Raw genomic sequence first — 111,824 nt, forward strand, 5'->3', positions numbered from 1 at the left:
GGCGCTGCACTACACGCGCAACCGCTACGCCTTCGGCAAGGCGCTGGTCGACCAGCCGGTGATGACCGAGCTGCTGGCCGACATGGCGCTGGAGTCGCAGGGCGCCACGCTGCTGGCGATGGGGCTGGCCTCGCGCTTCGGCTCCGCCGCGCCCATCGACACGGCCTGGCGGCGCCTGCTCACGCCCGCGGCCAAGTTCTGGAACTGCAAGCGCGCGGTGGCGCTCACCGGCGAGGCGATGGAGGTGTTCGGCGGCAACGGCTATGTGGAAGACGCGCCCATGGGCCGGCTGTTTCGCGAGGCGCCGGTCAACTCGATCTGGGAAGGCTCGGGCAACGTGATGTGCCTGGACGTGCTGCGCGCCGTGTCGCGCAACCCCGACGACGTGCACCTGGTGCTCGACCAGCTGCAGGGCGTCGCGGCCGGCGAGCCGCGCCTGCTGACCGAGCTGCAGGCGGTGCGCCAGATGGTGCAGCTGCCGCCGCAGGACCTGGAGCGCCAGGCGCGCCGCTTCACGCAGCGGCTGGTGCTGGCTGCGCAGGCCTGCCTGATGCTGGAGCACGCGAGCGCAGAGGCGTCGGCCGCCTTCGTCTCGAGCCGCTTCGACCCCGACTGGGGCGCGGTGACCGGCATCAGCGCCGGCACCAGCGACCCCGGCGCGCTGCTGCGCGCCGCGTGGCACTGAAAAACGAAAAAGCGGAAAAACGAAAAAGTGAAAGCGCGGCTCAGCGCCGCAGCAACGCGCGGCGCAGCATGCGTGCCGCGCGGTCGCGGATCTTGCCGGTGTTGGAGCGCAGCGACGAGCGCGGCGCCACCTTGGCCGTGGCGCAGGCCCACAGGAAGTCGTGGAGGATGGGCGTGTCGTCCACCGTCTCGGTGCTGCCGTACTTGTGGAACTCGGGGTGCCACTGCGTGGCGGCGATGTAGCTGCGGCCCCGGTCGCCGCGGCGGCGAATGGCCTCGGGCACGCGGTCGGGCAGGCTCCAGGCCTCGATGTCGAAGCCGGGCGCGATGTCCTTCACGCCCTGGTGGTGGATGCTGTTGACGCGCGCGTTGCGCACGTCGGGGTACAGCTTCGACAAGCGCGTGCCGTCGACGATCTCGATCTGGTGAAAGTTCTGGTCGTAGGTCACGGGGTCGCGGTGGCGCAGGCCGCCCGCGTGCTGCGCCTCGATGTCCTGGTACAGCGTGCCGCCGAAGGCCACGTTGATGAGCTGCAGCCCGCGGCACACGCCGAAGATGGGCTTGCCCGCCTGCTCGAAGGCCTCGACCAGCGCCAGGTCGTACAGGTCGCGGATCTGGTCGCCGATCCATGCGTCTTTCAACGGCACTTCGCCGTAGCTGCCGGGCCATACGTCGGCGCCGCCGTGCATGACCACGCCGTCGAGCCACTCGGCGTAGTGCGACAGCTTGGTGTCGCCGCGCGCGGTTTCGCCGGTGGGGCAGGGCACCATCACCACCATGGCACCCGCGGACATGAGCCAGTGCGCGATCGATTGCTCGACGTACTGCAGCGTCTTGTTGGTGAACAGCGAGCGGGCCGGGTCGGCGTGCGAGAAGCAGGCGGACAGGCCGATCTTGAGCCGGGCGGAAACGGGTTGTGTCATCGCGGGACTGTCGACGGTGTGAGCCGGACGAGAGGGGCCGAGGCCCAAAGAACGAAGAGGAAAATCCATTGTGGCTCCTTGACTTCTCGCTCGGGGTCGGACGACACGCCAAGTATGCTTTCAACGCCGTCAAAACCAAGAAGGAAGACAAGCCGATGAAAACGATCAAGGGCCCGGCCATTTTTCTGGCCCAGTTCGCCGGAGACAGCGCCCCTTTCAACACGCTCGACGGCATCGCCGGATGGGCCGCGGGGCTGGGCTACAAGGGCGTGCAGATTCCCAGCTGGGACGCGCGCCTGTTCGACCTGAAGAAGGCCGCCGAAAGCAAGACCTACTGCGACGAAGTGACGGGCACGCTGGCCGCGCACGGCCTGCAGATCACCGAGCTGTCGACCCACCTGCAAGGCCAGCTGGTGGCCGTGCACCCGGCCTACGACGCGGGCTTCGACGGCTTCGCGGCACCCGAGGTGCGCGGCGACCCGGTGCGGCGCCAGCAGTGGGCGGTGCAGCAGCTTCACTTCGCGGCGAAGGCGTCGGCGAACCTGGGGCTCACGGCGCACGCGACCTTCTCGGGCGCGCTGGCCTGGCCCTACCTGTACTCGTGGCCGCCGCGCCCGCCGGGGCTCATCGAGGAGGCCTTCGACGAACTGGCGCGCCGCTGGCGCCCGATCCTCGATGCCTTCGACGCGACGGGCGTGGACGTGGGCTACGAGATTCACCCCGGCGAAGACCTGCACGATGGCGTGAGCTACGAGATGTTCCTGGAGCGCGTCGGCAACCACCCGCGCGCCTGCCTGCTGTACGACCCGAGCCACTTCCTGCTGCAGCAGCTCGACTATTTGGCGTACATCGACCACTACCACGAGCGCATCAAGATCTTTCATGTGAAAGACGCCGAGTTCAACCCGACCGGCAAGCAGGGCGTATACGGCGGCTTCCAGAGCTGGATCAACCGGGCCGGGCGCTTCCGTTCGCTGGGCGACGGGCAGGTCGACTTCAAGGGCATCTTCTCGAAGATGGCGCAGTACGACTTTCCGGGCTGGGCGGTGCTGGAGTGGGAGTGCTGCATCAAGCACCCCGAGGACGGTGCGCGCGAGGGTGCCGCCTTCATTGCCGAGCACATCATCCACGTGGCGGACCGCGCGTTCGACGACTTCGCGGCCGGCGGCGTGGACGTGGCGGCGAACCAGCGGATGCTCGGGCTGGGCTGAGCGCCCGCCTTCTTGCAGCGCGTTCCGCCCGTGCCCCTTCATCGGTGCATGGGACAGCCGTTGCGCTCGCTGCGGTAGTTGGACGACGCCGCGTACGCCACCTTGCGTGCACGCATCACATTGCCCAGCGGGCGGTGCGCGGCGAGCGCGTGCCAGGGGTTGAAGGCCATGCCGTCGTCGAACTCGCGCGCCAGCGCTTCGCTCCACACCTCTTGCGGGTCGGCCGTGATGCGTGCCACCGCAATGAAGGGGCTCAGCTCTTGCGACCACTCGACCGACGCGTCTTCGATGGGCATGCGCTCCAGGTCGACGCACAGCTGCGCACGCAGCTCCCACACGGCCGGCTGCTGGCGCATGAAGTCGGCGACCGCGTCGCGCGTGCCGTCGGGCTTGTCGGTGAGGTCGATGGGGGCGTCTTGCAGCGCCTGCAGCGCGGGCGACACGGGCACCAGTTGCAGCTTGGCGATGTAGTTGCCGTAGCGCAGCGGCACCTGCGTGAAGAAGGTGGCGCCCAGCGGATGCGTCTCTGCATGGCCACCCATGGCGATGAGCGTGCTGCTCTTGCCGCCCACGGCCTCCACGGCTTTCTCGACGCCCTGCAGCACGCTCGACAGCACGCGCTTGGCATTGGGCGCCTTGTCGGTGGTGCTGGCGAGCAGCTTCAGGCTGCGCAGGAAGCCCTTTGCATCGGGGGCGGAGAACACCGGGCCGTCGACGAACAGGAAGTCTTGCGAGCTGTGGCCCTCGGAGCCTTCGACGCGCGCGCCTTCCACGTCGAGCACCTTCACGGCCATGCCGCGCGGCAGCGAGACACGGTCGTCGAGCACCTCGGCCGGTGGCGTCGACAGGCGCATCACCACCGGGTAGCGCCGCGCCGCCGCGAACAGCCCCTGGGCCAGCGGCTCGGGCAGGCCGTCGAGCACGCGCAACTCGCCGCGCAGCAGGCCGTGGCTCTTGGCGTGCACCGCGCGCATGGCATGGCCGGTGTGGTCGGCCATGGTCTTCTCCATGTCGACGAGGGTGGCGACAAGGTCCGTGTGCGTCTGCGCCTCGTCGTCATGGAAGGTCTCCACGGCGGGGTCGTAGCGAACGGGGGCGGTGGAGAGCATCGTGGTGGTATTCATGGCGCGATTGAGCGCACCGGCCATCGGCGCGGCTGTAGGAGCGCATCGACAAAGCGTGCGCTCGAACGCCTGCGCACCAGCGCGCTCAGAGCAATGTCACGAGCCGGCGGACCGCGCCGTCGATCTGGCTCTCGCCGATGAGCCCGTAGCCGAATGCGAGGCCGTTGGGCACGTCGGGCGCGCGCGGGTCGAGCGCGAAGCGCGACAGCGGCGGCAGCGTGATGCCGGACGCGGCGGCGCGCTCGACCACCGTGTCGGCACGCACATCGCCGCGCAGCCACGCCGACAGGTGCAGTCCCGCGTCGGACGGAATCGCCTCGAGCCGGCCCTCGCCATGGCGCGCGAGCGCGTCGAGCAGGGCGCTGCGCCGCGCGCCGTACAGCTTGCGCATCTTGCGGATGTGGCGCGCGAGGTGCCCTTCGGCGATGAAGGCCGCCAGCGCCTCCTGGCCGAGCACGGGGCCGTGCCAGTCGGCCAGTTCGCGCGCACGCACCAGCGCCGCGCGGGCCCACGGCGGCGCGACCACGAAGCCCAGGCGCAGCGCGGGGAACAGGCTCTTCGAAAAGGTGCCGACGTAGAACACCGACTCGGCGCGGTCCAGCGTCTGCAGTGCGTCGAGCGGGCGGCCGGCGAAGCGGAATTCGCTGTCGTAGTCGTCCTCGATGACGACGGCGTTGCGCGCGCGTGCGAAGGCCAGCAGGGCGGCGCGGCGCTGCGGCGACATCGCCACGCCGGTGGGGAACTGGTGCGAAGGCGTGACGCACACCACGCGCGCCTCGGGCGGAATGCGGTCGACGCACAGGCCTTCGACATCGGTGGGCACCGTCACCACGCGCGCTCCCGCGGCCTGCATGGCCTCACGCAGCGACGGATAGAACAGCTGCTCCACCGCCACCACCGTGCGCCCCGGCACCACGAGGATGCGCGCCAGCAGCCCGAAGGCCTGCTGCGCGCCGGCGGTGACCACGATGTCGTCGGCCGTGCAGCCGACCGCGCGGGTGAACGACACGTGGTGGGCAATGGCCTCCCGCAAGGCGCCTTGCCCCTGCGGGTCGGCGTAGGTGGCGGTCTGGCGGGCGACGCGGCGCAAGGCGCGGTCGGAGAGGCGGCGCCAGATGTCGAAGGGAAAGGCGCTCACGTCGGGCAGGCCGACGCGGAAGTCGTCGCGCGCGGGCTGCGGCTGCAGGGTGGGGGCCAGGTCGGCGCCGGGTACGTCGAGTGGTACGAGGCGGGTGTCGCGCTGCGTGCGCCGGACGGTCGACGGCTTCGTGGCCTGGCCCAGGCGCGAGGCGGGCGACGTGTCGGCCACGTAGGTGCCGGCGCCGGGGCGCGCCAGCAGGTAGCCCTCGCTCAGCAGCAGGTCGTAGGCCGCGAGCATGGTGTTGCGCGACACGCCCAGGCGCAGCGCCAGCGCGCGCGTGGCGGGCAGCCGCGTGCCGGGCTGCAACCGGCCGTCGACGATGGCGCCGCGCAGCTGCCGGTGCAGTTCGCGCAGCAGGTCACGCGAGCCGGGGCGCGGCAGGCGCAGGTCGAGTTCGAAAAGTGGCTCCATGAACTTCGCGGATTGTGGTTCTTTTGAAGAGCCAATTGCAAATCTATCGTGCCGGCATCGATCACTTTCCAGTCGCTTCAGGAGTCATCCATGCACACCGATTTCGCTGCACCCCGCCCCGGCAACGCGGCCAGGCTGCCCGCCAGCCTGGGCTGGCTCGCGCTGGGCGCGTTCGCCATCGGCACCGAGAGCTTCATGGTCGCGGGGCTGCTGCCGGTGCTGGCGGCCGACCTGCAGATCGGCGCCGCGCGCGCCGGGCAGCTGGTGCTGCTGTTCGCGCTGAGCTACGCCATCGGCTCGCCGCTGATGGCCGCGGCGCTGGCGCGCTTCGGGCGGCGCGCCTTGCTGGTCGCGAGCCTCGCGCTCTTCTCGGGGCTGACGCTGGCCGCGTCGACGGCGCAGGGCTTCATGCAACTGGCGATGGCCCGCGTGGCGTTGGGGCTGGTGGCCGGCGTGTTCCTGCCGACCGCGAGCGCGGTGGCGGCCGCGATGGTGCCGCCGGCCTTGCGCGGGCGCGCCCTGGCCATCGTGAGCGGGGGTGGCACGGTGGCGGTGGCGCTCGGCGTGCCGCTGGGCGCGTGGATCGCGGGGTGGGGCGGCTGGCGCACGGCCTACCTGCTGATCGCGGCAGTGGCCGTGCTGGCCACCATCGGCCTGGCGCTGGGCCTGCCGCGCGCGCCGGTGCCGGCACCCGCCGCCGATGCCGGGCGCACGCCGGCGTTTGCCGTGGTGCGCGAACCCGGCGTGCTGCCGGCGCTCGCGGTGACGATGCTGTGGGCCACGGGCGGCTTCAGCTTCTACACGTACATCGCGCTGTTTCTCTCCAGCACGCTGGGCTTCGCGGCGCAGGGCGTGGGCGCGGTGTTCTTCGCCGTGGGCGTGGCGGCGGCCGTGGGCACGGCGGCGGGCGGCTGGGCCACCGACCGCTTCGGCGCGGACCGCGTGGCGCAGGGCTTCGCGCTGATGCTGGTGCTGGCGCTGGGCGGGCTCTCGTTCGCGGCGCAGTGGCTGCCGCGCGGGCTGGCGTTGCCGCTCGTCGTGGGGCTGTCGGCGCTCTGGGGTTTCGCGGGCTGGGGCTTCGGGCCGGCGCAGGCGGTGCGGCTCATTCGGCTGGCGCCGGAACGCGCGCCGATGACGCTGTCGCTCAACGCATCGGCGGTGTACCTGGGCATTGCGGCGGGCTCGGCGCTGGGCGGCGCGGCCATCGACCTGGTGGGGGTCGCCGCGGTGGGCTGGGTGGGGGCGGCCTGCCAGCTCGCGGGGCTGGTGATGCTGCTGCGGGCGGCGCGCAGGGCGCGTCTTGCACAGATCGCACGGATGGCCTGCACGTCGCCTTCATCGACGACTTCGCTATGTTTTTAATAGCAATTGATGCTGGATAAACGGCCCTTCGGGGCCTTTTTCATGGAATCGTTGTAATTAAGACAAGCGCTCGTCATGCCCTGCGGGCTATAATGTCGGGTTCGTTTCGATACCACGACGAAGAATTTCGTCAATACCGCCGGCTGACCTGCACTGTCCCTTGGATTCTTCAGGCCTCTCATTCCCAAGCCGGCTTTCACAGTGTGTTGGAGCGCCAGACCGGGCGCCCATGATTGCCACCACTGCCTTCGTTCTTGTTGAAGCGAATAGCGCGTCCGCCGCGCCGTTCCGGCCGGCCCACGCCCGTTTTCAATCATTTTTCAGGCACTTCGCGCTCTGTATCCGCGCGCCGTGCCAAGGCTTCATGGACATCATTCAACACAGTATCGCGGTGGGCAAGTACCTTGTTTCCCCGCTCATTCGACACCAGGACGACGGCAACTACGCCGCCTCCGTCTCGATCCGCTCCGGCCACGGCAGCGGCATGCACGACCGCGTGATGCGCTTCACGCCGCGCTTTGCCAGCCGCGCCGCCGCAGTGGGCTACGCCATCGACCAGGGGCTCGGCTGGGTGCGCGAACGCACGCCCCGCCATGCCGGCAATGCCCCTCTCGCGCTCCCGTGCGCGGGCTGAAACAATCACGCCAAATCCATCTCCAACACACATCGAACGATTCAGAGGTAACCACACATGCCCAAGGAAGAACTGATCGAAATGAACGGCGCAGTGACCGAAGTGCTGCCCGACTCGCGCTACCGCGTCACGCTGGACAACGGTCACCAACTGATCGCCTACAGCGGCGGCAAGATGCGCAAGCACCACATCCGCATCCTGGCGGGTGACAAGGTGTCGCTCGAACTCTCGCCCTACGACCTGACCAAGGGCCGTATCACCTTCCGTCACCTGGAACGTCGCGGCCCGCCGCCGACCTCCGGCGGCAACAACTCTCCCCGCCGCTGATCCGCGACTGACGAAAGGCCTTGCGGCGCCCCGCGAAGGGCGCTGGCAAGGCTTTTGTTTTTCCGGGCCACGGCTGCTGCACGATGACCACACCCAACTCCACAGCCGGCGGCCCGCAAGCCCAGGCCTCCGCCGACAACGGCTTCGCCGCGCTGGCGCTCTCGCCGCAGATGCTGGCCAACCTGACCCAGCTCGGCTACACGCAGATGACGCCGATCCAGGCGGCCAGCCTGCCGCCGGCGCTGCTCGGCAAGGACCTGATCGCCCAGGCCAAGACCGGCAGCGGAAAAACCGCCGCCTTCGCGCTCGCGCTGCTCTCCAACCTGAACCCGCGCCGCTTCGCCGTGCAGGCGATGGTGCTGTGCCCCACGCGCGAGCTGGCCGACCAGGTCACCACCGAAATCCGCCGCCTGGCGCGCGCGGAAGAAAACATCAAGGTCGTCACGTTGTGCGGCGGCGTGGCCCTGCGCGGGCAGATCGCCAGCCTGGAGCACGGCGCCCACATCGTGGTCGGCACGCCCGGGCGGCTCATGGACCACCTGGAGCGCGGCAACCTCGACCTGTCGGCGCTGAACACGCTGGTGCTCGACGAGGCCGACCGCATGCTGGACATGGGCTTCTTCGAGGACATCGTGAAGGTGGCGCGCCAGTGCCCCAAGGAGCGCCAGACGCTGCTGTTCTCGGCCACCTACCCCGAAGGCATCGCCAAGCTCGCGCAGCAGTTCATGAAGAACCCCGAGCAGATCACGGTGCAGGCGCAGCACGAAGGCAGCAAGATCCGCCAGCGCTGGTACCAGGTGAAGGACAGCGAGCGGCTGCACACCGTGAGCCTGCTGCTCGACCATTTCCGCCCCGTGAGCACGCTGGCCTTCTGCAACACCAAGCAGCAGTGCCGCGACCTGGTCGAGGTGCTGCAGGCGCAGGGCTTCAGCGCGCTGGCGCTGTTCGGCGAGCTGGAACAGCGCGAGCGCGACCAGGTGCTGGTGCAGTTTTCGAACCGCAGCTGCTCCGTGCTGGTGGCCACCGACGTGGCCGCGCGCGGACTGGACATTGCGCAGCTCGAAGCGGTGATCAACGTCGACGTGACGCCCGACTCCGAAATCCACATCCACCGCGTGGGCCGCACCGGCCGCGTGGGCCAGCAGGGCGGCTCGGAAGGCCTGGCGCTCAACCTGGCCAGCATGAACGAGATGGGCCACGTCGGCAAGATCGAGCAGCTGCAGGGCCGCGAGTCGGAATGGCACGACCTGGCCGAGCTCACGCCGGGCAAGGGCGAGCCGCTGAAGCCGCCCATGGCCACGCTGCAGATCGTGGGCGGGCGCAAGGAAAAGATCCGCGCCGGCGACGTGCTGGGCGCGCTGACGGGCGACTGCGGCTACGCCAAGGAGCAGGTCGGCAAGATCAACGTCAACGAGTTCTCGACGTATGTAGCGGTCGACCGCGCCATTGCCGAGGAAGCAGTGCGCAAGCTCTCCAGCGGGCGCGTGAAGGGCAAGTCGGTCAGGGTGCGGCTGCTGACGCTGCAGGACCTGGGCCAGGACCAGTAACGTCCCCGGGCTGCGGCGTTGCAAGCGCCGCGGCCTCGCCGTGCGCCGAGGTCGGCGCGACCGGGGCGTCGAGCACTGGAGCTGCACCTGCTGCAGCATCGGCCCCCCTCTCGGCGACCCCATCGGGCGCCTGCTGCCGCGCCAGCTTCGCGGCCAGCCTGAACGCCACGACCGCCGCCAGCAACCCGAAGATCGACGAGCCCACGGCCTGTCCGATCAGCACGCCCGGCGCGCCGTAGTGCGAGCCCCACCACGCGAACGGAATGGTCCCCATCGTCGCGCGCCCCCAGTTGAACGCGGTCGACAGCAGCGGATGCCCGAGGTTGTTGAACGACGCGTTCGCCACGAACAGCCCGCCCGCGAAGAAGAAGCTGGGCGCCAGCCAGCTGCAGAACAGCGAGATCAGCTGCGCGGCCAGCCCGTCAGCCGAGAACGCGCGAATCAGCACGCCCTGGCCCAGCGCCAGCACCAGCCACGCCACGGCCACCGACACCACCATGAACAGCAGGCTGTCGCGCAGGCCCTCCTGCACGCGCCGGTACTGCCCCGCGCCCAGGTTCTGCGCAAGGATGGGCCCGACCGCGCCGCTCAGCGCATAGACCAGCCCGAAGGCCACGGGCGTGAGCCGGTCGATGGTGGCCGCGCCCGCCACCGCCGAGGGGCCGAACTGGGCCACCGCGTGCGTGACGAAGGCCGCGCCCACGGGCGTGGCCAGGTTGGTCAGCACCGCCGGCCCGGCCACCGTGCCGAGTGCGCGCGCATCGTCGGCCAGCCGCGACGCGTCGAAGCGCCCGAGCATGCGGTGCGTGACCAGCACGCCATGCAGCCCGATGGCCGCCAGCACCAGGCGCGAGACCACCGCGCTGATGGCCGCGCCGTCGAGCCCCAGGCCGAAGCCGAAGATCAAGATGGGGTCGAGCACCGCCGTCACGAAGGCGGCCGCGAGCGTCACCGTCATCGAGCGGCGCGCATCGCCCACCGAACGCAGGAGCGCCGAGCTGGCCATGCCGATGCCCAGCAGCGGCAGCGTGTGCACCGTGACCGAAAGGTAGCGCTGCGCGAGCCGCGCGGTCTCGCCCGTGGCGCCCAGCAGCTGCAGCGCCGGGTGCAGGAAGAAGGCGGTGCCCGTGCCAACCACTACCGAAAGCGCCGCCATCAGCACCAGGCTCGAGGTGGCGATGCGCCGCGCGTCTTCCGAGCGGCCCGCGCCCACCGTGCGCGACACCACCGCCGCGATGCCGATGGTCAGCCCGATGCACAGCGACGCATGAAAGAACCCGACCACGCCCGCGAAGCCGACGGCCGCCGCCGTCTCCTTCTCGCCGAGCAGCGAGATGTAGAACAGGTTGATCAGGTCGACCGCGAACACCGCGATCAGCCCGATGGCGCCGGTGCCCGCCATGACGCAGACGTGACGCAGCAGCGAGCCCGAAACGAAGCGCGCCCGCTCGACACCGCCGGCCGTTTCGGTTATTGGCATGTGAAATTCCTGATGTGGCCTAATTGCGGGTCGAACATTCATTACTTTTACCCGAGCTTTTCATGCCCAAGACATTCCGTACCGAAGCCGAACGCGTTGCCACCCCCAAGCCGACGCCGCTGCCCGGCTACACCGCGCCTCGCTCCGGTGGCGGCCAGAAGGTCAGCCTCGAACGCGGCACCGCCACGCGCAGCAAGAAGAACCCTGGCAAGCGTCCCAAGAAGGGCGGCTGATCCAGCACCCCGGCTCGCAGGAGCCACGACGAACGCGCCCCCGGGCGCGTTTTGTCATTGGGGCCGCCCCCGAACAGCCCCTTGAACCACCATGTCCGACGACAACCAGATCTTCATTCCCCCTTCGTTCTTCGCGGTGTACAGCGACGCACGCCAGCGCCTGAGCGAGCCCATCGACGTGGTGCGCGCGCGCTACGAGATCTGCGAAGACCTCGCCAACCACCTCGTGGGCCATGCGCAGCTGCAGCACCACACCGAGGTGCCGGTCGAAAGCGAGATCCTGCGGCGCATCCACGCCGGACTGGCGACACCCGAGTCGGGCGTGTCCGCGGCCGAGGCCACGTGGATCGTGCAGCGGCTGGCGGAGCTGCTGGGGTGGGAAGGACCGGCGCCGGAAGCCGAAGCCAAGGCCGACTGAAGCCTCGTCTGAAGCCCGCCTCCACTCAGCGCACCGCGAACCGCTCCACCAGAAAGTCGACAAAGGCGCGCGTCTTCGCCGCCAGGTGACGCGAGGGGTACACCGCATACACCGGCGTGCGGTCCGCCTCCCAGTCCGCCAGCACCGCCTGCAGCCGGCCGGCTGCCAGCTCGCTCTCCACATAGAGGCGAGGGATCAGGCTCAGGCCGAAGCCGGCCAGCAGCGCGTCGCGCACGGCGATGCTCGAGCTGACCTTGTAGCGCCCGTCCACCGGCACCGCCACGCTGCGGCCGGCGCGGGTGAAGGTCCAACGGTTCGCATGGCCCGAGAGCGTGAACTGCACGCACTCGTGCGCCTTCAGGTCCTCGGGCTGCGCGGGCACGCCGTGCGCGGCGAAGTACGCCGGCGCGCCGCACAGCACATGGGTCAGCGTGGTGAGCTCGCGCGCGACGAGGCTGGAGTCTTCCAGCCGGTCGCTGCCGCGGATGGCCAGGTCGTAGCCGCCGCCGATCAGGTCGGTGCGGGTGTCCTGCAGGTCCAGCTCCAGGCGCAGGTTCGGGTAGCGCCGCATGAACTCGGCGATGGCCGGCGACAGCGACACGAGCGAGAAGGTCAGCGGCGCGCTCACGCGCAGCACGCCGCCGGGGCTCGCCCCCATCGGCGCGAGCGCGGCGTCGGCCTCCGCGAGGTCGTCGAGGATGCGCGCGAGCCGCTCGACGTACGCCGCGCCCGCCTCCGTGAGGCTCATCTGCCGCGTGGTGCGGTTGATGAGCCGCACCTTCAGGTGCGCCTCCAGTTCCGCGATGTTCTTGCTGACCGCCGCGGCCGACAGACCCATCTGGCGCGCGGCGCTGGCGAAGCTGCCGGTGGCGGCGGTGGTGCGGAAGACCTTGAGGGCGGTGAGATGGTCCATGGCCGAATTGACGACTGGCAGTAAAGAATCAATTCATTATTCGAGCATTCACAACCACGGGTCAATTCACTAGATTCAAGCCATGACCCGCACCACCGACCTGCTGCTCACCGCCACCGCGCCCGCCATCTGGGGCAGCACCTACATCGTCACCACTGAGCTGCTGCCCGCGAACTACCCGCTGACGGTCGCGCTGCTGCGCGCCTTGCCCGCCGGCCTGCTGTTGCTGCTGATCGTGCGCAGGCTGCCCGAGCGCGCGTGGTGGGCGCGCATCTTCGTGCTGGGCGGGCTGAACTTCTCGATGCTGTGGGCGATGCTGTTCCTGGCCGCCTACCGGCTGCCGGGCGGCGTGGCGGCCACCATCACCTCGGTGCAGCCGCTGATGGTGGTGTTCCTGGCCGGGCTGTTCCTGGGGGCGCCGGTGCGCGCGCTGTCGGTGCTAGCGGCGGTGGTGGGCATGGGCGGCGTGGCGCTGCTGGTGCTCACGCCGAACGCGGCGCTCGACGCCATCGGCATTGCCGCGGCCCTGGCCGCCGCGGTGTCGATGGCCTTCGGCACGGTGCTCAGCCGGCGCTGGCAGCCGCCGGTGTCGGCGCTGACCTTCACCGCCTGGCAGCTCACCGCCGGCGGGTTGCTGCTGTTGCCGGTGGCGCTCCTGCTGGAGCCGCCGCTGCCCGCGCTCACGCTGCACAACTGGATCGGCTTCGGCTGGCTGGGCCTCGTGGGCGCCGCGCTGACCTACATCGTGTGGTTCCGCGGCGTGGCGCGGCTGGAGCCCTCGGCCATCGCGCCGCTGGCCTTCCTGAGCCCGGTGACGGCGGTGGTGCTGGGCTGGGCGCTGCTGGGGCAGGCGCTGTCGGCGTGGCAGGTGGCGGGCATCGGCATCGTCATCGCGAGCATCTGGCTGAGCCAGCGGGCGCAGCGCGGGGCGCCGCCGGTGGCGCGCGCCGTGCCACCGGCACGTCACGTCGGCGGAAAGGCTGGCTGAAAGGCGGGCTAGGAAACGAGCTGGGGAGCGGGCGTCGTGGCTTGCTTCAGCAAGCTCAGGTAGCCCGGCTGCACTTCCATGCGCGCGGTGGCGCCCTGCTGGCGCAGCAGGCGGTGCGCCTTCGGCAGCGCCCAGCAGGGCAGGTTGGTGAACATGTGGTGCTCGCAGTGGTAGTTGACCCAGTAGGGCGCCACCAGCACGCGCTCGAGCCAGCTGGCGTGCGTGGTGCGGGCCTGGCGCAGCGGGTCGGCCTCGTCCTGCGCTACCAGCGCGTGCTCGGCGATGTTGCGCACGCGGCTCACCAGCGGCAGCCACGTGGCCATCGGCAGCAGCCACATCGCCAGCCACGCCCAGCCGTGGCCGGCCAGCGCGAAGGCCAGCAGGCCCAGGCCGTTGCCGAGCAGAAAGCGCCGGTCCTTCGCCAGCTCGCGAACCAACACCTTCAGCGCCGCCTCGCCCGGCGCACGCCGGCGGATGCCTTGCGCTATGTGGCCGAAGCGCTGCTTGTAGAAGGTCTGCCCGCTCAGGTCGCGCAGCACCTTGCGCCACATCGAGGCGCGCGTGATGGGGAAGGGCGCCGACAGCACCAGGTCGGGGTCTTCGGCCTGCTGCACGAAACGGTGGTGCTGCAGGTGGTAGGGCCGGTAGTCGCGCAGCGTCGACGAGCACAGCCAGTGGCCGACCCAGTCGTTCACCTTGCGGTTGCGGTGCAGCCCCGCGTGCGCCGCGTCGTGCATGAGGATGAACAGGCCCAGCTGCCGCGTGCCGACGATGGGCACCATGAACGGCACCGTCCACGGCCACGCGATGCCCACCAGCATCGCCGCGCCGATGACGCCCCAGCAATGCGCCACCAGCCACAGCCCCTTCCACGACGAGCGCGCGGTCAGCGCGCGCCACGCTTCGGTGCTGAAGAAGTCTTCGGGTTGGGCGCGGGGAGCGACGGCCATGCGTTTCAGTATGCGCCGCGAGCCCCGGCGGCACACGCGGAGTTCCCCGATGTGCGGCCTACCTGTCGATGACCTTGCGCGCGAAGACTTCGAGGTAGTCCATCAGCCGCTCGGCGCCCGCCATGGCCGCGGCCTCGTCGCCGGTCGCGATGCCCTGCGCCAGCTCGAGGTGCGCGTTGGCGCCCTCGACGATCTCGCCCTCGTGCTGGTAGGCGTACCAGAAGCGGCGGCACTGCACGATGGGCGGAATCACCGCCTTCACCGCGGAGTCGTTGTGGCTCGCCTGGTGGTTGACGAGGTCCAGCGCGTGGTCGGCGCGCATGTAGTCGCTCAGGTCGCCGCGGCCCGCGGCCTCGACCATGGCCTCGGCGCAGCGCACGATCTGCGCGCGCTGCAGCGCCGTGGCGCGCCGCGCCGAGCAGGCGGCAATGAGCCGCTCGAGCACGCGCCGGGTCTGGATCACGTCCAGGTGGTCGGCCAGGTCGATGGCCGACACCAGCAGGCCCCGGCGCGGCTGCTGCACGATGAGCCCGATGGACACCATGCGCATCAGCGCCTCGCGCACCGGCGTGCGGCCCAGGCCCGTGCGCTCGGCCAGCTCGGCCTCCACGACCTGGCTGCCGGGCTGGATCTGCAGCGTCGACAGCAGCGCCTCGATGGCGTCGTAGGCCACGTCGGCGGCGCGGCGCTTGGGCGCGCTGGGCGCAATGAGCGCGCTGACCGCGCTGGGCGAACTGGAAGGAAGGCTGGAATCGGGGGACGGGGCGGCCATGGGGGTCTCGTGCGGGTGCGGCGGGGTCATTGTCGGGCGTCGCCCTGGTCGCCCTGGCCGCCTTGGTCAGGGAGGGCGGCGAGCGCTGCCAGCGTGGCGATGCGCGCCGGCGACAGCGGCGGGCGCGGCGCGGGCGGCGTCCAGCCGAACAGGAACTGCGCCGCGTCGCCGCACACGCGGCCCTGGCAGGCACCCATGCCGCAGCGGCGGTGCAGCTTGGCGTCGGCCCAGCCGGTGCACGACGACAGAGCGGACAGCGGCACGTCTTCGCAGCGGCACACCAGCGTGTCGGGCCCGGGCATCTGCCGGAGCTCGGGCGCCAGCGCGAAGCTGCGGTGCAGCTGCGCGGCGAAGGCGTCCCACCTGGCGCGCTCGCGCTGGTGCGCCTTGGCTTCGCGCTCCTGGCCGACGGCCGCGTGGCCGGCGATGGTGCCTTGCGCCAGCGCGCGCTCGCTGCCGCCGAAGCCGGTGCATTCGCCGGCCGCGTAGATGCCCGCCACGCTGGTGGCTTGCAGCGCATCGACCGACAGGCCCGGCCCCGCGAGCGCACAGCCGAGCAGTTGCCCCAGTTGCGTGTTGGGCACCAGGCCGAAGCCGCAGGCGATGCGGTCGCATGCGATGTCGACCTCGCGACCGCCCTGCCGCAACCTGACGGACTCGACCTGCGCCGTACCCTGCGCCGACACGATGCGCGACCCGGTGCGGTACCGCAGGCCCTGCGCTCCGACCGACATGCCGCCCAACGCCACGGCCTGCGCCGCCTTGCCCGGCCAGCGCACAAGGCCGACACCGAAGCGCGCCACCGATGCGAACGAAGCCTGCTCGGCGATGCGCAGCACCGTCGCGCCCGCGGCGTGCGCCGTGGCCGCGGCGGCCAGCAGCAAGGGCCCGCTGCCCGCGACGACGATGCGCTCGCCCGCCACCGGCAGCCCCGCCTTCACCAGCGCCTGCAGCCCGCCCGCTCCCGTCACGCCCGGCAGCGTCCAGCCGGGGAAGGGCAGCAGCAGCTCGCGCGCACCGGTGCAGAGCACGAGCTTGTTCCAGCGCATGCGCGTGGCGCCCTCGGCGTCTTCGAGCAGCAGTTCGCGCGGCGCGGTCGCGGTCGCGGTCGCGGTCGCCGCCATGGTCGCGGCCACGACACGCGTGCCGCTGCGCACGTGGATGTTCGCGTGGCGCGCGAGCGCCTCGCGCCACCGGTGCGCCGCGGGCGGCAGCACGGCGCCGGGGCCGTCGCGCCAGATCTGTCCGCCGGGCGCGGGGTTGTCGTCGATGACGACGACCGCCGCGCCGCGGGTCGCGGCCGCCACCGCGGCGGCCATGCCGGCCGGCCCCGCGCCGATGACCAGCACGTCGCAGTGCTGCAGCACGACGCCGTTCATTCCGTCGTCTCCACGCGCATGCCTTCGGCGCACACCGTCTGGCACGCGAGGCGGCGCCGGCCGTCGACCCACACACGGCATTCCTGGCACACGCCCATGCCGCAGAACGGCGCGCGCGGCTGGCCGGTGACCGAGGTGCGCGCCACGCCCATGCCGCCGGCCACGCGGAGTGCGGCGGCGACGGAGCTGCCGGTTTTCACGCGCACGAGGTGGCCGTCGATGTGCAGCAGGATGTGGGCGCTCATGCGTGCTCCCGCAGGCCGCGCGGCGCATACGGCGTGGCGTCGAAGTCGGGCGTCGCGCCGGTCATCAGCGCGGCGAGCAGGTGCGCGCTGCCCGGCGCGGTCGTCACGCCCAGGCCTTCGTGCCCGACGGCGAGCCAGAGCCTCTTGCGCCACGGGTGCCTGCCCAGCAGCGGCAGGCCGTCGGGCGAGGCGGCGCGCAGGCCGGTCCATGTGCGCACGGCGTTGAGCGTGCCCAGGCCCGGCAGGTACTCGAGCGTGCGCTGGAGCATGCGGGCCAGCATCGGCGTTTCGACAGCCAAGTCGATGGTGTCGAACTGGCGCGACGAGCCGACCAGCAGCTGCCCGGTCGGACGCGGCTGCACGTTGAAGGCGACCGAGTCGCCCTCGCTGTGGTGCGCGCTGGTGACGTAGCCGAGCTCGACGAGCTGGTGGTGCACCGTGCCGGGGTAGCGGTCGGTGATGAGCAGGTGGCCCTTCTTCGGGCGTATCGGCAGCTCGGGGCACAGCGTGGTCGCCTGGATGCCGTTGGCCAGCACGACCTGCGGCGCGCTGCGGTGGCCGCCGTCGGCCAGGCGCAGCGTGCCGTCTTCTTCGATGGCCTCCACCTTGGCGTGTTCGACGTGGACCGACCCGGCGTTCTGCGCCAGCAGCCAGCGCGCCGCGTTCGGCGCGTAGAGGATGCCGTCGCCCGGCACTTCGAGCGCACCCGCGAGGCCCTTGCGCAAGGCGGGCTCGGCGCGGGCCAGCTCGCTCGCGCCGAGCAGGCGGCTGTCGATGCCGTGCGCGCGCAGGCGCTGCTGCTTGCGCTCGGCCTCGACCATTTCTTCGTCGTTGGCGGCGATCCACAGCGTGCCGCAGGGGCTGTAGGCGCAGTCGTCGCTCATGCGCGCGGCAAGCCCGCGCCAGCGCGCGATCGAATCGCCGCTCAGCGCGAGCTCGGCCGGGTTGTCGTCCATCACCACGAGATGGCCCATGCCGGCGCCGGTGGCACCGCCAAGCCGCGCATCGAGCACCCGCACGCGCGCCCCGGCCTGCGCCAGCGCGTGCGCGCAGGCCGCGCCGACGATGCCGGCGCCGATGACGATGACGTCCGCGTCCATGCCCCGCGGCGTCAGGGCCGGATGCCCCAGCCGAACGGGTCTTCGTCGTCGATCAGCAGCGTGGCTTCCGCGCTGATGTAGGCGCGCCCGCGCAGCGTGGGAACGAGCCGGTCGCCGTCCATCGCGTAGCTGGCCTCGAACACGCTGCCGATCACGCTGGCCTGCTTCCACACCGCTCCCGGCGCGAGCTTGCCGTCGGCCGCGAGGCAGGCGATCTTGGCGCTGGTGCCGGTGCCGCAGGGGGAGCGGTCGTAGGCATTGCCAGGGCACAGCACGAAGTTGCGGCTGTCCGCGCCCTGGTCGCTTTCCCCCGGCGGCGCGAAGAGTTCGATGTGGTCGACCTCCGCGCCGTCCGCGCCCGTGATGCCTTGCGCCGCCAATGCCTTGCGCAAGGCCGCCGTGTAGTCGGTGAGCGCGGCCAGGTTGTCGCTGGCCACGCGCTGGCGGTGTTCGCTTTCACTCACCAGGAAGAACCAGTTGCCGCCATAGGCCACGTCGCCGTGCACGCGGCCGTGGCCCGGCACCTCGACCGCCACCTGGTGCAGATGGCGGTACGCAGGCACGTTGCGCACGCTGACGGAACCGTCCGCGTGCAGCGTGGTGGTCACCGTGCCCACGGGCGTCTCGATGCGGTGCTCCCCCACGCCGATGCGCCCCATGTGCGCCAGGCTCGCGACCAGCCCGATGGTGCCGTGGCCGCACATGCCCAGGTAGCCGGCGTTGTTGAAGAAGACCACGCCCGCGGCCGCATCGGGCGACACCGGCTCGCACAGCAGCGCGCCCACCACCACGTCCCTGCCGCGCGGCTCCAGCACGGTGGCGGCGCGCCATGGGTCGTGCAGGTCGGCCAGCAGCGCGCGGCGCTCGGCCATGGTGCCCTTGCCCAGATCGGGAAAGCCGCCGATCACGAGGCGCGTGGGCTCGCCGCCGGTGTGCGAGTCGATGACCTGGATGCGTTGCATGGACGAGGTCCTGTTCAATAGCTCGCTTCAATAGCTGGCGATAGGCACCGGCGCCGCGTTCTTGAACGTGAACACGGTGATCGGCGCCTGCTTCATGTTGCCCTTGTCGTCGTATGCATAGGTGGCGGCCACGCCCTTGTAGGTGGTCTTGTAGAGCTCGGCGCCCACCTTGTCGGTGTCGATGGAGTTGGCCTTCTTCATCGACTCGCCGATGAACAGCACCTGGTCGTAGTAAGAGGCGGCGTACGCATCGGGGTCGGCGTTGAAGCGCTTCTTGAACTTCTCCTTGAAGGCCGGGCCGCTTTGCGCCTTCTCGAGCATGGAGCCGCCCTGCGCGCAGAACACCAGGTCGTTGACCGCGTCGCCGCCCAGCTTGCCGGTGGCCGGGCTGCACACGGTGTCGCCGCCCAGCAGCTTGCCGGGCACGGCCAGCTGCTTCATCTGGCGCGCCATGGGCGCGGCCTGCGGCGCATAGCCGCCGAAGAAGATGGCCTCGGGCGCCTTGGCCTTCAGGTTGGTCAGGATGGCGGTGAAGTCCACCGCCTTGTCGGTGGTGAACTCCTGGCCCACCACCGTCAGGCCCTGGTTCTTGGCCTCCTTGGTGAACTCTTCCGCCAGGCCCTGGCCGAAGGCGGTGCGGTCGTCGATGACGCCCACCTTCTTCACCTTCAGTTCCTTGGCCGCGTAGACGGCCATGGCGCCGCCGATCTGGTTGTCGCTGGCGATGATGCGGTACAGGTTCTTGTAGCCGCCCTGCGTCACCTTCGGGTTGGTGCCCACGGTCGACAGCAGCACGCCGCCGTCGCTGTAGATGCGCGAAGCCGGAATGGCCACGCCCGAGCAGTACGGGCCCATGACGTACTTGACGCCGTCGTCCACGAACTTCTGCGCCACGCTCACGCCGGTCTTGGCGTCGCACTGGTCGTCTTCGGAGACCAGCTCGAACTTCAGCGTCTTGCCGCCCACGCTGAGCTTCTTCGCGTTGAGCTCTTCCACCGCGAGGCGAACGCCGTTTTCGTTGTCCTTGCCCGCGAAGGCGTTGGGGCCCGACAGCGGGCCGCTGTGGCCGATCTTGACCACCTGCTCCTGCGCGTGCACCTGGCCGGCAACGGCGAGGGCCACGAGACCGATGAAGGGAACCATGCGTGCGTGTGTCTTCATGCTTCTTCCTAGGTTGGGACGATGAAAAGTGCGAGGCTTCGCGGTGAATGGTGGTGACGGTTGCCGAGGTGTGCCGAGCTGCGGGACGGCGGCTACATCACCGACTGGTACTGCGCCGGCCGCGTCGCCAGCGCCTTGCCGACCACGCCTTCGATGAAGGCGCGCTCCTCGCCGACGAGCGGCAGCCGCGGGCGGCGCATGTGCTCGGTGCCCACGCCCACCAGCGCGTCGATGAGCTTGAGGTTCTGCACCAGCTTGGTCGACACGTCCAGGTGCAGCATCGGCGTCATCCACTGGTAGAGCTTGAGCGCCTCGGCGAACCTGCCGGCCTTCATCAGGTCGTACAGCGCCACCGTCTCGCGCGGGAACGCGCAACCCACGCCCGCCAGCAGCCCGTCGCAGCCCAGCGCCAGGCCTTCGTAGGCCAGGTCGTCCACGCCCAGGAACAGCTGGTAGCGGTCGCCCACGGTGTTGCGCAGGTCGGTGATGCGGCGGATGTCGTCGGTGCTTTCCTTGATGGCGGCGATCCATTCGCAGTCGGCCAGCGCCACCATGTGCTCGGGCTTCAGGTCGACCCGGTAGGCCACCGGGTTGTTGTAGACCATGATGGGCCGTTGCGCCGCGTTGGCGATGGTGCGCACATTGAGCATGGCCTCGCGCGCGTCGGCCACGTAGATCACCGAGGGCATCACCATGAAACCGGCCACGCCCAGCTTGTTGGCCCCGTCCACGTAGCGCAGCGCCTCGCGGGTGCTCGTTTCCGACACGTTGGCCAGCACCGGGATGCGGCCGTCGACGGCGTCCAGCGCGATCTTCGCCACCTGCAGTTTTTCTTCGAGCGTCAACGTGCTCGCTTCGCCCAGCGAGCCGCAGGTGACCAGGCCGTGGATGCCGTTGCGCACCTGGAAGTCGATGTGGCGCGCCGTGCCTTCGGCATCGATGCTTTCGTCGGCGTGGAACTTGGTGGTGACGGCGGGAAAGATGCCTTGCCAGCGGGGATTGCTCACTTGATCACTCCTTGTGGATGTGCGGTGTAGAAGCGCCGCACTTTAAATATATTAAGGATATATCATCAAGATATCCGTGGGAAAAGCGAGCTTCCAGCCCCGGTGCTTATGTGATATCGGAGGGAAAAAGGAGCCGGGCCGCGCACGCTTGCGCGACCCCAGACGCGCTTACTTGCGCCCGTCGGCCGGGCGCAGCACCCCGCGCTTGAGCGTCACCGGCTTGCCGATGGGCGGCGCGGACTTGGTCTCGGCCGTGCGCAGCGTGCCGTTGTCCATGCGCACCGCCACTTCGTACACCGTGACCGTGCGCACGTGCTTCTCGATCTCGTTGCCCGCGAAGCCGCCGCCGACCGCGCCCAGCACCGTGGTCGCGGCGCGCCCGTTGCCGTGCCCGAACTGGTTGCCGACCAGGCCACCCACCACGCCCCCGGCCACGGCGCCCACGCCGCTGGTGCTTTGGAGGCGCTTCTGCACGGGGCGAACCGACTCGACGCGCCCGCAGACCGCGCAAGGCGGCGCAGCAGGTGCCGCGGCCACCACGGGCGCGTTCACGCCGGGTTCCGGTCCGGGCTGTACAGCCTGTGCGGGCAAAGGTGCGGGAGCGGGCATGGGCGCAGCGGCCATGGCCTGGGGCGCAGGCCCTGCGGAGGTGGGCGGCACGGCAGGCGCCGCCGGCATCATTTCAGGTTTGAAGTCGTCAGGCGCGTTGGGCGAGGCCGCCACGACAGGCGCTGGCGTGCCGGCGGTGGTGCTCGGACCTTGGCGGCTGACCAGCACGCCGCCCAGTGCCACGACAGCCACGGCCAGTGCCCCGATCACGGCCCAGAGGGCCTTGGGCGACTTGCTCACGGGCTGGCCCGGAGGCGGGTTGAATGGCGAAGACGAGTCCATGAAAAATCCCGGTTGTGTCCGAAGCGAAATCCTTCGGAACCCACCTGGGAGCATGAGCGCGGACGGCGCGTTGTCAATTGACCGGCGTCCTACAGTCGCGTCGGGGCCCGGTGCCGGGCATTGCAGTTCAGGGCGCCACGGTCATCGGGCAGCGGTCCGCCAGCAGCGCGCCCGAGTGAACAGGGCGCCGGGTGCTTCCCGCAGCGAAATAAAGGAGGAGCCGAAGGCGGGGGACATTCGCGGAGGGAAGTACCAGGCGGCCTGTTCACCCGCCCCGAACCACAGCGACAAAAAAGCTCAGTCGATCTTCGCCCCCGAAGCCTTCACCACCGCCCCCATCGCATCCCAGTCCGTGCGCAGCAGCTTCTGGAATTCTTCGGCGCTCTGCATGCGCGGCTCCACGCCCAGGCGCTTGAAGCGCTCCTGGATCGCCGGGTCCGCCAGCACCTTGTTGGCCGCAACGTTGATGCGCTCCACCTCGGCCTTCGGCGTGCCGGCCGGCGCGAGCAGGCCGATCCACGAATCGAAGGCATAGCCCGGCAGGCCGCTTTCCGCCACCGTCGGCAGCTTGGGCAGGAAGGGGCTGCGCTGCTGGCCGGTGGAGGCCAGCAGCTTGATGCGCGCGTCGTCCTGGAAGCCGATGACGCCGATGCTCGACGAGATGACCGCCTGCACCCGGCCCGCAAGCACCTCGTTGACCGCCTCGCCGGTCGACTTGGTCGGAATGTGCGTCATCTGCAGCCCCGCCTTGGCCAGGAACGACGCCATGGCCAGGTGCGTGGCGCTGCCGTTGCCGGCCGAGGCGTAGTTGTACTTGCCCGGGTTGGCCTTGACCTCCTTGATGAAGTCGGCCGTGCTCGTCACGCCCATGTTGCCCGCCACCGCCAGCACATAGCCCGCGTTGCCGACATTGGCCACGCCCACGAAGTCCTTCAGCGGGTCGTAGCTCAGCTTGTTGTACAGAAAGCCCGCGATGTTGTGGCTCGCGGCCGCCAGCACCAGCGTGTTGCCGTCGGCCGGCGCGCGCGCCACCATCGCCGCGCCCACCGTGCCGCCCGCGCCCGCGCGGTTCTCCACGATGGCGCTGGCGTTCAGCGCCGTGCCCAGCTCGTTGTTGAACGCGCGCGCCACCGTGTCCTGCACCGCGCCGGTGCCGAAGGGCACGACGATGTGGATCACGCGCTGCTGCGCATGCACGGGCGAGAACGCGCCCAGCGCCGCGGCCGCTAAGGCGAGCGCGCCCATGGAACGGCGGGTGAACAGGGTAGGCAAGGTCGAGGGCATCGGGGTGTCCGCTTTCTTCATCGTCATCAGAACAGAGGGGGAAATGATTTCAGGTGCCCGACGGCAGCCAGCGCTGCACCAGCTTCACGAAGTAGCTGGCACCGATCGGGATGATCTCGTCGTTGAAGTCGAACGAGGTGTTGTGGATGATGCAAGGGCCGGGCCCGTGCCCGTCGAGCCGGTGGTCGCCGTCGCCGTTGCCCAGGAACGCGTAGCAGCCGGGCCGCGCGATCAGCATGTGCGCGAAGTCTTCGGCGCCCATCACGGCGGGAAAGTTGTCGGTGACCATGTCGTCGCCCACCACCTCGCGCATCACGCCCGCAGCGAAGCGCGCCTCGGCCGGGTGGTTCACGGTCGGTGGCGACGAGCGGTTGAAGAACACCTCGGCCGTGCAGCCGTGCGCCGCCGCCACGCCCGCGGCCACCTCGCGCAGGCGCGCCTCGATCTTGTCGATGGCATCGATCGAAAAGGTGCGGATGGTGCCGCCCACCGTGGCCACGTCGGGAATGACGTTGGGCGCGTCGGAGCCCTGCAGCTGCGTCACCGCGAGCAGCGCGCGCTCGGTGCTGGGAATGGTGCGCGCCACGATGGTCTGCAGCTGCTGCGCCAGCGTGACCACCGCCGCCACCGGGTCGATGCCCGTGTGCGGCATCGACGCGTGCGTGCCGCGCCCGCGCACCGTGATCTTGTAAGTGTTGCTCGAGGCCATGAGCGCGCCTTCGTTCAGCGCGAAGCGGCCCACGTCGCCCACCGGAAAGTTGTGCAGCCCGAAGACCGCGTCGCACGGAAAGCGCTCGAACAGGCCCTCGTCGATCATCTTCTTCGCGCCGGCCTTGCCCATTTCCTCGGCGGGCTGGAAGATGAAATTCACCGTGCCGTCGAAATCGCCGGGGCCCTGCCGCGACAGGTGCCAGGCGGCGGCCAGCAGCATGGTGGTGTGGCCGTCGTGGCCGCAGGCGTGCATGCGCCCGGGGTGGGTGGACTTGTGGGCGAAGTCGTTGGCCTCGTGCAGGGGCAATGCGTCCATGTCGGCGCGCAGCCCGATGGTGCGGGTGCCGGTGCCCTTGCGCAGCACGCCCACCAGCCCGGTGCCCGCGATGCCGCGGTGCACCTCGATGCCCCATTCGGTCAGCAGCGCGGCGACCTTCTCGGAAGTGCGGTGTTCCTCGAAACCGAGTTCGGGGTGGGCGTGGATGTCGCGGCGGATCTCGACGAAGCGCGCGGCGTTGGCAATGAAGGAGTCGGCGATGTTCATGGTGGAGCGGACGGAAGTCGTTCGAACGGACAAGCGAACGATTCTGTCGCAGCCCCCCGCCGCGTGCACACCGGGATTGCGCGCCTTGCCACGCCGGCAAGGCCTGGCAAAACCCGGCAAGGCCGCGGCAACTACCCGAGCCGCCCTTGCTGGCGCAGCGTCGCACCGATGCGCCGGATCTCGGCCTCGCCCTGGTCCAGCGTCGCCCGGCTCGTGTGCACCGAGTAGTGGCCCATCACCAGCTCGTGCGGATGCTTCACTGCCGAGCCGAGCACGAAACTGGTGTCGCCGCGGGCCACGAAGTCGATCGCGTCCTGCGACTCCTCGAACACCGCGAGCTCGCCTGCGCCGATGGGGCGGCCGGCGCCATCGCCACCGCCACCGCCATCGCCCGTGTCGAGCCCGCCTTCGTTCACCGCCACCCACCCCACCGTGTGGCCGGCCGGCGGCACGTAGCGCCAGCGCTCGCCGTCTTTCAGCTCCACGCCCAGGTAGTTCATCGGCGCGGGCGCCGCGATGGCACTTTGCGCCGCGCCGTAGCGCCCGAGCAGCACGCGCGCCGGGCCCTCCCGCGGCACCTGCGAAGGCGCGAGGTACAGGCTTTGCGCGGGCGCGTTTTCTTCCGACGCCGGCAGCGCCACCCACAGCTGGAAGCCGCGCACCCGCGTCACGCCCGGCGCGGGGCCGCCGGTGTGCCACACGCCGTTGCCCGCGCGCATCCACTCCACGCCGCCGCCCAGCAGCGTGCCCTGCTCGCCGGTCGTGTCTTCGTAGAGCGTGTCGCCCTCGATCAGGTAGGTGAGCGTGGCGATGCCCGAGTGCGGATGCAGCCCGAAGCCCTTGTGGCCGCCCGCGATGTCGAAGCCGAACAGGTCGAGGAACACGAAGGGCTTGAGAAATTCGCCCAGGTCCCCCGGGCTCACCAGCCGCGTGATGCCGCCGTGGCGCGAGCCGCGCGTGCGGTAGACGATGGCGCGGCTGCGCGTTTCAACAGCATTGCTCATGCGGCCTCCCTGGCGGTCTTCAGCGCGCGGGTCCACCACGCCATGTCGTCGAGCATGGCGGTGGCGGCCTGCGCCAGGTGCGGAAAGTCGTCGAAGCTCTTGCCCTGTTGCCACACGCCCAGGAACTCCACCATGCCGATGTGCACCGCGTGGCGCACCGGCGCCATCTGCATCTCGACGGCCACCATCCGCAGCTGCTCCACGGCGCGCGCCGCGCCCACGCCGCCGTAGCCCACGAAGCCGATCGGCTTGCGAATGAATTCCTTGTAGGCCCAGTCGATCGCGTTCTTCAGCACCGCGCTCGGGCCGTGGTTGTACTCGGGCGTGACGACCAAGAGGCCGTCGAAGGTGGCCAGCCTGGCCTGCCAGCGCTGCGCGGCCTCGTTCTTCACCGGGCCCCAGGCGGGCGCGCCGGCTTCATTGAAAAAGGGCAGCGGATGGTCGCGCAGGTCGACCAGCTCGAAGGCCAGGTCGGTGCGCTGGCGGGCGATGTCGTGGATCCACTGCGCGGGCTTTTCACCGAAGCGGCCTTCGCGGGTCGAGGCGATGACGATGCCGATGCGGGGTTGCTGTGCCTGGGTCATGGGGTGCTCCTGATGGGTTGTCGTTGCGTTGGCGTGTGGCCTGCTCGGCCATGCACTGAAGGTTAGGCACGCACCCATTGATCGACTAGACGGTAGAGTGGTAGTGCACTCATCCAGAATTCGAAGGAATCAAGCCGCCATGTTCGACCTCAACGACATCGCCATGTTCGTGCAGGTGGTGCGCTACGGCAGCTTTGCCGAAGCCGCCCGCCGGCTCGGGCTGCCGCCCAACACCGTGAGCCGGCGCATCCAGCAGCTGGAGGCGCAGCTCGGCACGCGGCTCATGCAGCGCTCCACGCGCAAGCTGACGCTCACGAGCGCGGGGCAGGCCTTTCATGAGCGGTGCGCCGGGCCGGTCGACGGGCTGGTCGCGGCGGGGCAGGAACTGGTGGCCGGCGGGCAGGCGCCCAGCGGGCTGGTGCGGGTGGCGGCGCCGGCGGATTTTTTCGATTTCTTCCCGATGGAATGGGTGGCCGACTTCCTGGCCGAACACCCGCTGGTGAAGCTGGACTTCGTGCTCAGCGACGCCGCCGCCGACCTGATCGCCGAGCAGATCGACGTGGCGTTCCGCGGCGGCGTGCTGCGCGATTCGGGCTACATCGGCCGCCGGCTGGCCACGCGCAACGGCGGCCTGCTGGCCAGCCCCGGCTACCTCGCGCGGCGCGGCGCGCCGGCCACGCTGCAAGACCTGGCGGCCCACGACTGCGTGACCCCGCCGCACCCGGCGGGGCACACCCTCTGGCGGCTCACGGGACCGGACGGGGCGGAAGAAGAAGTACAGGTCACCGGCCGCTTCACCGGCAACACCGCGCAGGCGCTGCGCAAGGCCGCGCTGGCGGGCCTGGGCATCGCGCAACTGCCGCCGTCGATGGCGACACGCGACGAGCAGGAAGGGTTGCTGGTGCGGGTGCTGCCGCAGTACCGGTACACGGGGCGGGGGTTGAGCGTGGTGTATCCGAGCCGCAGGCATTTGCCGTTGGCGGTGTCGGCGTTTATTGAATTGGTGGTTGGGAAGCTGGGGCAGTTGGATGTGTTGTCTGAAGCACCCGCGCCCACCGGAGCTCGTCGCGCTACAACTTGATGGCCTTGAACTTGGCGCCAGAACGGTGGGCGAACGGCACCGATAACATGCCGCCGGCCTGGAGCTGGGCTTGGGCCACGATCTGAGGCCACCAGCCGACCAGGCGCTCGGCCTTGCTCCAGAAGGGCTGCCCACTCCATTGCTTTTCCAGCACGAAGACCATGTGCCCGCCTTTGCGCAAGGCTTCGCGCTCTGCGTTGTGGTGCTTCTTGAAGCGGTCGATGGAAACGATGCACCACGGCCCCGTTTGCGTCAGCGCACCGATCCAATCGACGTCTTGCGCGTCGGAGCTGAAGAGATCCGTCAGATGCACGACCTGCTCGACCTCGTCCTTGATGGATCCGCACAGTCCAGCGACGCCACGTGCAAAGTGCGGCGACAGGTTCGCATCGAAAAAGAACTTCAAGCTCGTAGTCGCTCCTCGAACCGCACCGCGATGTCCACATGCTTCGGTTCTATTTCAAACTGCCGCGCGACCGCCTTGCGATCGCGCCCTTCCGCAATGAAGGCATCGAAAATCGTGTCGGTGGGAATGCTCGGGCCCACCACGATGGGAGTGCCGAACTGGCGCGAGGGGTCCAGGGCGACGCCCTTGTTTCCGGACGGCGTCCAAAGGCGAGCGACATTGCCCGCGTACTCAATGCCTGTGTAGAGCGATGGCTTGATGACGTGCATAAAGACAATCTGGCGTGCGCGCACATCGGTCAGGGTCTCATCGCCCGCGTCGTCGACCGCGGATTCGAAAATCTTCTTTCCGTCCGTCAGGAAGCGCCGCGTCGTCAGCGGATAGTCCATGTGCCAACTGTCGCGCGCCGCCTCGATGGTGGCCTTGATCACCTGGAGGCTCACACCCGCGTCGGTGAATGCGCGCACAAGGCGCAACTCCATCAGGTCACGGAAGCCAATGGCCGGCTCATCGAAATCGGCGTCTGCCAGTTGGGCTTTCCACAGGGGAGGCGTGGAGCGGTGACCTTCACCGTATTTCCATCGATGTCCCCGCATCCACCGCCGAACTGCGCGAGTTTCCACACCGATCAAGCGCGCGGCTTGACCCAGTGAGTAGATTCCCGTGTCCAGCAGATTCGATGCAACCATGTGGCGGAAAGTGTAGTTCTTAACCTCGCGCGGATACTGTTTTTTCATACAGCATTTCGTGAGGCCTTGCACGGTCCGGCGAACGGAAAGCGCATGAACACCGACAGGAACACTGGTTCGCAGTTCGAACGAAAATGCCTCCCCATGAAAATCGAAAAAGACACCGTCGTCACCATCAAGTACAAAGTTTCCGACGTCCAGGGCAAGCTCATCGAGGCGAGCCCCGAGCCGATGGCCTACCTGCATGGCGGCTACGAGAACACGCTGCCCAAGATCGAGGAAGCGCTCGACGGCAAGGAGAAGGGCTACCAGACCGTGGTCAACCTCTCGCCCGAAGACGCCTTCGGCCAGCGCGACGAAGCGCTGGTGCGCAGCATTCCCAAGGCCGAGTTTCCGCCGGGCGTGAAGATCGGCGGGCAACTGCAAGGCCGCCTGGACGACGGCACCGAGCACGTGTTCACCGTGATGAAGATCAAGGGCCCGGTCGTGCTGCTCGATGGCAACCACCCCTGGGCCGGCAAGGCGCTGAAGTTCAGCCTGCAAGTGACTGATGTGCGCGCGGCGCTGCCGGTGGAAATCGAGCACAAGCATGTGCATGGGGCGCACGGGCACCATCACTGATTCATAGCCGGAGATGGATTCCGCGGCGATTTCGAGCCTCGCGCAGGCTCTCAGTCTTGCTGCGCCGCTTTTGGTCGCAGCGGCATTTGCCTGGGCGATATTGCGTGCGGGCTCGCGCCAGGTCGTCGTCCGCCGCTTGTGGCAACTGGTTCATGGCAAACAAGAAATTGCCGATCCGGAGATCAAGGCGTTCGTCGAAGAGGAGGCGAGTCTCCTGTCGTTTCGCATGCTTGCAGGCGTGCAGGTCTCCTCGCTAGAAAAGGCCCGCGAACTGATCCGATGGGCCAGGTCCAATGACGTGCAGATGTACAGGCTGCGCCTTTGCGGCGATCTTTTCGATGCCGAGACCCGTCAGATCAAAGGCCATGAGTTGCCCTCCACGTGGAAGCAGCGATTCAGACTCGCTCGGCTGCTGCTTTGCTGGTTCGTCGTGGTTGCCGGCACAGGAATTTTGGTCTTCGACAAGACCTTGCTGACGCTGAATGCAACCGGGCGGCATTTCTTCGCAACGACGACAGAACTTGGCGCGCTCGGATCCGCGATTCCGTTTGGCCCCCATGCTCTGAAAGTGGCGGACTGCTCGCGTCCAGCAAGCACAAACGCGGCTCGCAGCTCGTTTACGGAGCAGGAGGTCGATGTTCTTTGCGACGTGCTGAAGCACAGTGAAACAACGGCTTATCTCAAGACCGCCTTGAACGACCAGCGCTGGGCAGTTTTGCGCTTGATCGTGATTGCCCTGGTGCTTTCGTGGATGAGCTTTTTCTCGTGGGTCTCAGGGGTTTCGGCGCAGAAGCTGTTCAATCGCCGTTTGAATCCGTCGGTTCCTGATTCGCAGCTGGCCTTCGACTTCGAAAGCTAGCCCTTCTTCCAGAACCTCGGCGCACCCTCGATCTTTGCCAGCGCCTTGCGGCACGCCTTCGCGCCCCCCGCGTGCCGCGCGGTGAACCAGCCCACCGCGAACCATGCCCGCCCATCGTGCTGCGCCGCGTCGCGGTACAACGCCAGCGCCACGGCCTCGTCGTTGAACTCGCCCAGCGCGTCCTGCGCGGGCCGCAGCGCCTTCAGGTAGCGCTCGGCGGCATCCTTGTCTTCCCCCTCGAACAGCGGCGCCACGAACTCCGCCAAGTAGCGCAGGCGCTTGAGCCGCTTGCGCACGCGGTGCTGGCTTTCGGTGTCCAGCGACTCGAAGCGCTGGCCATCGCGCACCGCCTGCTTGTGCAGCTTCTGCAGGCGCTTTCGCAGCAGGCGCCGCGTGTCATCGGCATCGACCGCGGCGGTTTCCGCGGGTGCCAAGGCGGTGAAGCCGATGAGCGACACGAGCACATTCTGGAACGCCGCGGCACGCACGACATCGCCGGCGGAAGCAGGCGGCGAGGTGCCCTCGGAATCGCTCCTTGCGTCGCCCGCCAGCGGATCGAACTCCGGTGCGCCCGCTTCGCGCAGCCGCGGCTGCGCGAGCTTCACGACCTGCTCGCGGTCGCGCAGTTCGCCGAGCGCGCGGAAGGCCTCGACCAGCGGCGGCTCCCACTCGGCGGCTTTGAAAAGCGCTGAATCCGTATCGAGCGGCGCCAGTTCGCGCAGCGCGGTGCGCAGCCGGCGGATGCCGATGCGCAGCTGGTGGACCTGCTCTTCGTCCGCCGGGTCGGCGTTGCCCGCGGCGATCTCGCTGGCGTTCGGCAGCATCTGCGCCAGGCACGCGGCGACCACGGCCTGCTGGATGGCGCGGCCGTCGGGGTGCTGCGTGGCGAAGCGCGGCGGCTCGGCCTTCACGGCGTCCACCTGCTCGCGCGCGGCCAGCAGGCGCGCGCCGCGCTCGGCCTTCGACACGGTGCTGAACCACAACCCGTGCTGCTGCGACCAGCGCCGCGTCAGCGACACCAGGCCCTGCACGTCGCCGCTTTTCAGCTCCAGTTCCAGCTCGCACACGGGCGACTCGCGCTGCTCGGGCGTGCCGGCGTGCGCGACGACCTTGCCGACGTCCAGCGCCATCTCGACGACGGCACCGCCCGCCCCGGTGACGCGCACGTCGCGCGTGAGCCGCACGATGTCGGTCGATTGCCGCTCGACCAGCGCACCCGGGCCAGTGCCAGCGCCGTCGTCACCGTCGCTCGCCGCAAGCAGCTTCGCGAGCCGCTCTCCCACGGGCGTGTCCTGGTGGCGTTGCGGGTCGACTTGCGGCGCCGCACTGCCGGTGCCCAGGTCGACGTTGTGCTCCAGCCGGTGCAGCGCGTTGTCGCCGGTGGCCTTCACGGTCTGTACCCAGCGCGGGCCTTCCTTGCGCAGCCGCAGCACCACGCCATGGGCGGCAAGGCGCAGGTCGGCGGTGTCGAAATAGCGGGCCTGCAGGCGGGTGCGCTGGACGGCGCCGCGCTTCAGGGCGGCTTCGACGGCCTTCAGGCGGCCGGCGGGGATGCAGAACTTGAACTCGATTTCCATGCGCCCATGATGCCCGCGCCCAGCGCGCCAAGACAGCAAAACCCCCTCGCCGAAAATTCATGTGGACGCCGTACATTTTCTTTGATATCTTTTGTGGACGGTGTACACAACACGCCGGAAAACCACCTCCTTCACCCTTCATTCCCTTCACCTACACAGGACCGCACCATGGCCACCAAGCAGATCTTCGTGAACCTCCCCGTCAAGGACCTCGACAAGACCAAGGCTTTCTTCGCCGCGCTGGGCTACACCTTCAACCCGCAGTTCACCGACGCCAACGCCGCCTGCATGGTGGTGCAGAAGGACAGCATCCACGTGATGCTGCTGGTGGAACCCTTCTTCAAGACCTTCACCACCAAGGCCATCGCGGACACCGGCAAGACCACCGAGGTGCTCCTGTGCCTCTCGTGCGAGAGCCGCGCCGAGGTCGACGACCTGGTGGCCAAGGCCAAGGCGGCCGGCGGCACCATTGCGCGCGAGCCGCAGGACTACGGCTTCATGTACGGCCACGGCTTCCAGGACATCGACGGCCACCTGTGGGAGCTGGTGTTCATGGACCCGAACGTCGAGATGCCCAAGCAGTAGGCAACCAGCAGGCCACCGTCCACAGAGGCCCGACCACCCCGGCGGCACGATGCCCATCGTTCCATACGCGCTCTTCACTGTTGCAGGCAAGGCACCTACCGGAAAGCGGCGGCGCCCCGACATTCCTTCCACTGGCAAGGCACCATCGGCCATGCCCCCCATGGAAAGGAACAGCTACATGTCCGAAGACAACAACAAAGTGCAGAGCCCCACTGGTTCCACTGGCCCCACCGGTGCCGCCGGCCCCGTCAGCCCGGTGCTGCAGGTCGCGCCCCTCGGTTTCCCCTGGCAGACCATCGACCCCTTCCTGTTCTGCGTGTACCACGACGACGCCTACCCGCGCGGCAACGCCGGCATGGGCCCCGACGCGCCGCTGGCCGGCCGCCAGATCGGCCAGGACTTCAGCCGCAAGGACGGCTGGAGCATGTACCACGGCGACACGGTGCCGGGCTTTCCCTCGCACCCGCACCGCGGCTTCGAGACGGTGACCATCGTGCGCAAGGGCCTGGTCGACCACTCGGACTCGCTGGGCGCCACCGCGCGCTTCGGCGGCGGCGACGTGCAGTGGCTCACGGCGGGCAAGGGCATCGTGCATTCGGAAATGTTCCCGCTGCTCGACGCCAAGGCGCCCAACCCGCTGGAACTGTTCCAGATCTGGCTGAACCTGCCGGCGCGCAGCAAGATGGCCGAGCCGCATTTCACGATGCTGTGGTCCGACGACATTCCGCGCTTCGCGTCCGACGACGCCAAGGGCGGGCGCACCGACGTCGCGGTCATCGCGGGCCAGCTCGGCGACGCTGCCAACGGCCAGGCCCCCATCCAGCCGCTGGCGCCGCCGCCCGACTCGTGGGCCGCGCAGGCAGATGCCGACGTGGCGATCTGGACGATCAAGATGACGCCCGGCGCGCAATGGACGCTGCCCGCCGCCACCGGCGAGGGCACGCGGCGCATGCTGTATTTCTTCAAGGGCGCGACGGCGCTGGTCGGCGGCCAGCGCGTGCAGGGCCCGGTGGCCATCGAGCTGCGCGCGGAACTGGAGGTCGAGCTGGTCAACGGGCCCGACGAGGCGAGCGAGTTCCTGGTGCTGCAGGGCCGCCCGATTGCCGAGCCGGTGGTGCAGTACGGCCCGTTCGTGATGAACACGCAGGCCGAGATCAGCCAGACCATGGCCGACTACCGGCGCACGCAGTTCGGCGGCTGGCCCTTCGACGACACGGCGCCGGTGCATGGCCGCGAGACCACGCGCTTCGCCAGGCACCCGGGCGGGCGCGAGGAAGTGCCGACGGCCTGAGTCCGTTGGTCGATGGGCGCCAGAGGAGCCAGAGAAGTTAGAGGGTCTTCAGCACCTCGGCGCCCAGCGCGGTCATGCTCGGGATGAACTCGAGCACCTCCGCGCGCGCCACGCCGTTCTGCACGAACGGGTCGCGCGACAGCACGGCGTCCAGCGCGTCGCGGTCGCCCGAGCGCACCAGGATCACGCCGCCCTTGCGCGGCACCTGTCGCCCCGAGGCCACGAACAGGCCGCTGGCGTAGTGCTTCTTGAGCCACCTGACATGCGCGTCCATCAGCGCGTCGAGCTCCTCGAGCGGGCGGACGTAGGTGAGGGTGACGATGAACATGGCGGAGGGCGGAAGTGCGGGGAATTCCGATCCTAGGGGCTGCCGCCTGCGCCAAAGTGTGCGCACCGGTAACCGACGCAACGCCCTGCATAACGGCTGCGTCCATGTCGTCGCGTGGCCAGCCGGTCTACTCGATCGCCACGCCCCCGTCCTTCACCAGCTTGGCGAACCTGGCGGTTTCATCGCGGATCTGCCGCGCCATTTCTTCCGGCGTGCCGCCCAGCGGCTCGGCGCCGATGGCTTGCATGCGCTGCGCGAAATCGGGCGAGCGAATGATCTTCACCATCTCGGCATTGAGCCGCGCCACCACCTCCTTCGGCGTGGCCGCCGGCGCGAGCACGCCGAACCAGGTGCCGATGTCGAAGCCCTTCAGGCCCGCTTCTTCCAGCGTGGGCACGTCGGGCAGCACCGACGAGCGGCGCGCCGTGGTCACGGCCAGCGCGCGCAGCTTGCCGCCCTTGATGTGCTGCAGCACCGGCGTGATGGTGTCGAAGGACATCGCCACCTGCCCGCCCAGCAGGTCGGTGGTGAGCGGGCCGCTGCCCTTGTAGGGCACGTGCAGCAGCGTGGTGCCGGTGCTGGCCTGGAACTGCGTGCCGATCAGGTGCTGCGCCGTGCCGTTGCCGTTGGAGCCGTAGGCCAGCTTGTCGGGCGCGGCCTTGGCGAGCGCCACCAGTTCGGCCACGTTCTTCGCGGGCGTGAGGGCCGCGTTGACGACCAGCACGTTGGGCACCATGGCCACCACGGTGATGGGCGCCAGGTCTTTCTGGAAGTCGTAGGGCAGCTTCTTGTAGACGCTGGTGGCGATGGTGTGGTGCACCGCGCCCATCAGCAGCGTGTAGCCGTCGGGCTTGGCCTTGGCCACGTAGTCGGCGCCCAGCGTGGCGCCGGCGCCGGGCTTGCTCTCGACCACCACCGGCTGGCCCAGCGACTGCGAGAGCTTGTCGGCCAGCGCGCGCGCAAGCACGTCGGTGGTGCCGCCGGCGGGGAAGGGCACGACCAGGCTGATGGGCCGCGCGGGCCAGGCCGCGGGCTGCTGCTGCGCGAAGGCCGGGGCGGTGGCGACCAGGCCCAAGCTGATGCCCAGCGTGGTGCCCAGCGACAGCGCCAGCAAGGTCGCCCGGCGCACGGCGCGCCGGCGGCGCGCCTCGAAGGAAGCGTTCATGGTTGTTGTCTCCGTCTTGTTGTCGTGGTGCGCGCATCGAGGCGCGCGAATACCGTGAGGTCGCTCGTGCAGGTCGTGCAGGTCGTGCGGCTGCAGCGGCTCAGGCCGCCAGCCGCAGCGGCTCGCCCGCGATGTACTCGCACACCGCGCGCGTCACCTGCTCGGTGGTCGCGCTGCCGCCCAGGTCGCGCGTGTGCAGCGCGGGGTTGGCCGTGACGTGCTCCACCGCCGCCATCACGCGGCGCGCGGCCTCCGTCTCGCCCAGGTGCTCCAGCAGCATCACCACCGACCAGAAGGTGCCCACCGGGTTGGCCAGGCCCTTGCCCATGATGTCGAAGGCCGAGCCGTGGATGGGCTCGAACATCGAGGGGTAGCGCCGCTCGGGGTCGATGTTGCCGGTGGGCGCGATGCCCAGGCTGCCCGCCAGCGCGGCCGCCAGGTCGCTGAGGATGTCGGCGTGCAGGTTGGTGGCCACGATGGTGTCCAGCGTGGCCGGGCGGTTGACCATGCGCGCGGTGCAGGCGTCGACCAGTTCCTTGTCCCAGCGCACGTCGGGGAACTCGCTGGATATCTGCAGCGCAATCTCGTCCCACATCACCATCGCGTGGCGCTGCGCGTTGCTCTTGGTCACCACCGTGAGCAGCTTGCGGGGCCGCGAGCGGGCCAGCGCAAAGGCGAAGCGCATGATGCGCTCGACGCCCGCGCGGGTCATCATGCTCACGTCGGTGGCGGCCTCGATGGGGTGGCCCTGGTGCACGCGCCCGCCGACGCCAGCGTATTCGCCTTCGGAGTTCTCGCGCACGATCACCCAGTCGAGCTGGCCCGGCGCGCAGCGCTTGAGCGGGCCGTCGATGCCCGGCAGGATGCGCGTGGGCCGCACGTTGGCGTACTGGTCGAAGCCCTGGCAGATCTTCAGGCGCAGGCCCCACAGCGTGATGTGGTCTGCGATGTGCGGGTCGCCCGCGGAGCCGAACAGGATCGCGTCTTTCCCGCGCAGCGCGTCCAGTCCGTCGGCCGGCATCATCTCGCCGTGCGCACGGTACCAGTCGCCGCCCCAGCCGAAGTCCTCGAAGCTGAACTGCAAGGCGCCGCCGGAGGCCGCGGCCAGCGCCTCCATCACCTGGCGACCCGCCGGGATCACCTCCTTGCCGATGCCGTCGCCGGGAATGGTGGCAATGCTGTAGTTGCTCATGGATGTGCCTTCGAATGTGCTGTGGAACGTGCTGTGGAACTTGGTTGGACAGGGCCACTGTAGGATTCGACGGGCCGAACGATTCACGCCCAAAGTGAATCCATCCTTAACTTCAGTTCAACAGTGGAGCGGCCATGACATCGCCCGTCCAGCCCGCCGACCTCGGCTTCTTTTCCACACTCGCGGCCTGCGGCAGCCTGAGCGCGGCGGCACGCGAACTCGGCATCAGCACGCCGGCCGTGAGCAAGCGGCTCGCGCAGATGGAAGCCCGCCTGGGCGTCACGCTGGTCAACCGCACCACGCGGCGCATGAGCCTCACGCCCGAAGGTGAGCTCTACGTGGCCAGCGCGCGGCGCATCCTCGGCGAGATCGACGACATGGCGCAGCAGCTCGGCGGCGCCAAGGGCGAGGCGCAGGGCCTGCTGCGCGTGAACGCCACGCTGGGCTTCGGGCGCAGCCATGTGGCGCCGCTGATTTCGAAGTTCGTGCGCAGGCACGCGCAGGTGGAGGTGCAGCTGCAGCTGTCGGTCAACCCGCCGCCGCTGACCGAGGACGCCTTCGATGTCTGCATCCGCTTCGGCGCGCCGCCCGAGGCGCGCGTGATCGCGCGGCGCCTTGCGTCGAACCGGCGCCTGCTGTGCGCGTCGCCCGCGTACCTGGCGCGCGCCGGCACGCCCAAGGTGCCGAACGACCTCACGCACCACCGCTGCATCGGCATCCGCCAGGGCGACGAGGCCTACGGCATGTGGCGCCTGAGCACGGGCCGCGGCACGGCGCAGCGCACCGAGGCCGTGAAGACGCGCGGCGCGCTGAGCACCAACGACGGGGAAATCGCGGTCAACTGGGCGCTCGACGGCCACGGCATCCTGATGCGCGCCGAGTGGGACATTGCGCGCTATCTGCGCAGCGGCCGGCTGGTGCAGGTGCTGGCGCACTGCCGCACGCCCGACGCCGACATCCACGCCGTGTACCCGCAGCGCCACCAGCTCTCGGCGCGCGTGCGGGCCTTTGTCGATTTCATGGCGCAGGCGCTCGGCAAGGACGACGCCGAGCCCGCGCTCAACCGCCGCTGAGCACCGACGCCACCAGCCACACGTTGGCCGCGCTGATGACGCCGAACAGGCCCCAGGCCAGCAGCTTGAGCACCGGGCCGTTGGCAAAGTCGCCCATCATGTCGCGCCGGCTCGTGAAGCGAATGAGCGGCCACATCGCGAACGGCAGCTGAAAGCTCAGCACCACCTGGCTGAGCACCAGCATCTTGCCCACGCCGCCGTCGCCGAACCACCACACGCCCAGGAAGGCCGGGCCCAGCGCCAGCAGTCGCGTGATCAGCCGGCGCTGCCAGCACGGGATCTTCAGGTCGAGAAAACCTTCCATGATGATCTGGCCCGCGATGGTGCCGGTGAAGGTCGAGCTCTGCCCCGAGGCCAGCAGCGCGATGCCGAACAGCGTGGCCGCGAAGGCGCTGCCCACGATGGGTTCGAGCAGCCGGTAGGCGTCGTCGATTTCCGCCACCTCGCGGTGGCCCGTGGCATGGAAGGCGCTGGCCGCCAGCACCATGATGGCCGCGTTGACCAGCAGCGCGAGCGACAGCGACACCACCGCGTCGAGCGTGCAGAAGCGCACCGCCTCGCGGCGCGCCGCGTCGGTGTCGGCCACGAGCCGGGTCTGCACGATGGAGGAATGCAGGTACAGGTTGTGCGGCATCACCGTGGCGCCCACGATGCCGATGGCCAGGTACAGCGCGCCCGGCTGGTGCAGCCGCTCCAGGCTGGGCGCGAAGCCCATCGCCACGCCGAACCAGTTGGGCGGCGCCATCGCCAGCTCGACGATGAAGCAGGCCGCGATGGTGCCCACCAGCCCGAGCACGATGGCCTCCACGCGCCGGAAGCCCGCGCCCTGCAGGCCCAGCACCAGCAGCGTGTCGAAGGCCGTGATGGCGATGCCCACCGGAATCGACACGCCGAACAGCAGGTGCAGCGCCAGCGCGCTGCCCAGCACCTCGGCCAGGTCGCAGGCCACGATGGCCAGCTCGGCGCCCAGCCACAGCAGGCGGTTGACCAGCGGCGGGTAGTGCTGGCGGCAGGCGCGCGCCAGGTCCTTCTGCGTGACCAGGCCCAGGCGCACGCACAGCGTCTGCAGCAGCATGGCCGCCAGGCTCGCGAGCAGCACCACGAACAGCAGGCCGTAGCCGAAGCGCGAGCCGGCCTCGATGTCGGTGGCCCAGTTGCCCGGGTCCATGTAGCCGACCGACACCAGCAGGCCGGGGCCCGCGTAGCGCATCAGCTTCTTGAAGAAGGGCAGCTCTTGCGGGACCGCGACGCTGCCCTTCACTTCGGACGGGCAGAAAGGCGCGGTGGCCGTGCGGGGAAGCGGGAAGAACATGCGGGCGATGATAGGGACAAGGCCGCCGTCTTGACGAGCGTTCTCGAGGGTTGTCGTGTCGTTGTCGCGGACCGGACCGGCGCCCTCTGCGCGGCGGCGTGAAATCTCTTAGATTCGATCGTCCGAATTCCTACACACCCTGGAGACCCTTCACATGATCCACGTCGTTGCCGTCATCACCGCCAAGCCCGGCCAGCGCGCTCCGTTGCTCGAAGCCTTCGCCGCCAACCGCGCGGCCGTGCTGGCCGAGGCGGGCTGCATCGAGTACGGCGCCGCGGTCGATGCGCAGGGCGTGCCGACCTCCAAGGCCAGCTTCGGCCCCGAGACCTTCGTCGTGATCGAGAAGTGGGAAACGCTGGCGCACCTGCAGGCCCACGCCGTCGCGCCGCATATGAAGGAACACGGCGCGAAGACCAAGGACCTGGTCGAGAGCAAGCTGATCCACGTGCTCGAGCCGGTCTGAATCGGCTCAGCCCGTTCAGCCGATTCGGCCGGTCCCACCGGTTCCCGTAGCGCGCGCAACTCCGTCTTCGCGCGCGCCGCGATGCGTGCTACCTTCGCGCCGGGAGCACGCACCACGGAAGCACCATGCATGCAATCCGGGGCCACGCGACAGACGTGGAGAGAGGGACCGAAGCCATGGCGATCTTTCGTTCGCGGGGTGGGCGCTGGCGTGTGCCGATGGCGTCCCGCGCACCGGCTGGCGGCCATATGGCTTTCCTGGCCTTCCTGGCCGTCCTGCTGACCGGCTGCGCCCCTTTGCTTGCGCCGCCGTACGCGGCCGACTACGAAACGCTCGACCGGCTCGAGGCCACGCGCCCCGGCATGGTGGCCCTTGCCAAGGCCCAGCCCGCCGACACTGAAGACAAGCTCAACACCGTGCGCCTGCGCAGCGCCCGGCTGGTGTCGCCCAGCGGCAGCTTCGCGCAGTATCTGCAGGACGCGCTGATGCGCGACCTGAGCGAGATTGCCGTCTACGACCCCAAGGCGCCCACGCGCATCGCCGCGCGCATCGTGGTCAACGACATCGACCTGGGCGTGATCAACGGCAGCGGCCGCATGGATGTGGAGGTCACCGTCACGCGAGACACCGCGGGCCGCACTGCGGGCAGCACCACAGGCACCACCATGCAGCGCCTGCGCAAGACCTACAGCGCGAAGACCGCCTTCGATTCGAGCTACGCCAGCATCGTCGCCGTGCCCGCGGGGCAGGCCGCCTACCCGCGCCTGGTGCGTGCGCTGCTGCGCGAGATGTATGCCGACCCGCAGTTCGTGGCCGCCATCGGTCGTTGATCCATTGACCTCTCTGCCCTGGAGGCGATCCCGATGTCCATTGCCCTTCCGATGACCGCGACACGGCGTGGTGCGCTCGCGGCTTGCACCGCAACCGCGGTGTTGCTCACGGCCTTGCTCGCGGGCTGCGTGCATCCGATCACCATGATCACCGAGACCGCGCCGCCGCGCTCGCAGGCGCACCTGCTCCCGAAGAAGGTCGCCTACGTGATGACCGACGCCGACCGCGACCAGGAGGTGGTCACCCCCGGCGGCAGCGGCGACCGCGTGAGCTACTTTCCGTACCGCGACCTGGAGAAGTCCATTCGCGATGCCTTGCGCGCCGTGTACCGCGACGTGGTGGTGCTGCGCACCGCCGGCGACGCGAAGGCGAACGAGGCCGCGGGCGTGTCGCTGGTGTTCGCGCCGCGCATCAGGACCGACTCCAGCTCGTCGTCCTTCATCAGCTGGCCGCCGACCTCGTTCACCGCGGAGGTGTCGTGCGTGGTGACCGACGCGGCGGGCAAAGAGCTCACGCGCGTGAAGGCGACGGGCAACGGCACGGCGGAGTTCGGGGAGTTCAAGGGCGACTTCGGGCTCGCCGCGCGAAGGGCCGCGACGCGGTTGACCACGCAGTTGAGCAGCGAGATTCGCAGGGACGAGAAGTTGCGGTGAGCGCCGCAAGCTGGTCAGGCCGCCCATGAAAAAACGCGCCCAAGGGCGCGTTTGTCATTCAAGCCGCGAAGCCTTACTTCGACACGACCTTCACCATTTCGAGGCACTTGTTCGAGTAGCCCCATTCGTTGTCGTACCAGCTCACGAGCTTCACGAAGGTGCTGTCCAGTGCGATGCCGGCTTCGGCGTCGAAGATGGAGGTGCGCGGGTCGCCGCGGAAGTCGGTGGCCACCACCTTGTCTTCCGTGTAGCCCAGCACGCCCTTCAGCGCGCCTTCGCTCTGCGCCTTCATCTCGGCGCAGATTTCCTTGTACGTGGCTTCCTTCTCGAGTTCGACGGTCAGGTCGACCACCGACACGTCGGAGGTCGGCACGCGGAAGCTCATGCCGGTGAGCTTCTTGTTGAGCTCGGGAATCACCACGCCCACGGCCTTGGCCGCGCCCGTGCTCGACGGGATGATGTTTTCCAGGATGCCGCGGCCGCCGCGCCAGTCCTTGTTGCTCGGGCCGTCGACCGTCTTCTGCGTGGCGGTGGTGGCGTGCACGGTGGTCATCAGGCCGCGCTTGATGCCCCACTTGTCGTTCAGCACCTTGGCCAGCGGGGCCAGGCAGTTGGTGGTGCAGCTGGCGTTGCTGATGATGGCTTCGCCGGCGTACTTCTTGTCGTTCACGCCGTAGACGAACATGGGGGTGTCGTCCTTCGACGGTGCCGACAGGATCACCTTCTTGGCGCCCGCGTCGATGTGCTTCTGCGCGGTTTCCTTCGTGAGGAAGAGGCCGGTCGACTCGAGCACGATGTCGGCGCCGACTTCGTTCCACTTCAGCTGCGCGGGGTCGCGCTCCTGCGTGAGGCGGATCTTCTTGCCGTTCACGATCAGCGTGTTGCCTTCGACCGTCACTTCACCCTTGAAGCGGCCATGCACCGAGTCGTACTGGAGCATGTAGGCCAGGTAGTCGGGCTCGAGCAAGTCGTTGATGGCAACGATTTCGATGTCGTTCTTGAAGTTCTGCACCGCTGCGCGCAGCACGTTGCGACCGATGCGGCCGAAGCCGTTGATACCGAGTTTGATAGCCATCTGACTTGCTCCTAAGGTTGAAAAACTTGTTGTGAACCGGCGGGAAGAAACGCTGCGCGCGATCAGTCGCGCAGTGCGGCTTCCACCGTGGCGGCAACGTTCTCCGCCGTGAATCCGAAGTACTTGAACAGTTCGGGCGCGGGCGCCGACTCGCCGTACGTGTCGATGCCGACCACGGCGGCGCAGCCGTACTTCCACCAGCCGCCGGTGCAGCCCATTTCCACGGCGATGCGCGGCAGCTTCTTGGGCAGCACGGCCTTCTTGTAGGCCAGGTCCTGGCGGTCGAAGGTGGTGGTCGAGGGCATCGACACCACGCGCACGGCGATCTTCTTCTCGGCCAGCAGCTTCTGCGCGGCAATGGCGAGCTGCACTTCCGAACCGGTGGCGATGATGACGGCCACGGTCTTCTTGCTCTTCAGGCCCACGGCTTCCGGCTCGGACAGCACGTAGGCGCCGCGGCTGATGTCGCCGAGCTCGCTCTTCGCGGCGTAGGCGATGTTCTGGCGGCTGAGCAGCAGCGCGGTCGGGCGCTTCTGGTTCTGCAGAGCCACGGCCCAGGCCACGGCGGTTTCGGCCGTGTCGCCCGGACGCCAGACGTCCAGGTTGGGAATGAGGCGCAGCGACGCGGCGTGCTCGATCGACTGGTGCGTGGGGCCGTCTTCGCCCAGGCCGATGGAGTCGTGCGTGAACACGTGGATCACGCGGTGCTTCATCAGCGCGGCCATGCGGATGGCGTTGCGGCTGTAGTCGCTGAAGGTGAGGAAGGTGCCGCCGTAGGGGATGTAGCCGCCATGCAGCGCCACGCCGTTCATGATGGCCGCCATGCCGAACTCGCGCACGCCGTAGTTGATGTGGCGCCCGATGGTGCCGTGCGGGGCTTCGGTCGGGGCTTCGGGCTTGGCTTCGTCCTCGGCGCCTTGCTTGGCTTCGACGGCCGGCATGTTCATGACCACGGCGCCGGTCTTCGGATCGAAGCGCAGGGCGGGCGTGCTCTTGGTGTTGGTGAGGTTGGAGCCGGTCAGGTCGGCGCTGCCGCCGAGCATTTCGGGCAGCGCGGCGGTGAACGATTCCAGCGCGAGCTGGCTGGCCTTGCGGCTGGCCACGGTCTCGGCCTTGGTGTGGGCGGCGACCACGGTGTCGAACGCCACCTGGTGGAAGTTCTTGGGCAGCTCGCCCTTCATGCGGCGCGTGAATTCGTCGGCGAGCTCGGGGTAGGCCAGCGCGTAGGCGGCGAACCTGGCGTTCCACTCGGCTTCGAGGTTGGCGCCGGCCTGCTTGTGGTCCCAGTCGGCATACACCTCGGCAGGGATCTCGAAGGGCGGGTAGTGCCAGTCGATGGCGTCGCGCGTGAGCTTGATTTCCTCGGCGCCCAGCGCCTCGCCGTGCGCCTTGGCGGTGCCCTGGCGGTTCGGGCTGCCCTTGCCGATGACGGTCTTGCAGTTGATGAGCGTGGGCTTGTCGGTCGACTGCTTGGCCTTGGCGATGGCCTTGGACACCTCGGCGGCGTCGTTGCCGTCGATCGGGCCGATCACGTGCCAGCCATAGGCGTGGAAGCGCTCGGCCACGTTGTCGATGTACCAGGGCTTGACCTGGCCGTCGATGCTGATGCCGTTGTCGTCGTACAGGGCGATGAGCTTGTTCAGGTGCCAGGCGCCGGCCAGCGCGCAGGCTTCGTGGCTGATGCCTTCCATCATGCAACCGTCGCCCAGGAAGGCGTAGGTGTGGTGGTCGACGACGGCGTGGTCCTTGCGGTTGAACTCGGCCGACAGCAGCTTCTCGGCCAGCGCGAAGCCCACGGCGTTGGTGATGCCCTGGCCCAGCGGGCCGGTGGTGGTTTCCACGCCGGGGGTCACGTCGACTTCGGGGTGGCCGGCGGTCTTGCTGTGCAGCTGGCGGAAGTTCTTGAGCTCGCCGATGGGCAGGTCGTAGCCGGTGAGGTGCAGCACCGAGTACAGCAGCATCGAGGCGTGGCCGTTCGACAGCACGAAGCGGTCGCGGTCGAACCAGTGCGGGTTCGCCGGGTTGTAGCGCAGGTGATCGCCCCAGAGTGCGACGGCCATGTCGGCCATGCCCATCGGTGCACCCGGATGTCCGGAGTTCGCTTGTTGGACGGCATCCATAGCCAGCGCGCGGATCGCGTTGGCCATCAGGGCTTGGTTTGCCATGGGCATGGGACTTTCGGGGGAAAAGGGTGGGTGGGATTGGGGGGAACCCGCGATTTTACCGGGCGAGCCCGCCAGGGCGCCGACACGGGCCCAACACCCGGGCGATGTTCCCGTGTACCGCGCCCGCGCTGCTAGAGTTGCCCCCCATGCATGGGCTGCACCTTACCGCCGACCTCCACGACTGCCAATGCGGCCTTCAATGGCTCACCGACCGGGAGGCGCTGGGCGCCGTCTGCCTGAAGGCGGTGGCCGCCGCCGGGCTGCAGGCGGTGGGCAAGCTGGTGCACGGCTTTCCGGCCACGCCCCTGGGGCCGGGCGGCGTCACGGCCACGGTGCTGCTGGCCGAATCGCACCTGTGCATCCACACCTGGCCCGAGCAGCGCGGCGTGACGCTCGACGTGTACGTGTGCAACTTCGGCGGCGACCATTCGGCCAAGGCGCATGCGCTGATGGAATGCCTGGTGTCGCTGTTCCAGCCGCTGCACAGCGAGCGCAACGCGCTCCAGCGCGGGCGCATCGCGGCGTGAACTCGGTGAACCCCGTGCTCCCCGGCCGTGCGACGCGCGCCATGGTCCTGGCCGCCGGCCGCGGCGAGCGCATGCGCCCGCTGACCGACATCTGCCCCAAGCCCCTGCTCGAGGTGCACGGCAAGCCCCTGATGCAATGGCCGATGGAGGCGCTGGCGGCCGGCGGCTTCACCGAACTGGTGGTCAACACCGACTGGCTCGGCGAGCAGGTTTCGCAGCGCTTCGGCGCGCAGCCCTTGCTGGGAAACGGCACACCGCTATCAATTTCATACTCCAGCGAAGGCCGCGACTTCGGCGGCGCGCTGGAAACGGCCGGCGGCATCGTGCGCGCGCTGCCGCTGCTGGGCGAGGTGTTCTGGGTGGCGGCCGGCGACGTGTTCGCGCCCGATTTCCGCTTCACCCAGGCCGCGGTCGACCGCTTCGTGGCCAGCGGCAAGCTGGCCCACCTGTGGCTGGTGCCCAACCCCGAACACAACCCGAAGGGCGATTTCGGCCTGGCGCCCGACGGCCTGGCACTGAACACGGCCCCCGAGAAGTTCACCTTCTCCACCATCGGCCTGTACCGCGCCGCGCTGTTCGCGCCGCCGTACTGCGACATTCCGCCCGGCAACCCCGACGGCCGCAAGGCCCCGCTGGCGCCGATCCTGCGCGCCGCGATGGACCGACTGCAGGTCAGCGCCGAACTCCACACCGGCGCCTGGACCGACGTGGGCACGCCGCAGCGGCTGCGACAACTCAACGCCGGCCCGGCACCGGCACGGGCAGCACCGGCACCGGCGCGCTGAACCCGAGACGCATGACCATCGCCCCGCTCCCCGACGCGCTGCGCCTGCTGCCCCTGCGCATCCACGACCTGGCCCTGGCAACGGCCGCCGAACGCAACGACGGCACGCCCGAAGACCCGCTGAGCGTGCCCATGTACCAAAGCGACTTCACCCGCCTGGCGCTCACGCCCATGCGCCAGGGCTGGCATGTGGAGTACTTCGGCGAAACCTGGGACGAGGCTTTCGAAGAAACCCTGGCCTGCCTTGCCCGCCAGGAGGTGGCCGACTGCATCACCTCGCTGTCGTTCAGCGGCGTGGACAGCGGGGCGAACGGCACGCGCGAATGGACCTTCGGGCCGCTGCTCGACAGCGCCGTGACCTTTCCCCGCCTGCGCTCGCTGTTCATCAAGCCCACGCAGCCCGAGGACCACAACCATTCGCTCGTGTGCGCGAGCGGCCGCATCCTCGAGGAGGGCGGCGACATTGCGCGTTGGGTGCGCAAGACGCCGAGGCTGAGCGAGCTCACCGTGCCGAACCCGCCGGACGCCGACTTTTTCGCGGTGCCGCTGCCGCAACTGGGCAGCCTGTGCATCGGCGCCCATTTCGACACCCAGCATTTCATTCGCAACCTGGCCGGGGCAACGCAGCTGCCGGCACTGCGGCTGCTGGACTTTTCCGAATCCACCGAGCAGCAGATGGTGTGGCCGGCCGAGCGGGCGCCCGACGCCATCACGCCCTTCGCGGACTACGAGGCCCTGCTGCAAGGCCCCAGGGGCGCGCAGCTGCGCGTGCTGAGGTTGCGCAACACCTGCCTCGGCCTGGCGCAGCTCGAGCAACTGCAGCGCATGCGGCAGGGGCTGCAATTCATGGTCATCCAGTCAACGATCGGCGGCTACGTCAGCCACTTTGCGCAGGATGTGTTCCCATGGCGCCACCTGGTTCCCGCGGACCCCGGACTTGCACCGTATCGAAAGTGAAACTCCATGCCCATTGACACCACGATCTACGCCGAGCGCCGCGCGCGCCTTGCCTCGCAGCTGGGCAAGGACGGCATCGCCATCATCCCGACCGCGCCCGAGCGCCAGCGCAACCGGGACAGCGACTTCCTGTTTCGCCATGACAGCTACTTCTATTACCTGAGCGGCTTCACCGAGCCCAACGCCTGGCTGGTGCTCTCGGGCGACGGCCGCTCCACGCTGTTCTGCGCGCCCAAGGACCTGGAGCGCGAGATCTGGGACGGCTTTCGCCTCGGCCCCGAGGCCGCGCCGGGCGCGCTCGGCGTGGACGACGCCCTGTCCATCGCCGACCTCGACGCGAAGCTGCCCAAGCTGCTGGAAAACAAGTCGACCGTGTGGTTCCCGTTCGCCACCCACAAGGGGCTGGAAACGCGCATCGACGGCTGGCTGCAGTCGGTGCGCGCGCGCGTGCGCTACGGCGCGCTGTGCCCCGAGGAGCAGCGCGACCTGTGCGGCCTGCTCGACGAGATGCGCCTCGTGAAGGACGCGCACGAGCAGGACATCATGCGGCGCGCCGCGCAGATCAGCGCGCGCGCTCACATCCGCGCGATGCAGCTGTCGGCGCGCATGCTGCGCGAGGGCAAGGACGTGCGCGAATACCACCTGGACGCCGAGCTGCTGCACGAGTTCCGCCTGGGCGGCTCGCAGTACCCGGCCTACGGCTCCATCGTGGCGGCCGGCGCCAATGCCTGCGTGCTGCACTACCGCGCCGACGCCGCGCCCGTGCGCCCGGGCGAGCTGGTGCTGATCGACGCGGGCTGCGAGCTCGACAGCTACGCCAGCGACATCACCCGCACCTTTCCGGCCGACGGCAAGTTCACCGGCCCGCAGCGCGCGCTGTACGACCTGGTGCTGCAGAGCCAGTACGCCTCGGCCGACGCCACCAGGGCCGGCAACCGCTTCAACGACCCGCACGACGCGGCCGTGAAGGTGCTGGCGCAGGGCATGCTCGACCTGGGCCTGCTCGACGCCAACAAGGTCGGCGGCCTGGAGGACGTGATCGACTCGCGCGCCTACTTCCAGTTCTACATGCACCGCACCGGCCACTGGCTGGGCATGGACGTGCACGACTGCGGCAGCTACGTCGAGCCCACGCAGGTCGGCGAGGTGAGCGAGCGGAAAGATCCGCTGTCCAACGAAGTCATCAAGAACCGCCCGAGCCGCATCCTGCACCCGGGCATGGTGCTGACGCTGGAGCCCGGCATCTACGTGCGCCCCGGCGAGGGCGTGCCCGAGCAGTTCCACCACATCGGCATCCGCATCGAGGACGACGCGATCGTCACGGCCACCGGCTGCGAGCTCATTTCTCGCGGCGTGCCGGTGGATGCGGACGAGATCGAGGCACTGATGCGGGCCTGAGCGGCTTGCTGGCCCGCTGCGACACCGGCGGCGCTGCGTGCCGCGCCTGCAGGAAATCGATGAACACCCTGAGCTTGCGCGGCATCTGCGCGCGGCTCGGGTGGTACAGGTAGAAGCCCGGAAAGGTCGGCCACCAGGGCTCCAGCAGCGGCACCAGCCGGCCGCTGGCGAAGTCTTCGCGCGCGGCGTCCTCGAAGGCCACCATGATCCCCGCGCCCGAGCGCGCCGCGGCCAGCAGCACGTCGCTGTCGTTGCTCACCAGCGGGCCGGCCACCTCGATGTCGAGCGCGCGGCCGTCCTGCGCGTACTCCCAGCGGTACAGGCCGCCCGTGGTCAGGCGGTAGTTCAGGCACTGGTGGGCGCGCAGGTCTTCCGGCGTCCGGGGCAGCGCGCGGCCCGCGAGGTAGCGTGGCGAGGCAAAGGTCACCATGCGCTGCGGCCCGCCGATGGGCACGGCCACCACGTCCTGCGCGAGGCTTTCACCGAGCCGGATGCCGGCGTCGAAGCCGCCCTCCACCAGGTCGACCATGCGGTTGTCGCAGACCAGTTCGAGCGTGATGTCGGGGTAGGCCTGCGCGAAGTCGCCGAAGTGCGGGTACAGCAGCAGCTCGGCCGACACCCGCGCCGCGTTCAGGCGCAGCAGGCCGGCCGGGCGGTCGCGCGCTTCGTCCAGCCCTTCGACCGCCTGCGCCAGCGCGTCCAGCGCCGGGCGCGCGCCCTCGAGCAGCTGCTGGCCCAGCTCGGTCACGCCGACGCGGCGCGTGGTGCGGTCGAGCAGCCGCACGCCCAGGCGCCGCTCCAGCGCGCGCACCGTCTGCGACAAGGCCGAGGGCGACACGCCCAGTTCTTCGGCGGCGCGGGTGAAGCTGGCGTGGTGCGCCACGCGGGCGAAGGCAGCGATGGCGGGAAGCAGTTCGGGCGACATGCGGCAAATTATGAAGACCAGCTTCACAAAGCATCAAGCCCGGCGGGCTTTTTCCCGCGCAATGGCGCAACTACCTTCGAGGCCATGGCGCTGCAACCGCAACGCCAGCCACCTCGAAAGGACATTCACCATGAAGCTCGACCACTACCTCACCCTCGGCCGCTCGGGCCTGCGCGTCAGCCCCATGTCGCTGGGCACCATGACCTTCGGCAGCGACTGGGGCTGGGGCGCCGACGCCGGCGAGTCGCGCCGCATGTTCGACCTGTACCGCGAGCGCGGCGGCAACTTCGTCGACACGGCCAACTTCTATACCAACGGCAGTTCCGAAAAGCTGCTCGGCCAGTTCCTCGAAGGCCAGCGCGAGTCGGTGGTGCTGGCCACCAAGTACACGCTGAACATGCAGCCGGGCAACCCCAACGCGGGCGGCAACCACCGCCGCAACATGGTGCGCTCGGTGGAGGCCAGCCTGAAGCGCCTGGGCACCGACTACATCGACCTGCTGTACCTGCACATCTGGGACAACCTCACGCCCGTCGACGAGGTGATGCGCGGCTTCGACGACCTGGTGCGCTCGGGCAAGGTGCTGTACGCGGGCATCTCCGACACGCCGGCCTGGCAGGTGGCGCGCATGCAGACGCTGGCCGACCTGCGCGGCTGGACGCCCCTGGTGGCGCTGCAGATCGAGCACAGCCTCATCGAGCGCACCGTGGAGCGCGAGCTGCTGCCGATGGCGCACGAGCTCGGCCTGGGCGTGATGGCGTGGTCGCCGCTGGGCAGCGGCGTGCTTTCGGGCAAGTACACGCGCGCCGACATCGGCCACACGAAGGACGCGGCCTCGGGCGTGACCGGCACGCGCAAGGACGTGGCGGCCGGCAACGGCGCGCTGAGCGAGCGCTCGCTGGGCATCGCCGAGGTGGTCGCGCAGGTGGCGAAGGAGCAGGGCCGCTCGTCCGCGCAGGTCGCGCTGGCGTGGCTGCTGCACCGCAGCGCGCCGGTGGTGATGCCGATCATCGGCGCGCGCACGCTCGCGCAGTTCGAGGACAACCTGGGCGCGCTCGACGTGCAGCTCGACGCACCGACGCTGCAGCGCCTGGACGCCGTCAGCGCGGTGGCGATGGGCTTTCCGCACGACTTCATGGCCCTGCCGATGACGCAGGGCGTGGTGTCGGGCGGCACGGTGGCGCGCCGCCCGGCCTGAACCGTTCAGGCCAGCAGCAGGTACAGCAGCCCGCCGCCCACGGCAATGGCCGCGGCGGCCGACCCGATCCACGGGAACCGCCGCGGCGCATAGCCCAGCAGCGCCACCGTGGACAGCGCCGCGGCCGTGAGCGCGCCCAGCCACAGCACCCAGCCGACCGAGCCGCCCGCGGCCTGCAGGCTGGCGCCCAGCGACACGCACAGCAGCGCGGTGCCGCCCAGCTGCAGCCAGCGCCGCCAGGCGCCCGGCGTGCTGCCTCGGCCGTACACGTCTTCGCTGTGGCGGTCCATGGCCAGGCTGAGCGCGCAGAAGCCGGCGAGCGAGGCGGCGAACACCAGGGTGAGCAGCAGCGAATCCATCACGAGCCCTGCTCCGACGTGACCAGCGACGGCTGCGCCCCGGCTGGCGCCTTGGACGCCTGCACGTTCGCCTGCGCCTGCACATTCACCTGCTTGGCCAGCGACTTGCGGCGCTTGCGCTCCACGATCCACACGGCACTGGCAAGCCCCAGGCCCAGCGCAATGGCGACCAGGTCGAAGCCCGCCACCGCGCTCGGGCCCGCGCGCAGGCTGACGGTCAGCGGCGCGGGACCGGTGAAGGCGTTGAGCACCGGCAGCAGCACGAACAGCAAGGCGCCGAGCGCCAGTTGCGCCTGCCACATGCGCAGCGTGGGCCTCAGCAGTCCCAGCACGGCGGTCGCGCCCCAGACGATGAAGAACCAGCGGATCTCCACCTCCCCGCGCTCCGCCACGCCCACCGGCACCAGCCGGTTGGCCCAGAAGAAGGCGGCCATGGCCACCGGCAGGCCCGCGACGGCGCCCACGTTCAGCCCGTCGACCAGACGCAGGCCGAAGCTGATGCGCCCGCCCTGCTTGAGCGCCTTGGCGAACTTCTGCCGCTCCTTCACGGCCCACAGCAGCAGGCCGGTCGCGACCATCAGGCAGCCGGCCAGCCCCGACAGGAAGAACAGCGCGCGCACCAGCGGATCGCCGAAGCGCCCGATGTGCAGGCCGTAGAGCACGCCGCGCGTCTCGGCGGCCGGCTTGGGCACGTCGCCGAAGGCGCCGATCAGCGCGCCGGTGGCGCCGTTGAACTGCATCGACGGCTGGTCGTTCGACAGCTGCGGGCCTTCGGCGCGCGTGAGCGAGACCACGGCATTGGCGTCGTTGGGCTGGTGCACGGTGATGCGGCCCACGCCCGCGCCGTTCCAGTGCGCGCTGGCCTGCGCCAGCATGGGCGCGAGCGGCGCCAGCGGCACCTTGTTGCCCGAGGCCTTGAACTGGTCGCGCCCGCCGCCGGGGAACACCTCGGCGAAAAAGGCCTGCTCGCCGCCGCGGTCCTTGTAGGCCACCTGCGGCGCCCACGGCATGTACATGAACATCAGCGTGACCAGGCCGGTGTACGTGATCATCAGGTGGTAGGGCAGCGCGAGCACCGCCGTCACGTTGTGCGCATCGAGCCACGAGCGCTGGCCCTTCTTCGCCCGGAAGGTGAAGAAGTCCTTGAAGATGCGCTTGTGCGTGACGATGCCGCTGAAGATGGCCACCAGCATGAACATGGCGCAGAAGCCCACGATCCAGCGCGCCCACAGCGCGGGCATGTAGTGCAGGTCGAAGTGCAGGCGGTAGAAGAACTCGCCGCCGCGCGTCGCGCGTGGCGCGGAAATGGCGTCGCCGGTGGCCGGGTCCAGCGAGGCGCGGTCGAAGCGGCGGCGCGGGCGCTCGGCGGGGGCCGCGCCCGTGGCACCCGCGGCAGTGGGTGCGGGCGGCGCCAGGTACAGCACGTCGGTCGACGGCCGGCGCTCGGTCGGCAGGTTGATGAACCAGCGCGGGCTCTGCGCGCCGTGCTTCTGCAGGTAGGCCACGGCCCCCTCGGCCGTCTGCGCTTGCGGCACCACGTTCTGCGCGACGGCGTGCAGCTCGGGCGTCATCCAGAACGTGATCTCGTCCTTGAAATACGAGGCCGTGCCGGCCGCGAACACCATGAACAGCACCCAGCCGACCAGCAGGCCCGACCAGGTGTGCAGCCACGCCATCGACTGGCGAAAACCTTCCTTCATGCCGGCGCTCCGGTGATGCGCAGGAGCACCAGCAGCAGCACGCCGAGCGGCGCGGCGGCAACGGCCAGCCCGGTCCATGCGCGCACCGCCGTGCGCGCGGCAAAGACCCACATCACGGCGACGACGAAGACGAGAAAGGAAGACAGCGTGCCGGTCAGCGTGGCTTCGCTGCGCGCCATGCCGAAGGCGGCGGGCAGGCACAGCGCGAGCACGGCGGCGCAGAGTGCCGCCACGCCGTACCCGCCGGCAATGGCGGCCACCGCGCGAGACGCCACGCCGAGGCGGTAGCGAACGCCGGCGCTCACGACGCGCGCCGGACGGCGAGCGAGGTCGTTCGGAAATTCATGGGAAAGGGAAAGGAAAAAGAGCGAAAACGCGTGAAGATGAGAATCATACGCATCTGGCGCGATTTTCCCAACCCGCCTCGCCCTCCGCCCTGCCTCCCCGCCGGGGCATTACGACCGGAGCATTGCCGCCGCGGCTTACTTCGCCTGCAGCAGCGCGCCGGCCTCCAGCAGCACCAGCTCGTTGTCGTCCGCCTTGTTCGGCTCGCGGCTGCTCGAGAAGGGCAGGTTGTTGTCGTTGCCGACCACGATGTGCGTCGCGTCGACCACGTCGACGTTCTCGATGGTGAAGAACGGGAACTTCAGCACGCCGTCGTTCAGCGGCTTGCGCGCGAGCTTGTCGGGGTCGGCAATGTTCAGCAGGTCGATGTAGCCGATCTTGCGCACCGGGCCGCCCACGTTCGCGTCGCTCAGCTCGACCTTGTAGACGCGCTTGAACTTCGCGATGTCGTGGAAGCAGTCGGTGCGCTTCTGGCCTTCGGGGCAGGCCTTGTCGCTCGTGCCTTCGCCGTTGTCGCGCTCGATGATCAGGCCGGTGGTGCCGTCGATCATGTTGAAGTCGCCGATGGCGTTGCCGTTGGCTTCGAGCACGTACTTCCAATGCCGACCCGTCCACTTCTCGGTGGCCACGTCGAACTCCAGCACGCGCAGCGCTTCCTTGCCTTCCACGCGCTCGAAGTCCTTGGCCTCGGCGTTCCACACCGGTCCTTCGAGCAGCGCATACAGCTTGCTGCCGTCCTTCGACGCGGCCATGCCCTCGAAGCCCTTGGAACGCTTGACCTGGAAGTCGACCGCGCCGCCGGGCACGCCGGGCGTGGTCACGCCCGGGTGGTCGGGCGAGCGCACGGCCTTGCCGTCGACCAGCGTGTCGTACACCGCGAGCACCTTGCCCTTCAGGTCGGCCTTGATCAGGAAGGGCCCGAACTCCTCGCCGATCCACAGCGCGCCGCCGGCGAACTGGAAGCTCTCGGGGTCGAAGTCGGAGCCCGTCAGGTAGCGCTGCTTGGTGCCTTCGTGGACGATGCGAAACGGCACCTTCTTGTCGGGGTCGTGCAGGAACACGGTCTGCAGGTGGTTGAACTTGCCGCTCTTGAAGTCGACCTTGTAGTGGTTCAGGTAGAGCATGAAGTCGGGCGAGTTGGCCTTGGCGCCCGCGCCGTTGTCCGTGAGGATCCAGAACGTGCCGTCGTCCATCTTCTTGATGCCCGAGTGGCCCTGCAGCGGCTGGCCCTTGAAGGGCACCGACACGCCCGTGCCGCGGCCGCCCGACAGGCCTTCAACGGTGCCGATGGCCTCGACGCGTTTGGGCGTGGTGAACTTGCCGCTGACCTGCAGGTCGGCCGGCGCGTCCTTGGGCGCGGCCACGAAGCTCTGCGCGGGCAGCACGGCGTGGCCGGCCAGCGTCGAGGGGAAGGCGGTCTGCGCGGCGACGCTGCCGCATGCGAATGCGGCGGCCAGTGCGGTGACCGTGGCGATGAAGGAAAGGGAAGCGGGACGCGTCATGGTCGGGAAAGTTCCGAGTCGAAAACGCGTGACCATGCCGACCGGGCATGACGACGCCATGACATCCCTTGGGCCCCTGAAGGTCAGGGCGCGATGTCCACCGTGACCTCGCGCGACTCGGCGCGGCCCTGGTCGTCGACCGCGCGCAGCACATAGCGCCGGCCCGACTCCGACAGGCTCGGCATCCACGTGATGCCTTCGCCCGGCGCGGCGCGGCCGATGAGCGCGTCGTCGGCGAACCAGTACACGGCCTGCGTGCCGGCGGCGGCCTCGGCGCGCAGCACCAGCGGCTCGGGCTTGTTCACGCGCAGCGTGTGGCGCACGCCGCGCAGCGGCGAGGTGATGAGCGGAGCGCCATCCGATGCTTCACCGTCTTTCTCGCAACCATCGGCCGGCGCGCTCGCGCGCGGCAGGCCGGCCTGGCGGAACAGGCGGCGCATGTCGCTGCCCCACTGCTCCACCACCAGCTGGCGCGCATTCGGCTGCGGGCCGCACACCACCTTGCCGGTGGTCTCGTCGACCCACACCGCGCGGTGCAGGTTGCTGACCTGGATCGGCGACTTGCCCGCGATGAACCACGTCGTCGCGCGCACGGGGCACAGCGCGTCGGGCAGGCCGCCCGTGGCGGCGCACACCTCGACCTGGCGCAGGTCCGGCGGCTGGCGCGACACGACCTCGCCGGGGTCGAGCCGCTCCGCGCGCAGCGCATCGACCATGCGCAGGAACAGCGGCGCGGCCGCATCGACGCCCACCAGCGCGGGGTTGCTGCTGCCGTCGAAGTTGCCCACCCACACCACCAGCACGTGGCGGCCGAACACGCCCGCCGTCCACGCGTCGCGAAAGCCCCACGACGTGCCCGTCTTCCACGCGATGGCGGGGCGCGCGGGCAGCGTGGTGTCGGGGCGCGGCGTGTGGCGCAGCATGTCGAGCGTGATGAACGAGGCCTCTTCGCTCAGCAGGCGCAGCGGCTGCGCGGGGCGCTCGCCGGGCGCGGGCTGGGTGTAGCGAAGCGGCTGCGAGATGCCGCCGTTGGCCAGCGTGGCGTACATGCCCGCGAGCTCCTCGGGCGTGACCTCGCCGCCGCCGAGCACCAGCGCCAGGCCGTAGTGCGATTCGCCCTGCAGCTTCTGCACGCCGGCCAGGCGCATGAAGTCGTACAGCCCCGGCTTCGAGAGCTTCGCGGCCACCGCCACCGCGGGAATGTTGCGGCTGCGAATCAGCGCCTCCTGCGCCGACAGCGGGCCGGCGAAGCGGTGGTCGAAGTTCTCGGGCGTGTAGGGGCCGAAGGAGGTGGGCGAGTCCTTCAGCATCGTGCGCGGATGCAGCAGCCCCTGGTCGAGCGCCAGCGCATAGATGAAGGGCTTGAGCGTGGAGCCCGGCGAGCGCTTGGCCAGCACGCCGTTGACCTGGCCCGCGATGGCATCGTTGCGGAAGTCGGCCGAGCCGATCATGGCGCGCACCTGCATGGTCGAGGCGTCGAGCAGCAGCGCGCTGGCGTTGCTCATGCCCACGTCGGCATGCGTGCGCAGGTACTGCGCCATCACGCGTTCGAGCGTGGACTGCATGCGCAGGTCGATGGTGGTGCGCACCTCTTGCACGCCGCGCTCTTGCGCGAGCAGCATGTCGGTGGCGTGCGGCGCCAGGAAGGGCAGGCTGCCGCGCGACTGCGCCGACAGCGCGAGCTGCGCGTCGGGCGAGTGCTGTTTCGCGGTGGGGTCGCGCTCGGCCCACAGCGCCCACAGGCGTTCGCGCGCGGACTGCAGCTCGGTGTTGCGGCCGCGCTCGGCAATGCGCTTGATGGGGTTCTGCGGAATGACGGCCAGCGTCAGCGCCTCGGGCAGGCTGAGCTTGGCGGCGTCCTTGCGGAAGTAGATGAGGCTCGCGGCCTGCACGCCTTCGATGTTGCCGCCGTAGGGCGCGGTGTTGAGGTAGGCCTCGAGGATGTCGTGCTTGCTGAAGCGCGCCTCGAGCCACAGCGCGGCAAAAATCTGCGCGATCTTGCCGGTGGGCGTGCGGCTGTCGATACCGTACACGCGGCGCGCCAGTTGCATGGTGAGCGTGGAGCCGCCCTGGCGGCGCTCGCCGCTGGCAATGCGCCATGCGCTGCGCGCGAGCGCGGCGGGGTTGACGCCAGGGTGCGCGTGGAAGCGGCGGTCTTCGTACAGCAGCACGGCATCGACCAGCGTGGGGGAGATGCGCTCGAGCGGCACCCAGAGGCGGTACTGCTCGTCGCCCGCGAGCGTGAGGCGCATCAGCTCGCCGCCCTGGGCGTAGACGGCGCGGGAGCTGCCGACGGTTTCGCTCAGGGCGGCGTGGGGCCAGAGGCGGAGCAGGGCGAGCAGCAGCGCGACGATCGCGAAGGCGATGAGCGGCTTGCGCGCCCGGGATCTACTCCGTCTCCCGCTCGCTCTCCCGCATGCGGGAGAGGGGACAAGAAAGAAGAGGCCGAGGGTCAGGTCACGACGCGCTGCCTTGCTCCCTCTCCCGCTCGCGGGAGAGGGCTGGGGTGAGGGCGACGGTGATGGATCGGGCAGCGTGTTCATACGAAGGCCGCACCCTCACCCTAGCCCTCTCCCGCATGCGGGAGAGGGGACAACGCGCGCCGTTGTCGCGGTCAATTCGCCACCACCTGGAAGCGCCCACCCGCCGAGCGCGAGAACACGCGGCGGTCGTACATCGCCTCGCCGTACGCCGCCGGCACCACGTAGTCGCCCACGTTGGTGGCGCGCGCCTTGTACGTCACCTCCAGCAGCTCCTTGCCGACGCCGCCGTAGAACACCACGCGGTCCTCGCGGATGTCGGCGTACTGCACCTGCCACGAGCCGCCACCGCCCAGGCGCTTCTTCCAGATCGGCGCATCGGCATGGGTGTCGTCGTCGTCGCCCACGGCCTGCAGCACCGGCTCCAGGCCGCCGGGCAGCACGTCGACCAGCGCCACGTCGTTGACCTGCGCGCGCTCCAGGCTGCGCACGCGCACCCGCACCGTGACCTCGTCACCCAGCTTCACCTTGGTGACCGGGTTGCCCTTGGCGTCGAGCACCTCGTGGAAGATTTCCATGCCCTGGTTCACCGGCGTGGCGGGCACGTTGCGCTCGAAGCCCTGCTCGGCCCAGCTGTAGTAGAGGTTGAAGTCGCTGTCGTTCGACAGCTTCAGCTTCGCCGTGCCGGCGGGCACCGCGGCGCGCGTGATGGGGTTCACCGCACCCAGCGCCAGCGCCGCGGCCTGGCCCTGCGCATCGATGGCGCTCGCGGTGAGCTTGCCTTCGGCGTTCTGCCCCACGGCCTCGAAGTACGAGTCCACCGCCAGCAGCATCGAGGCCGACGACAGGCTGTTGTACCAACCGTCGCGCACCATCGCGGCCATGCCTTCCCACACGGCGGGCTTCAGCGTCTTCAGCCGCGCCGGAAAGTGCCGGCCCACCAGGTGCAGCGTCATGCTGTCGTGCACCAGCGGGTCGTAGTACGCGCCCCACACGTTGTGGCGCTGCTTTTTCTCGGTGCGCGCGAGCAGGTCGTTCCACACCGGGTCGAGCAACTCGCCGGCCACCTGCTCCTGCTTCACGAGCTGGTAGCTCGCGGCGAGGTACACGGCGCCCAGGTCGTCGTTCCACCCCTGCGTCTTCTTGCCGCGCCAGGCTTCGCGCAGGTTGGCCAGCGCGGCCGGCGCGATGATGCCCTGGCGCGTCAGCAGGTAGGCCGCCTGCGTGCGCTGGCGCCAGCCGTCGAGCGAGGTGTCGCCGCTGCCGAGCCAGCCCTGCAGGTAGGTGTTGGCCTTCTGCAGCAGGTCTTGCGGCACGGGCAGCTTGTGGTCCTTGGCCTCGACCAGCAGGTGCACCGCGTACAGCGTGGCGAAGGCGTCGGTGCCCGCGCCGGGCCACAGCGAGAAGCCGCCGTCGGCCGTCTGCCGCGCGCGCAGCTGCACCAGGTAGCGCTCGAAGGTCTTGCGCGCCTCGGGCATCGGGCCCTGCTCGGGCGTGCGGCCGCGCGCCATTTCCTTCACCAGCTCGGGCCGGCCCGACAGCAGCACCGCCGGAAAGGTCTGGCTCGTGATCTGCTCGGTGCAGCCGTGCGGGTAGGCCTCCAGGTACTGCATGAGCCCGGTCGCGAAGGCCCAGGGCGCGGCCGACACGGCCACGTCGCTCTGGCGGAAGTTCGGGTACAGATCGGCCTTGCTGCTCAGCTCGCCGGCGCGCTGGAAGCTGCCCGCCTGCACCAGCGTGACGAAGGGCGACGCGGGCCGCACGCTGACCTCGGTCGACAGGCGCGCGCTGAAGGTCTTGTGCGTCGATGTGAACACCAGCGCCGAAGAACCCAGCACCGCCTGCGCGCCCGGCTTGGCGCGCACGTTGAACCTGGTGCTGGCCTCGCCGCGCTCGTTGACCTTCAGCGTCTGCGTGGCGTCGCCCACCACCTCGAGCCCGCCCGAGGCGGGGAGCGTGAGCGTGAGAGTGATAGGCGCTTCCTTGCCCGAGCCCGCGATGTTGTTCGCCAGCCCCACGCCCACTTCCACCGTGTCGCCCGGCGCCATGGCCAGCGGTGCGTTCGGCAGGATCACCATGTCGCCGCGCACCACGGTGCGCGTGCTCTTGGCGGCGGTGGTCTCGTCGTTGATGGCCACGGCCATCACGCGCAGGCTGCCGTTGAAGCTCTCGGGCACGGTGTAGCTGAACTCGCGGCTGCCGTTCACGTCCACCAGGCCCGACCAGTAGGCCACCGGCTTGTCGCGCTTGCGCTTGAACGGGTTCAGGTGCTTGCCGAGTTCGCCCTCGCCGTCGCCGCCGGGTGCCGCGCCCTGCATGAGCTTCTTGAACTCCGGCAGGATCAGGTCGAGCGTCTGCAGCGTGCCCACCTCGAGCGCGCGCTTCTGGAAGAAGTGCTTCAGCGGGTCGGGCGTCTTGTAGCGCGCCACCTGCAGGATGCCCTCGTCCACCGCGAACACCACGGCGCGCGTGGGCTTGTCGCTGGTGAGCTTCATCTTCACGGTCTGCCCCGGCTTCACCAGCTCGCTGCTCGTGAGCTGCAGGTTGGCGGTGCGCTTGGTCAGCGCGGTGGCGAAGGGCACGATGCCGTACGACAGCGGGCTCATGTACACCTCGTCGGACGACGGGTCGCGCACGAAGTGCACGTTGATGTAGCCGGTGCCCTCGAAGTCCTTGGGCAAGACGATCTTCTGCACCGAGGCGGTCTTGTCGGTCTTGAACCATGCGTGCGCGTAGACCTTGTCGCGCTCGATGGTGATGAGGCCCGCGCCCACGTAAGGGGCACGGATGCTCACCGCGATCTCCTGGCCCGGCTCGTAGTCCTTGCGGTCGAGCGTGAGCTGCAGCTCGGCGTTGCGGTCGAGCGAGCGCGACACGTTGGCGTTGCCCGCCACGCTGTACTCCACGCGGTTGAGCTCCTGGCCCTGCGCGTTGCGCACCACGTACGCGAAGTTGCCGGGCGCGCCGGTGTCCAGCGCCACCGTGTTGCCGGCCGCGGCAATGGCGAAGGGCTTCTCGTCGAGCACCACTTCCTTCTTGCGCGACTCGTAGCGGTACAGCCCGTTGTCCTGCTTCACGAGCACCGACAGCACCTTGCGCTCCACGCGCTCGAGCTTCAGCTCGGCCACGGCCGTCTTCTTCGCCTGCGGGTCGATGGCGATCACGGAGGCGTTGCGCGCGGCGCCCTTGCTCACGTAGCTGGTGTCGCCGTCGGTCTTCACGCCCACCAGGTAGGGCATGTCGCTCACCAGCGTCTGCGCCTCGGCCGACACGCTGCGCCCGCCCTCGGGCTCGAAGGCCTTGGCCAGCACGTGCACCTGGTAGGTGGCGGCGTCGAAGCGCGACAGGCGCAGGTCGAACTCGGCCTTGCCCTCGGCGCCGGTCTGCACGCTGCCCAGGTCGTCGACCTGCTTGTCGGCGGCGCGCTGCGGGTCGAAGAAGGCGTAGTCGGTGAACGCGCGGAACACCGGGAAGCCGGGGCTCAGCGTGAGCGTGCCTTCCACCTTGCGGTCGGGCGCGGGCGTGCCGAAGAGGTTCTGTACATCGACGAAGGCCTTCAGGTCCTTCGGCTTGACCCAGCCTTCGGCCGCCTCGCTGCTGAGCTTGGCGGTCACCTTGGTGCGGTCGGGCAGAAACTCCTGCACCTTCACGGTGGTGCTGCCGATGAGCAGCCCTTCCACCTCGGGCGTGCCGGGCGAGGACTCGCGCGGCAGGTAGAGGTTGACGGTGTAGTTGCCAGTGGGCGAGCTGTCTTGCGTGGTGTGCGCGATTTCAGCCGCGCCGCCGGGGCCGAGCTTGAGCTTTTCGCGGCGCACGCTGAGGCCGCGCGCATCGATGATCTCGGCTTCCAGCGGCAGGTCGCGCAGCGAGGTGCCCCAGTTGCCGGCCTTGACCATCATCGCGATGTGCATGGTGTCGCCGGGGCGGTAGATGCCGCGGTCGCTGAACACGTAGGCCGTCATCTGGTTGGGCACGCCCGCCGCGCGCAGGCCGCCCACGTCGAAGCGCGAGATGTCCAGCGTGCGGTCGCTGCGGTTGAAGGGCAGGAAGCTCAGGTCGCCTTCCTTGCGCACCACCAGCACCACGGGCGTCTTCTCGCGCTGGTAGCCGGCCAGGTTGGGCAGCCTGGCGGCGCCGGTGGCGTCGGTGCTCTGCGACGCGACGATCATGCCGTTGCGGCCCCACACCTCCACCAGCGCACCGGCCACGGGCTGGCCGCTGGCAATGCTCTGCACGAACACGTCGCGCGTGCCGTCGAGCGACTTCTTGGCGACGATGCCCAGGTCGGTGACGAGCACCAGGCGCTGGTCGAGCTGCTGCTCGGGGTTGCCGGCTTCGCTGTTGCTGTCGCTGCCGTCTTCGCTCTCGGAAGACTCGGAAGACTCGGAAGACTGTTCTTCCTGCTGCGCGCCTTCGGCCTGGGCATCGCCGTCGCCTTCGGGCTTCTTCTTCTTGGCGGCGGGGTCGTAGCCCTGCACCTTCAGCAGGAACACGCCGCGCCGGTCGGCCACGTCGTTGCGCAGGTACTCCGCGAAATCGACGGTCTCGTAGTGCGCCTTGCCGGCGGGAATGCTCAGCGGAATGTCCTTCTGGAAGCGGTCGACCAGGTTGTCCGATGTGAGGCCGCCGTAGAACTGCGGGTGCGAGAAGTCGCCGTTGGTCTGCGTGACCAGGTGCTGCAGCTGCTGCGGCAGCAGGCGGCCGATTTCGAGGCGAATGCCCGGCAGGTCGCGCACCAGGATCGGCAGCTTGCGCTCGCCCGAGAGCGCGAGCAGCGAGCCCTGGCTCATGATGCTGAGCTCGGGCGCGAAGGTCTTGAGCAGGCGCACGTCCTGGCGCGCCGCCCCCAGCTGGTAGCCGCCGGGCGTCTTCAGGCCCTTGGCGATGCGCACCAGCAGGTAGCGCCCGCCCTCGGCCTGGGGCATGCGAAAGCTGACCATGTCGGTCACTTCGCGTTCGCTGGCAATGGGCTGCAGGTTGATCTTCTTCGCGCGGCGCAGCACGGCGTCGGTCACCTTGGAGGGGTCGGCCGACCAGTCGAACTTTTCTTCGTTGTCGTCCTTGTTGCCCTTGGCTTCTTCGGTGGCGGGCAGCAGCCAGGCCTGCACCACGCGCGCCATTTCGCGCTCGTGCACGGGCATGGAGGCGGTGACGTGCATCACGTGTTCGGGCTCGCCGTTTTCGCCAGTGACGATGGTGGGGTCGATGCTGGAAATGCTCAGGCTGTAGAGGCCGGGAATGTCGACGGCGCGCGAAGCGTCGCCGCGCTGGGCGAGGCCGCCCTTTTGCGCGACGGTGCCGGCCGTGAGGCTCAGCACGACGGGGCGCGTTTTTTCGGGAACGGGCAGCGGCTCGGACTGCACGGTGGCGTTCAGGCGCAGCTTGTCGTAGCTGACGGTGAACTTCTCGCTCGCGCACTTGCCCACGCTGAAGAACGAGGTGCCGCACGCCTGGTCGTAGGTGAGCACCAGGCGCTTCTCGAACTCGGCGGTGTTCACGGGGTGCGAGAAGCGCACCTGGAAAAGGGCGCGCCGCACGTTGGCCTGCACCGGGTCCTGGTAGAACTCGGCGGCGGCGATCTGCGCGGTGAACTCGGGCGACGTGAACTCGTATTTGCGCTGCGCCAGCTCGATGTGCGGCGCGAGCGCGTTGCCGGCCAGCTGCACCTTGTAGGGCTGGCCGACGGGCCAGTCCTGCGCGGGCAGGAACTCGAGGCGGTTCTGCCTGGCCCAGGTCCAGCGGCCTGCAATGGCAGGCTCGATGGCGACGCCGGTCGCTTCCTGGCCGATGCGCGCAATGGGCGCCACGGAGGCGGAGAAGTTGACGACGAAGGGGTTGGGTCCCTTGTCGAATTCGATCTGCGTGCGCTGCGGCGGCTCGGTCTTCGCGGTGGCGACCACGGGCTCGACGCGGTCAGGCGTCAGCCCGTGCCACCACTTCAGCACATGGGGGCTGGCCAGCCAGCCGGCGAGCAGCAGCAACAGCAGCAACACGAGCCAGGCCAGGCGTTGCTGGAGCCACTGCAGCCCGAGCAGCACGAACGCACCCGCGATGCGCAGCCACCCCGGCGGTCGCCATGACCCGATGAGCCCGCGGGCCACCGGACGCAGAAAGCCGAGCACGCGGCCCAGTCCGGTAAAGAGCACGTCACTGAGCGACGCTAGTTTTCTGTTGGCGACTCGAAGCATGGAAGCCTCCGCTGTTTTTGTTGGCGTTGGGGAGTGTGCTCAGGGCTTGTGAAGCGATGGCGCCGTGTGTGAAGTCTTCGTGAAAATCGCACGAGCCTTCGGGGTTGGTGCACAGACCGCCGGCGTGATCGCGCCCTGAACGCAGCGCCCGCCCCATCTCAAAACGACAGCTGCGGCTTGTTCACCATCAGATAGAACACGACGACCATCGCCACGAACGCCGGGTAGCCGAGCAACTCCCAATAGCGCTGGTAGCGCGCGTAGAGCGGCGGCAGCGGCGTGGCGTCACGGTGCGCCTGCGCCGCGAGGGCGGCCATGCGAACCTGGAGCCACACCACCGGCAGCCAGCAGATGCCCGCGAACACGAACAACAGCAACGACAACGCAAGCCACGGCGTGGACATCGGCCAGCCCGCCATGTGCGCCAGCGCGAAACCCGTGGCCGGTTGAAGGATGACGGTGGGCGTGGTGAACCACCAGTCGGCGCGCACCACCAGCCGGCTGACCACCGCCTGCGCAGGCACGCTGCCGCTGCGGTTGGTGAAGAACATGTAGAACGCCGACCCCAGCCCCGTGCCGACCATCAACACGCTGGAAACGATGTGCAGCCACTTCAAGACAAGGTAGGTGTTCATGGAGTCGCGCGGCGGTACAGGTGCCAGAGCAGGGCGGCGATGGGAATGTTCTTGAGCAACGGGCCCAGAGGGTGAAGCCACAGGCCGGGCTGCAGCACCGTTGCCACGGCGGTCATGCCGAGCATCAGGGCGAAGGCCGCGGCATAGCTTGCGCGGCCGGGCCAGCGCCACAGCGCGATGCCGACGGCCAGGTCCGCCGCCGAGCCGCCGACGATCAGGCCCTGCACCCACCATTCTGGTGAGGCGATGCCGGCGGCGGCCAGCACGTCGCGGCTCTGGCCGTTGCGCTCGACCAGGCTGGCCACGGCGGTGAACAACCACACCGCCACGAGACTGAAGCGCAGCGGGCGGGTGTCGTCACCGGGGGCCGTCATGCGGCGTCATGCCCTTGCTGCGTGCTCTGCGTGCGCTGCCACTCGACGACCTCCTGCGCGTGCGCGGCCAGGAACGCGCGCATGCGCATGAAGCGCCGCTGCGTCTGCCGCGCGAACACCCACGCGACCACCGGCTCCAGCAGCCCGCGCAGCACCTTCGGGCCGGCCTCGATGGTGTAGACGTAGATCAGCACCGACTGGCCGGGCTGCGTGTCGCGGTGTCGCATCGACGCGGCCCAGCGGCTGAAGGGAAAGGACTGGCCGACCATCGACGCCGCCGCCACGTGCGGCCGGTCGAAGGTGACGAAGCGGGTGCGCATCGAGAGGCCGCGCAGCAAGCCGCCGCCGGTGTTCTCGGTCTCTGCGCCGACGAAGGGGCAGGGCGCGCCGCCCACCACGCGGGCGCTGCCGACCAGCGAGTCCCAGCGCGCGCGCCACACGTGATAGTGGAAGGCGTCGAACACCACGTCGGCCGGGGCCGGCATGTCGAACTCAAAACGCCGGTGCGCCATGGCCCTGTGCGTCGGTTGCGGCTTCGTCGACGATGTCGGTCACCATGCCCCAGCGCGCGAACTCGGGCTCGAACTCGTGCAGCGTCAACAGGCCGGCGCAGGCATGCGCGCCACGGGGCAACGCGTCGCCTCGCGCGAGGCGGCGCGCCAGCAGGATGGCGGCCATGCAGGGAATCTCGGGCCCGTGGTTGTCGTCGGCCGCGATGTGCCAGGCGCGCCGCGCCGGCTTGCCCTGCGCATCCGTGCCCTCCACGCGCACGACCATGCCGCCGAGCGCGCTGCCCATGGCATCGAACACGCGGCCGGCCGAATGCAGCAGCGGCGCCAGCTTGTGCGGCGCGGGCAGCAAGCCCGCGCGGCGCAGGAAGGCCATGAACGCGAAGGCGTGCTGCGCCAGCCCCACTTCGAGCGCGGCGCGGAACATGACCGACTGCACGCCGGCATAGCGCGCGGGAAAAAGCTCCAGGTCGGGGATGTCGCACAGCGCGCCGCGGCGCGGCTTCATGCGCGCGAACTCGACCCTGGTGGGGTTCGCCCAGCCGAGCTGCTCGACCCACCGCCCGCCTTGCCACACGCGCACCGGCTCGCCGCAGTAGGCGAGCACGCCGGCCAGCGTGGCCTCGCCGCGCGGCGCGCCCTGCGCGGGGGCGATGCAGATGTCGATGCTGCGAACCGCTTGCCAACCTGCGGTGAGGTGGTCGACCACCGCCGACGACAACGCGGGCACGGTGCTCGCACCGCTCACGGCCGTGCGGCCCGCGGTGCGAAAGATGCCGTCGAGCGCCGCCGGAAAGTCGCAGACGAAGCGCCGGCCATCGGCCAGGTCGATGCAGTGCGCGCCCGCCTCGGCCACGGCCTGCGGCACGCGGTAGTCCTGGCCCTGGAACGGGCCGGCGGTGTGGATCACGAGCTCGGCGCCGAGTTGGCGCAGCGTGTCGGCGAAGCCGTGCGCCTGCACGTCGACACGCACGCCGCGTGCATTGCGAGGGTTGCGAGCGTTGCCGCCCAGCGTCTCAGCGAAGGCCGCCGCGCGTTGCGCATCGCGGCCCGCCACCAGCAGTTCGATGTGCGGGTCCGCGGCCAGCGCGCGGCAGATGCGGGCACCGAAGTTGCCGTAGCCGCCGAGCACCAGCGTCTTCATGCGAGCGCGGCCCCCGCCACGTGCCCGCGCGTGAACGCCTCTTCGAAGATCGAGTAGCCCGACCAGTCGGCGTGCGCGAACGACAGCCGGCCCGCGACGACGCTGCCGCGGTGCGCGTCGTCGGGCGCGCTGCGCTGCGGGCCGATCCGCGCGAGCAGGCCGGGGTGCGGAATGGACATGGCGTGGCCGTAGCGCGTGATGTCGATGCGCGTGGCCAGCGAAGGCAGGTCGGGGTGCGGCACCGACAGCTCGGCCAGCAGGTCGTCGCGCCAGCCGGTCCAGGGGCGCTCCAGCAGCAGCTTGCGGCCGTCGCCCGTGTCGTAGCCGCTGGCGCCCAGCGGGCGGTACCAGCTCAGCACGGTGCCGCGCGGCGTGGGGTCCAGTGCCTGGTGGCGCGCGTCGACATAGCCCAGGCCCTTGGTGCCGTAGATCACGTTGTCCCAGCTGGGCGCCGCGCCGTGGCGGTCGGCCAGCGGCCCGCGCAGGTGGATGTTGGCGACCAGCCAGGGCGCGTAGCGCACATGGGCAGCGGCGTTCTTCAGCACCTCGGGCGGGTTCTCGACCACGCGCGCGGCGATGAACACGGGCAGCGCGACGATGCAGCGCTCGGCCTGCCAGCGCACCATCGACTGGCTGGCCGCGTCCCACGCATCGACCTCGACGCCGCCGCGCACGTCGGCGATGCGCGTGACGACCTGGCCGGTGCGCAGCCGCTCGCCGAGCGGGCGGGCCAGCTGCTTGGTGAGCCAGCCGTTGCCTTCGGGCCAGGTGAGGATGCCGTCGCGCTCGGGGTTGGCGTCGTTGGCGCTGCCGGTCGGGTCGCCGGGCGCGTGGAAGCCGTGCCGGCTCGCGAAGTAGTGAATGCCGGCCCAGGCCGACACCTGCGCGATGCCCGCGCCGTAGTCGTCGCGGCAGCAGTAGTCGAGGTACCAGCGCAACTGCGCGTCGCTGAAGCCTTCGCTGTCGAGCCAGCTGGCGAAGGGGATGGCGTCGAGCGCCAGCAGCTCGGGCGTGAGCGCGACCTTGAGCGTGGGAATGGCGAAATGCGCCGCGTGCTGCAGCGCGTCGATGCGCTGCGAGAACTTGCGGTACTGCGCCAGCGTGCTGTCGGTCACGCCGTGCACGGGCAGCAGGCCGTCCTGCCATTCGCCGTGGAAGAACAGGCGCTCCTGCGGGCTGTGGCAGAGCGTGACCTCGTCGTATTCCCAGCGGCCGGCCACGCGGCGGCGCAGGCCGAGTTCTTCGAGCAGGTCCTGCACCTCGCGCGCGTCGTCGCCGGGCACCGGCAGGTAGTGCGCGCCCAGCGGGCAGGCAATGCCGTTGACCATGCCGCCGCGCGCGTTGCCGCCGGCCGAGTCTTCGAGTTCGAGCAGCGCGAAGTCGTCGATGCCCGCCAGCCGCAGCGCGCGCGCTGCGGCAAGGCCGGCGACACCGCCGCCGGCGATGACGACGCGCGTGCGCTTCACGACGGCGGGCGCCTGGCGCTTGAGCGCGCCGTCGCGCATGGCGTGGCCGCGCATGACGTCGATGCCGGTGAAACCGCCCTCGATGGGCGCGGGCGGCGCCTCGCAGCCCGCGAGCGCCAAGGCGCCCGCTGCGGCTCCCAGGAAACCACGACGCCTCATGGCACCTGCTTTCGTCGAGGAACACCGCGGAACCGGCTTTGCCGGGCCGCAGGTGTTGCCCCCGGTAGGGGGTTGGCGAAGCGACACGAAGTGCGCGCAGCCTGGGGGCGAGTCATATCAATGCGCCATGACCTTGCCCCACTCCTGTTCGTAAGTGGTGACGAGGATCTGGTTCGACAGGCGGTTCACTTCCGTCGGCACGCGCGCCATGTCGAGCGGAAAGTCGAACATCAGCGGCAGCGTGGAAGGCGACAGGAAGCGCAGGCCCGCGGGCAGCGCATCGGGCATGCGGTACGGCCGGCGGCTCGCGATGATGTAGCCCCACTCGCCGAAGCTGGGCACGTGCGCGTGGTACGGCGTGGCGGTGAGCCCGACCGACTCGATGGTGCTCGCCACGGTCCAGTAGCTCTTGCGCGCCACCAGCGGCGAGGTGGTCTGGATCACCGCGTAGCCGCTGGCCGACAGGCGCTTTTCGAGCAGCGCGTAGAAGCTGTTGGTGTAGAGCTTGCCGATGGCGAAGTTGGTCGGGTCCGGAAAGTCGACCACGATCACGTCGTAGGTATCACCCGGCTGCTGCAGCCACTGGAAGGCGTCGGTGTTCACGATCTTCACCTTGGGCGACGACAGCGAATGGCCGTTGAGCGCGGCCAGCGTCTCGTGCGTGGTGAAGAGCTGGGTCATGTTCGGGTCGAGCTCCACCAGCGTGACCGATTCGACCGAGGGGTACTTCAATATCTCGCGCACCGCCATGCCATCGCCGCCGCCGAGCACGGCGACCTTCTTCGGCGCGCCCTGCGCGGCCATTACCGGGTGCACCAGCGCCTCGTGATAACGGTACTCGTCGCGCTCGGCGAACTGCAGGTTGCCGTTCAGGAACAGCCGGTGCCCGAGCAGCCCGCGCGTGACCACGATGCGCTGGTAGGGCGAGGTGGCGCTGAACACGATGTGGTCCTGGTAGAACTTGTCTTCCGCCAGCGTGGTGATGTGGTCGGCCCACACGAAGGCCGCCAGCAGCGCGGCCAGCGCGAGAAAGCAGGCCACCGCGTGCGCGCCGATGCGGCGCAGCTCGTGCCGGAACAGCCACAGCGCCCACACGGCCACGGCCGCGTTCATGAAGCCGAACAGCAGGCCGGTGCGGATCATGCCGAGCTGCGGCACCAAAATGAGCGGAAACGCCACCGACACCGCGAGCGCGCCGAGGTAGTCGAAGGTGAGCACCTGCGACACCAGGTTCTTGAGCACGATGTTGCGCTTCAGGATGCGCATGACCAGCGGAATTTCGAGCCCCACCAGCGTGCCCACGACCATCACCAGGCCGTACAGCAGCAGGCGGAAGGCGCTGGGCACGTAGGCGTTGGCCAGGAACAGGATGGCCGGCAGCGCGCCGCCAATGAGCGCCACCATCAGCTCGATGCGCAGGAAGTGCGCGGGCAGCTGGCGGTCGAAATAGCGCGAGAGCCACGAGCCCACGCCCATGGCGAACAGGTAGGTGCCGATGATGGTGCTGAACTGCAGCACCGAGTCGCCGAGCAGGTAGCTGCTCAGCGCGGCCGCGCTCAGTTCGTAGACGAGGCCGCAGGCCGCGACGACGAACACGCTGGCGAGCAGCGCGATCTCCACGGGTTGCGGCCCCCGCGCATCCGGGGTGCGCGCGGGCAGGGCCGCGTCGCTCAATGGATTGCTGCGGCCACGATGATGCTGATGCCCAGGCTCATCGCGGCAACCACCAGCCCCAGCGCCACGTTCTGCTTCTCGACGATCTCGCCCCACAGGTCGTAGGGCGTGATCTTGTCGATGATCAGGAAGCAGAGCCAGAAGATGATCACGCCGATCAGCGCGTACACGAGCGATCCGAGGACCACGCCCGGTTTCAGCCATTCAAATCCCATGGGGACCTCCAGTCGTAGTAGTAAGGGTCATCGCACACCGCGTGCGCATCTTCGCCGTCATTTGTGGCCGCCGCCACTCGAATAACCGCCATAGGAGCCGCCCGAGCTGCGCGAGCCGCCCGACGACCCGCTGCTGCAGGTGCTCAGGATGATCAGCACGATGATGATCACCACGATGATCAGGATGATCGTGCCGCAGCCCATGCCCGAGGCGGCGCTCACGGGCAGCGCGTCGGCGCGCTTGAACATGTCCTTCTTGGCGTCGAGCTTGAAGGCGGTGGCCACCACGCCGCTGTCGAGCTTGATGCCCGAGGACCACGTGAGCTCGTTGGCCGAGCGCTCCATCGACAGCAGCGCGGGGCCGTTGGCGAAGTCGCGGTTGAAGGTCTTCTGGCCGCGCTCCACCTGCCAGTAGAACTCGCCCGCCACGTAGGTGGTCTCGGCGTTGTAGGCGTACTGCTGCTGGTAGCGCTTGCTCAGGTAGGTGGCGGTGCTGCCGTTCTCGGCCATCACCGGCGCGCCGGTGGTCGGCTTGACCAGGCTCCAGCCGTCTTCGGCGTCCACCAGGAAGCTGAAGCCGCGCTTCTTGTTGTAGAGCAGGTACTCGTCCCAGCCGAACATCTCGTCGTCGCCGGGCTCGGTGCCCATGCGGTGCTGGAAGCCCACCACCTGCCACTGCGCGCCCTGCAGCTGGCCCATGGTGCCCAGCGCGATGAGCGGGCGCACGGGCTCGTTCTGCGCGGCGTGCTTCAGCTCACCGCCGATGCCCTGCGACAGGTCGATGATGCTGTTGCACGAGCGGCAGGTGATGCTCTTGCTGTCGGCCAGGTTGACGGTGACGGGCGAGCCGCAGTTCGGGCAGTTGAAGCTGCGGCCGGTCTCGTTCTTGGCGGAATCCTCGCGCAGGCCGGTGAGCTGCAGGTCCTCGAGCTGCACCGAGCGCCCGAGGTAGGCGGCGGGCGGCGCGGTGCCGTAGTCGAGGCTGAGCACCAGCCCCTTGTCGTTGCGCAGCTCGACCATCGCGAACGGCTTGCCGAGCTCGGGCAGGTGCGGCAGCTCGCCCTGCGCGGAGGTCAGCGCCACCTGTTCGTTGGAGGTGACGGTGTAGCTCTGGCCCGCGAAGGCGGTGGTGGCGCCCACGCGCAGCTCGCCGAAGGGCGGCGCGGCGCGCTGGATGTCGAACGGCAGCGCGAACACGTAGGCGCCGTTGTCCTCGCTGAGCACGCCGGTGCGATCGCCGTCGAGCGCGGCGATCCACTCGGTCCAGCGGCCGCCGGGGTAGGTGTACTGCAGCCGGCCGATCAGCGTGAACGGCTTGTCCTGGATGCGGCCCGCGGCGAACAGCTGCAGCGGGCTGAAATCGTCGAACAGCTCGGCCATCTTGCCGGTGCGCGCCAGCGTGTCGCCCTGGCGCACGACGGTGCTCTGGCAGTAGGGGCAGACCGCGTGCGTCGATTGCGCCGAGCGGAATTCGACCGGCGCGCCGCAGCCGGGGCAGGGCGCGCGGTAGTAGCGTTGGTTGCCGGTTTCCTCAGCCATGGCGCGCTGACGGAGATACGGCGAACGGGGCGGGGAATGCCACGGGTCCGGCTACGCCGGGCCGCGGGCATCGCCCCCTGCAAGGGGGGAGTGGAAGCGACACGAAGTGCGCGAAGCCTGGGGGTTAGACCAGCTTCTTGAGCAACTCGACCTTTTTGGCGTCGAACTCTTCCTGCGTGAGGATGCCCTTGGTCTTCAGCTCGCCGAGCTTCTCGAGCGTGGTCATCACGTCGGTGGGGCTCACCACGGCCACGGCGGGTTGCTGCTGCGTGGCCGCGGCGGCGGCCGCCGCGTTGGGGCTCAGGCCCTGCGCGAGGTTCTGCGCCAGCACCTGGCCGAGCGCCACGCCGGCGCCCAGGCCCATCGCGTCGCCGGCTATGCCGCCGCCGTTGGCCGCGCCTTCGGCGAACTTCGGAATGGCCTGCGCCGTCTGGTACTGCATGAACTTGCCCATGTCGTTGCCGACCATGCCCATGCCGATCTTCTGGTCGAGGATCTTCTGCAGCTCCTCGGGCAGGGACACGTTCTGCACCGTGATGTTCTCGAGCTTGATGCCGATCTTCTCGAACTCGGGCACCAGCTGCGCGGCGAGCGCCTGCGCGAACTGGATCTGGTTGGCCGCCAGGTCGAGGAAGGGCACGCCGCTGGACGCGATGGCGTTGCTGATGTTCTGCAGCACCAGCCCGCGCAGCTGGCCGTCGAGGTCGGCCACGCTGTAGATGTCGCGGGTGCCGGAGATTTCGGTGTGGAACAGCTTGGCGTCGCCGATGCGGAAGCTGTAGTTGCCGAAGGCCCGCAGGCGCACGGCGCCGAAGTCCTTGTCGCGGATGGTGATCGGCTGGGGCGTGCCCCACTTCTGGTCGACCTGCTGGCGGGTGCTGAAGAAGTAGACGTCGCTCTTGAAGGGGGACTCGAAGAGCTTGTCCCAGTTCTTCAGGTACGTGAGCACGGGCAGCGTCTGCGTCGTGAGCTTGTACATGCCGGGGCCGAACACGTCGGCCACCTTGCCTTCGTTGACGAAGACCGCCACCTGCGATTCGCGAACGGTGAGCGAGGCGCCGTTCTGGATTTCCATCTCCGCCATCGGGAAGCGCCAGGCCAGCGTGCCATCGCCGGTCTCCGTCCACTGGATGATGTCGATGAACTGTTTCTTGATGAAATCCATCAGCGCCATGGTCGCTCCTCTCGGTGTTATCAGGGTGTTTTCAGGTTTTTGCCCGAACTGTGCATATTGCCACAGCGACTTGACGGCGTAACCCGTGCATTTGGTCATGTACACCCCCTGGCCATGCGGCGTATGGCCTCTGCCCGGGCCTCGCGGAGCGAGGTCTACAATCGGCGCCCCCAGAAGAAGCGCCACCAGGAGCTACAGGCACATGTCCGATTCGACCCCTTCGACCCCCTCGACCTCGACTCCCACGCCCGAAGACAAACGCGCCGAGTTGCGCCGTGCCGCCCTCGAGTACCACGAGTTTCCCGTCCCCGGCAAGATCGCCATCGCGGCGACCAAGCAGATGGTCAACCAGCGCGACCTGTCGCTGGCCTACTCGCCCGGCGTGGCCGCGCCCTGCGAAGAGATTGTCAAGGACCCGCTGAACGCCTTCAAGTACACCTCGCGCGGCAACCTGGTGGGCGTCATCAGCAACGGCACCGCGGTGCTCGGGCTGGGCGACATCGGCGCGCTGGCGTCCAAGCCGGTGATGGAAGGCAAGGGCGTTCTCTTCAAGAAGTTCGCCGGCGTCGACGTGTTCGACATCGAGATCGACGAGAAGGACCCGGTCAAGCTGGTCGAGATCATCGCGTCGCTGGAGCCGACCTTCGGCGCCATCAACCTGGAAGACATCAAGGCACCCGACTGCTTCTACGTGGAGCGCGAGCTGCGCAAGCGCATGAAGATCCCGGTGTTCCACGACGACCAGCACGGCACCGCCATCACGGTGGCCGCCGCCATGGTCAACGGCCTGAAGGTGGCCGGCAAGAACATCGGCGAGGTCAAGCTGGTGACCTCGGGCGCGGGCGCCGCGGCGCTGGCCTGCCTGAACCTGCTGCTGAAGGTGGGCCTGAAGCGCGAGAACGTGTTCGTCACCGACCTGGCCGGCGTGGTCTACGAAGGCCGCGAAGAGCTGATGGACGACGACAAGCGCCAGTACATGCAGAAGACCGACATGCGCAAGCTGTCGGAAGTCATCGTGGGCGCCGACGTGTTCCTGGGCCTGTCGGCCGGCGGCGTGCTGAAGGCCGACATGGTCGCCAGGATGGCGCCCAAGCCGGTGATCTTCGCGCTGGCCAACCCGAACCCCGAGATCGCCCCCGAAGACGCGCACGCCGTGCGCCCCGACGTGATCATGGCCACGGGCCGCACCGACTACCCGAACCAGGTCAACAACGTCCTGTGCTTCCCGTACATCTTCCGCGGCGCGCTCGACTCGGGCGCGACCACCATCACCGACGAGATGGAAATTGCCGCGGTGCACGCCATTGCCGACCTGGCGCAGGCCGAGCAGAGCGAGCGCGTGGCCGCCGCCTACGTCGGTGAAAAGCTGTCCTTCGGCCCCGAATACCTGATTCCGAAGCCCTTCGATCCTCGCCTGATGATGAAGATCGCGCCGGCCGTGGCCAAGGCCGCGGAGGAAAGCGGCGTGGCGATGCGCCCGATCAAGGACATGGACGCCTACCGCGACAAGCTGCAGAGCTTCGTCTACGCGTCGGGCACCACGATGAAACCCATCTTCGACGCGGCCAAGCGCTCGCCGAAGAAGCGGGTGGCGTACAGCGAGGGCGAGGAAGAGCGCGTGCTGCGCGCCGCGCAGATCGTGGTCGACGAGGGCCTGGCCCGCCCGACGCTGATCGGCCGCCCGGCCATCATTGCCCAGCGCATCGAGAAGTTCGGCCTGCGCCTGAAGGAAGAGCTCGACTACGACGTGGTCAACGTCGAGCAGGACCACCGCTACCGCGACTTCTGGCAGACCTACCACCGCATGACCGAGCGCAAGGGCATCACCACCCAGGTCGCGAAGATCGAGATGCGCCGCCGCCTCACGCTGATCGGCGCGATGCTGCTGCACAAGGACGAGGTCGACGGCATGATCTGCGGCACCTGGGGCACCACGCTGATCCACCTGCACTACATCGACCAGGTCATCGGCAAGCGCCCCGGCGGCTGCGCGAGCACCCCGCAGGACGTGCCGGTGTACGCCTGCATGAACGGCCTGCTGCTGCCCGACCGCCAGGTGTTCCTGGTGGACACGCACGTCAACTACGACCCGTCTCCCGAGGAGCTGGCCGAGATCACGACCATGGCGGCCGAGGAAATGATGCGCTTCGGCCTGAAGCCGAAGGCCGCGCTGCTGTCGCACTCCAACTTCGGCACCAGCAACGAGCCCAGCGCCATCAAGATGCGCAAGACGCTCGACTTGCTGCGCGTGCAGGCTCCCTGGCTCGAAGTGGACGGCGAAATGCACGGCGACGTGGCGCTCGACAGCAAGCAGCGCGCGGTCGTCATGCCGCACAGCGCGCTGGCGGGCGACGCCAATCTGTTGGTTTTTCCGAACATCGACGCGGCCAATATTTCGTACAACCTGCTGAAGACGGCGGCGGGCGGCAACATCGCGATCGGCCCGGTTCTGCTCGGCGCGGCCAAACCTGTGCACATTCTCACGGCCAGCGCGACTGTTCGACGCATCGTCAACATGACAGCCTTGACAGTGGCCGACGCAAACGCCGAGAGATAAGCACTTTGGCGAGAGTGGTTGCCAACTTAAAACACCATTCGAAGCCCTTGCGACTGCTCAAACTTTGAGCAGTCGCTTGCTATTTTCTCCAGCGTGGTGCACACTCGCGGGCTTGAATTTGCGGGTTAACCCCGAGGTTGATCGCCAATTCACCCCCCCGCTCTTTTCTTGTGGTGCCCCATGGCGGCTTACGCCTCGATCACGTCTTCTGTCACTAAGTTCGCGCTCACCGGCCTGATGCTGGCGGCGCTGACGACGGGGGCCGAGGCCCGCGGCTGGTTCGGCGCAGGAAAAACGTCCACTGAAGGAACGATTGCACTGTCCGACCTGCCGACGCAGGGCCAGCGTACCTACAGGGCCATCCTCGACGGCGGCCCTTTCAAGTACGACAAGGACGGCACGGTCTTCGGCAATCGCGAACGTCTTTTGCCGCCGGCACGGCGGGGCCACTACCGCGAGTACACGGTGACGACACCCGGCTCGCGCAATCGTGGTGCACAACGGATCGTTTGCGGTGGCGAACAACGCACCACACCCGAGGCCTGCTGGTACACGGCGGACCACTATGCGAGTTTCAGACGGATTGCGCCATGAGCGATGACAACGACCTGGGTGGCGCTCCGAAGCGCCCCGAAGAAATGATGATGACTATGGAAAGACCAGCGGAGATGACCTTATCCCTTCGTGCCGTACGCCCGAACATCGTGCAATCGATCCGCGCGTTCCGCGTGAACGACCTGCAGGACGCTGCCAACGCAGCCGGCCAGCACTTCCTGTACGCCAACCTGGGCAACGCCCAGACCAAGCAGGACGTGCTCGACCTGATCGCGCAGCAGTTCACGTTCCCGGCCCACTTCGGGAAGAACTTCGACGCGCTGTACGACTGCATGACCGACCCGTTGCATAAATCGGGCCCGCAGCCAGGTTTCGTCATCGTGCTGGAGCAGATTCCGGCCAACGCCAAGTTCGACAAGGAAGCGCGCGAGCAACTGCTCGACATCTTCCGCGACGCCTCGGACTACTGGGGCGACCGCAAGGTCCCGTTCCGGTGCTTCTATTCTTTTCTGTAGCCCGTTCTGCATCTACCAGCCAAGCAGAACGGGCGAACGAGGCTCAGCCCAAAGCTGAAAACCTCGATGGCAGCATCGAAGTGACCGATACCGCAGCAGCAGCAACCACCGCCAGCACCGAGCCGGCCGGCGAAAAAATGCCGACCGACAAGCTCGTCGACGTGTCGCCGCTGGCACTGCGCATGAGCAGCCCGTTCAACGCGGGTTATTGGCTCGCAGCGGCTTAAACGTCGTCCATTCAGAAAGTGCGCCAGGGACGATCCCAGCGCACATTAAAAAGCCCGTCTGTGACGGGCTTTTTTCATGGGGCCACGGTTTGCGCCAAAGCCACATATTCCGCGACCGGCACCTCCTCGGCCCGGCGCTGGGTATCGAACTCGCCGCTGAACCCATGTTCCTGCAGCCACTTGCCCAGCGTGTGGCGCAGCAGCTTGCGCCGCTGGCTGAAGGCGACCTGCACGATCTCGCCGAGCCGCGCGGCGTCCACCGCGGGCGGCGTCGCCAGCGGCACCATGCGCACCACGGCGCTGTCCACGCGCGGGGGCGGGTCGAAGCTCTCGGGCGGCACGAACAGCACGTTCTGCATGTCGTAGCGCCACTGCAGCATCACGCTCAGGCGGCTGTAGTCGGAGGTGGCGGGCCTGGCCACCATGCGGTCGATCACCTCTTTCTGCAGCATGAAGTGCTGGTCGGCCACCAGGTGGGCCGAGCCCAGCAGGTGGAAGAGGATGGGCGTGGAGATGTTGTAGGGCAGGTTGCCCACCACGCGCAGCGGCTTGCCGGGGAAGCGGTCCGCGAGCGCGGCGAAGTCGACCTTGAGCACATCGGACTCGATCACGTCGAGCTGCGCATGGTCGCGCAGCCGCTTGGCCAGGTCGCGGTCGAGCTCGATCACGGTGAGCCGGCCGAGCCGCTCCACCAGCGGCTGCGTGAGCGCGGCGAGCCCCGGGCCGATCTCGACCATGGCATCGCCGGGCTGCGGGGCGATCTCCCGCACGATCGCATCGATGATTCCGCCGTCGGACAGAAAGTGCTGCCCGAACCGCTTCCTGGCGATATGTGCCATCGAATCAGGACTGCGGCGGTTCGCGGAATTCGACGTAGGCGCGCGCGCGCACCTCTTGCATCCAGGTGCTCAGCGCTTCCTCGATGCGCTGTTCGCGCAGCGCGGCGCGTGCGGCTTCGCGCTGCTCGCCTTGGCTCAGCTTGGCCTCGCGGCGCCCGATCACCTGGATCAGGTGCACGCCGAAGCGCGACACCACGGGGTCGCTGATCTGGCCCGGGGCGAGCCGGTCCATGGCTTCCTCGAACTCGGGCACGAACTGACCGGGGCGCGACCAGCCGAGGTCGCCACCCGCCTTGGCGCTGGCGTCCTGCGAGTTGTCGCGCGCCAGGCCGGCGAAATCGGCCGAGCCGGCCTGCACGCGGCGCTTGAACTCGGCCAGCTGCGCAACGGCCTGCGCCGTGGTGCGCTTCGGGTCGTTCAGCAGCAGGATGTGGCGCACCTGCGTCTGCGTGACGGTGGCGTCGCCCGAACCCACGGTGGCCTTGGCCACGACCTTGAGCACGTGGAAGCCGGCGCTGGAGCGCACCGGGCCGGCAATGCCGTTCACCGGTGTCGACTGCGTGGCCTCGACGAACAGCGACGGATAGCGGTCGGCGCTGCGCATGCCGATGGCGCCGCCATTGGCGCGGTCGGGCGAATCGGAGTTGTCCTGCACCAGCTTGGCGAAGTCTTCGCCGGCGCGTGCGCGCTGGGCCAGGCCCTGGGCCTTCTGCTGCGCGGTGGCAATCTGCGCGTCGGTGGCGTTCTCGGGCACCGCGACCAAGATTTGCGCGAGGTTCAGGTTTTCGAGCGCGGCGTTCTTCACCGACACGTTGCGCTGGTCGCGCAGGTACTCGTCGGCCTCGACGTCGCTGACCTTCACCTTCGACTCGACCTCGCGGTCGCGCAGGCGCGTGAGCAGCAGCTGGTCGCGCAGGTCGTTTCGGAAGTCCTGCTGCGCGATGCCTTCGGCGGCCACGCGGCGGCGCAGCTCGGCCAGGCTGATGTCGTTCTGGCGCGCCACAGTCTGCTCGGCCTGGTCGATCGCCACGTCGTCGACCTTGATGCCGCCTTCCTTGGCGAGCTGCAGCTGCGCACGCTCGGAAACCAGGCGTTCGAGCACGAGGCGCGTGAGTTCGTTGCGCGGCACGCGCTGGGCGTCGGGGTTTTCCTTCAGCAGGCGCTCCACGCGGGTGACCACCTCGGTGTTGGTGATGGGCTCGGAGTTGACCAGCGCGACGATGAATTCGGCCGAGCGCTGCACCGGCGCCGCGCTGGGCGCGCTCGGCGCGGGGCGAGCCGCGGGCGGGCCGAGGCGCGGGCCTGCGCGCATGATGTCCGTGATGCCGCCGCCCGAGCGGAAGCCCTGGGCGCCCGACGTTGCAGCCATGGCCGCGAGGCAGCCGAGGGTGATGATGGAACGGATGTTTTTCATGGCTAGCTCAGTCAGTCGACTCAGTCGTAATTGGTGAAGCGGCTCGGTGCCTCGCCCGGTTGGCGCAGGGGCTCGTAGCGCTGGATGTTCTGCCGCAGCGCCTGCATCGGGCTGGAGCCGATGCTGGAGAAGCCGACGAATTCGAGCTGGAACATGATGCGGGTGTTGGCCGTCACCAGGCCCGTGGTGATGCGCTGCAGCACCACGCGCCCGATCCAGCAGCAGCCGTCGTACTCGAAGCCGAGCACGCCGTCGGTCAGCTTCTTGTCCTGCAGGCTGTAGTTGAGGCGGCCCACCGCGTACCAGCGTCCGCCGCCCTGGCCCTTGCCGGGGCCGAGGTTCTTGCCCTTGTCGCCCCACAGATCGTTGATGGGCCATTGCCAGCCCACGTCGAACGACTTGTTGCCGTCGGTCGCGGTGGGGGTGGAGGGTGCCTGGTAGCGGAACGCCGCGCTCAGGTTGTGGTACGGCTCGGGGTTGTAGCGCGCGCTGACGGCCGAGCGCTCCGACTTGCGCGTGTCGGGGTTGTACTGCACCACCGTGTCCAGGCTCCACTTGGGCGTCCAGTTGATCTGGGCGCCCAGCAGCAGGTCGCTCGCGCGGTCGGTCACCGGGGTGCCGCCGGGCAGCGTGACCTTCTGGTCGGCGAAGCGCAGGCGCTGCGCAATGCCGAAGCGCGCCGCCTCGACGCCGGTGGCCGGATCGATCAGGCGCGAGGTCACGCCGAGCGTGAGGGCGTTGGTGTCGGAGACGCGGTCGCCGCCGGAGAACGCGTTCTCGGTGTAGATGGTCGCGAAGCTGAAGTCGTTGGCCGCCGAGTCGTAGTTCGGCAGCATGCTCTGGTTGCGGTACGGCGTGTACACGTAGTACGCGCGCGGCTCCAGGGTCTGGCGGAAGGCGCGGCCGAAGTAGTTGGCGTCGCGCTCGAAGATCAGGCCGCTGTCCAGGCTGAACGTGGGCACCGTCCGGTTGCTGGAGGTCGGCAGGAAATACAGCGAGGCCGGGTTGTAGGGAATGCCGCCGATGTACTGCGTGCCGTTGACGTTGAGAACCGGCAGGTTCGCCTGCGGCACGTAGTAGTTGTACGAAGCCGTGTTCAGCATCAGCTTCGGAATGACGAACGAGCTGGGCGTGATGAACGGCCGGCTGATCGACGCGATGGCCGAGGCCCGGTCGCCGTCGGGCTGCGACTGCTGGTTGAAGTCGAAGCCGGGCTGCCCGCTCAGGATGGTGTTCACGCGAAAGCGCGTGTAATCCAGGTTGAGCGACACGTCGAAGCCGTGCCAGTCGTACTTGTTGTAGTTCGCCGTGATCTGCGGCATGCGGTCGTACGCGGGCACGATCGGCGACAGGTTGTACTGCAGGTTCTGGTACTTGAGCGTGCGGACCATGCCGTTCCAGTCGCCCTTGCTCCAGTTGAGCGACGCGTCGTTCGGCAGCTGGCGCTGCGCGAGCGAAGGCGTGCGGGTGAAGTCGCGCCAGTAGTCGTTGTCGCTCACCCGGTTGATCGCGATGTTGGCCGACAGCGAGTCCAGGCCGAACGCCTTGGCGTCGAAGTCCTGGTGGTGCGTCAGCCACAGGCCCCAGCGCTTGCTGCTGCTGGGCGCGCTGGTCAGGTCCTTGGCCTGGATTTCTCCGTTCGCGAGCTGCTGCAGCTGGCTGGTGCGCAGCTCGTTGTAGCGCTGGCCCACGAGGCGGTCGCTGCCCATCAGGTCGAGGCGAACGGTGCCGTTGTATTCCTTTTCGAGGTAACGGAACTCGTTGCTCAGGTTGAGCCCGCGCTTGCTCATGAGCGTGGGCGTGATGGTGGCGTCGCGGTTGGGCGCGATGTTCCAGTAGTACGGCTGCGCGATCTCGATGCCGTTGGTGTTGTCGATGCCGACCGTGGGCGGCAGCAGGCCGCTCTTGCGGTCGTTCGACAGCGGGAAGCTCACGCTCGGAATGGGCGGCGTGGTGATGCCCATGAAGCTCAGGCGCGCGTTCTTGGCCACGCCTTCGTTTTCTTCGGTGTCGGTGGTGAGCGTGGTCGCGGTCAGCAGCCACGCCGGCATCCAGCCGGGGAAGTCTTCGCGGCGGCAGGTGGTGTAGGTGGCCTGGCGGGCCACCGACACGTTGGCGTCGACGAAGTCGATGCGCTGCGCCTCGCCGTGCGCCTCGTTCGCCAGGAACTGGTAGCGAACGTTGTTGAAGAAGCCCTCGAAGGTCTCGAGCTTGAGCTGCAGCTCGGGGCCTTCGTACACGTTGCCGGCCTGGTTCACGCGCACGTTGCCGGTGGCCTTGGCGAGGTCGTCGGGCTGGTAGTACTCGAGCCGGTCGGCGGTGATGGACACCGGCCCGCGGCGCAGCGTGGCGTTGCCCTCGACCACGGTGTCGAGGTCGGGGCGACCGGAGATGCGGTCGCCGGTGACCAGGCTGGGCAGCTGGCCGCGCTCGGCGGGTGGCACCACCTCGGTGAGCAGCGGCGTGCGCTTGAGGGTGAGCGGCGCATCGACGCCAACGGCGGTCTGCGAGGACGCGCCGACGGCGGTCTGCGAGGACGCGCCGACGGCGGTCTGCGAGGACGCGCCGGCGGCGGGCTGCGCGGACACGCCAGGCACGGTCTGCGCGGACGCGCCGTGCGCGTGCATCAGGGCCAGCGACAGCAGCGCCAACGGCAGTGGCGGGCTGGAACGCCGCACGGCGGCACCTCGAACGCGTCGGCTCATCAAGCCTCCCGCCCGGCCGTTCCGAGAAAAGCAGGCGACTCCCCGGGGGTAAGCAGCGAGCGCACAAGGTGCCAAGCGTGAAGGCGTTGGGTCGTAGGCATCGGTTCGGAACGAAAGATTCGTCGGGGGACGGCGCGGCAAGCCGGCGGGTTGCAGGGGCCGGCGGCGACCCGGCTCGGCCGGAAGCCGGCCGCGAGGGGTTGCCGCGCCAGGCGGATTTGTAGAATCGATTATCCATGACAGCACCCTCGCCCCCGGCCTCATTGGCCCCTAACTCGGTCCAGGCCTCGGCCCCGGGCTCCGCTCCGAGCCCCACCCCGCACCCCACCGAGGCCTTTGCCGAGCCGATCCCCTGGACCGATCCGCAGCGCGCCGACGTGTTCCGGGCCTGGCTGGCGGGCATCGCGCAGGCCCAGCGGCTGCTGCCCGACACGGTGCGGCTCGCCTCGGCCGACGCGAGCTTCAGGCGCTACTTTCGCGTCGACACCACCGACCCGGCCGCCCCCACCCGCATCGTGATGGACGCCCCGCCGGACAAGGAAAACAGCGAGCCCTTCGTGCAAGTGGCCCAGCTGATGGCCGAGGCCGGCGTGCTGGCCCCCCAGGTGCTCGACTGGGATCGCGCCAACGGCTTCCTGCTGCTCGACGACCTGGGCCGCCAGACCATGCTGGACGTGCTCGACCCGGCCCGCCCCGACGCCAGCCGCCCGCTCTACGACCAGGCCATCGACGCGCTCATCAAGTGGCAGCTGTCGTCCAGGCCCGGCGTGCTGCCGCCCTACGACCGCGCGCTGCTCGAGCGCGAGCTGGCGCTGTTCCCCGAGTGGTACATCGGCCGGCACCGCGGCGTGGCCGTCGAGGGCAAGTTGAAGGAACGGCTGGAGCGCAGCTTCAAGCTCATCGTCGACAGCAACCTGGCCTCGCCCAGCGTGTACGTGCATCGCGACTTCATGCCGCGCAACCTGATGGTGAGTGGGGGCCCCGCGCTGGGCGTGCTCGACTTCCAGGACGCCGTGTACGGCCCCATCACGTACGACATCGCCAGCCTGATGCGCGACGCCTTCCTGAGCTGGGACGAGGAGTTCGTGCTCGACATCACCATCCGCTACTGGACCGCGGCACGCAAGGCCGGCCTGCCGGTCGACGAGGACTTCGGCGCCTTCTACCGCTCGGTCGAGTGGATGGGCCTGCAGCGCCACCTGAAGGTGGCCGGCATCTTCGCGCGGCTCACGCTGCGCGACGGCAAGCCCAAGTACCTGGCCGACACGCCGCGCTTCATCGCCTACATCCGCGCCACCGCCGGGCGCTACATGGAGCTGACGCCGCTGGTGCGCGTGATAGACGAGGTCGAGGGCACTTCGGCGCTCACCGGCTTTGCCTACGGCCGGGTGTGATGCCCGTGATGCCCACGATGCCCGCCATGCCCGCCGAACGCGCCCCCAGCGGGCGCCTTTCGCTACATATTCAATAGCATGCCGCGTTTCCACTGTTCCGTGCCGCTGACCGCTGGCGCCAGCCTGGCGCTGCCTTCCGGCGCCGCGCGCCACGTGCAGGTGCTGCGCATGCAGCCCGGCGACGCGCTCACCCTGTTCGACGGCGCGGGTGGCGAATACGCCGCCACGGTCGAGCGCATGGGCCGCAGCGACGTCGCGGTCGTGGTCGGTGCCCACCTGGCGGTCGAGCGCGAAGCGCCGCGCGCGGTCCACCTCGCGGTCGGCATGCCGGCCAACGAGCGCATGGACTGGCTGGTCGAGAAAGCCACCGAACTGGGCGTTGCGAGCATCCAGCCGCTGGCCACCGCGCACGGCGTGCTGCGCCTGTCGGGCGAACGCGCCGAGAAGAAGCGAGCGCACTGGGAAGCCATTGCGGTCGCGGCCTGCGAGCAGTGCGGCCGCAACCGCGTGCCGGTGATCCACCCGGTGCAGTCGTTTTCAGGCTGGATCGACGCCCAGGGCAGCGCGGATGCCGTGCGCCTGGTGCTGAGCCTGGCCGAAGGCACGCGCGCCATGCCGGCGGTGCAGATCCCCGAGGGCCACGGCGCGCTCGTGCTCAGCGGCCCCGAAGGCGGCCTGAGCGGCACCGAGGAGCAGCAGGCCATCGCCCGCGGCTTCGCGCCGGTCACCCTGGGCGCCCGCGTGCTGCGCGCCGAAACGGCGGCGCTGGCCGCGCTGGTGTCGCTCGCGGGGCTCTGAGCCGCTTTCGACTTGCGGGGCCAGCGGCCCAGGCGCAGCCCAAGCGCCGAACAGAGGGCGAAAAACGAGTGTTTTCCGCAACGCGCGCGCCGAAGGCTTGGGAAACAATCGTTACCTCTTTAAAACAAAAGAAGGACTTTTGCCCCATGTCCCGCCTGCCGGGCGCTTTGCGCCTTGCCCCCTGCCTCGCTCCTCTCGTTCTGTCGATGCTGTGCGCGGCCCCTGCTGCGCTGGCGCAAAGTCCCGCTGTCGCCCCCACGCCCACGCAAGTCAGCCCTGAAGTCGACAAGGCCTACACGCAGCTGATGGCCTCGCCCGCCATCCAGAAGCTGCTCGAAGCGGTCAAGGCCGACCACGAGCGCTCGGTGGAAGACCTGAAGATGCTCACCGAGATCGAGGCGCCCCCCTTCAAGGAGCACAAGCGCGCCGAGGCCTTTCTCGCCCGCATGAAGGCGCTCGGCCTGGGCCACGCGAAGATCGATGCCGAAGGCAACGTGGTCGGCCTGCGCAAGGGCACGGGCAACGGGCCCCGGCTGCTCGTGTCGGCCCACCTCGACACCGTGTTCCCCGCCGGCACCGACGTGAAGGTGAAGGAGCGCGACGGCCGCCTGTACGCCCCCGGCATCGGCGACGACACGCGCGGGCTGTCGGTGCTGCTGTCCTGGCTCAAGGTCTTGAACGACAACAAGGTGCAGACCGTGGGCGACCTGCTGTTCGTGGCCAACGTGGGCGAGGAAGAGCTGGGCAACCTGCGCGGCATGAAGGCGATCTTCAGGGACCACCTCGACCTCGACGGCATGGTGGGGCTGGAGCCCTCGCCGCCGGGCGCGGTGCTGGTGCTGGGCACCGCGAGCCACCGCTACGAGGTCACATTCCAGGGCCCGGGCGGCCACAGCTTCGGCGCTTTCGGCCTGGTGCCCAGCGCCATCCACGGCATGGGCCGCGCCATCGCCAAGATCGCCGACGTGCGCACGCCGAGCTTCCCCAAGACGACGTTCACCGTCGGCACCGTGGGCGGCGGCACCTCGGTGAACACCATCGCACCGGACGCGCGGATGGCCATCGACATCCGCTCGGACGACATGGGCGCGCTGCTGGACACCGAAAAGAAGATCCTGGCCGCCATCGACGAGGCGGTGGCCGAGGAAAACAGGCGCTGGAACGTGAACTCGCTGAGCGCCAGCACCCGCCTCATCGGCGACCGGCCCGGCGGCCGCACGCCGCCCGACTCGGTGATCGTCGAGGCGGCCACGCGCTCGAACGCGGCCTTCGGCCACAAGACGATGCTGCGCGGCGGCAGCACCGACGCCAACGTGCCGATCTCGCTGGGCATTCCGGCCATCATCGTCGGCGGCGGTGGCAAGGGCTCGGGATTCCATTCGCTGGCCGAGTCCATCGACGTGACAGACGCCTGGAAAGGCGCGCAGAATTCGCTGGTGACAGTGCTCGGGTTGGTGGGCGTGCAGGGCATCAGCCCCGCATTGCTGCCCAAACGCGTGGCGCGTACCAAGTAATTTGTCACGTTGCCGGTTCGAAAGTGCCTGTGCAACTTTCCACTTAAGCGTCGCCGCATTTAACAATGTTGGCGGTTCTGTCACACACCAAGGAAACGGCCATGGGATTGCTCGATTCGGTACTCGGTCAAGTGCTGGGAGGCGCTGCACAGCAGCAGCCCCAAGGCGGAGGCCTCGGCGGCCTCGGTGGGTTGGGCGATCTCGGCGGCATCGCAGGGGCGCTGGGCGGCCTGCTTGCGAACAATGGCGCGCAGGGCGGCCTGGGCGGGCTGGTCTCGAAGTTCGAGCAGGCCGGCCTGGGCAGCGTCATCAACTCGTGGATCGGCAAGGGCGAGAACCAGCCGGTCTCGGGCGACCAGCTGCAGAACGCGCTGGGCGGCGACACCATTGCCGCCATCGCGTCCAAGCTGGGCATCAATGCGCAAACGCTGCTGCCGATGCTCGCGACCATGCTGCCCGCGCTCATCGACCAGCTCACGCCGCACGGCAAGGTGCCGGAGCAGGGCCTGGGCAACCATGAAGACCTGCTGGGTTCGCTCAGCGGGCTGCTTCAGGGCAAGCAACCCTGAAGGCTGCCGCCTCTCTCCAGGATTCGAGCGCCCGCGAGGGCGCTCTTTTTTTTTGCCCGCGCAGCCTTGGCCGACAATGCCGCTCGCATCAGTTCGAGGGAGGATGGCATGGCGGTGGGTCGCAAATCGAAGGCAGGGACAGGCACTGAAGGCACTGAAAGCACCGAAGGCAGGGCAGGCAATGAAGGCAAGAGCGGCCTGCATGCACAGCCCGACGGCAGCGTGCGCTGGACCAAGGGCATGCGCGAGTCGCTCGCACGCTTTAACGACCGGGCCTGCGGCCATTGCGGCGGGTTGCTGTCCACCGAGCGCAGCCTGGCCGACAGCCTCGACTTCTACCGCCGCCACCGCGCCAGCTTCTACCCGCCCCGCGCCGCGCGGCTGCGCATGCTCGAGATGCACGGCGCCGCGGCGGCCGAGCTGTTCTTCGAGCCTTCGCCGCACAAGGAGGCCGTGACCGACCTGCTGGCCATCCACGACGCGGCGGTCGTGCGCTTCTTCGTGACGCAGGTCAAGCAGATCGACTGCAAGACCGCGCTGGCCAAGCAGGCCGCGCGCTGGCCGCTGTTCGTGCTGCGCGAACTGCTCTCGGCCAACCCGGCGCGCCACCAGGCCGGCGCCGCGCTCGTGCTGGAGCTGCTGGCCGCCCACCCCGACTGGCAAGCGCCGCTGGAAGCAGCCTGCGACGACAGCCAGCGCAAGACGCTCGCGCGCCTGCAGGAAGACAGCGCCGACGGCGTGACCGACGCCGCCCCCGAGGCCTGGCCCGCGCTGCTGCGCCGCCCGCCGTGGAAGAACCGGCAGGCGTTGCCGGTGGTTCCCACGCTGGCCCTGCAGCCGCTGCCCGCGACCGCCGCGCTGCACTGGGCCGGCCTGCCGCCGCCGCAGTACCAGCAGGCCACCGGCGACGCGTCGGACGACTGGCTGGCGCAGGAAGTGCGGGCGCTGCGCGCGCGCTCGGACGAGCAGGTGAAGAATTTCGCGCGCAATGAGCCGAAGGCGCCGGAGGCTGTCCGTGATGCACAGGGCGATGGCGCCCGTGTGCGCAAGGCCCTGTGGATGCTCGGCGTGCGGCCCGAGCGCATCGACGACATCGCCGACGGCGCCAACGGTGCCGACATGCAGCCGGACGACTTCGGCGACCCGCCCGGCACGGCCTGGTCGACCGCCGACTACATCTGGCAGCTGCCGGCGCCGCTGGCGATGGCGGTGTTCACGCAGGGGCCGGCGCTGCTGCACGCGCTGAGCGACGCGTCGCGCATTCGCCCGGTGCTGCATCACTTCGGCACCGCCGCGCTGCCGGCCTTGCCGCACTACCTCAAGCACGGCGCGCGCGCCATGTTCGAGCTGGCCTCCGCCATCGAATGGGACCCGCTGGCCGGCTGGATCGCCCGGGGCTTCCACACCAACCGCTGGGTGCGGCGCGAGGCCGCCGCATGGCTGGCCCGCTACCCCGACACCGCGGCGCGCGGGCTCATTCCCGCGGCGCTGGGCGAGCCCGGCCCGGCGCACGAGGCGGCGCAAGCCGCGCTGCGCTGGCTGCACGCCGAAGGCAACACCGACGCCGTGCGCCGCCAGGCCGAGGCCTACGGCAGCGAGGCGGCGGCCGCGGTTGCCACGCTGCTGGCCATCGCCCCCGAAGAGCTGCTGCCCGACGAGCTGCCGGCGCTGCCCAAGACCCTGCCGCTCGCGGCGCTGCCCCGCCTGCTGCTGAAGAACAGCGGCCACGCGCTGCCGCAGGCCTGCGTGCCCGACGTGCTGATGGCGATGATGCTCGGCAAGCCCGACGCGCCCTACCCGGGGCTGCCCGCGCTGCTGGACGCGCTGGCGCCCGATTCGCTCGCGCGCTTCGGCCGCGCCCTGCTGGCCTGGTGGATCGGCAACGGCCGCCCGAGCAAGGAGCGCTGGATGTTCGCGCTGCAGGGCCGCCTGGGCGACGACGAAACGGCCCGCCAGCTCTACGGCCTGCTGCGCCAGTGGCGCGCCGCGCTCGACCGCGTGCGCGCCTACGACGCCATGGCGATGCTGGGCGACATCGGCAGCGACGCCGCGCTCATGCACCTGGCCGAGCTCGCGCGCCAGACCCGCTACGACGACCTGCGCACCCGCGCCGACCGCATGCTGGGCGAGGTGGCCGAACAGCGCGGCCTGAGCCTCGACCAGCTGGCAGACCGCACCGTGCCCGACCTCGGCCTGGACGCGCGCGCGCGGCTCACGCTCGACTTCGGCCCGCGCACTTTCGAAGTGCGCATGGACGACCACTTCCAGCCCATGGTGCACGACGCCCGCGGCAAGGCGCTGAAGACCCTGCCCAAGCCCGGCGCGAACGACGAGCCCGGCAAGGCCGCCGCCGCGACCACGCAGCTGAAGGAGCTGCGCAAGCTGGCCAAGACCGTCGCCACCACGCAGCTGCGTCGGCTCGAGGCTGCAATGTGCGCGCAGCGCCGCTGGAGCGCGGACGAGTTCATGCCCTTCTTCGCGAACCACCCGGTGCTGCGCGTGTTCAGCCGGCCGCTGGTGTGGGGGCTGTTCGACGCGTCGAACCGGCTCGAGGGCACGTTCCGCGTCAGCGCCGAGGGCGAGCTGAGCGACCTGCAGGACGACCCGGTGAAGCTGCCCAAGGCTGCGCGCATCGGCCTGCCGCATCCGCTGGAGTTGGCCGCGCAAGACCCGGCGCTGGCCGCCGCCTGGAGCGCGGTGCTGGCCGACTACGAAATCATGCAGCCCTTCGAGCAGCTGACGCGCCAGACCTTCGCGCTCGACCCCGTGCTGCGCACGCGCCGCGAGCTTCCGCAGTGGGCGGGCCGGCAGGTGTCGAACGCCGCTCTCATGGGGCTGGAGTCGCGCGGCTGGCTGCGTGAGGTGGGCGAGGGCGGCATGGTCGACAGCTTCAACAAGGCGCTGCCCGGCGGTCGGCGGCTGTGCGTGCAGCTGGAAGAGGGCTGGTTCGTGCAGGACGTGCCCGACGGCAAGGCGCTGCAGACGGTGCGCGCGGTGGCGCTGGACGGCACAGATTCCGCCCGGGCCACACAGGCCACACAGGCCACACAGGCCATTCAAGCAAACAGGGGCACGCTGGGCGACCTGCCGCCGATCGCCTTCAGCGAGATCGAGCGCGACCTGCAGCGCGTGATCCGCGAAGCGGCCTGAACCGCCGGCGCGGCCCTGCGTTCAGGCGGGTGGAAAGCGCGCGTCGAGCCAGCGCTGCAGGGCCGCGAAGACCGGCTCGCTGTCGAGCTCGTTGAAGATCTCGTGGTACAGCGTGTCGAAGCCGTGCGCCTCGACCATGCCGCTGGGCGCGGCGGCCGCGGCAAAGACCCGGCTGGCCTCGGGCCGCACGAGGTGGTCGTCGCCCGCGTAGAGCAGCAGCGTCGGCACGGGCCAGTGGGCGGCGTGCTGCTGCACCGTGGCGCCTTCGCTCGCCAGGAAGCGCGCCAGCCGGCTGCCGATGCGGTCGTGCGTGAGCGGATCGTCCCGGTAGGCCTGCACCACGGCCGGGTCGTGCGAGAGGTAGCTGTCGTCCAGCCCGTTGCCGACGCGCAGGTTCGGCGCAATGCGCGGCAGCACCGCGAGCAGCGCCTTCTGCACGCCGCTCAGGCCCGGGTCGAGCCCCGGCGACGACAGCACCAGCCCATCGACCGGCCGCACATGGCGCGCGACCAGGCTCGCCGCGACCAGTCCGCCCAGGCTGTGCCCCAGCACCACCAGCGGCACGCCGGGGTTCAGCCGGCGCGCATCGTCGATCACCAGCGCCAGGTCGTCGACCAGCCGCAGTTCGCTGGGCAGGCCGCCGCGCACGCCGCTGGATTCGCCATGGCCGTGTTGGTCGTGCGCCCACACGGCAAAGCCCCATTCGTGCAGGCATTCGGCCACCGCGTGGTAGCGGCCCGCGTGCTCGCCGAGCCCATGGACCACCACGATGACGGCCCGCGCCGAGCTGTGTGCACCCGATGCACCCGATGCACTCGATGCTGGCAAGCGGCGCAGCACCAGCGTCTCGCCGTCCGGGGTGGACAGCGACACGCGTTGCGGCAGGGGCAGGGGGTCGCTCAAGCGGCAGCGGGTTCGGCCGCGGCGGCGCGGTGCGCCACCGGCAGCGCGGCAATCACTTCGGCCACGGCGGCCGTCAGCTTCTTGGCGTAGGGCACGTGCAGGAACTCGTTGGGGCCGTGCGCGTTGCTCTTCGGGCCGAGCACGCCGCAGACCATCATCTGCGCCTTGGGGAAGCCGGCGCTGAGCATGTTCATCAGCGGAATGGTGCCGCCCTGGCCGATGTAGCCGCACGAGGCGCCGAAGTGCGCGCGCGAGGCCTTGTTCAGCGCGTCCTCGAACCACGGGGTGATGGTCGGGGCGTTCCAGCCGGTGGCGCCGCCGCCGCTCTCGAAGGTCACGCGGGCCTGGTAGGGCGCGTTGTCTTCCAGCAGCGCCTTGAGCTTTTGCACCGTCTCGGCCGCGTCGACCAGCGGGGGCAGGCGCAGCGACAGCTTGAAGGCGGTGTAGGGGCGCAGCACGTTGCCCGCGTCCTTCAGCGCCGGAAAACCTTCGGCGCCGGTGACCGACAGCGTGGGCTTCCAGGTGCGGTTGAGCAGCGCTTCCACCGGGTCGGTGGTGGTGGGCAGGGCGAACATGGTCGAGCCGCCGCAGTCGTAGTGCGCCCAAGGAAAGCGCTTGTACACCTCGTCGCCGAGGATGGCCGCGGTGGCCTTGGCCTGCGCCAGGCGGTCGGCGGGCACTTCGCAGTGGAAGCTGGCGGGCAGGAGGCGGCCGGTGGCGCTGTCCTCGAGCCGGTCGAGCACCTGCCGCATGATGCGAAAGCTCGAAGGCACCAGGCCCGAGGCGTCGCCCGAGTGAATGCCTTCGGTGAGCACCTCGACCTTCAGCGTGCCGCTGGCCATGCCGCGCAGCGAGGTGGTGAGCCACAGCTGGTCGTAGTTGCCGGCGCCGGAGTCCAGGCAGATGACCAGCTCGACATTGCCCAGGCGCGGGCGCAGCGCGTCCACATAGGGCAGCAGGTCGTAGGAGCCGCTTTCCTCGCAGGTCTCGATGATGCCGACGATGCGCGGGTGCGCCACGCCCTGCGCCTTGAGCGCCTGCAGCGCGGCCACGCTGGCATACACCGCGTAGCCGTCGTCGGCACCGCCGCGGCCGTAGAGCAGGCCGTTTTCGTACTTGGGCGTCCACGGGCCGAGGTCGTTGCGCCAGCCGGTGAATTCGGGTTGCTTGTCGAGGTGGCCGTACATCAGCACGGTCTCGTCCATGGCGGTGCCGGAGGCCGGCACTTCGAAGAACAGCACCGGCGTGCGGCCTTCGAGGCGCACGATTTCCAGCTTCAGGCCTTCGACCTTCTGCGCCTCGACCCAGGCCGCGGCGTTGCGCAGCACGGTCTCCAGGTAGCCGTTGGCCAGCCAGTCCTTGTCGAAGCCGGGCGACTTGGACGGAATGGCGATGTAGTCGGTGAGCTGCTTGACGATGTCGCCGTCCCATTGGGCGGTGACATCGGAGAGGGCACGTGCGGCGTCGAGCGTGCCGGCGGGCATTTCGCGGTGCAGGGGGGCGTTCATCGGGGGGTTCTCCGCGAGGTGAAGAAAAAAACGCATTTTGCGCCTTGACGCGCGCGCGTGTAGCCGTAGAGTGCGGGCGATCTCAAACCGGGAGGGCTATGTGAGCAAGGCAAACATCAAGGCGGGCATCGGCGGCTGGACCTACGAGCCCTGGCGCGACAACTTCTATCCCAAGGGCCTGGCGCACGCGAAGGAGCTGAACTACGCGAGCCGCAAGGTCAGCGCCATCGAGGTCAACGGCACCTACTACAGCACCTTCAAGCCTGAGACCTTCAAGAAGTGGCACGACGACACGCCGGCCGACTTCGTGTTCTCGCTGAAAGCCTCGCGCTTCGCCACCAACCGCAAGCTGCTCTCGGGCGCGGGCGAATCGATCACGCGCTTCATCGACAGCGGCGTGGCCGAGCTCGGCGACAAGCTGGGGCCCATCGTGTGGCAGTTCATGCCGACCAAGCAGTTCGATGCCGAAGACTTCGAGGCCTTTTTGCAGCTGCTGCCGAAGAAGGAGGGCAGCCGGGTGCTGCGCCACGTGATGGACGTGCGCCACGAGAGCTTCATCACCCCCGAATACAAGGCGCTCGCGAAGAAGCACAAGGTGTCGACGGTGTTCACCGACGCCGACAAGTTTCCGTCGTTCGAGGAGCCCGAAGGGGACGTGGCCTATGCGCGGCTGATGATGGCCGACGCCAAGCTCAAGGCCGGCTACGCGCCGAAGGCGCTCGACACCTGGGCCGAGCGCGCGAAGGGCTGGGCCGCGTCGCCGAAAAAGCGCGACGTGTTCGTGTACTTCATCAATGGCGCCAAAGAAAAAGCACCGGCCGCGGCCGGTGCCTTGCTGGAGCGCCTGGGGTGGACCCCGCCCGAGCCCTGAAGCCCGGAGCTGCGGGAGCCGGGTCGGGTCAGGCCGCGGCCTGCAGCGACGGCTTGGTGCCGAAGCTGATTTCGCCAGACAGCTGGCCGCCTTCTTCGATGACGATCTTGCCGTAGCGGATCTTGCCGGTGACCTTGCCGGTCGAATGAATGACGAGCTTCTCGCGCACGGTGAGGCTGCCGTCGAACACGCCGCGGATCTCGGCGATGTCTATTTCGGCCGAGCCCTTGAACTCGCCCTGTTCGGCGATCTGCATCAGGCGCGAATCCATGGTGGCCTCGACCAGGCCTTCGACCACGAGCGTGTCGCAATCGGTGATTTCCACGCCCTTGAGCTTGATGTTCGGGCCGACGGTGAGCTTGCTGCCGCCTTCCTTGGCGACGGGTGCGGCGGCTGCCGCGTTCAGGCCGCCTTGCTGTGCAGTGAGCGACGAGGGATTGACGGGGGTACCCGAGAGATTGGTGCCTGCGCCGACCAGCGGAGCGGGGCGGGAGTTCAAAGAATCGGTGTCTCGGTCACGCTTGCCGAAGAAGGGGGACTGTGTAGCCAATGGGGAGCTCCTCAAGGAAAGGGACTATCGTAAGAACGCACTTGCGGCCTGCCGTACTTCATTGCGCAAGAGGCGTAACCGAGTAAGACGATATACGCCACCGACAATGGCTTTCCAGTAGACCCGAAACCAAGGCAGATGACGACCCCCTCGCGCAATACAGCATCGATCTCCGCCAACATCCCCGCGGCCATCGGCTCCGACGCGGCCCTTGGCGACGCGCGTTTCGGCAAGCCCGAGCACGGCTGGCGCCGCAGCCTGTTCTCGGTGATCTTCGAATCAGAGTCGCGCCTGGGGCGGCTCTTCGACCTGATGCTCATCGCGGTGATCGTCACCAGCGTGGGCGTGGTCATCCTCGACAGCGTGCAGGCCATTCACCTGCGCTTCGGCCATGTGTTCGGCGTGCTCGAATGGGTGTTCACCGCGCTCTTCACGCTCGAGTACATCGGGCGGCTGCTGTGCGTGAAGCGGCCCGCGCGCTATGCGGGCAGCTTCTACGGCGTGATCGACCTGCTCGCGCTGCTGCCAACCTTTTTGGCGGTGCTTACGCCGGGGCTCGCGTACCTGATCGACGTGCGCATCCTGCGGCTGCTGCGGGTGTTCCGCATCTTCAAGCTGTCGCGCTATTCGGAGGAGTACCGCGCACTGGTGTCGGCGGTGCATGCGAGCCGCCGCAAGATCACGGTGTTCGTCGGCTTCGTGATGCTGGTGGTGCTGGTGATGGGCACGCTGATGTACGTGGTCGAAGGGCCTCAGCACGGCTTCACCAGCATTCCGGTGGCGATCTACTGGGCCATCTCGACCATGGCCACCGTGGGCTTCGGCGACCTGGTGCCCAAGACCGACCTGGGCCGCGCGATTGCCTCGGTGATGATGCTGCTGGGCTGGGGCGTGCTGGCGGTGCCGACCGGCATCGTGACGGCCGAGATGGCGCGGCGCGGGCCCGACGACGAAGCGCTGCCGGGGTCGATGTCTGGGTCGGTGTCCGTGCCGATTGCCTCGCGCGGCATCCTGTCGATGACGCCGCCCCCACCTGCGGTGCCTGCCGTGCCGGCCAAGCGCATCACTCCCGCGGCCAGGCGGCGCGCCCTTGCGCAGCGTCGCCGAGGCGAGCGATGAACGCATCCGCATCGGGCTCGGGCAGCGAAAAAGCGAAGGCCACGTCGTCGCCGTGCGCCACGCTCTCGAGCACCGCGCCCGCCGCGGCGAGCTCCCTGCGCACCAGCCCCTCGAGCGCATAGGGCACCGTGCAGCGCACGCTGCGCAGGCGCACCAGCGGCACGAGCGTGGCACCGAGCAGCGCCTGCGCGACCGCATCGGTGTCGGCCCGCACGAGGCCGCCCGCGCCCAGCTTCACGCCACCGAAATACCGCACCACCGTCGCGAGCGCGCCTTCGACCTGCTGGTGGCGCAGCACCTCGAGCATCGGCCGGCCGGCGGTGCCGCCGGGCTCGCCGTCGTCGTTCGCGGCCGACTGGCCGCCGGCCATCAGGGCCCAGCAGACATGCGCGGCCGCCGGGTGCTCGGCGCGCAGCGAAGCGACCACGGCCAGCGCGGCCGCGCGGTCGGCCACCGGCTGCACGCAGCCGATGAAGCGGCTCTTCTTGATGAGCAGGTCGCTGTGGACCGGCTCTGGCAGCGTGAAGCTCATCGCGGGCGGCGAAGCGGGCTCAGCTGCCGCCGCGCTCGAACCTGAACACCGCCGTGCTGGCGCGCGCGTTGGGCAGCCAGCGCACGTCGCGCCCGTTCTGCAGGCCGAAGGCATCGAGCACGCGCAGGTTGTTCTTGCCGGCCAGCACCTCGAAGTCCTTGAAGGTGCCCACGCGGATGTTGGGCGTGTCGTACCACTGGTAGGGCAGGCGGCGCGTCACGGGCATGCGGCCGCGCGCGATGCTCAGCCGGTTGGGCCAGTGCGCGAAGTTGGGGAAGGCCACGATGCCGGTGCGGCCCACGCGCGCGGTCTCGCGCAGCATCACCTCGGCATTGCGCAGGTGCTGCAGCGTGTCGATCTGCAGCACCACGTCGAACGAGGCGTCGTCGAACATCGCGAGGCCTTCGTCGAGGTTGAGCTGGATCACGTCGACGCCGCGGCGAATGCACTGCAGCACGTTGCCGTCGGCAATTTCCACGCCGTAGCCGGTGCAGCCGCGCTCGCGCTGCAGCAGGTCGAGCAGGGCGCCGTCGCCGCAGCCGAGGTCGAGCACGCGCGAGCCCTGGGGAACGAGTTCGGCGATGAGCCGCTGGTGGTCGAGATCGCTCATTGAAACTCCTTGGCCACGCGCTCGAAGTAGGAGCGCACCACGCCCATGTAGCGCACGTCGTCGAGCAGGAAGGCGTCGTGGCCGTGCGGCGCGTCGATTTCGGCGTAGCTCACGTTGCGGCGGTTGTCGAGCAGCGCCTTCACGAGCTCGCGGCTGCGCGCGGGCGAGAAGCGCCAGTCGGTCTTGAAGCTCACGAGCAGGAACTTGGCCGTGGCCCGCGCGAACGCGGTGCTCAGCAGGCCGCCGTGGCTGCGCGCGGGGTCGAAGTAGTCGAGCGCACGGGTGATCAGCAGGTAGGTGTTGGCGTCGAAGTACTCGCTGAACTTGTCGCCCTGGTAGCGCAGGTAGCTCTCGATCTGGAACTCCACGTCCTGCGTCGAGTAGCGGTAGTCGAGCGCCGCCGCTTCTCCCTCGACGGCGCTGCGCAGGATGCGGCCGAACTTGGCGTTCATGACGTCGTCGCTCAGGTAGGTGATGTGGCCGATCATTCGCGCGATGCGCAGGCCGCGCTTGGGCACGACGCCGTGCTCGTAGAAGTGGCCGCCGTGGAAGTCGGGGTCGGTCACGATGGCGCGGCGCGCCACCTCGTTGAAGGCGATGTTCTCGGCCGTGAGGTTGGGCGCGCTGGCCACCACCACGGCGTGGCGCACGCGCTGCGGGTACTGCAGCGTCCACGACAGCGCCTGCATGCCGCCCAGGCTGCCGCCCATCACCGCGGCCAGGGTCTGGATGCCGAGCGCGTCGAGCAGCACGGCCTGGGCGTCCACCCAGTCTTCGACCGTGACCACCGGAAAGTCGGCGCCGTAGACGCGGCCGGTGGCGGGGTTGACGTGCATGGGGCCGGTCGAGCCGAAGCAGGAGCCGAGGTTGTTCACGCCGATGACGAAGAAGCGCTCGGTGTCCACCGGCTTGCCCGGGCCCACCATGTTGTCCCACCAGCCCTCGGAGCGGGCCTGGCCCTGGTACACGCCGGCCACGTGGTGCGAGGCGTTGAGCGCATGGCACACCAGCACCGCGTTGCTGCGGTCGGCGTTCAGGGTGCCGTAGGTTTCGTAGGCGAGCGTGTAGTCGCTGATCGATGCGCCGCTGCGCAAGGCCAGGGGCCCCGCGAACTGCATCGACTGCGGGGTGACGACCAAGGGTGGAGATGACGACACGGAAGACAAGGACGACATGAATGAAAAAACCCGGCCTCGCCAAAAACGAGCCGGGTCTGCCGTGCCTGTCTTTAGCTGGATTTATAAAGCGCCCGCAAGCTGTAGCAAATCGGCGCGAGGGGCAGTATATCGCCCCGTCCTTCAATGGGCAGCCACTACCAGCCGACGATCATGATCACGCCCAGCACCAGGAAGATGGCCGCCGAGATGGCGTGCACCAGCTTGATCGGCACGCGCCGCACGATCTTCTCGCCCAGCCACACCACCGGCGCGTTGGCCAGCATCATGCCCAGCGTGGTGCCGGCCACCACCCAGAAGTAGTCGTGCGTGAAGCGCGCGGCCAGCATGACGGTGGCAATCTGCGTCTTGTCGCCCATCTCGGCCAGGAAGAAGGCGATGACGGTGGTGCCGAACACGCCGAACTTCGACACGCCCGGGGCGTCGTCGTCGTCGAGCTTGTCGGGAATGAGCATCCACACCGCCATGGCGATGAACGAGCCGCCAAGAATCCAGCGCAGCACCTCGGGCCCGAGCCAGCGCGTGATGTAGTTGCCGACCGCGCCCGCGAGCGCGTGGTTGATGATGGTGGCGGCAAAGATGCCGAGCACGATGGGCCAGGGTTTCCTGAAACGGGCTGCGAGCAAGAGGGCCAGGAGTTGGGTCTTGTCGCCCATTTCGGCGAGCGCAACTACGCCGGTTGCAACGAGAAAAGCTTCCATGATGACGTGGGGTTCCTTGGGCCGAAGGACGCAATTGACCATGCAACCCTTCGGCCATATTTCCGAAATTGCATGGTCAAAGGTCTCGCCAGGTGTGTTCACTGCACGCGCCATGTCCCGTGTGGGGCAGGACAAGTCTGTTGACGCGGGCCCTTCTCGCAGATCGGAAGGCGGCTACTCCCCAATGACGGGCGGAATTCTACAGGCAGTGCCCGCGCATTCTTAGTTTCTGTAAGCGAACGCTAGCTTTCCAGGCGTTTTCACAGGTGCTACCTCAAGACGCAAATTCCCGCTTGCTTTTCAAATATTTCACCCATAATGCACGAGCCTCCCTCTTCATTTTGGTGGGGAGACAGTTCGGTGATCGGTCAGTTTCGCGCGACTCGACGGCTCTCGTTTGAGTGATGCTTTCGGGACTCCATCGCTTTTCTTGGTGTGTGTTTATAGGAGTCCCTTGATGGGCAACAAACTGTACGTGGGCAACCTGCCTTACTCGGTGCGCGATGGAGATCTCGAACAGGCCTTCGGGCAGTTCGGCGCGGTGACCAGCGCCAAGGTCATGATGGAACGTGACACCGGCCGCTCGAAGGGCTTCGGCTTCGTCGAGATGGGCAGTGACGCGGAAGCACAGGCAGCCATCAACGGCATGAACGGCCAGCCCCTGGGCGGCCGCAGCGTCGTCGTCAATGAAGCACGTCCCATGGAAGCACGTCCCCCGCGCAGCGGTGGCGGCGGCTACGGTGGCGGCGGCGGCGGTTATGGCGGCGGTGGTGGCGGTGGCTACGGCGGCGGCGGTGGTGGCTACGGCGGCGGTGGCGGCGATCGCAGCGGTGGCGGCGGTGGCCGTTCCGGTGGCGGCGGCTACGGCGGCGGCGGTGGCCGCAGTGGCGGCGGCGGCGGTGGAGGCGATGGCGGTTTCCGCAGCCCCTACGGCGCTGGCCCCCGTGGCGGTGGCGGCGGTGGTCGCAGCGGCGGTGGTGGCGGTGGCTACGGCGGCGGCGGCAACAGCGGCTACTGAGCCCTGCAACTCCAACGCACAAAAAGACAAAAGGCTCCTCGGGAGCCTTTTTTCATGGGCGGGCCCTTTCGTCCGGCCCGATGCAGCGCGCAGCCTGGCTTCAGGCTTCCCCGCTGCGCTTCTTGCGCCCGCGCCCCTGCACCGCCCGGTCGAGCACGGCATTGGGCAGCATGCGCATGATCTTGGCGATCACGCCCATCTGCCATGGAATCACGCGGTAGCTGGTGCCCGATTCGATGGCCCGCAGCGCCTGGGCGGCAAAGTCCTGCGGCTGCATGAGAAAGGGCATGCCGTAGCGGTTGCCCTGCGTGAGCGGCGTGTCGATGTAGCCCGGGCACAGCGTGACCACCTTGACCCCGCTGCCGTGCAGTTCGCCGCGCAGGCTTTCGCAGTACGCCACCACGCCGGCCTTGCTGGCGCAGTACGCGCCATGCCCCGGCAGCCCGCGAATGGACGCCACGCTGCCGATGCCCACCAGCCGCCCGCTGCCGCGCTGCACCATTGCCTTCACGAAGGGGTGGAAGGTTGCCGCCAGCCCCACGTTGTTGGTGGCGAAGGTCTGCGTCAGCACGTCGAGGTCGGAGCGCTCGGCGGTGTCGATGCCCACGCTGATGCCGGCATTGGCGATCACCACGTCCGGCAGCCCCTGCTGCGCGATGCAGGCATTGCCGGCGGCCACGATGCTGTCGATCTGCGCCACGTCGGCGCTGTAGATGCAATAGCGGTCCGCGCCGATGTGGCGTGCCTGCGCCCACGCTTCGATTTCCGCCGTGCGGCGTGCGACCAGCGCCAGCCGGTAGCCCGCGTCATGAAAGCTCGCGGCCATGGCCTGGCCGATGCCGCTCGATGCGCCGGTGATGAAAACAAGGGGAGATGCAGCCATCTTCAGCGCTTCTTCGCCGGTGCCGCGCCGGCGGCCGCCGACGGAATCAGCACCCCGCGCACACGCCCGTTCAGGTTGGCCACGCCGCTCAGGTTGTCGTAGTCGAGCGTGTCGCCGGTGAACTTGTCGGTGCCGCGGATGAGCGTCACGGGCTTGTTGGAGGTCACGCGCTCGGTGTCCACGTAGGCATGCAGGAACTCGCCGCGGAACTCCAGGCGCGGCAGCGGCGTGCCGTTGGGCGCCACGGCCGGGTCGCGGATGACGATGGCGTTGCCGAACAGCTGGATCTCGCTGCCGTCGGAATTCGACAGGCCCCGGTTCGCCGTCGCGCGGGTCACCAGCCCCTCGGGCGAGACCGAGCGCACGCGCACCTGGTCGACTTCCATGGTGTCGGTGTCGGGGTAGTGGCGGCCTTCGGTGCCGTGCAGCTCGCTCTTCAGGTCGCCGTTGGGCAGGAAGTTCTTGATGACGAAATCGCGCATGAAGTAGTCGGGCTCGTGCGTGGGCGCGGCCTTGGCCGTGGGCTCCAGCAGCTTGGGGGCGTTGCGCACCAGCCAGTAGGTGCCGAGCGCGACGGCCGCCGTCAGGATGATCGGCAGGTAGATCGTGGTGCGGTCGAGCACGTCGCGCACCATGCCCCATGCGCGTTTCACGTTGTTCATGTGTTCGGGTCCCGGTGATCGCTGCGGCCCAGTGCCGCGTCGAGCATGGCGCGGTACTGGCCGCAGGCCGTGAGCAGCAGGTCGCACAGCTCGCGCGCCGCGCCTTCGCCGCCGCGCGCCTGGGTCACGTAGCGTGCGATGCCGCGCACTTCGGCGTGCGCGTTGGCCGGCGCCGCCGCGAAGCCGACGCGCGCAAGCACCGGCAGGTCGGGCCAGTCGTCGCCGATGGCGGCGGCCTGCGCCCAGGTGAAGCCCAGCTGGTCGAGCATGGCCTGCGCGGCGGGCAGCTTGTCTTCGGTGCCGTAGCGCACGTGCTCGATGCCCAGCGCCTCCAGGCGCACGCGCAGCGGCTTGGAGTCGCGCCCGGTGATCACCGCCGGCACGATGCCCGCCTTGCGCAGCAGCTTCAGGCCGTAGCCGTCGAGGATGCTGAAGCGCTTGAGCGTCTCGCCGTGCTCGGTGAAGTACACCCCGCCGTCGGTCAGCACGCCGTCGATGTCGAAGAAAACGATGCGCACGTCCTGCGCGGCGATGAGGGTCTCGGCCTGGAAGTCGAGCGCCATCAGATGACCTTCGCGCGCATCAGGTCGTTGGTGTTGATCGCGCCCACGATCACGCCCGCGCCGTCGATCACGAACAGGCGGGTGATGCCGCATTGCTCCATCAGCTCGGCGGCTTCCACCGCCAGCGCGTCCACGCGGATGGTGCGCGGGTTGTGGTGCATGACTTCCGCGGCCTTGGGGCTTCGCAGGTCGGCACCGGCTTCGATCAGGCGGCGCAGGTCGCCGTCGGTGAAGATGCCCGCGGCGCGGCCGTCGGGCTCGACCACCGCGGCGGCGCCGAAGCCCTTGATGCTCATGGCGCGCATCAGCTCGCTGATGGTGGCCGTGGGCGGCACGCGCGGCACCTCGTCGCCCGAGCGCATCACGTCGCTCACGTGCGTGAGCAGCTTGCGCCCGAGCGCGCCGCCCGGGTGCGAGCGCGCGAAGTCTTCGGAGCCGAAGCCACGCGCGTCGAGCAGCGCCACGGCCAGCGCGTCGCCCATCGCCATCTGGGCGGTGGTGCTCGCGGTGGGGGCGAGGTTGAGCGGGCAGGCTTCCTTGGCCACGCCCGCGTCGATCACGATGTCGGCGTGGCGCGCCAGGGTGGATTCGGGGCGACCGGTCATGGCGATCAGGGGCACGCCCTGGCGCTTGACGACCGGCAGGATGACGGTGAGCTCGTCGACCTCGCCGCTGTTGGAAATGGCCAGCACCAGGTCGACCGTCTTGATCATTCCCAGGTCGCCGTGGCTGGCCTCGGCCGGGTGCACGAACATCGCCGGCGTGCCGGTGGAGGCGAGGGTGGCGGCAATCTTGCGGCCCACGTGGCCGCTCTTGCCCATGCCCATCACGACCACGCGGCCGCGCACCTCGAGGATCTTGCGCACGGCTTCGACGAAGCTCGGGCCGACGCGGCTCTTCAGGCCGAGAACGGCTTCGGCTTCGATGTCGAAAGTCAGGCGTGCCCGCGCGAGGATCGCGTCGGGGTCGACCACGGGGGCCGGGGCGGGGCGGGAGCTCATCTCACGATTTTACGGGCCGGCGCCTTGCCCCCACGCTCGGCAATGCGTGTCCTCGCTGCCCCCCGAGGGGGCCGCTCCGCGCCTTGGGGCGGCCCGGCGGCGCTCGGTTCCCTCCGGCACGCGTGTGCACGACTCTTGCTCTAGCATCAACGCCTATGTCCTCGTTCGATCTCACGCTGTTGTATCTGTTGGCCGCGGTGATCGGCGTTGTCGCATGCCGGTCGCTGAAGCTGCCGCCGATGCTTGGCTACCTGTCGGCCGGCGTGCTCATCGGGCCGCACGCCTTCGCGCTGGCGCAGAACACCGAAGGCATCCAGCACCTGGGCGAGTTCGGCGTGGTGTTCCTCATGTTCGTGATCGGGCTGGAGTTCAGCCTGCCCAAGCTGCGCGCCATGCGCAAGCACGTGTTCGGGCTCGGCCTGCTGCAGGTGCTGCTGACCATGACCGTCGCCACCGTCGGCGCGCTGCTGATCGCCACGCAGTTGCCGCCGGCCTGGCGGCTGGGCTGGCAGACCGCGCTGGCGCTGTCGGGCGCGCTCACCATGAGCAGCACCGCCATCGTGGTCAAGCTGATGGCCGAGCGCCTCGAACTCGAAAGCGAGCACGGCAAGCGCGTGATGGGCGTGCTGCTCTTCCAAGACCTGGCCGTGGTGCCGCTGCTGGTGCTGATTCCGGCGCTGGGCGCACCGCCCGAGGCACTGGCCAAGGCGCTGGGCTTCGCGCTGCTGAAGGCCAGCTTCCTCATCGGCGTGCTGCTGTACGGCGGCCCGCGCGTGATGCGCTGGTGGCTCACGCTGGTGGCGCGGCGGCGCAGCGAGGAGCTCTTCATTCTCAACGTGCTGCTGGTCACGCTGGGCCTGGCCTGGCTGACCGAACTGGCCGGCCTGAGCCTGGCGCTGGGCGCGTTCATCGCGGGCATGCTGGTGTCGGAAACCGAATACAAGCACCAGGTCGAGACCGACATCCGCCCCTTCCACGACGTGCTGCTGGGCCTGTTCTTCATCACCGTGGGCATGTCGCTCGACTGGCACATCGTGGTCGAGCGCTGGCTGCTGGTGGGCGTGCTGCTGCTGGTGCCGCTGGCCTTCAAGCTGGGCCTGGTGACGGTGCTGGCCAGGGTGCTGGGCGCGACCTCGGGCGTGTCGCTGCGCACCGGCCTGTACCTGGCGCAGGCCGGCGAGTTTGGCTTCGTGCTGCTCACGCTGGCGCAGGAGCGCAGCCTGCTGCCGCCCTGGCTGGCCAACCCGGTGCTGGCGTCGATGGTGCTGTCGATGCTGGCCACGCCGTTCATCATCATGTACAGCAACACCATCGTGCGAAAGCTGGTGGCCAGCGACTGGATGCAGCAGTCGCTGCAGATGACGAGCATCGCGCGCAAGACCATCAACACCGCCCGGCACGTGATCATCTGCGGCTACGGGCGCTGCGGGCAGAACCTGGCGCGCATCCTGGAGCGCGAAGGCATTCCCTACATGGCGCTGGACCTCGACCCCGACCGCGTGCGCCAGGCCGCCGCCGCCGGCGACTCGGTGGTGTTCGGCGACGCGGCTCGGCTGCAGGCGCTGATGGCCGCGGGCCTGGCGCGCGCCAGCGCGGTGGTGGTCACCTACCTGGACGTGCCGGGCGCGATGAAGGTGCTGGCCAACACGCGCGCCCACGCGGCGCATGTGCCGGTCATCGTGCGCACCCAGGACGACCACGACCTCGAGAAGCTGCAGGCCGCCGGCGCCACCGAAGTGGTGCCCGAGGCCATCGAAGGCTCGCTGATGCTCGCCAGCCATGCGCTGGCGCTGGTCGGCGTGCCGATGCGCCGCGTGATCCGCGTGGTGCAGGACCAGCGCGACGCGCGCTACAACCTGCTGCGCGGCTACTTCCACGGCGCCGACGACGACAACGCCGACGAGATCAACCACGAGCGGCTCAACAGCTTCACCCTGAGCGCCGGCGCGCGCGCCATCGGGCAGACGCTGGAAGGCATCGCGCTGCCCACGCTGGGCGTGCGGGTGGCCAGCCTGCGCCGCCTCGACGGCCAGCCGCGCACGCCGGCCGGGGACACGGTGCTGTCGGACGGCGACACGCTGGTGCTCTCGGGCAAGCCCGCGGCACTGGCCATGGCGATCGAGCGGCTTCAGAAGGGCTGAAGCGGCCGGTGCGCAGCGACGGGCAGCGACCGGTACGCGGCCCTGGTGACGGGTCAGTTGACCAGCGTCGGGTTGCGCTTTTCTTCTTCGAGCCGCTGCTGGCGGCGCACGGCTTCGCATTGCGCGTGGGCCTTGAATTCGGGTTTCAGGCACTGGGCCGCCATGCACTGCGCCTTGGCGATGAAGTTGCGGTCGCCGCACTGGGCCTGGGGTTCGGCCGGTGGGGCGGGGGCGGGCGTCGGCGCGGCGGGTGCGGCGACGGCTGGCGCGGGCTCGGGTGCGGTCGGTGCCGGCGCGGCGGCGGTCGCCTGCTTGCGCGGCTTGGCGACCGGCTTCGGTGCGGCGACAGCTGATGCGGCCGTGGTGTCTGCCGCCGGGGGCGCCTCGACCGGTTCGGACGTTTGCGGAGCCGGGACCGGAGCCGGCGCGGGCGGCGGCTCGGCCGCTGGCACCGGCGCGGCAACGGCCGGTGGGGTGACCGGCGCAACGACCGGCGACGCAGCCTGCTCGACCGCCGCCGGCGCCTTGCGCGTGCCGTAGCCGTACCAGCCCGCGACGACCATCGCGACCGCCACGACAAGCAGGCCCAGCCACAGCAGGCCCACGCGCTTGCGCGGCGGCCTGTCCGCCGGCACGGGCCGCGCACCCCTGGCGCGCGGCTTCCTGTGGTCCGCCTTCGCGGCCTGCTCCGACTCGAAGGTCGGCGAAATCGCGCGCGGCGCCGGGGCGTGCGGCAGGCCGTCGTCGTGAACCATCAGCACGGTCTGCTCGTCGTCGCGCGGCGCGGCGGCCGTGCGGCCGAAGAACGACCGCGCGGGGGCGGGCGGCTGTTCGCCCGGATCGAACAACGGCGCCGGAATGGTCGGCGCGCGCAGCTGGGCGGGCGCGGTGGTGGCCCATTCGCGCTCGGGGCTCGGCGGCGGGGGAATCCGCTCGGCCGTGGCCACCGAGGCGGCCGATGTGGAAAGGGCAACGCCGCAGCTCCGGCAGAAATGGGCGCCGTCACGGTTTTCCGTGCTGCAGACCGGACAGATCAAGGCCATGGCTTGCGACTGACTACTCTTGCGATCAAAAACAAAAACGGGGCACCAGGCCCCTTCTGGAAAACGGTCTGGCGGTGGAAGGCAAGCGGCCTCAGGTGACGGCGACGCGCTTGGAGCGGTGCGCCATGCGCTTGGCGATCACGGCGCCCAGCGCCATCGCGACTTCCAGCGCCATGTTGGGCTGGCGGTTCGACAGCTCCGAGAAGCGGATCGCGTTGAGCCGCCACACGCGGCCCGCCCCGGTGACCACCACGTTGGCCGAATGCGGCAGGCGCGAGAAGAAAGAGCCTTCGCCGACCACCGAGCCCGGCGTCAGCACGGCCAGCTTCATCTGCTCCTTGCTGCTCACCTTGTGCACGCTGATGGCGCCGCTTTCGATGAAGAAGACCGAGCGGTCCGGCGTGCCCTGCTCGATCAGCACGTCGCCCACGCTGGTCTCGATGGGCTGCAGGTAACCCGCGAACGTGTCCCACTGCTGGACGGTGAAGGTCAGCGCAAAGGCGTCGTTGCTCGTGTTCTGGGCGATGACTCGGCTCAGGTTCTGGATGGACATGTTTTTCTCAACCCCGCAAGTGAGCCGAAGTATCCGCGAACGCCGCAAGATTCGGCTACAACTGTTTACGGATTTACCCGGTGCCTGTCGCTATTTGCCAATGCAGAAGCGCGAAAAGATGACGCCCAGCAGGTCGTCCGCGCCGAACTCGCCGGTGATCTCGTTCAGCGCGTTCTGCGCCAGGCGCAGTTCCTCGGCCAGCAGGTCGAGCAGTTGCGCCTGCGCCGCGAGGTGCGCGGCGGCCAGCCCGAGGTGCGTCTCGACCTGCGCCAGCGCCTGCACATGGCGCGCCCGCGCCAGGTACACGCCCTCGGGCACGGCCTGCCAGCCGGCCATGGCCAGCAGCTGCTCGCGCAGGGCCTCGATGCCCAGGCCGGTCTTGGCCGACAGGGCGATGCCTTCCGCGAGCGGGGCGGCATCGGGTGCGGCGTCCTGCTTGTTCCACACATCAAGCACCGGCACGCTCGCGGGCAGTTTGCGGCGCAGGCCGGCCAGGATGTCGGCGTCGGCCGCGGCGTAGTCCGGCAGGTGGGCACGCGTGAGGTCGTGCAGGAACAGCACCGCGTCGGCGCTTTCGATCTGCCCCCACGCACGTGCCACGCCGATCTGCTCGACCTCGTCGGTGCTCTCGCGCAGGCCGGCGGTGTCGGCCACATGCAGCGGCACGCCGTGGATCTGGATGGTCTGCGAGACCACGTCGCGCGTGGTGCCCGCCACCGCGCTCACGATGGCCAGCTCGGCGCCGGCCAGTGCGTTGAGCAGCGAGCTCTTGCCCGCGTTGGGCTGGCCCGCGATCACCACCTTGATGCCCTCGCGCAGCAAGGCGCCCTGGCGCGCGCGCTGCTGCACGGCGGCCAGTTGCGACTGGAGCCGCTCCAGCTGCCCGCTGGCGTCGGCCTTCTGCAGGAAGTCGATTTCTTCTTCGGGAAAGTCGAGCGTGGCCTCCACCAGCATACGCAGGTGGATCAGCGCGTCGCGCAGCGTGTGGATCTCGCGCGAGAAGGCACCCGACAGCGAGCGCCCGGCGCTGCGCGCGGCGGCCTCGGTGCTGGCGTCGATCAGGTCGGCGATGGCCTCGGCCTGCGCCAGGTCGATCTTGCCGTTGAGAAAGGCGCGCTGGCTGAACTCGCCGGGTTCGGCCACGCGCAGGCCGTTCAGGCGAGGCCGGCCGGTGACGGCATCGGGTTCGGCCGCCGCCTCGAGGCAGCGCGCCAGCAGCAGTTGCAGCACGACCGCGCCGCCGTGGGCCTGCAGTTCGAGCACGTCTTCGCCGGTGAAGGAGTGCGGCGAGGGAAAGTGAATGGCCAGCCCGTGGTCGACCGGCTCGCCCTGCGCGTCCTTGAAAGGAAGGTAGGTTGCCTCGCGCGGCTTGAGCGCGCGGCCGCAGAGCGCCTCGATAAGCGGCGCCAATCTGGCGCCCGACACCCGCACGATGCCGACCGCGCCGCGCCCCGAGGCGGTGGCGATGGCGACGATGGGATCGGAGGTGCGGGCAAGCATGGGCGGATTCTTTCAGCAAAAAAGGGCCGCTGACGCGGCCCTTCGAGGGATGACGGGGTTCGGCTGCGGCTACTTCTTGCCGAGCACGCCCAGGCGCTTGTTGATGAACCACTGCTGCGCGATGGACAGCGTGTTGTTCGTGATCCAGTACAGCACCAGGCCGGCCGGGAAGAAGATGAACATCACGCTGAAAGCCAGCGGCATGATCCACATCAGCTTGGCCTGCATCGGGTCCGGCGGCGTCGGGTTGAGCCAGGTCTGGAACAGCGAGGTGGCCGTCATCACGACCGGCAGGATGTACCAGGGGTCCGGTGCCGACAGGTCGGTGATCCAGCCGATCCACGGTGCGTGGCGCATCTCGACGGACGACAGCAGCACCCAGTACAGCGCGATGAACACCGGGATCTGGATCACGATGGGGAAGCAGCCGCCCATCGGGTTGACCTTCTCGGTCTTGTAGATCCGCATCATTTCCTGCTGCATTTCTTGCGGCTTGTCCTTCAGCCGCTCGCGCATTTCCATGATCTTCGGGTTGATGGCCTTCATCTTGGCCATGCTGGCGTACGCCTTGGCGTTGAGCCAGTAGAAGGCCGCCTTCAGCAGCACCACCAGCGCCACGATCGACCAGCCCCAGTTGCCCAGCAGGCCGTGCAGCTGGTTGAGCAGCCAGTACAGCGGCTTGGAAATGATCGCGAAGATGCCGTAGTCCTTCACAAGGTCCAGGCCGGGGGCGATGGCTTCGAGCTTCTTTTCTTCTTCGGGGCCGGCGAACAGCGTGCTGTTCACGACCTGCGTGGCGCCTGGGGCCAGCTTGGGCAGCGTGGCGACCATGGCCACGGTGAACAGGTTGTCGCCCAGGTCCTTCACGCGGAACTCGCGGCGCAGCTGCTCGCTGACCGGGTCGCCCTTGAGCAGCCAGGCCGACACGAAGTAATGCTGCACCATGGCCACCCAGCCGTCGTTGGCCGCGGGCGGCGGCTCGACCTTGTTCTTGGCGATGTCCGCGAACGCGAGCTTGTGGAACTTCTTCTCGTTGGTGTACGCGGCCGGGCCGGTGAAGGTGTTGGTGCCGAACATGGTGCCGGCGGCCACGGTGCCGTGGCGCAGCAGCTGCATGTACAGCTGCGCGTCGCGCGGCTGGTCGCTCACGTTGACCACTTCGTGGCGCACGCCGATGGCGTAGTCGCCGCGGTGGAACACGTAGGTCTTGATGTACTTCAGGCCGCCGACGGGGGCGCTCTCGAAGCTCACTTCCAGCGTGTTCTGGCCGTCGGCCAGTTCGCGCGGGCCGGCCTTCGGCGTCATCGGCGTCAGGTGGTTGGGGAAGCGTTCACCGGTGTCGACCGTGTTCAGCAGGCCGGTCTGTGCAACGTAGCGCGTGGCCGGCGAGCCGTTTTCGAACAGCACCACGTGGGTGGTGCGGTCGGCTTCGTCGTACTTGCGCAGCTCGAGGCGGTTGACCGTGGCGCCTTCGCTGTCGATCGTGGCCTTGAACAGGTCGGTGGTCACGTTGACCTGTTCGCGCGGCGCGGCCGCGGCGGCCTGCGTGGGCACGGCAGCCGCGTTGCCGCCGGTGCCGGACGCGGTCGGCACGCCGTTGGCCGAAGGTGCGTTGGCGGGGGCAGCGGCCGTGGCGGCCGGTTTGCTCGACGGCAGGAAGGTCGGCTTGTTGCCGTTGAAGACCTGCCATTGGTCCCACAGCAACACCAGCGAGAAACCAAAAATCACCCACAGGATCGTGCGGCGGATATCGTTCATGACGAAGACTTCTTGTCGGAGGAGAGAAGAGACGAAAACAGCGATCCTGACTTGTCAGTGCGACGCTTTGATTTCGGTGGAACCGGATCGTGGCCGCCCTGGCACCAGGGCTGGCAGCGCGCGATGCGGTGCAGGGTCAGGTAGCTGCCCTTGAGCGCGCCATGCACCTCGAGCGCCTCGATCGAATACACCGAGCAGGTCGGCGTGAAGCGGCACGACTGGCCGAGCCAGGGGCTCAGCAGCAGGCGGTAGCCTTTCACGAGGCCGATCAGCAGGCGTTTCATGAGGAAGATGAGGAGGGGGCCGATGGAGCGGACGGGGCCGAGGAGCCGGGAGAACCAGGCGACCCAGGAGAAATCGCAGGCCTCGGCGAGCGTTCGCGTTCGGAGCGCTCGCGCGGCGGGGGCGCGGGGCGTGCGGCACGCTCCAGCAGCTGCTGGAGTTCGGCGCGCACGGCGGCCTTGAGCTTGTCCGAGGAGGCGCTCACGAATTCCTTGCGATCGAAGCCCGAGCGCAATCGCACCACGTGCGCGGCACGTGGCAAGACGACGCCGGGAGCAGCGCTCACGGCGTAGATCTGGCGCTTGATGGCGTTGCGCGTGACCGCGCGACGCGCCCAGCGCTTGGGCACCATGGCACCCAGCCAGACATCGTCGGACGCGAACAACGGCTGTGCGCTCGATGCGAGATCGAGCGCACAGCGGTGCAATGCGAAATGAGCAGTGCGCGCCACGGTGGCACCTGCGAGGACGGCCTGGAATTGCGCGCGGGTCTGCAGCCGCTGCATGGAAGCCGGGCCGCGCACGTCATGCCCGGCAAAACCGGGCGCACTGGCTGCGGAAGCTGGCGCTGACGTGTCGGCTGCTGGCAACGGCAGGTGGGCTGCCGTCAGACGGCCAGGCGCTTGCGGCCCTTGGCGCGGCGTGCGTTGATGACGGCACGGCCGCCGCGGGTCTTCATGCGGACCAGGAAGCCGTGGGTACGGGCGCGGCGGACTTTGGATGCTTGATAAGTGCGTTTCATGGTGATTTCCTAATTCCCTGTTCGCGCGGGCTCTTCGTACGGAAGGCATGAAGAACCTGCGGGGCGCCGGGGGAGCGTATTGGGATGACCCCTGAGCTCCTAGTGACGAACGCAAGAAGGTTTTCAGGGAAACCCGCAATTATCGCAAACATTGGCCGCCGGGACAATCTTCGAGCAGATTTGCGGGCCTTTCGGCGACCTTGCCAGCGTGTGGATAAGGTTTTGACAAGTTAGAATGCCGGGCGCCTTCCAGCAGAGAATATCCACAATACCTATACCAAAAAATGCCCGAGGGTCACACCACTTTTCCAAGCGCCCATGTCCACTGACGGCATCGGCGAAAGCCTCTGGCAGGCCTGCGTCGACCAGCTCGCGCAGGAGCTGTCCGAGCAACAGTTCAACACCTGGATCAAGCCCCTGACCGCACAGGTCGCCGACGACCTGTCGCGCATGACCGTGTTCGTCGCCAACCGGTTCAAGCTCGACTGGATCCGGGCCCAGTACGCCGGCAAGATCGCCGCCATGGCCGAGAAGATGTACGGCCAGCCGGTGGCTGTCGAGTTAGCGCTTGCTCCCCGTGAAACCCCCGTGCGTTCTGCACCGGTCACGGTCATGGCCGAGACCGATGTGCCACGCGACGTGGCCGGCCCGGGCGAGGAGCCCGCCGCCGCCGGCTTCAAGAATCGGCTGAATTCCGGCCTCACTTTCGACACCCTGGTCGAGGGCACGGCCAACCGCATGGCGCGCGCCGCGGCCATGCACGTGGCCGGCATGCCGGGCCATCTGTACAACCCGCTTTTCATCTACGGCGGCGTCGGCCTGGGCAAGACCCACCTGATGCACGCCGTGGGCAACCGGCTGCTCGCCGACAAGCCGGATTCCAAAGTTCTCTACATCCACGCCGAGCAGTTCGTGTCGGATGTGGTCAAGGCGTATCAGCGCAAGACTTTCGACGAGTTCAAGGAGCGTTATCACTCGCTCGATCTGTTGCTGATCGACGATGTGCAGTTCTTCGCCAACAAGGACCGCACGCAGGAAGAATTCTTCAACGCGTTCGAGGCCCTGCTCGCCAAGAAGTCGCACATCGTGATGACCAGCGACACCTACCCCAAGGGCCTGGCGGACATCCATGAGCGGCTGGTCTCGCGCTTCGATTCGGGCCTCACGGTGGCCATCGAGCCGCCCGAGCTCGAAATGCGCGTGGCCATCCTGATCAACAAGGCGCGCGCCGAATCGGCCGAAATGCCGGAAGAAGTGGCATTTTTCGTCGCCAAGAACGTGCGTTCCAACGTGCGCGAGCTCGAAGGGGCGCTGCGCAAGATCCTGGCGTACTCGCGCTTCAACCAGAAAGAGATCTCGATCGCCCTGGCGCGCGAGGCGCTGCGCGACCTGCTGTCGATCCAGAACCGGCAGATCTCGGTCGAGAATATCCAGAAGACGGTGGCCGACTACTACAAGATCAAGGTTGCCGACATGTACAGCAAGAAGCGCCCGGCCAGCATTGCGCGGCCGCGGCAGATCGCAATGTACCTGGCCAAGGAACTCACGCAGAAGAGCCTGCCCGAAATCGGCGAGCTGTTCGGCGGGCGCGACCACACGACGGTGCTGCACGCGGTGCGCAAGATCTCGGGCGAGCGCCAGCAGCTCACCGAGCTCAACCAGCAGCTCCACGTGCTCGAACAGACGCTCAAGGGCTGAAGAAGCCGGATGTCATCAGGAACGCCCCTCGCGACAGCGGAGAATGGCGTTCTTACAAGCTGATTCAAAGAGATAGAGAAGAGGAAGAAGACATGATCGTTTTGAAGGCAAACCAAGACAAAGTCCTCGCCGCGCTGCAGTCGGTAGCGGGCATCGTCGAGCGGCGTCACACCCTGCCTATCCTGGCGAACGTGCTGATTCGCAAGACCGGCGGCCAGCTTCAGCTGACCACCAGCGACCTCGAGATCCAGATCCGCACCACCGCCGAGCTTGGCGGCGACGAAGGCAACTTCACCACCACCATCGGCGCGCGCAAGCTCATCGACATCCTGCGCACCATGCCGGCCGACCAGACCGTGAGCCTCGAGTCGAGCGCCAGCAAGCTCGTGCTCAAGGGCGGCAAGAGCCGCTTCACGCTGCAGTCGCTGCCGGCCGAAGACTTTCCGCTGGTGCAGGAAGCCGCCAATTTCGGCCCCGTGTTCAGCGTGCCGCAGAAGACGCTGAAGGACCTGCTGTCGCAAGTGTCGTTCGCCATGGCCGTGCACGACATTCGCTACTACCTGAACGGCATCCTGTTTGTCGCCGAAGGCAAGCAGCTGAGCCTGGTGGCCACCGACGGCCACCGCCTGGCGTTCTCGTCGGCCACGCTCGACGTCGAAGTGCCGCGGCAAGAAGTGATTCTTCCGCGCAAGACCGTGCTCGAAATGCAGCGCCTGCTGTCCGACGCCGAAGGCGCCATCGAGATGCAGTTCGCCAACAACCAGGCCAAGTTCAGCTTCGGCGGCATGGAATTCGTCACCAAGCTGGTCGAGGGCAAGTTCCCCGACTACAACCGCGTCATTCCGAAGAACCACAAGAACACCGTCACGCTCGGCCGCGCGCCGTTGCTGGCCAGCCTGCAGCGCACCGCCATCCTGACCAGCGAGAAGTTCAAGGGCGTGCGCCTGAACATCGAGCCGGGCACGCTGCGCATCGCCTCGAACAACGCCGAGCAGGAAGAAGCGCAGGACGAGCTCGACATCGACTACGGCGGCGACGCCATCGAGATCGGCTTCAACGTGACCTACCTGATCGACGCGCTGTCGAACATGGACCAGGACATGGTCAAGCTCGACCTGGCGGACTCCAACAGTTCCGCGTTACTGACCATCCCCGAGAACGCATCCTTCAAGTACGTCGTGATGCCGATGCGTATCTAGCAGACAGACCCCGAAGCGCCTTGCGCACACAGCCCGCGGCCCTCCGCGGGTTTGCGCTTTCAAGAGGCGGCGAATTGAGCTTTTGAGAGCCCGAAAAATCACGTGAATGCCGTGAGAGATAGAGGAATATCCGAATGAGTGCAGAAGAAAACAAGCCCGAAGTGCCGCACACCGAGCCGGTCTACATCCCCGAGATCGAGACCGTGGCCGCCGACACCAGCTACGGCGAAGGTTCGATCACGATCCTCGAAGGGCTTGAGGCCGTGCGCAAGCGCCCCGGCATGTACATCGGCGACACCTCCGACGGCACCGGCCTGCACCACCTGGTGTTCGAAGTGGTGGACAACTCCATCGACGAGGCGCTGGCCGGCCATTGCGACGACATCGTCGTGACCATCCACAGCGACAACTCGATCTCCGTCACCGACAACGGCCGCGGCATTCCCACCGGCGTGAAGATGGACGACAAGCACGAGCCCAAGCGCTCGGCCGCTGAAATCGCCCTCACCGAACTGCACGCGGGCGGCAAGTTCAACCAGAACAGCTACAAGGTCTCCGGCGGCCTGCACGGCGTGGGCGTGAGCTGCGTGAACGCGCTGAGCGTCATGCTGCGCCTGGTGGTGCGCCGCGAAGGCAAGATCCACGAGCTGGAGTTCAGCCGCGGCTTCGTGCAAAACCGCCTGCTCGACACGGTGAACGGCATCGAGGTGTCACCGATGAAGATCATCGGCGACACCGACAAGCGCGGCACCGAGGTGCACTTTCTGCCGGACACCGAGATCTTCAAGGAGAACTCGGACTTCCACTACGAAATCCTCAGCAAGCGCCTGCGCGAACTGAGCTTCCTGAACAACGGCGTGCGCATCCGCCTGAAGGACGAGCGCACCGGCAAGGAAGACGACTTCTCGGGCGCCGGCGGCGTGCGCGGCTTCGTGGAGTTCATCAACAAGGGCAAGACCGTCCTGCACCCGAACTCGTTCTACGCGGAAGGCGAGAAGCCGGCCGACACCTACGGCGGCATTCCCGGCACGCACATCGGCGTGGAAGTGGCGATGCAGTGGAACAGCGGCTACAACGAGCAGGTGCTGTGCTTCACCAACAACATTCCCCAGCGTGACGGCGGCACCCACCTGACCGGCCTGCGCGCAGCGATGACCCGCGTCATCAACAAGTACATCGAAGAGCACGAGTTCGCCAAAAAGGCGAAGGTCGAGGTCACCGGCGACGACATGCGCGAAGGCCTGTGCTGCGTGCTGAGCGTGAAGGTGCCCGAGCCCAAGTTCTCCAGCCAGACCAAGGACAAGCTGGTGTCCAGCGAAGTGCGCGCACCGGTGGAAGACATCGTCGGCCGGCTGCTGACCGACTACCTGCAGGAGCGCCCGGCGGACGCCAAGATCATCTGCGGCAAGATCGTCGAGGCCGCCCGCGCCCGCGAAGCGGCCCGCAAGGCCCGCGAAATGACGCGCCGCAAGGGCGTGCTCGACGGCATGGGCCTGCCCGGCAAGCTGGCCGACTGCCAGGAGAAGGACCCCGCGCTGTGCGAGGTCTACCTGGTGGAGGGCGACTCCGCCGGCGGCTCCGCCAAGCAGGGCCGCGACCGGAAGTTCCAGGCCATCCTGCCGCTGCGCGGCAAGATCCTGAACGTGGAGAAGGCGCGCTACGAGAAGCTGCTGACCAGCAACGAAATTCTCACGATGATCACCGCCCTGGGCACCGGCATCGGCCGGGCCGGCGCGACCACCGCGGGCGGCGGCGCGGACGACTTCAACGTCGCCAAGCTGCGCTACCACCGCATCATCATCATGACCGACGCCGACGTCGACGGCGCCCACATCCGCACGCTGCTGCTGACGTTCTTCTACCGCCAGATGCCCGAGCTGGTGGAGCGCGGCCACATCTACATCGCGCAGCCGCCGCTGTACAAGGTAAAGGTCGGCAAGGAAGAGCAGTACCTGAAGGACGGCCCCG

103 protein-coding genes and 1 riboswitch (2 of these 104 only partly in view) are annotated in these 111,824 nt (G+C 68.9%); of the genes, 39 read left to right on the top strand and 64 right to left on the bottom strand.

What is annotated here, in order from left to right; all coding sequences use genetic code 11:
- Positions 1-685: the end of an acyl-CoA dehydrogenase family protein gene (locus tag AB6807_RS10630; RefSeq protein WP_371084505.1), read on the top strand. Its footprint begins 956 nt before the window's first position; the window shows 685 of its 1,641 coding nt (coding positions 957-1,641); the start codon falls outside the window, past its left edge; its stop codon occupies positions 683-685.
- Between the two features lie 40 nt (positions 686-725).
- On the opposite strand, the gene AB6807_RS10635 is transcribed toward AB6807_RS10630, so the two are convergent.
- On the bottom strand, positions 726-1,607 hold the full coding sequence (locus AB6807_RS10635) for a gamma-glutamyl-gamma-aminobutyrate hydrolase family protein (RefSeq protein ID WP_116910457.1): 882 nt from the start codon (positions 1,605-1,607) through the stop codon (positions 726-728).
- A 155-nt stretch (positions 1,608-1,762) separates the two neighbouring features.
- Between AB6807_RS10635 and AB6807_RS10640 the strand changes: the two genes are divergently transcribed.
- Positions 1,763-2,818 (top strand): sugar phosphate isomerase/epimerase family protein, encoded by a 1,056-nt coding sequence (locus tag AB6807_RS10640; RefSeq protein ID WP_371084506.1) that lies wholly within the window; start codon positions 1,763-1,765, stop codon positions 2,816-2,818.
- 38 nt (positions 2,819-2,856) lie between these two features.
- Here AB6807_RS10640 and AB6807_RS10645 read toward each other — a convergent pair whose 3' ends face one another.
- Positions 2,857-3,942, bottom strand: a complete 1,086-nt coding sequence (locus tag AB6807_RS10645) for a catalase family protein (protein WP_371084507.1) — start codon at positions 3,940-3,942, stop codon at positions 2,857-2,859.
- An 85-nt stretch (positions 3,943-4,027) separates the two neighbouring features.
- Positions 4,028-5,494, bottom strand: a complete 1,467-nt coding sequence (locus AB6807_RS10650) for a PLP-dependent aminotransferase family protein (RefSeq protein WP_371084508.1) — start codon at positions 5,492-5,494, stop codon at positions 4,028-4,030.
- 90 nt (positions 5,495-5,584) lie between these two features.
- Between AB6807_RS10650 and AB6807_RS10655 the strand changes: the two genes are divergently transcribed.
- The 4 genes from AB6807_RS10655 (at position 5,585) to dbpA (ending at position 9,364) form a co-directional block, all read left to right on the top strand.
- Entirely contained in the window at positions 5,585-6,856 is a 1,272-nt protein-coding gene (locus AB6807_RS10655) for an MFS transporter (protein WP_371084509.1), read from the top strand.
- A gap of 364 nt (positions 6,857-7,220) precedes the next feature.
- Entirely contained in the window at positions 7,221-7,490 is a 270-nt protein-coding gene (locus AB6807_RS10660) for a hypothetical protein (protein WP_116910507.1), read from the top strand.
- Positions 7,491-7,547: 57 nt separating this feature from the next.
- Positions 7,548-7,817: a translation initiation factor IF-1 gene (infA, locus tag AB6807_RS10665; protein ID WP_013544282.1), complete on the top strand. Its 270-nt coding sequence runs from the start codon at positions 7,548-7,550 to the stop codon at positions 7,815-7,817.
- 83 nt (positions 7,818-7,900) lie between these two features.
- A complete protein-coding gene (dbpA, locus tag AB6807_RS10670; RefSeq protein ID WP_116910460.1) occupies positions 7,901-9,364 on the top strand; it encodes an ATP-dependent RNA helicase DbpA in 1,464 nt (487 codons plus the stop codon).
- On the opposite strand, the gene AB6807_RS10675 is transcribed toward dbpA, so the two are convergent.
- Positions 9,318-10,844 (bottom strand): MATE family efflux transporter, encoded by a 1,527-nt coding sequence (locus tag AB6807_RS10675; protein ID WP_371084510.1) that lies wholly within the window; start codon positions 10,842-10,844, stop codon positions 9,318-9,320. The two genes, dbpA and AB6807_RS10675, sit on opposite strands and share 47 nt — an antisense overlap.
- Before the next feature lie 62 nt (positions 10,845-10,906).
- On the opposite strand from AB6807_RS10675, the gene AB6807_RS10680 reads away from it, so the two are divergent.
- Positions 10,907-11,077, top strand: coding sequence for a hypothetical protein (locus AB6807_RS10680; protein WP_165840364.1), 171 nt, complete (start codon positions 10,907-10,909; stop codon positions 11,075-11,077).
- Between the two features lie 91 nt (positions 11,078-11,168).
- On the top strand, positions 11,169-11,495 hold the full coding sequence (locus AB6807_RS10685; protein ID WP_371084511.1) for a hypothetical protein: 327 nt from the start codon (positions 11,169-11,171) through the stop codon (positions 11,493-11,495).
- Positions 11,496-11,520: 25 nt separating this feature from the next.
- On the opposite strand, the gene AB6807_RS10690 is transcribed toward AB6807_RS10685, so the two are convergent.
- Complete coding sequence (locus AB6807_RS10690) at positions 11,521-12,408, bottom strand: LysR family transcriptional regulator (protein WP_371084512.1); 888 nt, start codon at positions 12,406-12,408, stop codon at positions 11,521-11,523.
- A gap of 82 nt (positions 12,409-12,490) precedes the next feature.
- On the opposite strand from AB6807_RS10690, the gene AB6807_RS10695 reads away from it, so the two are divergent.
- Complete coding sequence (locus tag AB6807_RS10695; protein WP_371084513.1) at positions 12,491-13,396, top strand: EamA family transporter; 906 nt, start codon at positions 12,491-12,493, stop codon at positions 13,394-13,396.
- Between the two features lie 8 nt (positions 13,397-13,404).
- Here AB6807_RS10695 and AB6807_RS10700 read toward each other — a convergent pair whose 3' ends face one another.
- The 13 genes from AB6807_RS10700 to AB6807_RS10760 form a co-directional block, all read right to left on the bottom strand.
- Complete coding sequence (locus tag AB6807_RS10700) at positions 13,405-14,346, bottom strand: fatty acid desaturase family protein (RefSeq protein ID WP_371084514.1); 942 nt, start codon at positions 14,344-14,346, stop codon at positions 13,405-13,407.
- A 58-nt stretch (positions 14,347-14,404) separates the two neighbouring features.
- The gene (locus AB6807_RS10705; RefSeq protein WP_371084515.1) at positions 14,405-15,118 is read right to left on the bottom strand and encodes a GntR family transcriptional regulator; all 714 of its coding nucleotides are present in this window, start codon (positions 15,116-15,118) and stop codon (positions 14,405-14,407) included.
- 26 nt (positions 15,119-15,144) lie between these two features.
- Positions 15,145-16,497 carry an FAD-dependent oxidoreductase gene (locus AB6807_RS10710; RefSeq protein WP_371084516.1) on the bottom strand — a complete coding sequence of 451 codons (1,353 nt, stop codon included), beginning with the start codon at positions 16,495-16,497 and terminating at the stop codon, positions 15,145-15,147.
- A complete protein-coding gene (locus AB6807_RS10715) occupies positions 16,494-16,742 on the bottom strand; it encodes a (2Fe-2S)-binding protein (protein ID WP_371084517.1) in 249 nt (82 codons plus the stop codon). The genes AB6807_RS10710 and AB6807_RS10715 overlap by 4 nt, the downstream gene beginning before the upstream one ends.
- Entirely contained in the window at positions 16,739-17,842 is a 1,104-nt protein-coding gene (locus tag AB6807_RS10720; RefSeq protein ID WP_371084518.1) for an NAD(P)/FAD-dependent oxidoreductase, read from the bottom strand. Before AB6807_RS10720 ends, AB6807_RS10715 begins: the two co-directional genes overlap by 4 nt.
- An 11-nt stretch (positions 17,843-17,853) precedes the next feature.
- Positions 17,854-18,804: a 4-hydroxyproline epimerase gene (locus tag AB6807_RS10725; protein WP_371084519.1), complete on the bottom strand. Its 951-nt coding sequence runs from the start codon at positions 18,802-18,804 to the stop codon at positions 17,854-17,856.
- A 27-nt stretch (positions 18,805-18,831) separates the two neighbouring features.
- Positions 18,832-19,965 carry a branched-chain amino acid ABC transporter substrate-binding protein gene (locus AB6807_RS10730; RefSeq protein WP_116910473.1) on the bottom strand — a complete coding sequence of 378 codons (1,134 nt, stop codon included), beginning with the start codon at positions 19,963-19,965 and terminating at the stop codon, positions 18,832-18,834.
- 92 nt (positions 19,966-20,057) lie between these two features.
- The gene (locus tag AB6807_RS10735) at positions 20,058-20,972 is read right to left on the bottom strand and encodes a dihydrodipicolinate synthase family protein (RefSeq protein WP_371084520.1); all 915 of its coding nucleotides are present in this window, start codon (positions 20,970-20,972) and stop codon (positions 20,058-20,060) included.
- 168 nt (positions 20,973-21,140) lie between these two features.
- Entirely contained in the window at positions 21,141-21,863 is a 723-nt protein-coding gene (locus AB6807_RS10740) for a glycine zipper 2TM domain-containing protein (protein ID WP_371084521.1), read from the bottom strand.
- Between the two features lie 297 nt (positions 21,864-22,160).
- Complete coding sequence (locus AB6807_RS10745; RefSeq protein ID WP_371084726.1) at positions 22,161-23,147, bottom strand: tripartite tricarboxylate transporter substrate-binding protein; 987 nt, start codon at positions 23,145-23,147, stop codon at positions 22,161-22,163.
- A gap of 49 nt (positions 23,148-23,196) precedes the next feature.
- The gene (locus AB6807_RS10750) at positions 23,197-24,402 is read right to left on the bottom strand and encodes a M20 aminoacylase family protein (protein WP_371084522.1); all 1,206 of its coding nucleotides are present in this window, start codon (positions 24,400-24,402) and stop codon (positions 23,197-23,199) included.
- Positions 24,403-24,533: 131 nt separating this feature from the next.
- Positions 24,534-25,406: a pirin family protein gene (locus tag AB6807_RS10755; RefSeq protein ID WP_371084523.1), complete on the bottom strand. Its 873-nt coding sequence runs from the start codon at positions 25,404-25,406 to the stop codon at positions 24,534-24,536.
- The gene (locus AB6807_RS10760; RefSeq protein ID WP_371084524.1) at positions 25,403-25,990 is read right to left on the bottom strand and encodes an NADPH-dependent FMN reductase; all 588 of its coding nucleotides are present in this window, start codon (positions 25,988-25,990) and stop codon (positions 25,403-25,405) included. The genes AB6807_RS10755 and AB6807_RS10760 overlap by 4 nt, the downstream gene beginning before the upstream one ends.
- Positions 25,991-26,129: 139 nt before the next feature.
- Between AB6807_RS10760 and AB6807_RS10765 the strand changes: the two genes are divergently transcribed.
- Positions 26,130-27,071, top strand: coding sequence for a LysR family transcriptional regulator (locus tag AB6807_RS10765; protein WP_371084525.1), 942 nt, complete (start codon positions 26,130-26,132; stop codon positions 27,069-27,071).
- Here AB6807_RS10765 and AB6807_RS10770 read toward each other — a convergent pair.
- The gene (locus tag AB6807_RS10770; protein WP_116911656.1) at positions 27,061-27,477 is read right to left on the bottom strand and encodes a hypothetical protein; all 417 of its coding nucleotides are present in this window, start codon (positions 27,475-27,477) and stop codon (positions 27,061-27,063) included. The two genes, AB6807_RS10765 and AB6807_RS10770, sit on opposite strands and share 11 nt — an antisense overlap.
- Complete coding sequence (locus AB6807_RS10775) at positions 27,474-28,214, bottom strand: DUF433 domain-containing protein (protein WP_371084526.1); 741 nt, start codon at positions 28,212-28,214, stop codon at positions 27,474-27,476. Before AB6807_RS10775 ends, AB6807_RS10770 begins: the two co-directional genes overlap by 4 nt.
- A gap of 96 nt (positions 28,215-28,310) precedes the next feature.
- Between AB6807_RS10775 and AB6807_RS10780 the strand changes: the two genes are divergently transcribed.
- Together AB6807_RS10780 and AB6807_RS10785 are read left to right on the top strand one after the other, a co-directional pair.
- On the top strand, positions 28,311-28,787 hold the full coding sequence (locus tag AB6807_RS10780) for a peptidylprolyl isomerase (protein ID WP_371084527.1): 477 nt from the start codon (positions 28,311-28,313) through the stop codon (positions 28,785-28,787).
- A 13-nt stretch (positions 28,788-28,800) separates the two neighbouring features.
- Positions 28,801-29,646, top strand: a complete 846-nt coding sequence (locus AB6807_RS10785) for a DUF6216 family protein (protein WP_371084528.1) — start codon at positions 28,801-28,803, stop codon at positions 29,644-29,646.
- Here the strand turns inward: AB6807_RS10785 and AB6807_RS10790 are convergent.
- On the bottom strand, positions 29,643-31,223 hold the full coding sequence (locus AB6807_RS10790; protein ID WP_371084529.1) for a CHAD domain-containing protein: 1,581 nt from the start codon (positions 31,221-31,223) through the stop codon (positions 29,643-29,645). The two genes, AB6807_RS10785 and AB6807_RS10790, sit on opposite strands and share 4 nt — an antisense overlap.
- Positions 31,224-31,391: 168 nt before the next feature.
- Between AB6807_RS10790 and AB6807_RS10795 the strand changes: the two genes are divergently transcribed.
- A complete protein-coding gene (locus tag AB6807_RS10795) occupies positions 31,392-31,808 on the top strand; it encodes a VOC family protein (protein ID WP_371084530.1) in 417 nt (138 codons plus the stop codon).
- A gap of 178 nt (positions 31,809-31,986) precedes the next feature.
- On the top strand, positions 31,987-33,099 hold the full coding sequence (locus AB6807_RS10800) for a pirin family protein (protein ID WP_371084531.1): 1,113 nt from the start codon (positions 31,987-31,989) through the stop codon (positions 33,097-33,099).
- 37 nt (positions 33,100-33,136) lie between these two features.
- On the opposite strand, the gene AB6807_RS10805 is transcribed toward AB6807_RS10800, so the two are convergent.
- From AB6807_RS10805 to AB6807_RS10815, 3 genes are all read right to left on the bottom strand, one after another.
- Complete coding sequence (locus AB6807_RS10805) at positions 33,137-33,427, bottom strand: YciI family protein (RefSeq protein WP_116911660.1); 291 nt, start codon at positions 33,425-33,427, stop codon at positions 33,137-33,139.
- Between the two features lie 127 nt (positions 33,428-33,554).
- Positions 33,555-34,592 (bottom strand): Bug family tripartite tricarboxylate transporter substrate binding protein, encoded by a 1,038-nt coding sequence (locus AB6807_RS10810; protein ID WP_371084532.1) that lies wholly within the window; start codon positions 34,590-34,592, stop codon positions 33,555-33,557.
- Positions 34,593-34,692: 100 nt separating this feature from the next.
- Positions 34,693-35,784 (bottom strand): tartrate dehydrogenase, encoded by a 1,092-nt coding sequence (locus AB6807_RS10815; RefSeq protein ID WP_371084533.1) that lies wholly within the window; start codon positions 35,782-35,784, stop codon positions 34,693-34,695.
- A 134-nt stretch (positions 35,785-35,918) separates the two neighbouring features.
- Here AB6807_RS10815 and AB6807_RS10820 point away from each other — a divergent pair, with 134 nt between their 5' ends.
- Entirely contained in the window at positions 35,919-36,857 is a 939-nt protein-coding gene (locus tag AB6807_RS10820) for a LysR family transcriptional regulator (protein ID WP_371084534.1), read from the top strand.
- Here the strand turns inward: AB6807_RS10820 and AB6807_RS10825 are convergent.
- Positions 36,844-38,169 carry an Nramp family divalent metal transporter gene (locus AB6807_RS10825; RefSeq protein WP_116911664.1) on the bottom strand — a complete coding sequence of 442 codons (1,326 nt, stop codon included), beginning with the start codon at positions 38,167-38,169 and terminating at the stop codon, positions 36,844-36,846. The genes AB6807_RS10820 and AB6807_RS10825 overlap by 14 nt on opposite strands.
- Positions 38,170-38,323: 154 nt before the next feature.
- Here AB6807_RS10825 and AB6807_RS10830 point away from each other — a divergent pair, with 154 nt between their 5' ends.
- The 3 genes from AB6807_RS10830 to AB6807_RS10840 all read left to right on the top strand — a co-directional run bounded on the left by AB6807_RS10830 (position 38,324) and on the right by AB6807_RS10840 (position 40,116).
- Complete coding sequence (locus AB6807_RS10830) at positions 38,324-38,632, top strand: putative quinol monooxygenase (protein WP_116911665.1); 309 nt, start codon at positions 38,324-38,326, stop codon at positions 38,630-38,632.
- A gap of 248 nt (positions 38,633-38,880) precedes the next feature.
- Positions 38,881-39,462 carry a hypothetical protein gene (locus AB6807_RS10835; protein ID WP_371084535.1) on the top strand — a complete coding sequence of 194 codons (582 nt, stop codon included), beginning with the start codon at positions 38,881-38,883 and terminating at the stop codon, positions 39,460-39,462.
- 33 nt (positions 39,463-39,495) lie between these two features.
- Entirely contained in the window at positions 39,496-40,116 is a 621-nt protein-coding gene (locus tag AB6807_RS10840) for a hypothetical protein (RefSeq protein ID WP_371084536.1), read from the top strand.
- 73 nt (positions 40,117-40,189) lie between these two features.
- Here the strand turns inward: AB6807_RS10840 and gap are convergent, their stop codons facing one another.
- A complete protein-coding gene (gap, locus tag AB6807_RS10845) occupies positions 40,190-41,191 on the bottom strand; it encodes a type I glyceraldehyde-3-phosphate dehydrogenase (RefSeq protein WP_116911667.1) in 1,002 nt (333 codons plus the stop codon).
- A gap of 62 nt (positions 41,192-41,253) precedes the next feature.
- Positions 41,254-43,356: a transketolase family protein gene (locus tag AB6807_RS10850; protein ID WP_371084537.1), complete on the bottom strand. Its 2,103-nt coding sequence runs from the start codon at positions 43,354-43,356 to the stop codon at positions 41,254-41,256.
- A 146-nt stretch (positions 43,357-43,502) separates the two neighbouring features.
- Here AB6807_RS10850 and AB6807_RS10855 point away from each other — a divergent pair, with 146 nt between their 5' ends.
- The 4 genes from AB6807_RS10855 to AB6807_RS10870 are packed head-to-tail and all read left to right on the top strand — an operon-like array spanning position 43,503 to position 47,022.
- Positions 43,503-43,883: an S-adenosylmethionine decarboxylase family protein gene (locus AB6807_RS10855; RefSeq protein ID WP_116911668.1), complete on the top strand. Its 381-nt coding sequence runs from the start codon at positions 43,503-43,505 to the stop codon at positions 43,881-43,883.
- Positions 43,884-43,924: 41 nt separating this feature from the next.
- Positions 43,925-44,668: an NDP-sugar synthase gene (locus tag AB6807_RS10860; protein ID WP_371084727.1), complete on the top strand. Its 744-nt coding sequence runs from the start codon at positions 43,925-43,927 to the stop codon at positions 44,666-44,668.
- 11 nt (positions 44,669-44,679) lie between these two features.
- A complete protein-coding gene (locus tag AB6807_RS10865; RefSeq protein WP_371084538.1) occupies positions 44,680-45,624 on the top strand; it encodes a hypothetical protein in 945 nt (314 codons plus the stop codon).
- A 6-nt stretch (positions 45,625-45,630) separates the two neighbouring features.
- Positions 45,631-47,022: an aminopeptidase P N-terminal domain-containing protein gene (locus AB6807_RS10870; protein ID WP_371084539.1), complete on the top strand. Its 1,392-nt coding sequence runs from the start codon at positions 45,631-45,633 to the stop codon at positions 47,020-47,022.
- Here AB6807_RS10870 and AB6807_RS10875 read toward each other — a convergent pair.
- Positions 46,964-47,947, bottom strand: coding sequence for a LysR family transcriptional regulator (locus AB6807_RS10875; RefSeq protein WP_371084540.1), 984 nt, complete (start codon positions 47,945-47,947; stop codon positions 46,964-46,966). The genes AB6807_RS10870 and AB6807_RS10875 overlap by 59 nt on opposite strands.
- Positions 47,948-48,077: 130 nt before the next feature.
- On the opposite strand from AB6807_RS10875, the gene AB6807_RS10880 reads away from it, so the two are divergent.
- Positions 48,078-49,145, top strand: a complete 1,068-nt coding sequence (locus AB6807_RS10880; RefSeq protein ID WP_371084541.1) for an aldo/keto reductase — start codon at positions 48,078-48,080, stop codon at positions 49,143-49,145.
- A gap of 5 nt (positions 49,146-49,150) precedes the next feature.
- Here the strand turns inward: AB6807_RS10880 and AB6807_RS10885 are convergent, their stop codons facing one another.
- The 15 genes from AB6807_RS10885 to AB6807_RS10955 form a co-directional block, all read right to left on the bottom strand.
- Positions 49,151-49,504 carry a DUF3325 domain-containing protein gene (locus AB6807_RS10885; RefSeq protein ID WP_371084542.1) on the bottom strand — a complete coding sequence of 118 codons (354 nt, stop codon included), beginning with the start codon at positions 49,502-49,504 and terminating at the stop codon, positions 49,151-49,153.
- The gene (locus tag AB6807_RS10890) at positions 49,504-51,204 is read right to left on the bottom strand and encodes a PepSY-associated TM helix domain-containing protein (protein WP_371084543.1); all 1,701 of its coding nucleotides are present in this window, start codon (positions 51,202-51,204) and stop codon (positions 49,504-49,506) included. Before AB6807_RS10890 ends, AB6807_RS10885 begins: the two co-directional genes overlap by 1 nt.
- Entirely contained in the window at positions 51,201-51,509 is a 309-nt protein-coding gene (locus AB6807_RS10895; RefSeq protein WP_116911675.1) for a DUF3649 domain-containing protein, read from the bottom strand. Before AB6807_RS10895 ends, AB6807_RS10890 begins: the two co-directional genes overlap by 4 nt.
- 177 nt (positions 51,510-51,686) lie before the next feature.
- Positions 51,687-53,051 carry an esterase-like activity of phytase family protein gene (locus tag AB6807_RS10900; protein WP_371084544.1) on the bottom strand — a complete coding sequence of 455 codons (1,365 nt, stop codon included), beginning with the start codon at positions 53,049-53,051 and terminating at the stop codon, positions 51,687-51,689.
- 83 nt (positions 53,052-53,134) lie between these two features.
- Entirely contained in the window at positions 53,135-55,594 is a 2,460-nt protein-coding gene (gene pbpC, locus AB6807_RS10905) for a penicillin-binding protein 1C (protein ID WP_371084545.1), read from the bottom strand.
- Between the two features lie 71 nt (positions 55,595-55,665).
- Positions 55,666-61,677: an alpha-2-macroglobulin gene (locus AB6807_RS10910; RefSeq protein ID WP_371084546.1), complete on the bottom strand. Its 6,012-nt coding sequence runs from the start codon at positions 61,675-61,677 to the stop codon at positions 55,666-55,668.
- A 200-nt stretch (positions 61,678-61,877) separates the two neighbouring features.
- Positions 61,878-62,354, bottom strand: coding sequence for a DUF2269 domain-containing protein (locus tag AB6807_RS10915; protein ID WP_116911678.1), 477 nt, complete (start codon positions 62,352-62,354; stop codon positions 61,878-61,880).
- On the bottom strand, positions 62,351-62,728 hold the full coding sequence (locus AB6807_RS10920; RefSeq protein WP_371084547.1) for a DoxX-like family protein: 378 nt from the start codon (positions 62,726-62,728) through the stop codon (positions 62,351-62,353). The genes AB6807_RS10915 and AB6807_RS10920 overlap by 4 nt, the downstream gene beginning before the upstream one ends.
- A complete protein-coding gene (locus AB6807_RS10925; RefSeq protein WP_371084548.1) occupies positions 62,725-63,213 on the bottom strand; it encodes a hypothetical protein in 489 nt (162 codons plus the stop codon). Before AB6807_RS10925 ends, AB6807_RS10920 begins: the two co-directional genes overlap by 4 nt.
- 7 nt (positions 63,214-63,220) lie before the next feature.
- A complete protein-coding gene (locus AB6807_RS10930; protein WP_371084549.1) occupies positions 63,221-64,381 on the bottom strand; it encodes a saccharopine dehydrogenase family protein in 1,161 nt (386 codons plus the stop codon).
- Positions 64,378-66,006, bottom strand: coding sequence for an FAD-dependent oxidoreductase (locus tag AB6807_RS10935; RefSeq protein WP_371084550.1), 1,629 nt, complete (start codon positions 66,004-66,006; stop codon positions 64,378-64,380). The genes AB6807_RS10930 and AB6807_RS10935 overlap by 4 nt, the downstream gene beginning before the upstream one ends.
- A gap of 117 nt (positions 66,007-66,123) precedes the next feature.
- Positions 66,124-67,680: a polyamine aminopropyltransferase gene (locus tag AB6807_RS10940; protein ID WP_371084551.1), complete on the bottom strand. Its 1,557-nt coding sequence runs from the start codon at positions 67,678-67,680 to the stop codon at positions 66,124-66,126.
- Complete coding sequence (locus AB6807_RS10945) at positions 67,677-67,895, bottom strand: DUF350 domain-containing protein (RefSeq protein WP_093128864.1); 219 nt, start codon at positions 67,893-67,895, stop codon at positions 67,677-67,679. The genes AB6807_RS10940 and AB6807_RS10945 overlap by 4 nt, the downstream gene beginning before the upstream one ends.
- Positions 67,896-67,952: 57 nt before the next feature.
- Positions 67,953-69,434: a DUF4178 domain-containing protein gene (locus AB6807_RS10950; RefSeq protein WP_116911683.1), complete on the bottom strand. Its 1,482-nt coding sequence runs from the start codon at positions 69,432-69,434 to the stop codon at positions 67,953-67,955.
- Positions 69,435-69,558: 124 nt separating this feature from the next.
- Positions 69,559-70,608: an SPFH domain-containing protein gene (locus AB6807_RS10955; RefSeq protein ID WP_286516866.1), complete on the bottom strand. Its 1,050-nt coding sequence runs from the start codon at positions 70,606-70,608 to the stop codon at positions 69,559-69,561.
- Positions 70,609-70,810: 202 nt separating this feature from the next.
- Between AB6807_RS10955 and AB6807_RS10960 the strand changes: the two genes are divergently transcribed.
- The 4 genes from AB6807_RS10960 to AB6807_RS10975 all read left to right on the top strand — a co-directional run bounded on the left by AB6807_RS10960 (position 70,811) and on the right by AB6807_RS10975 (position 74,462).
- On the top strand, positions 70,811-73,165 hold the full coding sequence (locus tag AB6807_RS10960; protein ID WP_371084552.1) for an NADP-dependent malic enzyme: 2,355 nt from the start codon (positions 70,811-70,813) through the stop codon (positions 73,163-73,165).
- Between the two features lie 180 nt (positions 73,166-73,345).
- On the top strand, positions 73,346-73,759 hold the full coding sequence (locus AB6807_RS10965; protein WP_371084553.1) for a ribonuclease domain-containing protein: 414 nt from the start codon (positions 73,346-73,348) through the stop codon (positions 73,757-73,759).
- 50 nt (positions 73,760-73,809) lie between these two features.
- Entirely contained in the window at positions 73,810-74,235 is a 426-nt protein-coding gene (locus AB6807_RS10970; RefSeq protein WP_086011111.1) for a barstar family protein, read from the top strand.
- Positions 74,214-74,462: a hypothetical protein gene (locus AB6807_RS10975; protein WP_165933353.1), complete on the top strand. Its 249-nt coding sequence runs from the start codon at positions 74,214-74,216 to the stop codon at positions 74,460-74,462. Before AB6807_RS10970 ends, AB6807_RS10975 begins: the two co-directional genes overlap by 22 nt.
- A gap of 74 nt (positions 74,463-74,536) precedes the next feature.
- Here the strand turns inward: AB6807_RS10975 and rsmA are convergent, their stop codons facing one another.
- The 3 genes from rsmA to AB6807_RS10990 are packed head-to-tail and all read right to left on the bottom strand — an operon-like array spanning position 74,537 to position 79,420.
- Entirely contained in the window at positions 74,537-75,301 is a 765-nt protein-coding gene (gene rsmA / locus AB6807_RS10980) for a 16S rRNA (adenine(1518)-N(6)/adenine(1519)-N(6))-dimethyltransferase RsmA (RefSeq protein WP_371084554.1), read from the bottom strand.
- Positions 75,302-75,305: 4 nt separating this feature from the next.
- Positions 75,306-76,715, bottom strand: coding sequence for a peptidylprolyl isomerase (locus tag AB6807_RS10985; RefSeq protein WP_116911688.1), 1,410 nt, complete (start codon positions 76,713-76,715; stop codon positions 75,306-75,308).
- Between the two features lie 20 nt (positions 76,716-76,735).
- Positions 76,736-79,420 carry an LPS-assembly protein LptD gene (locus AB6807_RS10990; RefSeq protein ID WP_371084555.1) on the bottom strand — a complete coding sequence of 895 codons (2,685 nt, stop codon included), beginning with the start codon at positions 79,418-79,420 and terminating at the stop codon, positions 76,736-76,738.
- A 236-nt stretch (positions 79,421-79,656) separates the two neighbouring features.
- Between AB6807_RS10990 and AB6807_RS10995 the strand changes: the two genes are divergently transcribed.
- From AB6807_RS10995 to AB6807_RS11015, 5 genes are all read left to right on the top strand, one after another.
- On the top strand, positions 79,657-80,814 hold the full coding sequence (locus AB6807_RS10995) for an aminoglycoside phosphotransferase family protein (protein ID WP_371084556.1): 1,158 nt from the start codon (positions 79,657-79,659) through the stop codon (positions 80,812-80,814).
- Between the two features lie 78 nt (positions 80,815-80,892).
- On the top strand, positions 80,893-81,612 hold the full coding sequence (locus AB6807_RS11000; protein ID WP_371084557.1) for a 16S rRNA (uracil(1498)-N(3))-methyltransferase: 720 nt from the start codon (positions 80,893-80,895) through the stop codon (positions 81,610-81,612).
- Positions 81,613-81,758: 146 nt separating this feature from the next.
- The gene (locus AB6807_RS11005; protein WP_371084558.1) at positions 81,759-83,126 is read left to right on the top strand and encodes a M20/M25/M40 family metallo-hydrolase; all 1,368 of its coding nucleotides are present in this window, start codon (positions 81,759-81,761) and stop codon (positions 83,124-83,126) included.
- A 101-nt stretch (positions 83,127-83,227) separates the two neighbouring features.
- Positions 83,228-83,695 carry a YidB family protein gene (locus AB6807_RS11010; protein WP_116911891.1) on the top strand — a complete coding sequence of 156 codons (468 nt, stop codon included), beginning with the start codon at positions 83,228-83,230 and terminating at the stop codon, positions 83,693-83,695.
- 108 nt (positions 83,696-83,803) lie between these two features.
- Positions 83,804-86,845, top strand: coding sequence for a DUF4132 domain-containing protein (locus tag AB6807_RS11015; protein WP_371084559.1), 3,042 nt, complete (start codon positions 83,804-83,806; stop codon positions 86,843-86,845).
- A 21-nt stretch (positions 86,846-86,866) separates the two neighbouring features.
- Here AB6807_RS11015 and AB6807_RS11020 read toward each other — a convergent pair whose 3' ends face one another.
- Positions 86,867-87,748, bottom strand: coding sequence for a lysophospholipase (locus AB6807_RS11020; protein ID WP_371084560.1), 882 nt, complete (start codon positions 87,746-87,748; stop codon positions 86,867-86,869).
- Positions 87,745-89,256, bottom strand: coding sequence for a M20 family metallopeptidase (locus AB6807_RS11025; RefSeq protein ID WP_371084561.1), 1,512 nt, complete (start codon positions 89,254-89,256; stop codon positions 87,745-87,747). The genes AB6807_RS11020 and AB6807_RS11025 overlap by 4 nt, the downstream gene beginning before the upstream one ends.
- Before the next feature lie 100 nt (positions 89,257-89,356).
- Between AB6807_RS11025 and AB6807_RS11030 the strand changes: the two genes are divergently transcribed.
- Positions 89,357-90,127, top strand: a complete 771-nt coding sequence (locus AB6807_RS11030) for a DUF72 domain-containing protein (protein WP_116911696.1) — start codon at positions 89,357-89,359, stop codon at positions 90,125-90,127.
- A 28-nt stretch (positions 90,128-90,155) separates the two neighbouring features.
- Here AB6807_RS11030 and AB6807_RS11035 read toward each other — a convergent pair whose 3' ends face one another.
- On the bottom strand, positions 90,156-90,677 hold the full coding sequence (locus AB6807_RS11035; protein WP_116911697.1) for a polymer-forming cytoskeletal protein: 522 nt from the start codon (positions 90,675-90,677) through the stop codon (positions 90,156-90,158).
- Between the two features lie 138 nt (positions 90,678-90,815).
- Here AB6807_RS11035 and AB6807_RS11040 point away from each other — a divergent pair, with 138 nt between their 5' ends.
- Complete coding sequence (locus AB6807_RS11040) at positions 90,816-91,796, top strand: ion transporter (protein ID WP_371084562.1); 981 nt, start codon at positions 90,816-90,818, stop codon at positions 91,794-91,796.
- Here the strand turns inward: AB6807_RS11040 and AB6807_RS11045 are convergent.
- The 4 genes from AB6807_RS11045 to AB6807_RS11060 form a co-directional block, all read right to left on the bottom strand.
- On the bottom strand, positions 91,741-92,328 hold the full coding sequence (locus AB6807_RS11045) for a YigZ family protein (RefSeq protein WP_371084563.1): 588 nt from the start codon (positions 92,326-92,328) through the stop codon (positions 91,741-91,743). The two genes, AB6807_RS11040 and AB6807_RS11045, sit on opposite strands and share 56 nt — an antisense overlap.
- Positions 92,329-92,347: 19 nt before the next feature.
- Entirely contained in the window at positions 92,348-92,938 is a 591-nt protein-coding gene (metW, locus tag AB6807_RS11050; protein ID WP_116911700.1) for a methionine biosynthesis protein MetW, read from the bottom strand.
- Positions 92,935-94,113: a homoserine O-acetyltransferase gene (locus AB6807_RS11055; protein ID WP_116911701.1), complete on the bottom strand. Its 1,179-nt coding sequence runs from the start codon at positions 94,111-94,113 to the stop codon at positions 92,935-92,937. Before AB6807_RS11055 ends, metW begins: the two co-directional genes overlap by 4 nt.
- Before the next feature lie 137 nt (positions 94,114-94,250).
- Positions 94,251-94,814 carry a TMEM165/GDT1 family protein gene (locus AB6807_RS11060; protein ID WP_116911702.1) on the bottom strand — a complete coding sequence of 188 codons (564 nt, stop codon included), beginning with the start codon at positions 94,812-94,814 and terminating at the stop codon, positions 94,251-94,253.
- 16 nt (positions 94,815-94,830) lie between these two features.
- Positions 94,831-95,009, bottom strand: a riboswitch (yybP-ykoY riboswitch).
- Positions 95,010-95,271: 262 nt separating this feature from the next.
- On the opposite strand from AB6807_RS11060, the gene AB6807_RS11065 reads away from it, so the two are divergent.
- Positions 95,272-95,832, top strand: coding sequence for an RNA-binding protein (locus AB6807_RS11065; protein ID WP_116911703.1), 561 nt, complete (start codon positions 95,272-95,274; stop codon positions 95,830-95,832).
- A gap of 100 nt (positions 95,833-95,932) precedes the next feature.
- Here AB6807_RS11065 and AB6807_RS11070 read toward each other — a convergent pair whose 3' ends face one another.
- Genes AB6807_RS11070 through AB6807_RS11085 form a run of 4 tightly spaced genes read right to left on the bottom strand, consistent with a single transcriptional unit; the run spans position 95,933 to position 98,941 of the window.
- A complete protein-coding gene (locus AB6807_RS11070) occupies positions 95,933-96,715 on the bottom strand; it encodes an SDR family oxidoreductase (RefSeq protein WP_371084564.1) in 783 nt (260 codons plus the stop codon).
- Between the two features lie 2 nt (positions 96,716-96,717).
- Complete coding sequence (gene lptC / locus AB6807_RS11075; RefSeq protein ID WP_371084565.1) at positions 96,718-97,377, bottom strand: LPS export ABC transporter periplasmic protein LptC; 660 nt, start codon at positions 97,375-97,377, stop codon at positions 96,718-96,720.
- Positions 97,374-97,940, bottom strand: a complete 567-nt coding sequence (locus tag AB6807_RS11080) for an HAD family hydrolase (RefSeq protein ID WP_116911705.1) — start codon at positions 97,938-97,940, stop codon at positions 97,374-97,376. The genes lptC and AB6807_RS11080 overlap by 4 nt, the downstream gene beginning before the upstream one ends.
- Entirely contained in the window at positions 97,940-98,941 is a 1,002-nt protein-coding gene (locus tag AB6807_RS11085; protein ID WP_371084566.1) for an SIS domain-containing protein, read from the bottom strand. Before AB6807_RS11085 ends, AB6807_RS11080 begins: the two co-directional genes overlap by 1 nt.
- A 155-nt stretch (positions 98,942-99,096) precedes the next feature.
- On the opposite strand from AB6807_RS11085, the gene AB6807_RS11090 reads away from it, so the two are divergent.
- Positions 99,097-101,082: a monovalent cation:proton antiporter family protein gene (locus AB6807_RS11090; protein WP_116911707.1), complete on the top strand. Its 1,986-nt coding sequence runs from the start codon at positions 99,097-99,099 to the stop codon at positions 101,080-101,082.
- 53 nt (positions 101,083-101,135) lie between these two features.
- Here AB6807_RS11090 and AB6807_RS11095 read toward each other — a convergent pair whose 3' ends face one another.
- The 7 genes from AB6807_RS11095 to rpmH all read right to left on the bottom strand — a co-directional run bounded on the left by AB6807_RS11095 (position 101,136) and on the right by rpmH (position 106,959).
- The gene (locus AB6807_RS11095) at positions 101,136-102,029 is read right to left on the bottom strand and encodes a zinc ribbon domain-containing protein (RefSeq protein WP_371084567.1); all 894 of its coding nucleotides are present in this window, start codon (positions 102,027-102,029) and stop codon (positions 101,136-101,138) included.
- Positions 102,030-102,216: 187 nt separating this feature from the next.
- Entirely contained in the window at positions 102,217-102,678 is a 462-nt protein-coding gene (locus tag AB6807_RS11100; RefSeq protein ID WP_116911709.1) for a Crp/Fnr family transcriptional regulator, read from the bottom strand.
- Between the two features lie 90 nt (positions 102,679-102,768).
- Positions 102,769-104,178 carry a tRNA uridine-5-carboxymethylaminomethyl(34) synthesis GTPase MnmE gene (gene mnmE / locus AB6807_RS11105; protein ID WP_371084568.1) on the bottom strand — a complete coding sequence of 470 codons (1,410 nt, stop codon included), beginning with the start codon at positions 104,176-104,178 and terminating at the stop codon, positions 102,769-102,771.
- Positions 104,179-104,247: 69 nt separating this feature from the next.
- Positions 104,248-105,936, bottom strand: a complete 1,689-nt coding sequence (yidC, locus tag AB6807_RS11110; RefSeq protein ID WP_116911710.1) for a membrane protein insertase YidC — start codon at positions 105,934-105,936, stop codon at positions 104,248-104,250.
- On the bottom strand, positions 105,933-106,220 hold the full coding sequence (gene yidD / locus AB6807_RS11115) for a membrane protein insertion efficiency factor YidD (protein ID WP_116911711.1): 288 nt from the start codon (positions 106,218-106,220) through the stop codon (positions 105,933-105,935). The genes yidC and yidD overlap by 4 nt, the downstream gene beginning before the upstream one ends.
- Positions 106,217-106,723 (bottom strand): ribonuclease P protein component, encoded by a 507-nt coding sequence (locus AB6807_RS11120; RefSeq protein ID WP_371084569.1) that lies wholly within the window; start codon positions 106,721-106,723, stop codon positions 106,217-106,219. Before AB6807_RS11120 ends, yidD begins: the two co-directional genes overlap by 4 nt.
- A gap of 101 nt (positions 106,724-106,824) precedes the next feature.
- Positions 106,825-106,959, bottom strand: a complete 135-nt coding sequence (rpmH, locus tag AB6807_RS11125; protein WP_007834827.1) for a 50S ribosomal protein L34 — start codon at positions 106,957-106,959, stop codon at positions 106,825-106,827.
- A gap of 318 nt (positions 106,960-107,277) precedes the next feature.
- Between rpmH and dnaA the strand changes: the two genes are divergently transcribed.
- The 3 genes from dnaA to gyrB form a co-directional block, all read left to right on the top strand.
- Positions 107,278-108,657 carry a chromosomal replication initiator protein DnaA gene (dnaA, locus tag AB6807_RS11130; RefSeq protein ID WP_116911713.1) on the top strand — a complete coding sequence of 460 codons (1,380 nt, stop codon included), beginning with the start codon at positions 107,278-107,280 and terminating at the stop codon, positions 108,655-108,657.
- A gap of 92 nt (positions 108,658-108,749) precedes the next feature.
- Positions 108,750-109,856 carry a DNA polymerase III subunit beta gene (gene dnaN, locus AB6807_RS11135; protein ID WP_093054972.1) on the top strand — a complete coding sequence of 369 codons (1,107 nt, stop codon included), beginning with the start codon at positions 108,750-108,752 and terminating at the stop codon, positions 109,854-109,856.
- A 134-nt stretch (positions 109,857-109,990) separates the two neighbouring features.
- A protein-coding gene (gene gyrB / locus AB6807_RS11140; protein WP_116911714.1) for a DNA topoisomerase (ATP-hydrolyzing) subunit B crosses the window boundary here: on the top strand, positions 109,991-111,824 show its 5' portion. The gene runs 773 nt beyond the window's last position; 1,834 of the gene's 2,607 nt are visible here — the first part of the coding sequence; the start codon lies at positions 109,991-109,993; its stop codon lies off the right edge, out of view.

The sequence above is a fragment of the Variovorax sp. RCC_210 genome (genome assembly GCF_041355175.1).
GTDB lineage: Bacteria > Pseudomonadota > Gammaproteobacteria > Burkholderiales > Burkholderiaceae_C > Variovorax.

Excerpts from the sequence above, each read along its gene's own strand:
- AB6807_RS10855 (WP_116911668.1), top strand. The coding sequence starts at position 43,503 with ATGCATGGGCTGCACCTTACCGCCGACCTCCACGACTGCCAATGCGGC.
- AB6807_RS10775 (WP_371084526.1), bottom strand. The coding sequence starts at position 28,214 with ATGAAAAAACAGTATCCGCGCGAGGTTAAGAACTACACTTTCCGCCAC.
- AB6807_RS10900 (WP_371084544.1), bottom strand. The coding sequence starts at position 53,051 with ATGACGCGTCCCGCTTCCCTTTCCTTCATCGCCACGGTCACCGCACTG.
- AB6807_RS10675 (WP_371084510.1), bottom strand. The coding sequence starts at position 10,844 with ATGCCAATAACCGAAACGGCCGGCGGTGTCGAGCGGGCGCGCTTCGTT.
- AB6807_RS10705 (WP_371084515.1), bottom strand. The coding sequence starts at position 15,118 with ATGGCCGCCCCGTCCCCCGATTCCAGCCTTCCTTCCAGTTCGCCCAGC.
- AB6807_RS10790 (WP_371084529.1), bottom strand. The coding sequence starts at position 31,223 with ATGGAAATCGAGTTCAAGTTCTGCATCCCCGCCGGCCGCCTGAAGGCC.
- AB6807_RS10640 (WP_371084506.1), top strand. The coding sequence starts at position 1,763 with ATGAAAACGATCAAGGGCCCGGCCATTTTTCTGGCCCAGTTCGCCGGA.
- AB6807_RS10835 (WP_371084535.1), top strand. The coding sequence starts at position 38,881 with ATGGCTTTCCTGGCCTTCCTGGCCGTCCTGCTGACCGGCTGCGCCCCT.
- AB6807_RS10885 (WP_371084542.1), bottom strand. The coding sequence starts at position 49,504 with ATGGATTCGCTGCTGCTCACCCTGGTGTTCGCCGCCTCGCTCGCCGGC.
- AB6807_RS11070 (WP_371084564.1), bottom strand. The coding sequence starts at position 96,715 with ATGGCTGCATCTCCCCTTGTTTTCATCACCGGCGCATCGAGCGGCATC.
- dbpA (WP_116910460.1), top strand. The coding sequence starts at position 7,901 with ATGACCACACCCAACTCCACAGCCGGCGGCCCGCAAGCCCAGGCCTCC.
- AB6807_RS11100 (WP_116911709.1), bottom strand. The coding sequence starts at position 102,678 with ATGTCCATCCAGAACCTGAGCCGAGTCATCGCCCAGAACACGAGCAAC.
- AB6807_RS11000 (WP_371084557.1), top strand. The coding sequence starts at position 80,893 with ATGCCGCGTTTCCACTGTTCCGTGCCGCTGACCGCTGGCGCCAGCCTG.
- AB6807_RS10815 (WP_371084533.1), bottom strand. The coding sequence starts at position 35,784 with ATGAGCAACTACAGCATTGCCACCATTCCCGGCGACGGCATCGGCAAG.
- dnaA (WP_116911713.1), top strand. The coding sequence starts at position 107,278 with ATGTCCACTGACGGCATCGGCGAAAGCCTCTGGCAGGCCTGCGTCGAC.
- AB6807_RS11090 (WP_116911707.1), top strand. The coding sequence starts at position 99,097 with ATGTCCTCGTTCGATCTCACGCTGTTGTATCTGTTGGCCGCGGTGATC.
- AB6807_RS10860 (WP_371084727.1), top strand. The coding sequence starts at position 43,925 with ATGGTCCTGGCCGCCGGCCGCGGCGAGCGCATGCGCCCGCTGACCGAC.
- AB6807_RS10890 (WP_371084543.1), bottom strand. The coding sequence starts at position 51,204 with ATGAAGGAAGGTTTTCGCCAGTCGATGGCGTGGCTGCACACCTGGTCG.
- AB6807_RS10970 (WP_086011111.1), top strand. The coding sequence starts at position 73,810 with ATGACTATGGAAAGACCAGCGGAGATGACCTTATCCCTTCGTGCCGTA.
- AB6807_RS10635 (WP_116910457.1), bottom strand. The coding sequence starts at position 1,607 with ATGACACAACCCGTTTCCGCCCGGCTCAAGATCGGCCTGTCCGCCTGC.
- metW (WP_116911700.1), bottom strand. The coding sequence starts at position 92,938 with ATGAGCGATCTCGACCACCAGCGGCTCATCGCCGAACTCGTTCCCCAG.
- AB6807_RS10870 (WP_371084539.1), top strand. The coding sequence starts at position 45,631 with ATGCCCATTGACACCACGATCTACGCCGAGCGCCGCGCGCGCCTTGCC.
- pbpC (WP_371084545.1), bottom strand. The coding sequence starts at position 55,594 with ATGAACACGCTGCCCGATCCATCACCGTCGCCCTCACCCCAGCCCTCT.
- AB6807_RS10805 (WP_116911660.1), bottom strand. The coding sequence starts at position 33,427 with ATGTTCATCGTCACCCTCACCTACGTCCGCCCGCTCGAGGAGCTCGAC.
- AB6807_RS10725 (WP_371084519.1), bottom strand. The coding sequence starts at position 18,804 with ATGCAACGCATCCAGGTCATCGACTCGCACACCGGCGGCGAGCCCACG.
- AB6807_RS11025 (WP_371084561.1), bottom strand. The coding sequence starts at position 89,256 with ATGAACGCCCCCCTGCACCGCGAAATGCCCGCCGGCACGCTCGACGCC.
- AB6807_RS10650 (WP_371084508.1), bottom strand. The coding sequence starts at position 5,494 with ATGGAGCCACTTTTCGAACTCGACCTGCGCCTGCCGCGCCCCGGCTCG.
- AB6807_RS10950 (WP_116911683.1), bottom strand. The coding sequence starts at position 69,434 with ATGGCTGAGGAAACCGGCAACCAACGCTACTACCGCGCGCCCTGCCCC.
- AB6807_RS10880 (WP_371084541.1), top strand. The coding sequence starts at position 48,078 with ATGAAGCTCGACCACTACCTCACCCTCGGCCGCTCGGGCCTGCGCGTC.
- AB6807_RS10930 (WP_371084549.1), bottom strand. The coding sequence starts at position 64,381 with ATGAAGACGCTGGTGCTCGGCGGCTACGGCAACTTCGGTGCCCGCATC.
- dnaN (WP_093054972.1), top strand. The coding sequence starts at position 108,750 with ATGATCGTTTTGAAGGCAAACCAAGACAAAGTCCTCGCCGCGCTGCAG.
- AB6807_RS10755 (WP_371084523.1), bottom strand. The coding sequence starts at position 25,406 with ATGAGCAATGCTGTTGAAACGCGCAGCCGCGCCATCGTCTACCGCACG.
- AB6807_RS10660 (WP_116910507.1), top strand. The coding sequence starts at position 7,221 with ATGGACATCATTCAACACAGTATCGCGGTGGGCAAGTACCTTGTTTCC.
- AB6807_RS11040 (WP_371084562.1), top strand. The coding sequence starts at position 90,816 with ATGACGACCCCCTCGCGCAATACAGCATCGATCTCCGCCAACATCCCC.
- infA (WP_013544282.1), top strand. The coding sequence starts at position 7,548 with ATGCCCAAGGAAGAACTGATCGAAATGAACGGCGCAGTGACCGAAGTG.
- AB6807_RS10915 (WP_116911678.1), bottom strand. The coding sequence starts at position 62,354 with ATGAACACCTACCTTGTCTTGAAGTGGCTGCACATCGTTTCCAGCGTG.
- AB6807_RS11010 (WP_116911891.1), top strand. The coding sequence starts at position 83,228 with ATGGGATTGCTCGATTCGGTACTCGGTCAAGTGCTGGGAGGCGCTGCA.
- AB6807_RS10750 (WP_371084522.1), bottom strand. The coding sequence starts at position 24,402 with ATGAACATCGCCGACTCCTTCATTGCCAACGCCGCGCGCTTCGTCGAG.
- AB6807_RS10745 (WP_371084726.1), bottom strand. The coding sequence starts at position 23,147 with ATGCCCTCGACCTTGCCTACCCTGTTCACCCGCCGTTCCATGGGCGCG.
- AB6807_RS10965 (WP_371084553.1), top strand. The coding sequence starts at position 73,346 with ATGGCGGCTTACGCCTCGATCACGTCTTCTGTCACTAAGTTCGCGCTC.
- AB6807_RS10785 (WP_371084528.1), top strand. The coding sequence starts at position 28,801 with ATGGATTCCGCGGCGATTTCGAGCCTCGCGCAGGCTCTCAGTCTTGCT.
- AB6807_RS10925 (WP_371084548.1), bottom strand. The coding sequence starts at position 63,213 with ATGCCGGCCCCGGCCGACGTGGTGTTCGACGCCTTCCACTATCACGTG.
- lptC (WP_371084565.1), bottom strand. The coding sequence starts at position 97,377 with ATGAACAACGTGAAACGCGCATGGGGCATGGTGCGCGACGTGCTCGAC.
- AB6807_RS10985 (WP_116911688.1), bottom strand. The coding sequence starts at position 76,715 with ATGAAAAACATCCGTTCCATCATCACCCTCGGCTGCCTCGCGGCCATG.
- AB6807_RS10780 (WP_371084527.1), top strand. The coding sequence starts at position 28,311 with ATGAAAATCGAAAAAGACACCGTCGTCACCATCAAGTACAAAGTTTCC.
- AB6807_RS10810 (WP_371084532.1), bottom strand. The coding sequence starts at position 34,592 with ATGAACGCTTCCTTCGAGGCGCGCCGCCGGCGCGCCGTGCGCCGGGCG.
- AB6807_RS10990 (WP_371084555.1), bottom strand. The coding sequence starts at position 79,420 with ATGAGCCGACGCGTTCGAGGTGCCGCCGTGCGGCGTTCCAGCCCGCCA.
- AB6807_RS10825 (WP_116911664.1), bottom strand. The coding sequence starts at position 38,169 with ATGTTCTTCCCGCTTCCCCGCACGGCCACCGCGCCTTTCTGCCCGTCC.
- AB6807_RS11080 (WP_116911705.1), bottom strand. The coding sequence starts at position 97,940 with ATGGCGCTCGACTTCCAGGCCGAGACCCTCATCGCCGCGCAGGACGTG.
- AB6807_RS10920 (WP_371084547.1), bottom strand. The coding sequence starts at position 62,728 with ATGACGGCCCCCGGTGACGACACCCGCCCGCTGCGCTTCAGTCTCGTG.
- AB6807_RS10710 (WP_371084516.1), bottom strand. The coding sequence starts at position 16,497 with ATGAACGGCGTCGTGCTGCAGCACTGCGACGTGCTGGTCATCGGCGCG.
- AB6807_RS10995 (WP_371084556.1), top strand. The coding sequence starts at position 79,657 with ATGACAGCACCCTCGCCCCCGGCCTCATTGGCCCCTAACTCGGTCCAG.
- AB6807_RS10715 (WP_371084517.1), bottom strand. The coding sequence starts at position 16,742 with ATGAGCGCCCACATCCTGCTGCACATCGACGGCCACCTCGTGCGCGTG.
- AB6807_RS10690 (WP_371084512.1), bottom strand. The coding sequence starts at position 12,408 with ATGGACCATCTCACCGCCCTCAAGGTCTTCCGCACCACCGCCGCCACC.
- AB6807_RS11055 (WP_116911701.1), bottom strand. The coding sequence starts at position 94,113 with ATGTCGTCCTTGTCTTCCGTGTCGTCATCTCCACCCTTGGTCGTCACC.
- AB6807_RS11120 (WP_371084569.1), bottom strand. The coding sequence starts at position 106,723 with ATGCAGCGGCTGCAGACCCGCGCGCAATTCCAGGCCGTCCTCGCAGGT.
- AB6807_RS10955 (WP_286516866.1), bottom strand. The coding sequence starts at position 70,608 with ATGGCGCTGATGGATTTCATCAAGAAACAGTTCATCGACATCATCCAG.
- AB6807_RS10720 (WP_371084518.1), bottom strand. The coding sequence starts at position 17,842 with ATGGACGCGGACGTCATCGTCATCGGCGCCGGCATCGTCGGCGCGGCC.
- AB6807_RS11005 (WP_371084558.1), top strand. The coding sequence starts at position 81,759 with ATGTCCCGCCTGCCGGGCGCTTTGCGCCTTGCCCCCTGCCTCGCTCCT.
- AB6807_RS10850 (WP_371084537.1), bottom strand. The coding sequence starts at position 43,356 with ATGGCAAACCAAGCCCTGATGGCCAACGCGATCCGCGCGCTGGCTATG.
- rpmH (WP_007834827.1), bottom strand. The coding sequence starts at position 106,959 with ATGAAACGCACTTATCAAGCATCCAAAGTCCGCCGCGCCCGTACCCAC.
- AB6807_RS10730 (WP_116910473.1), bottom strand. The coding sequence starts at position 19,965 with ATGAAGACACACGCACGCATGGTTCCCTTCATCGGTCTCGTGGCCCTC.
- AB6807_RS10645 (WP_371084507.1), bottom strand. The coding sequence starts at position 3,942 with ATGAATACCACCACGATGCTCTCCACCGCCCCCGTTCGCTACGACCCC.
- AB6807_RS11085 (WP_371084566.1), bottom strand. The coding sequence starts at position 98,941 with ATGAGCTCCCGCCCCGCCCCGGCCCCCGTGGTCGACCCCGACGCGATC.
- AB6807_RS10935 (WP_371084550.1), bottom strand. The coding sequence starts at position 66,006 with ATGAGGCGTCGTGGTTTCCTGGGAGCCGCAGCGGGCGCCTTGGCGCTC.
- gap (WP_116911667.1), bottom strand. The coding sequence starts at position 41,191 with ATGGCTATCAAACTCGGTATCAACGGCTTCGGCCGCATCGGTCGCAAC.
- AB6807_RS10820 (WP_371084534.1), top strand. The coding sequence starts at position 35,919 with ATGACATCGCCCGTCCAGCCCGCCGACCTCGGCTTCTTTTCCACACTC.
- AB6807_RS10740 (WP_371084521.1), bottom strand. The coding sequence starts at position 21,863 with ATGGACTCGTCTTCGCCATTCAACCCGCCTCCGGGCCAGCCCGTGAGC.
- AB6807_RS10685 (WP_371084511.1), top strand. The coding sequence starts at position 11,169 with ATGTCCGACGACAACCAGATCTTCATTCCCCCTTCGTTCTTCGCGGTG.
- AB6807_RS10655 (WP_371084509.1), top strand. The coding sequence starts at position 5,585 with ATGCACACCGATTTCGCTGCACCCCGCCCCGGCAACGCGGCCAGGCTG.
- AB6807_RS10680 (WP_165840364.1), top strand. The coding sequence starts at position 10,907 with ATGCCCAAGACATTCCGTACCGAAGCCGAACGCGTTGCCACCCCCAAG.
- AB6807_RS10695 (WP_371084513.1), top strand. The coding sequence starts at position 12,491 with ATGACCCGCACCACCGACCTGCTGCTCACCGCCACCGCGCCCGCCATC.
- AB6807_RS11060 (WP_116911702.1), bottom strand. The coding sequence starts at position 94,814 with ATGGAAGCTTTTCTCGTTGCAACCGGCGTAGTTGCGCTCGCCGAAATG.
- AB6807_RS10765 (WP_371084525.1), top strand. The coding sequence starts at position 26,130 with ATGTTCGACCTCAACGACATCGCCATGTTCGTGCAGGTGGTGCGCTAC.
- yidD (WP_116911711.1), bottom strand. The coding sequence starts at position 106,220 with ATGAAACGCCTGCTGATCGGCCTCGTGAAAGGCTACCGCCTGCTGCTG.
- AB6807_RS10865 (WP_371084538.1), top strand. The coding sequence starts at position 44,680 with ATGACCATCGCCCCGCTCCCCGACGCGCTGCGCCTGCTGCCCCTGCGC.
- AB6807_RS10945 (WP_093128864.1), bottom strand. The coding sequence starts at position 67,895 with ATGGGATTTGAATGGCTGAAACCGGGCGTGGTCCTCGGATCGCTCGTG.
- AB6807_RS10840 (WP_371084536.1), top strand. The coding sequence starts at position 39,496 with ATGTCCATTGCCCTTCCGATGACCGCGACACGGCGTGGTGCGCTCGCG.
- AB6807_RS10800 (WP_371084531.1), top strand. The coding sequence starts at position 31,987 with ATGTCCGAAGACAACAACAAAGTGCAGAGCCCCACTGGTTCCACTGGC.
- AB6807_RS11045 (WP_371084563.1), bottom strand. The coding sequence starts at position 92,328 with ATGAGCTTCACGCTGCCAGAGCCGGTCCACAGCGACCTGCTCATCAAG.
- AB6807_RS10960 (WP_371084552.1), top strand. The coding sequence starts at position 70,811 with ATGTCCGATTCGACCCCTTCGACCCCCTCGACCTCGACTCCCACGCCC.
- AB6807_RS10700 (WP_371084514.1), bottom strand. The coding sequence starts at position 14,346 with ATGGCCGTCGCTCCCCGCGCCCAACCCGAAGACTTCTTCAGCACCGAA.
- AB6807_RS10760 (WP_371084524.1), bottom strand. The coding sequence starts at position 25,990 with ATGACCCAGGCACAGCAACCCCGCATCGGCATCGTCATCGCCTCGACC.
- rsmA (WP_371084554.1), bottom strand. The coding sequence starts at position 75,301 with ATGGCACATATCGCCAGGAAGCGGTTCGGGCAGCACTTTCTGTCCGAC.
- AB6807_RS10795 (WP_371084530.1), top strand. The coding sequence starts at position 31,392 with ATGGCCACCAAGCAGATCTTCGTGAACCTCCCCGTCAAGGACCTCGAC.
- AB6807_RS10830 (WP_116911665.1), top strand. The coding sequence starts at position 38,324 with ATGATCCACGTCGTTGCCGTCATCACCGCCAAGCCCGGCCAGCGCGCT.
- AB6807_RS11015 (WP_371084559.1), top strand. The coding sequence starts at position 83,804 with ATGGCGGTGGGTCGCAAATCGAAGGCAGGGACAGGCACTGAAGGCACT.
- yidC (WP_116911710.1), bottom strand. The coding sequence starts at position 105,936 with ATGAACGATATCCGCCGCACGATCCTGTGGGTGATTTTTGGTTTCTCG.
- AB6807_RS11065 (WP_116911703.1), top strand. The coding sequence starts at position 95,272 with ATGGGCAACAAACTGTACGTGGGCAACCTGCCTTACTCGGTGCGCGAT.
- AB6807_RS10875 (WP_371084540.1), bottom strand. The coding sequence starts at position 47,947 with ATGTCGCCCGAACTGCTTCCCGCCATCGCTGCCTTCGCCCGCGTGGCG.
- mnmE (WP_371084568.1), bottom strand. The coding sequence starts at position 104,178 with ATGCTTGCCCGCACCTCCGATCCCATCGTCGCCATCGCCACCGCCTCG.